Origin of the sequence: Pararhizobium qamdonense (genome assembly GCF_029277445.1) — a bacterium.
GTDB classification, from domain to species: Bacteria; Pseudomonadota; Alphaproteobacteria; order Rhizobiales; family Rhizobiaceae; genus Pararhizobium; species Pararhizobium qamdonense.
Genome location: NZ_CP119566.1, coordinates 55,918 through 166,119, shown reverse-complemented (window position 1 = coordinate 166,119; position 110,202 = coordinate 55,918). Strand labels below are relative to the sequence as shown.

The 110,202-nt window shown below is 60.8% G+C and carries 119 protein-coding genes and 2 tRNA genes (2 of these 121 cut by a window edge); 48 read left to right on the top strand and 73 right to left on the bottom strand.

Annotated elements, in window-relative coordinates:
• Positions 1-46 carry the final stretch of an ABC transporter ATP-binding protein gene (locus tag PYR65_RS00895; protein WP_276119537.1) on the top strand. Its footprint begins 1,583 nt before the window's first position, so 46 of the gene's 1,629 nt are visible here — the last part of the coding sequence; its start codon lies off the left edge, out of view; it ends in the stop codon at positions 44-46.
• An 11-nt stretch (positions 47-57) separates the two neighbouring features.
• Positions 58-1,017 (top strand): 2-hydroxyacid dehydrogenase, encoded by a 960-nt coding sequence (locus PYR65_RS00890; protein WP_276119536.1) that lies wholly within the window; start codon positions 58-60, stop codon positions 1,015-1,017.
• Here the strand turns inward: PYR65_RS00890 and PYR65_RS00885 are convergent, their stop codons facing one another.
• The 5 genes from PYR65_RS00885 to PYR65_RS00865 all read right to left on the bottom strand — a co-directional run bounded on the left by PYR65_RS00885 (position 1,018) and on the right by PYR65_RS00865 (position 5,625).
• Complete coding sequence (locus tag PYR65_RS00885; protein WP_276119535.1) at positions 1,018-1,872, bottom strand: C40 family peptidase; 855 nt, start codon at positions 1,870-1,872, stop codon at positions 1,018-1,020.
• Positions 1,873-1,878: 6 nt separating this feature from the next.
• On the bottom strand, positions 1,879-2,229 hold the full coding sequence (locus PYR65_RS00880) for a MarR family winged helix-turn-helix transcriptional regulator (RefSeq protein ID WP_060637866.1): 351 nt from the start codon (positions 2,227-2,229) through the stop codon (positions 1,879-1,881).
• A gap of 85 nt (positions 2,230-2,314) precedes the next feature.
• Complete coding sequence (locus PYR65_RS00875; RefSeq protein ID WP_276119534.1) at positions 2,315-2,905, bottom strand: NAD(P)H-dependent oxidoreductase; 591 nt, start codon at positions 2,903-2,905, stop codon at positions 2,315-2,317.
• Position 2,906: 1 nt separating this feature from the next.
• The gene (gene xseA / locus PYR65_RS00870; protein WP_276119533.1) at positions 2,907-4,493 is read right to left on the bottom strand and encodes an exodeoxyribonuclease VII large subunit; all 1,587 of its coding nucleotides are present in this window, start codon (positions 4,491-4,493) and stop codon (positions 2,907-2,909) included.
• Between the two features lie 145 nt (positions 4,494-4,638).
• Positions 4,639-5,625 (bottom strand): Gfo/Idh/MocA family protein, encoded by a 987-nt coding sequence (locus PYR65_RS00865; protein WP_276119532.1) that lies wholly within the window; start codon positions 5,623-5,625, stop codon positions 4,639-4,641.
• Positions 5,626-5,798: 173 nt separating this feature from the next.
• On the opposite strand from PYR65_RS00865, the gene PYR65_RS00860 reads away from it, so the two are divergent.
• Together PYR65_RS00860 and PYR65_RS00855 are read left to right on the top strand one after the other, a co-directional pair.
• On the top strand, positions 5,799-6,749 hold the full coding sequence (locus PYR65_RS00860) for an aldo/keto reductase (protein WP_276119531.1): 951 nt from the start codon (positions 5,799-5,801) through the stop codon (positions 6,747-6,749).
• Between the two features lie 22 nt (positions 6,750-6,771).
• A complete protein-coding gene (locus PYR65_RS00855; RefSeq protein WP_276119530.1) occupies positions 6,772-7,215 on the top strand; it encodes a GNAT family N-acetyltransferase in 444 nt (147 codons plus the stop codon).
• Here PYR65_RS00855 and PYR65_RS00850 read toward each other — a convergent pair.
• The gene (locus tag PYR65_RS00850; protein ID WP_276119529.1) at positions 7,212-7,829 is read right to left on the bottom strand and encodes a hypothetical protein; all 618 of its coding nucleotides are present in this window, start codon (positions 7,827-7,829) and stop codon (positions 7,212-7,214) included. The genes PYR65_RS00855 and PYR65_RS00850 overlap by 4 nt on opposite strands.
• Positions 7,830-7,960: 131 nt before the next feature.
• Here PYR65_RS00850 and PYR65_RS00845 point away from each other — a divergent pair, with 131 nt between their 5' ends.
• Positions 7,961-8,320, top strand: a complete 360-nt coding sequence (locus tag PYR65_RS00845; protein ID WP_060637873.1) for a nuclear transport factor 2 family protein — start codon at positions 7,961-7,963, stop codon at positions 8,318-8,320.
• A gap of 19 nt (positions 8,321-8,339) precedes the next feature.
• Here the strand turns inward: PYR65_RS00845 and PYR65_RS00840 are convergent, their stop codons facing one another.
• The 9 genes from PYR65_RS00840 to infC all read right to left on the bottom strand — a co-directional run bounded on the left by PYR65_RS00840 (position 8,340) and on the right by infC (position 16,335).
• On the bottom strand, positions 8,340-9,524 hold the full coding sequence (locus PYR65_RS00840) for a TCR/Tet family MFS transporter (protein ID WP_276119528.1): 1,185 nt from the start codon (positions 9,522-9,524) through the stop codon (positions 8,340-8,342).
• A gap of 872 nt (positions 9,525-10,396) precedes the next feature.
• On the bottom strand, positions 10,397-12,823 hold the full coding sequence (pheT, locus tag PYR65_RS00835; RefSeq protein ID WP_276119527.1) for a phenylalanine--tRNA ligase subunit beta: 2,427 nt from the start codon (positions 12,821-12,823) through the stop codon (positions 10,397-10,399).
• Positions 12,820-13,239 (bottom strand): GFA family protein, encoded by a 420-nt coding sequence (locus PYR65_RS00830; protein ID WP_276119526.1) that lies wholly within the window; start codon positions 13,237-13,239, stop codon positions 12,820-12,822. Before PYR65_RS00830 ends, pheT begins: the two co-directional genes overlap by 4 nt.
• Before the next feature lie 4 nt (positions 13,240-13,243).
• The gene (locus tag PYR65_RS00825) at positions 13,244-13,519 is read right to left on the bottom strand and encodes a DUF2442 domain-containing protein (protein ID WP_276119525.1); all 276 of its coding nucleotides are present in this window, start codon (positions 13,517-13,519) and stop codon (positions 13,244-13,246) included.
• 106 nt (positions 13,520-13,625) lie between these two features.
• Positions 13,626-13,736 (bottom strand): DUF4160 domain-containing protein, encoded by a 111-nt coding sequence (locus tag PYR65_RS00820; protein WP_276119524.1) that lies wholly within the window; start codon positions 13,734-13,736, stop codon positions 13,626-13,628.
• A gap of 4 nt (positions 13,737-13,740) precedes the next feature.
• A complete protein-coding gene (pheS, locus tag PYR65_RS00815) occupies positions 13,741-14,826 on the bottom strand; it encodes a phenylalanine--tRNA ligase subunit alpha (protein WP_276119523.1) in 1,086 nt (361 codons plus the stop codon).
• A 107-nt stretch (positions 14,827-14,933) separates the two neighbouring features.
• A complete protein-coding gene (rplT, locus tag PYR65_RS00810; RefSeq protein WP_060637879.1) occupies positions 14,934-15,338 on the bottom strand; it encodes a 50S ribosomal protein L20 in 405 nt (134 codons plus the stop codon).
• A gap of 39 nt (positions 15,339-15,377) precedes the next feature.
• On the bottom strand, positions 15,378-15,581 hold the full coding sequence (gene rpmI, locus PYR65_RS00805) for a 50S ribosomal protein L35 (RefSeq protein WP_018323613.1): 204 nt from the start codon (positions 15,579-15,581) through the stop codon (positions 15,378-15,380).
• 217 nt (positions 15,582-15,798) lie between these two features.
• Positions 15,799-16,335: a translation initiation factor IF-3 gene (gene infC, locus PYR65_RS00800; RefSeq protein ID WP_082546723.1), complete on the bottom strand. Its 537-nt coding sequence runs from the start codon at positions 16,333-16,335 to the stop codon at positions 15,799-15,801.
• 217 nt (positions 16,336-16,552) lie between these two features.
• Here infC and PYR65_RS00795 point away from each other — a divergent pair, with 217 nt between their 5' ends.
• Together PYR65_RS00795 and PYR65_RS00790 are read left to right on the top strand one after the other, a co-directional pair.
• Positions 16,553-17,356 carry an alpha/beta hydrolase gene (locus PYR65_RS00795; protein ID WP_276119522.1) on the top strand — a complete coding sequence of 268 codons (804 nt, stop codon included), beginning with the start codon at positions 16,553-16,555 and terminating at the stop codon, positions 17,354-17,356.
• Positions 17,357-17,581: 225 nt separating this feature from the next.
• Positions 17,582-18,202 (top strand): transglutaminase-like cysteine peptidase, encoded by a 621-nt coding sequence (locus tag PYR65_RS00790; RefSeq protein WP_276119521.1) that lies wholly within the window; start codon positions 17,582-17,584, stop codon positions 18,200-18,202.
• Between the two features lie 64 nt (positions 18,203-18,266).
• Here the strand turns inward: PYR65_RS00790 and PYR65_RS00785 are convergent, their stop codons facing one another.
• From PYR65_RS00785 to PYR65_RS00770, 4 genes are all read right to left on the bottom strand, one after another.
• Positions 18,267-18,659, bottom strand: coding sequence for a glyoxalase superfamily protein (locus PYR65_RS00785; RefSeq protein ID WP_276119520.1), 393 nt, complete (start codon positions 18,657-18,659; stop codon positions 18,267-18,269).
• 141 nt (positions 18,660-18,800) lie between these two features.
• Positions 18,801-19,784, bottom strand: a complete 984-nt coding sequence (gene mbfA, locus PYR65_RS00780; RefSeq protein WP_276119519.1) for an iron exporter MbfA — start codon at positions 19,782-19,784, stop codon at positions 18,801-18,803.
• Positions 19,785-19,921: 137 nt separating this feature from the next.
• Positions 19,922-21,163, bottom strand: a complete 1,242-nt coding sequence (locus PYR65_RS00775; RefSeq protein ID WP_276119518.1) for an SAM-dependent methyltransferase — start codon at positions 21,161-21,163, stop codon at positions 19,922-19,924.
• An 84-nt stretch (positions 21,164-21,247) separates the two neighbouring features.
• Positions 21,248-22,111, bottom strand: a complete 864-nt coding sequence (locus PYR65_RS00770; RefSeq protein WP_276120926.1) for an EamA family transporter — start codon at positions 22,109-22,111, stop codon at positions 21,248-21,250.
• A gap of 240 nt (positions 22,112-22,351) precedes the next feature.
• Here PYR65_RS00770 and PYR65_RS00765 point away from each other — a divergent pair, with 240 nt between their 5' ends.
• Positions 22,352-22,603 (top strand): GlsB/YeaQ/YmgE family stress response membrane protein, encoded by a 252-nt coding sequence (locus PYR65_RS00765; protein WP_060637886.1) that lies wholly within the window; start codon positions 22,352-22,354, stop codon positions 22,601-22,603.
• 36 nt (positions 22,604-22,639) lie between these two features.
• Positions 22,640-22,969 (top strand): hypothetical protein, encoded by a 330-nt coding sequence (locus PYR65_RS00760; protein WP_060637887.1) that lies wholly within the window; start codon positions 22,640-22,642, stop codon positions 22,967-22,969.
• 70 nt (positions 22,970-23,039) lie between these two features.
• Here the strand turns inward: PYR65_RS00760 and efp are convergent, their stop codons facing one another.
• Positions 23,040-23,609: an elongation factor P gene (gene efp / locus PYR65_RS00755; RefSeq protein ID WP_060637888.1), complete on the bottom strand. Its 570-nt coding sequence runs from the start codon at positions 23,607-23,609 to the stop codon at positions 23,040-23,042.
• Between the two features lie 191 nt (positions 23,610-23,800).
• Here efp and epmA point away from each other — a divergent pair, with 191 nt between their 5' ends.
• Both epmA and PYR65_RS00745 read left to right on the top strand, forming a co-directional pair.
• A complete protein-coding gene (gene epmA, locus PYR65_RS00750; protein WP_276119517.1) occupies positions 23,801-24,859 on the top strand; it encodes an EF-P lysine aminoacylase EpmA in 1,059 nt (352 codons plus the stop codon).
• A complete protein-coding gene (locus PYR65_RS00745) occupies positions 24,856-25,908 on the top strand; it encodes a lysine-2,3-aminomutase-like protein (RefSeq protein ID WP_276119516.1) in 1,053 nt (350 codons plus the stop codon). The genes epmA and PYR65_RS00745 overlap by 4 nt, the downstream gene beginning before the upstream one ends.
• Here the strand turns inward: PYR65_RS00745 and PYR65_RS00740 are convergent.
• The 3 genes from PYR65_RS00740 to PYR65_RS00730 all read right to left on the bottom strand — a co-directional run bounded on the left by PYR65_RS00740 (position 25,905) and on the right by PYR65_RS00730 (position 28,839).
• Positions 25,905-27,002: a helix-turn-helix transcriptional regulator gene (locus PYR65_RS00740; RefSeq protein ID WP_276119515.1), complete on the bottom strand. Its 1,098-nt coding sequence runs from the start codon at positions 27,000-27,002 to the stop codon at positions 25,905-25,907. The two genes, PYR65_RS00745 and PYR65_RS00740, sit on opposite strands and share 4 nt — an antisense overlap.
• A 190-nt stretch (positions 27,003-27,192) precedes the next feature.
• Positions 27,193-27,858, bottom strand: coding sequence for an OmpA family protein (locus PYR65_RS00735; RefSeq protein ID WP_060637892.1), 666 nt, complete (start codon positions 27,856-27,858; stop codon positions 27,193-27,195).
• Positions 27,859-28,050: 192 nt separating this feature from the next.
• Positions 28,051-28,839 (bottom strand): DUF4394 domain-containing protein, encoded by a 789-nt coding sequence (locus tag PYR65_RS00730; RefSeq protein ID WP_276119514.1) that lies wholly within the window; start codon positions 28,837-28,839, stop codon positions 28,051-28,053.
• A 238-nt stretch (positions 28,840-29,077) separates the two neighbouring features.
• Here PYR65_RS00730 and PYR65_RS00725 point away from each other — a divergent pair, with 238 nt between their 5' ends.
• The gene (locus tag PYR65_RS00725) at positions 29,078-29,629 is read left to right on the top strand and encodes a sigma-70 family RNA polymerase sigma factor (protein ID WP_060637894.1); all 552 of its coding nucleotides are present in this window, start codon (positions 29,078-29,080) and stop codon (positions 29,627-29,629) included.
• Positions 29,626-30,336 (top strand): anti-sigma factor, encoded by a 711-nt coding sequence (locus tag PYR65_RS00720; protein ID WP_276119513.1) that lies wholly within the window; start codon positions 29,626-29,628, stop codon positions 30,334-30,336. Before PYR65_RS00725 ends, PYR65_RS00720 begins: the two co-directional genes overlap by 4 nt.
• A gap of 56 nt (positions 30,337-30,392) precedes the next feature.
• Here the strand turns inward: PYR65_RS00720 and PYR65_RS00715 are convergent, their stop codons facing one another.
• The 3 genes from PYR65_RS00715 to PYR65_RS00705 form a co-directional block, all read right to left on the bottom strand.
• Positions 30,393-30,770: a hypothetical protein gene (locus PYR65_RS00715; protein WP_276119512.1), complete on the bottom strand. Its 378-nt coding sequence runs from the start codon at positions 30,768-30,770 to the stop codon at positions 30,393-30,395.
• A 159-nt stretch (positions 30,771-30,929) separates the two neighbouring features.
• Positions 30,930-31,460, bottom strand: a complete 531-nt coding sequence (locus PYR65_RS00710) for a GNAT family N-acetyltransferase (protein WP_060637897.1) — start codon at positions 31,458-31,460, stop codon at positions 30,930-30,932.
• A 5-nt stretch (positions 31,461-31,465) separates the two neighbouring features.
• Complete coding sequence (locus PYR65_RS00705) at positions 31,466-32,035, bottom strand: helix-turn-helix domain-containing protein (RefSeq protein WP_276119511.1); 570 nt, start codon at positions 32,033-32,035, stop codon at positions 31,466-31,468.
• A gap of 286 nt (positions 32,036-32,321) precedes the next feature.
• Between PYR65_RS00705 and PYR65_RS00700 the strand changes: the two genes are divergently transcribed.
• The 4 genes from PYR65_RS00700 to PYR65_RS00685 are packed head-to-tail and all read left to right on the top strand — an operon-like array spanning position 32,322 to position 36,000.
• Entirely contained in the window at positions 32,322-33,527 is a 1,206-nt protein-coding gene (locus PYR65_RS00700) for an MFS transporter (protein ID WP_276120925.1), read from the top strand.
• Between the two features lie 58 nt (positions 33,528-33,585).
• Complete coding sequence (gene lepA / locus PYR65_RS00695; RefSeq protein WP_407951261.1) at positions 33,586-35,412, top strand: translation elongation factor 4; 1,827 nt, start codon at positions 33,586-33,588, stop codon at positions 35,410-35,412.
• 58 nt (positions 35,413-35,470) lie between these two features.
• A complete protein-coding gene (locus PYR65_RS00690; protein WP_276119510.1) occupies positions 35,471-35,701 on the top strand; it encodes a type II toxin-antitoxin system CcdA family antitoxin in 231 nt (76 codons plus the stop codon).
• Positions 35,701-36,000, top strand: coding sequence for a CcdB family protein (locus PYR65_RS00685; protein ID WP_276119509.1), 300 nt, complete (start codon positions 35,701-35,703; stop codon positions 35,998-36,000). Before PYR65_RS00690 ends, PYR65_RS00685 begins: the two co-directional genes overlap by 1 nt.
• 79 nt (positions 36,001-36,079) lie before the next feature.
• Here PYR65_RS00685 and fdhA read toward each other — a convergent pair whose 3' ends face one another.
• The 4 genes from fdhA to PYR65_RS00665 form a co-directional block, all read right to left on the bottom strand.
• Entirely contained in the window at positions 36,080-37,270 is a 1,191-nt protein-coding gene (gene fdhA, locus PYR65_RS00680) for a formaldehyde dehydrogenase, glutathione-independent (RefSeq protein ID WP_276119508.1), read from the bottom strand.
• 164 nt (positions 37,271-37,434) lie between these two features.
• Positions 37,435-37,890, bottom strand: coding sequence for a GFA family protein (locus PYR65_RS00675; protein ID WP_276119507.1), 456 nt, complete (start codon positions 37,888-37,890; stop codon positions 37,435-37,437).
• Positions 37,891-38,056: 166 nt separating this feature from the next.
• A complete protein-coding gene (locus PYR65_RS00670; protein WP_276120924.1) occupies positions 38,057-38,737 on the bottom strand; it encodes a pentapeptide repeat-containing protein in 681 nt (226 codons plus the stop codon).
• Positions 38,738-38,941: 204 nt separating this feature from the next.
• Positions 38,942-39,697, bottom strand: a complete 756-nt coding sequence (locus PYR65_RS00665; RefSeq protein ID WP_276119506.1) for a type 1 glutamine amidotransferase — start codon at positions 39,695-39,697, stop codon at positions 38,942-38,944.
• 188 nt (positions 39,698-39,885) lie between these two features.
• Here PYR65_RS00665 and rbfA point away from each other — a divergent pair, with 188 nt between their 5' ends.
• The 9 genes from rbfA to PYR65_RS00620 all read left to right on the top strand — a co-directional run bounded on the left by rbfA (position 39,886) and on the right by PYR65_RS00620 (position 48,465).
• Positions 39,886-40,305, top strand: a complete 420-nt coding sequence (gene rbfA / locus PYR65_RS00660) for a 30S ribosome-binding factor RbfA (RefSeq protein ID WP_060637906.1) — start codon at positions 39,886-39,888, stop codon at positions 40,303-40,305.
• Positions 40,305-40,760, top strand: a complete 456-nt coding sequence (locus tag PYR65_RS00655) for a hypothetical protein (RefSeq protein ID WP_060637907.1) — start codon at positions 40,305-40,307, stop codon at positions 40,758-40,760. The genes rbfA and PYR65_RS00655 overlap by 1 nt, the downstream gene beginning before the upstream one ends.
• Before the next feature lie 3 nt (positions 40,761-40,763).
• The gene (gene truB / locus PYR65_RS00650; RefSeq protein WP_276119505.1) at positions 40,764-41,699 is read left to right on the top strand and encodes a tRNA pseudouridine(55) synthase TruB; all 936 of its coding nucleotides are present in this window, start codon (positions 40,764-40,766) and stop codon (positions 41,697-41,699) included.
• Positions 41,700-41,867: 168 nt separating this feature from the next.
• On the top strand, positions 41,868-43,577 hold the full coding sequence (locus PYR65_RS00645) for a sensor histidine kinase (RefSeq protein WP_276119504.1): 1,710 nt from the start codon (positions 41,868-41,870) through the stop codon (positions 43,575-43,577).
• A gap of 74 nt (positions 43,578-43,651) precedes the next feature.
• The gene (locus tag PYR65_RS00640) at positions 43,652-43,957 is read left to right on the top strand and encodes an SH3 domain-containing protein (protein WP_276119503.1); all 306 of its coding nucleotides are present in this window, start codon (positions 43,652-43,654) and stop codon (positions 43,955-43,957) included.
• 178 nt (positions 43,958-44,135) lie between these two features.
• Positions 44,136-44,405, top strand: coding sequence for a 30S ribosomal protein S15 (gene rpsO / locus PYR65_RS00635; RefSeq protein WP_060637911.1), 270 nt, complete (start codon positions 44,136-44,138; stop codon positions 44,403-44,405).
• Between the two features lie 365 nt (positions 44,406-44,770).
• Positions 44,771-46,903, top strand: coding sequence for a polyribonucleotide nucleotidyltransferase (gene pnp, locus PYR65_RS00630; protein WP_060637912.1), 2,133 nt, complete (start codon positions 44,771-44,773; stop codon positions 46,901-46,903).
• 163 nt (positions 46,904-47,066) lie between these two features.
• Positions 47,067-48,083, top strand: a complete 1,017-nt coding sequence (locus tag PYR65_RS00625; RefSeq protein ID WP_276119502.1) for a class I SAM-dependent methyltransferase — start codon at positions 47,067-47,069, stop codon at positions 48,081-48,083.
• Between the two features lie 142 nt (positions 48,084-48,225).
• Entirely contained in the window at positions 48,226-48,465 is a 240-nt protein-coding gene (locus PYR65_RS00620; protein ID WP_060637914.1) for a hypothetical protein, read from the top strand.
• Between the two features lie 5 nt (positions 48,466-48,470).
• Here the strand turns inward: PYR65_RS00620 and PYR65_RS00615 are convergent, their stop codons facing one another.
• From PYR65_RS00615 to fabA, 6 genes are all read right to left on the bottom strand, one after another.
• Positions 48,471-48,866, bottom strand: a complete 396-nt coding sequence (locus tag PYR65_RS00615) for a type II toxin-antitoxin system HicB family antitoxin (RefSeq protein WP_060638149.1) — start codon at positions 48,864-48,866, stop codon at positions 48,471-48,473.
• A 2-nt stretch (positions 48,867-48,868) separates the two neighbouring features.
• Positions 48,869-49,051, bottom strand: a complete 183-nt coding sequence (locus tag PYR65_RS00610; RefSeq protein ID WP_276120923.1) for a type II toxin-antitoxin system HicA family toxin — start codon at positions 49,049-49,051, stop codon at positions 48,869-48,871.
• Between the two features lie 91 nt (positions 49,052-49,142).
• Positions 49,143-51,029, bottom strand: coding sequence for a molecular chaperone HtpG (gene htpG, locus PYR65_RS00605; RefSeq protein WP_276119501.1), 1,887 nt, complete (start codon positions 51,027-51,029; stop codon positions 49,143-49,145).
• A 101-nt stretch (positions 51,030-51,130) separates the two neighbouring features.
• On the bottom strand, positions 51,131-51,937 hold the full coding sequence (fabI, locus tag PYR65_RS00600; protein ID WP_060637916.1) for an enoyl-ACP reductase FabI: 807 nt from the start codon (positions 51,935-51,937) through the stop codon (positions 51,131-51,133).
• Positions 51,938-51,941: 4 nt separating this feature from the next.
• Complete coding sequence (fabB, locus tag PYR65_RS00595; protein ID WP_276119500.1) at positions 51,942-53,165, bottom strand: beta-ketoacyl-ACP synthase I; 1,224 nt, start codon at positions 53,163-53,165, stop codon at positions 51,942-51,944.
• A 46-nt stretch (positions 53,166-53,211) separates the two neighbouring features.
• Positions 53,212-53,727, bottom strand: coding sequence for a 3-hydroxyacyl-[acyl-carrier-protein] dehydratase FabA (fabA, locus tag PYR65_RS00590; RefSeq protein WP_060501228.1), 516 nt, complete (start codon positions 53,725-53,727; stop codon positions 53,212-53,214).
• Between the two features lie 320 nt (positions 53,728-54,047).
• On the opposite strand from fabA, the gene irrA reads away from it, so the two are divergent.
• Positions 54,048-54,467 carry an iron response transcriptional regulator IrrA gene (gene irrA / locus PYR65_RS00585; RefSeq protein WP_060637917.1) on the top strand — a complete coding sequence of 140 codons (420 nt, stop codon included), beginning with the start codon at positions 54,048-54,050 and terminating at the stop codon, positions 54,465-54,467.
• A 32-nt stretch (positions 54,468-54,499) separates the two neighbouring features.
• Here irrA and PYR65_RS00580 read toward each other — a convergent pair whose 3' ends face one another.
• From PYR65_RS00580 to PYR65_RS00570, 3 genes are all read right to left on the bottom strand, one after another.
• The gene (locus tag PYR65_RS00580) at positions 54,500-55,135 is read right to left on the bottom strand and encodes a trimeric intracellular cation channel family protein (protein WP_276119499.1); all 636 of its coding nucleotides are present in this window, start codon (positions 55,133-55,135) and stop codon (positions 54,500-54,502) included.
• 91 nt (positions 55,136-55,226) lie between these two features.
• Positions 55,227-56,015 (bottom strand): YdcF family protein, encoded by a 789-nt coding sequence (locus PYR65_RS00575; RefSeq protein ID WP_276119498.1) that lies wholly within the window; start codon positions 56,013-56,015, stop codon positions 55,227-55,229.
• Positions 56,016-56,161: 146 nt separating this feature from the next.
• Complete coding sequence (locus PYR65_RS00570) at positions 56,162-57,346, bottom strand: TMEM43 family protein (protein ID WP_276119497.1); 1,185 nt, start codon at positions 57,344-57,346, stop codon at positions 56,162-56,164.
• Between the two features lie 252 nt (positions 57,347-57,598).
• On the opposite strand from PYR65_RS00570, the gene PYR65_RS00565 reads away from it, so the two are divergent.
• A complete protein-coding gene (locus PYR65_RS00565) occupies positions 57,599-58,756 on the top strand; it encodes a fumarylacetoacetate hydrolase family protein (protein WP_276119496.1) in 1,158 nt (385 codons plus the stop codon).
• Here PYR65_RS00565 and PYR65_RS00560 read toward each other — a convergent pair.
• Genes PYR65_RS00560 through PYR65_RS00550 form a run of 3 tightly spaced genes read right to left on the bottom strand, consistent with a single transcriptional unit; the run spans position 58,753 to position 61,900 of the window.
• Positions 58,753-59,529 carry a metallophosphoesterase gene (locus PYR65_RS00560; protein ID WP_276119495.1) on the bottom strand — a complete coding sequence of 259 codons (777 nt, stop codon included), beginning with the start codon at positions 59,527-59,529 and terminating at the stop codon, positions 58,753-58,755. The two genes, PYR65_RS00565 and PYR65_RS00560, sit on opposite strands and share 4 nt — an antisense overlap.
• The gene (locus PYR65_RS00555) at positions 59,510-60,541 is read right to left on the bottom strand and encodes an NAD-dependent epimerase (RefSeq protein ID WP_276119494.1); all 1,032 of its coding nucleotides are present in this window, start codon (positions 60,539-60,541) and stop codon (positions 59,510-59,512) included. Before PYR65_RS00555 ends, PYR65_RS00560 begins: the two co-directional genes overlap by 20 nt.
• A gap of 51 nt (positions 60,542-60,592) precedes the next feature.
• Positions 60,593-61,900, bottom strand: coding sequence for a UDP-glucose dehydrogenase family protein (locus PYR65_RS00550; protein ID WP_276119493.1), 1,308 nt, complete (start codon positions 61,898-61,900; stop codon positions 60,593-60,595).
• 194 nt (positions 61,901-62,094) lie between these two features.
• On the opposite strand from PYR65_RS00550, the gene PYR65_RS00545 reads away from it, so the two are divergent.
• Positions 62,095-62,682, top strand: a complete 588-nt coding sequence (locus tag PYR65_RS00545) for a DUF1349 domain-containing protein (protein ID WP_276119492.1) — start codon at positions 62,095-62,097, stop codon at positions 62,680-62,682.
• Between the two features lie 3 nt (positions 62,683-62,685).
• On the opposite strand, the gene PYR65_RS00540 is transcribed toward PYR65_RS00545, so the two are convergent.
• The gene (locus tag PYR65_RS00540) at positions 62,686-63,114 is read right to left on the bottom strand and encodes an OsmC family protein (protein ID WP_276119491.1); all 429 of its coding nucleotides are present in this window, start codon (positions 63,112-63,114) and stop codon (positions 62,686-62,688) included.
• 268 nt (positions 63,115-63,382) lie between these two features.
• Here PYR65_RS00540 and PYR65_RS00535 point away from each other — a divergent pair, with 268 nt between their 5' ends.
• The 3 genes from PYR65_RS00535 (at position 63,383) to PYR65_RS00525 (ending at position 66,060) form a co-directional block, all read left to right on the top strand.
• Positions 63,383-64,216: a MetQ/NlpA family lipoprotein gene (locus PYR65_RS00535; RefSeq protein WP_060637926.1), complete on the top strand. Its 834-nt coding sequence runs from the start codon at positions 63,383-63,385 to the stop codon at positions 64,214-64,216.
• A 130-nt stretch (positions 64,217-64,346) separates the two neighbouring features.
• A complete protein-coding gene (locus PYR65_RS00530; RefSeq protein WP_276119490.1) occupies positions 64,347-65,426 on the top strand; it encodes a methionine ABC transporter ATP-binding protein in 1,080 nt (359 codons plus the stop codon).
• Positions 65,407-66,060: a methionine ABC transporter permease gene (locus tag PYR65_RS00525; protein WP_276119489.1), complete on the top strand. Its 654-nt coding sequence runs from the start codon at positions 65,407-65,409 to the stop codon at positions 66,058-66,060. Before PYR65_RS00530 ends, PYR65_RS00525 begins: the two co-directional genes overlap by 20 nt.
• A 4-nt stretch (positions 66,061-66,064) precedes the next feature.
• Here PYR65_RS00525 and PYR65_RS00520 read toward each other — a convergent pair whose 3' ends face one another.
• On the bottom strand, positions 66,065-67,432 hold the full coding sequence (locus tag PYR65_RS00520; protein ID WP_276119488.1) for an LLM class flavin-dependent oxidoreductase: 1,368 nt from the start codon (positions 67,430-67,432) through the stop codon (positions 66,065-66,067).
• Positions 67,433-67,649: 217 nt separating this feature from the next.
• On the opposite strand from PYR65_RS00520, the gene tauA reads away from it, so the two are divergent.
• From tauA to PYR65_RS00505, 3 genes are read left to right on the top strand one after another with little or no spacing between them, the layout of a single operon-like run.
• Entirely contained in the window at positions 67,650-68,660 is a 1,011-nt protein-coding gene (gene tauA, locus PYR65_RS00515) for a taurine ABC transporter substrate-binding protein (RefSeq protein ID WP_276119487.1), read from the top strand.
• 55 nt (positions 68,661-68,715) lie between these two features.
• Positions 68,716-69,513, top strand: a complete 798-nt coding sequence (locus tag PYR65_RS00510; protein ID WP_276119486.1) for a taurine ABC transporter ATP-binding protein — start codon at positions 68,716-68,718, stop codon at positions 69,511-69,513.
• Positions 69,510-70,358, top strand: a complete 849-nt coding sequence (locus PYR65_RS00505; protein WP_276119485.1) for an ABC transporter permease subunit — start codon at positions 69,510-69,512, stop codon at positions 70,356-70,358. Before PYR65_RS00510 ends, PYR65_RS00505 begins: the two co-directional genes overlap by 4 nt.
• Positions 70,359-70,366: 8 nt before the next feature.
• Here PYR65_RS00505 and PYR65_RS00500 read toward each other — a convergent pair whose 3' ends face one another.
• Positions 70,367-71,086, bottom strand: a complete 720-nt coding sequence (locus tag PYR65_RS00500) for a Crp/Fnr family transcriptional regulator (protein ID WP_060638153.1) — start codon at positions 71,084-71,086, stop codon at positions 70,367-70,369.
• A gap of 150 nt (positions 71,087-71,236) precedes the next feature.
• Here PYR65_RS00500 and PYR65_RS00495 point away from each other — a divergent pair, with 150 nt between their 5' ends.
• Positions 71,237-71,491 carry a DUF6894 family protein gene (locus PYR65_RS00495; RefSeq protein ID WP_328518496.1) on the top strand — a complete coding sequence of 85 codons (255 nt, stop codon included), beginning with the start codon at positions 71,237-71,239 and terminating at the stop codon, positions 71,489-71,491.
• Positions 71,492-71,554: 63 nt separating this feature from the next.
• Here PYR65_RS00495 and PYR65_RS00490 read toward each other — a convergent pair whose 3' ends face one another.
• Positions 71,555-72,334 carry an SDR family oxidoreductase gene (locus tag PYR65_RS00490; protein WP_276119484.1) on the bottom strand — a complete coding sequence of 260 codons (780 nt, stop codon included), beginning with the start codon at positions 72,332-72,334 and terminating at the stop codon, positions 71,555-71,557.
• Positions 72,335-72,572: 238 nt separating this feature from the next.
• On the opposite strand from PYR65_RS00490, the gene PYR65_RS00485 reads away from it, so the two are divergent.
• The gene (locus PYR65_RS00485; RefSeq protein ID WP_276119483.1) at positions 72,573-72,827 is read left to right on the top strand and encodes a type II toxin-antitoxin system Phd/YefM family antitoxin; all 255 of its coding nucleotides are present in this window, start codon (positions 72,573-72,575) and stop codon (positions 72,825-72,827) included.
• Positions 72,824-73,249 carry a hypothetical protein gene (locus PYR65_RS00480; protein WP_276119482.1) on the top strand — a complete coding sequence of 142 codons (426 nt, stop codon included), beginning with the start codon at positions 72,824-72,826 and terminating at the stop codon, positions 73,247-73,249. Before PYR65_RS00485 ends, PYR65_RS00480 begins: the two co-directional genes overlap by 4 nt.
• Positions 73,250-73,336: 87 nt before the next feature.
• Here the strand turns inward: PYR65_RS00480 and PYR65_RS00475 are convergent.
• Both PYR65_RS00475 and PYR65_RS00470 read right to left on the bottom strand, forming a co-directional pair.
• Positions 73,337-73,412: transfer RNA gene (locus PYR65_RS00475), tRNA-Ala, on the bottom strand.
• Positions 73,413-73,615: 203 nt separating this feature from the next.
• Positions 73,616-74,005, bottom strand: coding sequence for a TIGR02300 family protein (locus tag PYR65_RS00470; protein WP_060638155.1), 390 nt, complete (start codon positions 74,003-74,005; stop codon positions 73,616-73,618).
• A gap of 310 nt (positions 74,006-74,315) precedes the next feature.
• Here PYR65_RS00470 and cmk point away from each other — a divergent pair, with 310 nt between their 5' ends.
• Positions 74,316-74,966 carry a (d)CMP kinase gene (gene cmk / locus PYR65_RS00465; RefSeq protein ID WP_276119481.1) on the top strand — a complete coding sequence of 217 codons (651 nt, stop codon included), beginning with the start codon at positions 74,316-74,318 and terminating at the stop codon, positions 74,964-74,966.
• Between the two features lie 153 nt (positions 74,967-75,119).
• Positions 75,120-76,823, top strand: a complete 1,704-nt coding sequence (gene rpsA, locus PYR65_RS00460) for a 30S ribosomal protein S1 (protein WP_060637935.1) — start codon at positions 75,120-75,122, stop codon at positions 76,821-76,823.
• Between the two features lie 92 nt (positions 76,824-76,915).
• Here rpsA and PYR65_RS00455 read toward each other — a convergent pair whose 3' ends face one another.
• Positions 76,916-78,769, bottom strand: a complete 1,854-nt coding sequence (locus tag PYR65_RS00455) for a hypothetical protein (protein WP_276119480.1) — start codon at positions 78,767-78,769, stop codon at positions 76,916-76,918.
• Positions 78,770-79,127: 358 nt separating this feature from the next.
• Here PYR65_RS00455 and PYR65_RS00450 point away from each other — a divergent pair, with 358 nt between their 5' ends.
• Positions 79,128-80,510 (top strand): nicotinate phosphoribosyltransferase, encoded by a 1,383-nt coding sequence (locus tag PYR65_RS00450; RefSeq protein ID WP_276119479.1) that lies wholly within the window; start codon positions 79,128-79,130, stop codon positions 80,508-80,510.
• Positions 80,511-80,582: 72 nt separating this feature from the next.
• Positions 80,583-80,918, top strand: coding sequence for a DUF6665 family protein (locus tag PYR65_RS00445; RefSeq protein ID WP_276119478.1), 336 nt, complete (start codon positions 80,583-80,585; stop codon positions 80,916-80,918).
• On the opposite strand, the gene PYR65_RS00440 is transcribed toward PYR65_RS00445, so the two are convergent.
• Together PYR65_RS00440 and PYR65_RS00435 are read right to left on the bottom strand one after the other, a co-directional pair.
• The gene (locus PYR65_RS00440) at positions 80,919-82,283 is read right to left on the bottom strand and encodes a hypothetical protein (RefSeq protein ID WP_276119477.1); all 1,365 of its coding nucleotides are present in this window, start codon (positions 82,281-82,283) and stop codon (positions 80,919-80,921) included. It lies immediately after the preceding gene.
• A 100-nt stretch (positions 82,284-82,383) separates the two neighbouring features.
• A complete protein-coding gene (locus PYR65_RS00435) occupies positions 82,384-83,010 on the bottom strand; it encodes a ribonuclease D (protein ID WP_060637940.1) in 627 nt (208 codons plus the stop codon).
• A gap of 140 nt (positions 83,011-83,150) precedes the next feature.
• On the opposite strand from PYR65_RS00435, the gene PYR65_RS00430 reads away from it, so the two are divergent.
• The gene (locus PYR65_RS00430; RefSeq protein WP_060637941.1) at positions 83,151-83,465 is read left to right on the top strand and encodes a hypothetical protein; all 315 of its coding nucleotides are present in this window, start codon (positions 83,151-83,153) and stop codon (positions 83,463-83,465) included.
• A gap of 126 nt (positions 83,466-83,591) precedes the next feature.
• Entirely contained in the window at positions 83,592-84,623 is a 1,032-nt protein-coding gene (locus PYR65_RS00425) for a hydroxyacid dehydrogenase (RefSeq protein WP_276119476.1), read from the top strand.
• A gap of 264 nt (positions 84,624-84,887) precedes the next feature.
• Here PYR65_RS00425 and PYR65_RS00420 read toward each other — a convergent pair whose 3' ends face one another.
• The 8 genes from PYR65_RS00420 to PYR65_RS00385 all read right to left on the bottom strand — a co-directional run bounded on the left by PYR65_RS00420 (position 84,888) and on the right by PYR65_RS00385 (position 93,550).
• On the bottom strand, positions 84,888-85,070 hold the full coding sequence (locus PYR65_RS00420; protein WP_156383136.1) for a hypothetical protein: 183 nt from the start codon (positions 85,068-85,070) through the stop codon (positions 84,888-84,890).
• A gap of 173 nt (positions 85,071-85,243) precedes the next feature.
• Complete coding sequence (locus PYR65_RS00415; protein ID WP_276119475.1) at positions 85,244-85,432, bottom strand: hypothetical protein; 189 nt, start codon at positions 85,430-85,432, stop codon at positions 85,244-85,246.
• Between the two features lie 166 nt (positions 85,433-85,598).
• The gene (gene scpA, locus PYR65_RS00410; RefSeq protein WP_276119474.1) at positions 85,599-87,740 is read right to left on the bottom strand and encodes a methylmalonyl-CoA mutase; all 2,142 of its coding nucleotides are present in this window, start codon (positions 87,738-87,740) and stop codon (positions 85,599-85,601) included.
• A 294-nt stretch (positions 87,741-88,034) separates the two neighbouring features.
• Entirely contained in the window at positions 88,035-90,038 is a 2,004-nt protein-coding gene (locus tag PYR65_RS00405) for an acetyl-CoA carboxylase biotin carboxylase subunit (protein WP_276119473.1), read from the bottom strand.
• Positions 90,039-90,054: 16 nt separating this feature from the next.
• Positions 90,055-90,465: a hypothetical protein gene (locus PYR65_RS00400; RefSeq protein ID WP_276119472.1), complete on the bottom strand. Its 411-nt coding sequence runs from the start codon at positions 90,463-90,465 to the stop codon at positions 90,055-90,057.
• A gap of 4 nt (positions 90,466-90,469) precedes the next feature.
• Positions 90,470-90,847, bottom strand: a complete 378-nt coding sequence (locus tag PYR65_RS00395) for a hypothetical protein (RefSeq protein WP_060637947.1) — start codon at positions 90,845-90,847, stop codon at positions 90,470-90,472.
• A gap of 10 nt (positions 90,848-90,857) precedes the next feature.
• Positions 90,858-91,778 carry a glutathione-dependent disulfide-bond oxidoreductase gene (gene yghU / locus PYR65_RS00390; protein ID WP_276119471.1) on the bottom strand — a complete coding sequence of 307 codons (921 nt, stop codon included), beginning with the start codon at positions 91,776-91,778 and terminating at the stop codon, positions 90,858-90,860.
• Positions 91,779-92,017: 239 nt separating this feature from the next.
• Positions 92,018-93,550 (bottom strand): acyl-CoA carboxylase subunit beta, encoded by a 1,533-nt coding sequence (locus PYR65_RS00385; protein WP_276119470.1) that lies wholly within the window; start codon positions 93,548-93,550, stop codon positions 92,018-92,020.
• A gap of 163 nt (positions 93,551-93,713) precedes the next feature.
• Between PYR65_RS00385 and PYR65_RS00380 the strand changes: the two genes are divergently transcribed.
• Positions 93,714-94,331, top strand: coding sequence for a flavodoxin family protein (locus PYR65_RS00380; RefSeq protein WP_276119469.1), 618 nt, complete (start codon positions 93,714-93,716; stop codon positions 94,329-94,331).
• A gap of 21 nt (positions 94,332-94,352) precedes the next feature.
• Here the strand turns inward: PYR65_RS00380 and PYR65_RS00375 are convergent, their stop codons facing one another.
• Positions 94,353-95,183: a phytanoyl-CoA dioxygenase family protein gene (locus tag PYR65_RS00375; protein ID WP_276119468.1), complete on the bottom strand. Its 831-nt coding sequence runs from the start codon at positions 95,181-95,183 to the stop codon at positions 94,353-94,355.
• Between the two features lie 109 nt (positions 95,184-95,292).
• On the opposite strand from PYR65_RS00375, the gene PYR65_RS00370 reads away from it, so the two are divergent.
• On the top strand, positions 95,293-96,339 hold the full coding sequence (locus tag PYR65_RS00370) for a LacI family DNA-binding transcriptional regulator (RefSeq protein WP_328518495.1): 1,047 nt from the start codon (positions 95,293-95,295) through the stop codon (positions 96,337-96,339).
• Positions 96,340-96,382: 43 nt separating this feature from the next.
• Here PYR65_RS00370 and PYR65_RS00365 read toward each other — a convergent pair whose 3' ends face one another.
• The 9 genes from PYR65_RS00365 to PYR65_RS00325 form a co-directional block, all read right to left on the bottom strand.
• Positions 96,383-98,065 (bottom strand): ABC transporter ATP-binding protein, encoded by a 1,683-nt coding sequence (locus PYR65_RS00365; RefSeq protein ID WP_276119467.1) that lies wholly within the window; start codon positions 98,063-98,065, stop codon positions 96,383-96,385.
• Positions 98,062-99,006 (bottom strand): acetamidase/formamidase family protein, encoded by a 945-nt coding sequence (locus PYR65_RS00360; protein WP_276119466.1) that lies wholly within the window; start codon positions 99,004-99,006, stop codon positions 98,062-98,064. Before PYR65_RS00360 ends, PYR65_RS00365 begins: the two co-directional genes overlap by 4 nt.
• A 288-nt stretch (positions 99,007-99,294) precedes the next feature.
• Positions 99,295-100,914 (bottom strand): ABC transporter substrate-binding protein, encoded by a 1,620-nt coding sequence (locus tag PYR65_RS00355; RefSeq protein WP_276119465.1) that lies wholly within the window; start codon positions 100,912-100,914, stop codon positions 99,295-99,297.
• A gap of 31 nt (positions 100,915-100,945) precedes the next feature.
• Complete coding sequence (locus PYR65_RS00350) at positions 100,946-101,866, bottom strand: ABC transporter permease (RefSeq protein ID WP_276119464.1); 921 nt, start codon at positions 101,864-101,866, stop codon at positions 100,946-100,948.
• Between the two features lies 1 nt (position 101,867).
• Positions 101,868-102,716 (bottom strand): ABC transporter permease, encoded by an 849-nt coding sequence (locus tag PYR65_RS00345; protein WP_060637956.1) that lies wholly within the window; start codon positions 102,714-102,716, stop codon positions 101,868-101,870.
• A complete protein-coding gene (locus PYR65_RS00340; protein ID WP_276119463.1) occupies positions 102,716-103,297 on the bottom strand; it encodes an ANTAR domain-containing response regulator in 582 nt (193 codons plus the stop codon). Before PYR65_RS00340 ends, PYR65_RS00345 begins: the two co-directional genes overlap by 1 nt.
• Positions 103,294-104,430, bottom strand: coding sequence for a transporter substrate-binding domain-containing protein (locus PYR65_RS00335; RefSeq protein WP_276119462.1), 1,137 nt, complete (start codon positions 104,428-104,430; stop codon positions 103,294-103,296). Before PYR65_RS00335 ends, PYR65_RS00340 begins: the two co-directional genes overlap by 4 nt.
• Positions 104,431-104,734: 304 nt before the next feature.
• Positions 104,735-104,821: transfer RNA gene (locus PYR65_RS00330), tRNA-Leu, on the bottom strand.
• A gap of 139 nt (positions 104,822-104,960) precedes the next feature.
• Complete coding sequence (locus PYR65_RS00325; RefSeq protein ID WP_276119461.1) at positions 104,961-106,400, bottom strand: phosphomannomutase; 1,440 nt, start codon at positions 106,398-106,400, stop codon at positions 104,961-104,963.
• A 216-nt stretch (positions 106,401-106,616) separates the two neighbouring features.
• Between PYR65_RS00325 and PYR65_RS00320 the strand changes: the two genes are divergently transcribed.
• Positions 106,617-107,030 carry a BA14K family protein gene (locus PYR65_RS00320; RefSeq protein WP_276119460.1) on the top strand — a complete coding sequence of 138 codons (414 nt, stop codon included), beginning with the start codon at positions 106,617-106,619 and terminating at the stop codon, positions 107,028-107,030.
• A 62-nt stretch (positions 107,031-107,092) separates the two neighbouring features.
• Here PYR65_RS00320 and PYR65_RS00315 read toward each other — a convergent pair whose 3' ends face one another.
• Together PYR65_RS00315 and PYR65_RS00310 are read right to left on the bottom strand one after the other, a co-directional pair.
• Positions 107,093-107,473: a YqaA family protein gene (locus tag PYR65_RS00315; RefSeq protein WP_407951296.1), complete on the bottom strand. Its 381-nt coding sequence runs from the start codon at positions 107,471-107,473 to the stop codon at positions 107,093-107,095.
• Between the two features lie 61 nt (positions 107,474-107,534).
• On the bottom strand, positions 107,535-107,816 hold the full coding sequence (locus PYR65_RS00310; RefSeq protein WP_060637960.1) for a SelT/SelW/SelH family protein: 282 nt from the start codon (positions 107,814-107,816) through the stop codon (positions 107,535-107,537).
• Between the two features lie 238 nt (positions 107,817-108,054).
• On the opposite strand from PYR65_RS00310, the gene PYR65_RS00305 reads away from it, so the two are divergent.
• Positions 108,055-108,471: a DoxX family protein gene (locus PYR65_RS00305; RefSeq protein ID WP_407951295.1), complete on the top strand. Its 417-nt coding sequence runs from the start codon at positions 108,055-108,057 to the stop codon at positions 108,469-108,471.
• A 42-nt stretch (positions 108,472-108,513) separates the two neighbouring features.
• Here the strand turns inward: PYR65_RS00305 and PYR65_RS00300 are convergent, their stop codons facing one another.
• A complete protein-coding gene (locus tag PYR65_RS00300; protein WP_276119457.1) occupies positions 108,514-109,149 on the bottom strand; it encodes a YcxB family protein in 636 nt (211 codons plus the stop codon).
• Positions 109,150-109,154: 5 nt separating this feature from the next.
• A protein-coding gene (infB, locus tag PYR65_RS00295) for a translation initiation factor IF-2 (RefSeq protein ID WP_276119456.1) crosses the window boundary here: on the bottom strand, positions 109,155-110,202 show its end. The gene runs 1,661 nt beyond the window's last position; only the last 1,048 of its 2,709 coding nucleotides appear in the window; its start codon lies off the right edge, out of view; it ends in the stop codon at positions 109,155-109,157.

The window sequence follows — 110,202 nt, the reverse complement described above, 5'->3', positions numbered from 1 at the left end:
CGCCTTCAATATGGAAGCGGTCGATCTGCCCGCCGTCCGCCAATAGAGACTGTTTTCATGCCTGCCAAAAGCCCTGTCATCATCGACCTGAAGTTCATTCCGCGCGAAGTGGAAGACGGCCTGAAAGGGGCGTTTCCCGGACGGGAGGTCATCAATCTCGCCGATTCCGCCCATAAGGGCCGTGATCTCTCCGGCATCGATTATGCTGTCGTCTGGAAATCGGACCCGGACCTGTTTTCCCGCGCGCCGGATTTGAAAGTGGTGTTTTCAGGAGGTGCCGGCGTGGATCATGTCCTGACGCTTCCTGACTTACCGGATGTGCCCCTGGTGCGCTTCGTCGATCGCAGCCTGACGACGCGGATGAGCGAATGGGTGGTCATGAACTGTCTCATGCACTTGCGCCAGCACCGTGCCTATGAGGCGCGGGCAAAGGCGCATGTCTGGGAAGACCTGAGCCAGCCGGAAGCGGCCGATGTGACCGTCGGCGTCATGGGGCTCGGCGTTCTCGGCCAGGATGCCATCCGCAAGCTCAGTGTGATGGGCTTCCGGACGATCGGCTGGTCGCGCTCGAAAAAGACGATCGATGGTGTCGAGACATTCTCCGGTGGCGAACTGGAAGCGTTTCTGGGCAGGACCGATTTTCTTGTCAGCCTCTTGCCATTGACGGCGGAGACGCAAAGCCTCCTCAACGCCGACCTGATTGCAAAGCTCAGCCGCAACGGCCCCTTCGGTGCCCCGGTCCTGATCAATGGCGGGCGCGGTGGCAGCCAGGTGAGCGCCGATATCATCACGGCGCTGCAATCCGGCGCGCTCGGCGGTGCTTCACTTGATGTGTTCGAAGAGGAGCCGTTGGACAGCGGCAGCCCGTTCTGGGATATGGACAATGTCTATGTCACGCCGCATGTGGCAGCGTCTTCAGATGTCAAGGCGCTGTTTGTCCATGCCGAACAGCAGATGGACCGTTTTGAAAACGGTTTGCCGCTGGAACATCTGGTGGATCGCAAAGCCGGCTATTGATCAGGGCCGGCGGAAACCGGTCGGTTTGTTGTAGAGCCAGCCGATCCGTTGGATCGATTCCTCCAGCCCCTCGTGCGAAACGCTCATCGTGTGGCCATTGGCGTGCAGCAGCGTCTTTTCGTCTTCCATGATCGCCACATGTCCCTTCCAGAACACCAGGTCGCCGCGGTTCAGTTCGCTGCGGTCGATCTGCGTGCCGAGCCCGCTCGCCTGCATATCGGTATCGCGCGGCACGCTGCGGCCGGTCATCATCATCGAGAGCTGCACGAGGCCTGAGCAGTCGATGCCGAAGCCCGAGCGCCCGCCCCAAAGATAGGGGGTTTCGAGAAACCGCTCGGCAATGGCGACATAGTCGCCGGAAAGCGGCTGGCCAACTTCGGCGCAGTGATTGGCAATCACCGCCTGTCCGCCTTCCATGAGGAAATAGCGCGTGCCACGCGTTTCGCGCTCGTCGATCACGGCGATACGGTTGCCCATGGACAGCGCCTGCACGGTCGGGAATTTGAGGTCCGGACCGGAATAGATGAAGGTGCGCGGTGCGGTGACGATATGGGTCAGGCTGCGCACGACGGGGGACACCGCATAATCGGGGGTATAGCCGACATAATCGTCGAAATCCGCCTTCACCCAGGCCCAGCCCGCGCCGGTATCAAGGACGCGCACGGTTTCGCCGAGCAGAAGTTCGGTATCCGTGCCGCATTCCAGTTCGGGACGTGCCCGCATCTGGACGACGGGCACGCAGATGATCCCCGCACTGCCGCTGACATAATTGGTCGCCTCGACGACGCCGCGCAGGCGTTCTTCGGCTAGGTCGGTGCGATAGGCGTTCAGCCGGCGGTCTGGAAGATCAAGCATGGGGTCTTAGATAGACAGTTTGCGTCCCTGATCAATGATCAGGTCGCCAAGTTTTTCAAGATAAAGCGCACCATCGACCGTGCGCTTGATGATCACATTGCGTCTGTCGCGCTCGTCGCGGCTGCGGGTGACGAGCCCCAGATCGCCCATCGTATCCAGCGCGCGGGTAATGACCGGCTTGGTCACGCCGAGAATTCCAGCGAGACCACGTACCGTATGCGGCGGCGGAACGAGGTAGATGTGCAGGAGAATGGAAATCTGCCGGAGCGTCAGGTCGCGGTTATCGACCCGAACCTGTTGCAGCGAGACACTGTGCCAGAGGTTCAAAGCCTGCGAAGCTGTCAATTCCACCGGCATAGGACGTCCCTGGTTGCATCAGCCCCCATTTTAGCGATGAGACCGTTACGGAAGCGTTTCTTCTTGAGGGCATGTGACAAGGCCCTTAGATCCGTGCGATGACCTTTTCGATCCTTTGCAGATGCGCGGCGCGTTTCGCCGGTGTTGCCCGGTCCATGTCGTGCATCGAGATCATCCGGAATTTGACATCCTTGGCGCAGAAAGCCGCGATCCCGCGTTTCAAAAGGCGGCGCACCGGGTTACCCATGTAGAGCTTGACGATCCACCAGGGCGATCCCGTCGTCGTGAATGCCCAGAACAGCTTGATATTCGTCAACCGTGGAAGGATGCGGCCGCCGGATTGCTCGTGGTCGAAGGCAACGCCCGGCGCAAACACCCGGTCGAAAAAGCCCTTCAGGATTGCCGGAAAGTTGAACCACCATTGCGGAAAGACCAGGATCAGCCCATCGGCAGCGCGCAGTCGCGCAACGACGCCATCCACCGCCGTGGTGTCATAGGGCGCGTCGAAATAGCCACGCCGTTCGTCTTCCAGCAGACGCGGATCGAAACCTTCCTTGTAGAGATCGAGCAGATCGACGCTATGGCCGCCCTTCTCCAATGCCGCCTTAGCGGTGGCAGCAATGCCTGCGGCAAAGCTGTCACTCAGCGGATGGGCGAGAACGAGGAGAATATGCATCCTAGAACAGGCTGCCCTGTTTCGGCGGCGCTGCGGCTGGCGGCTTTTCGGCGCGTTTCTTTGCCGGCTGTGGTGGTGCGCTGCCCTCGGTCGTTACGGCGTTGATCGAGCCATCGGCAAACTCGATGGCGATCGTCTGATTGAGAGACAGGGCGGCAGCACCCTTCACCGGCGCTCCCATCTCGTCGCGCACCAGTGCATAGCCGCGCTTCAGCACGTTGCGGTAGGACAAGGATTGCAGGATGCGGTCATGTGCCGTGACAGCGCTGCGCCGGCGGCGCAGGTCGGCCAGAAGCGCGCTGCCGGCCCGGCCGGAAAGACCGCTCAGGCGATCCTGCGACCGGTGAATCTGGCTCAGCAAACGGCCAGGCAGGGTGCGCAAGGCGGCATCGGCCGAGGATATCCGCGAGACGGAGCGTTGCAGCAGGCGCTCGATGATGCGCTCGGCGCGGATCATCCGCTCTCCGAGTTTCTGGCGTCGCTCACTGATCCGGGTCGAGAGCATGTCGGGTCGCAGATGCGCGGCGGTCCGCTCGAAGCTGCGTCTTTTGTTGGCGGTGTTCATCTGCAGCCCGCGGCCGAGCCCCGCAGAGGCCTCGTCGAAGCGGCGGCGCGGTAGAGCCAGCAATTGATCGAGCGAGGGCAGCGCCCGTGTCAGTGCCCGCACGCTCTGGCGGCGATTGTCCATCTGCCGCCCGACAGCCGATTTCAGGCGGGCCGACAGCGCCGAAACGGTGGCTTCCAGATCGGCCTTCACCGGCACGGCCATTTCCGCAGCGCCCGTTGGCGTCGGCGCGCGCTGGTCGCTGGCATAATCGATCAGCGTCCAGTCGGTCTCGTGGCCGACGGCCGAAATCAGCGGTATCTGCGAATTCGCCGCCGCCCGCACCACCGCTTCGTCGTTGAAGCTCCAGAGATCCTCCAGGCTGCCGCCGCCGCGCGCAACGATCAAAAGGTCGGGCCGCGCGATCGGGCCGCCGCTGGCAAAGGCATTGAAACCCTCGATCGCCGCCGCCACCTCGTTGCCCGACCCTTCGCCCTGCACGCGGACCGGCCAGACGATGACATGGACGGGAAAACGGTCGGAGATGCGGTGCAGAATATCGCGGATGACCGCGCCGGTGGGCGAAGTAATAACACCGATGACCTTTGGCATGTAGGGCAGCGGCCGCTTGCGCGCGGCATCGAACAATCCTTCGGCGCCGAGCTTGCGCTTGCGCTCCTCGATCAGCGCCATCAGCGCGCCGGCCCCTGCCGGTTCCAGCGTTTCGATGACGATCTGGTATTTGGAGGAGCCGGGGAACGTCGTCACCTTGCCGGTGGCGATCACCTCCATGCCCTCTTCGGGCCGGAACTTCAGCCGGCTCATCGTGCCCTTCCAGATGACAGCGTCGATGCGCGCCTTGTCGTCCTTCAGGGCAAAATAGGCGTGGCCCGAGGAATGCGGGCCGCGATAGCCGGAAATCTCGCCGCGTACCCGCACCTGGTCAAAGGCCTGCTCGACCGTGCGCTTGATGGAGCCGGACAGTTCGGAGACCGAATACTCGGCGAGATTGGAGGGCGAATCGGATTCGAAGAACGAGCTCATCCGCTTATTTTGCCGCGCCTGGTGTGAGATAGCCAGCCTTGCGCCTTCTGCTCAACAGACCTTTGCGCATGGCGGTGTTCCACATCTGTCTTGGAGTGCACGAAACCCGCCGGGCTGTCACCGGCAGGTTTCCGTTGGAGGCGGATCAGACCGGTTCCCAGCCATCCTTCTCGCTCGCCCGGTAGATGGCGTCGATCAGTTTCTGATTGTTGACAGAGCTTTCCAGCGTCACGATTTCCTGGCTTTCGCCCTTCGCAGCGCGCGAAAAGGCTTCGGCCTCCAGCTTGTACTGGCGCGCATCCTGGAAGCGGAAAAGCTGGGATTGCGAATGGTTCTGGTTGGTGAGTTCCAGTTCCTCGGCGCCGTAACGGTCGGCGTTGAACGGGGATTTTACCTCGATGAACCCCTTGTCGCCATGGAACACCATGACCTGGCGGGCGGCCAACTGGGTCGAGATATAGAAGCTCAGTTCGAAATCGCCGAAATCGGCCCGCACGCTCGAAAAGATATCGGTGCCGAATTCCAGATCGCGATCCGTGTTCGCCTGCACCCGCAGCGGTTCCTTGCCGGTGACGAAACGGGTGGAGATCGTCGGATAGACGCCGATATCCGGTAATCCGCCGCCACCAAGCTCGGGCTTGTTGCGCATATTGCCGGCGTCGCGATTGTAATAGGTGAAGGCGCCCTGCACATGCTTGAGCGTGCCGATCGCGCCTTCCTCAAGTAGCGAGCGCACCTTGTGCCAGACGGGGCTGTAGGTGACCATGAAGGCTTCGGAAATCAGAACCTTGTTGCGATCGCGCGCCTCGATCACGGCGTCGATTTCCGATGCCTTGAGCGCCATCGGCTTTTCGCACAGCACATGCTTTCCGGCATTGGCGGCCTTGATGGTCCATTCGATATGCTGCGAGGTCGGCAGCGGAATATAGACGGCGTCGATCACATCGGATGCGAGCATCTCTTCATAGGAGCCGAAGGCGTGCGGCACCGAGAAGCGGTCGGCCATCTCGCGGGCCCTGGAAAGATCGCGGCTGGAAATCGCCGTCACGACGCAGTTTTCAGCGTCCTGAATAGCGGGAACAACGAGTTCGCGGCCGATCTTGGCCGTCGACAGAATACCGAAACGCAACATGGTGTGTCCTCTCCGTTTTGGCGGCACAGTATCTGCGAGGTACGTGCCTATCAAGCTGTCCACGCGGGAATAAAATCGCCGCCTGGCATGTAAAAGCGCTGTACCCCGCCTATGTCCTTGGTGCAGACTTCACGCCTCCCAAGCGATGACCCCAAACAATCTGGAGCGACCTCATGCAAAAGCGAACCCTTGGCCGCACCGGCCTGCCGATCGCGCCGCTGGTTTTCGGCGGCAATGTCTTTGGCTGGACCGCCGATGAAAAAACGTCCTTCCAGTTGCTCGACACCTTTTTCGAGGCGGGCTTCAATGCCATTGACACAGCCGATGTCTATTCCTCTTGGGTTCCCGGCAATACGGGCGGCGAATCTGAAGTGATCATCGGCAAATGGCTGAAGCAGTCCGGCCGCGCCCGGGACGAGGCGGTCATTATCACCAAGGTCGGATCGGAATTGGGGCCGGGGAAGAAAGGCCTGTCAGCCACGTGGATCACGCAGGCGGTCGAGGATTCGCTCCGGCGCCTGCAGACCGATCATATCGATGTCTATCTCTCCCATTGGCCGGATGACGAGACACCGTACGAGGAAACGCTGGGCGCCTATGACAAGCTCCTGCAGCAGGGCAAGATCCGCCATGCCGGCGCCTCCAATCTGAATGCCGGGCAGTTACGCGCAGCGCTCGATGTTTCGGCCAATCAAAACCTGCCGCGCTACGATGTGCTGCAGCCGGAATACAATCTCTATGACCGGGCTTCCTTCGACGGGCCGCTGCGCAATCTCTGCATCGCCGAGGAGATCGGCGTCATCAGCTATTTCGGCCTGGCGCGTGGCTTCCTGTCGGGCAAATACCGCTCGCACAAGGATCTGGAGGGCTCGGAGCGCGGCAGTGGCGTCGGTAAATATCTCGACGGACGCGGCATGCGCATCTTGGGCGCACTCGACGAAGTGGCCGCCGATACCGGCAATACGCAGGCGGAAATTGCCCTCGCCTGGATCATGGCGCGCAAGGGCGTGACCGCGCCCATCGCCAGCGCCACCAGCCTGAAACAGCTGGAAAGCCTGGTGAAATCAGCCTCCATCACTCTTTCGGACGAAGCCATCCGGCTGCTCAACGAAGCCAGCGAATAAACGCAACGGGAGGGGGCGGACAATGGCGATAGAAATACGCGACGCAGCACCAGGTGACGAAGCCGATTGGCGCAGGCTCTGGGCAGGCTATGTCGCCTTCTACCGGGTTGCCGTGTCGCAGGACGTGACGTCCACCACCTGGGCGCGGATCATCGATCCGGCAACGCCTTTGTTCATGCGGGTGGCGGTCCTGGATGGCCAGGTGGTCGGCTTCGCCATCTGCCTCGTGCATGAGGCGACCTGGGTGAAGGAGCCGGTCTGCTATCTGGAGGATCTGTTCCTGGATGAAGCGGCACGCGGACAAGGAATCGGCAAAGCACTGCTCGATGACCTCGTCACCAAGGCGAGATCCAACGGCTGGGCGCGTCTGTATTGGCATACCGACGAGGGCAACGAGACGGCGCGCAAACTCTATGATCAGTATGTCGAGGCTGATGGCCATGTGCGCTACCGGATGAGCTTTTAAGCTTTGAGCTTCGGGAAGCCCGCGTAGAATGCGGAATGATCGCCGGAATGGTTGTCCATGCCCGCCTTGGTCAGAAGCCCGGCCGGCGTGACATAGCTGCGGATGCGCCGGACGGGGCGTTCATGCCACTGAATGTTGAAGGCCCACAGTTTCGGGAAGAAGCAGAGCGAGGCGTAGGGCAGGTGGTCATGGATCCACCAGGCGAGCGGCTGCCAGCCATCAATTTCCGCGCGCCGGTCCCAGACCGAGGGTACGACGATGCAGGCCGTCGCCCCCATGCAGCCATCGGCATCGCGCATATCCCAGATATGGTCGGCAGCCGTCGCGGCATTGGTCGAGCAGTTGAGCTTGTTTCGGTTGCCGAATGCGTTGACCGAACGAGACCGGTAGCCGGAGCGGATATGCAGCCGCCCGAATGTCCGCTGCAGCGGTTCCAGCAGCTCCTCGCAGAGTTTTGTTCCAGCGGCGATCGCCAGATCCGGATCGTCGGGAATATTCGGCATGCCGTGGAAATCGGCGATTTCCGAATGCAGGAAGTCGCGCAGGAAGAAATTCTCAGACAGCCGCGCCCGTCCCAGATCCTCCAGTGCTTTCATCGATCCCGGCTTTTTCATCCGTTGCTCCTCGGTTTTAGCAGAGACTATGCCGGAGCGAACCGGCAAACCACCCGTTTCCGGCGCGCCGGATTGCCTTCATTCGACCGCGCCATCGTGATAGGATTGTATGGTCAGCAAGGGAGAGAAACATGTCCGACGAGCAGGCAATAGGCGCGGTCGTTCACCTCTATGTCGATGGCATGGCGTTTTGCAACGAAGCGGCGCTGCGCAAGGCTTTCCATCCGGATGCCAAGATCATCGGTCATTACGAAGGTGCCGTCGAATGGATGTCCCGTGACGATTTCATCGCCGCCATTTTGGCCGAACCGCCGGCCCCTCCCGGAACCCAGCCGCTGATGGATATCGAGATCACCGATATCGAAGGCGACGCCGCCTTCGTCAAGGTCACCGACGAATTCGCCGGCATGCGGTTCACCGATTACCTGTCGCTCCTGAAGATCGACGGCCGCTGGGTGATCGTCAATAAGCTCTATCATCTGCACCGGTAGGATTGTGAGTGGAGGCCGCCTACGCCACCACCGGCGTCTTCAACCGCAGGCCAAGCACCAGTGGCACGCCGAGCGCGTAGATGGCGACGACCGATAGCCAGATCGCGCCGGGCCATTCCTGCCTGAAGACGAAATAGAAGCTTGAAAAAGCCAGCGGCGCAACGATCGAGGCAAGGCTGACGACCGATGCCAGCACGCCCTGAAATTGACCCTGGCTGCTCTCGTCCACCTGACGGGTGGCAAGAGACTGCAGCGCCGGCACGCCGATGCCGCCCAGCGCGAAGATGGGCATGATCGCGAAGATCATCCAGCTCTGCGTCGCAAACGCCATGACGATGAGCGCGATACAGGTCCCGGCGACACCGGTCAGAATAGCCGCCCGTTCGCCGAGCAGCTTCACGGCGGGGCCGGGAAGGAATGCCTGCGAAAGCGTCTGGCAGACACCGAAGGCGCCGAGCGAAAGGCCGATCCACAAGCCGTTCCAGTGAAATATATCGCTTCCCCAGAGCGCCCAGCAGGTGCCATAGGCCTCGCCGGTGGCGCTGAAGATGAAAAAAATAAGGATGACCGGCAGCACGCTCTTCATCGAAAACACCCAACGCAGCGGCCGCAGCGGATTGAGCGCACTGAGATTAATTTTCTCTCTGGAGGATGTACGCGATTCCGGCAGCACGAAAAATGCCAGCAGAAGATTGCAGCCGTTCAACAATGCGGCTGCAATGAAGGGCAGCCGCAGCCAATGATCCCCGAGCACCCCACCAAGGACGGGGCCGATGATGAAGCCGATGCCGAACATGGCATTGAACAGGCCAAAGCGGCGGGCGCGTTGGTCTTCGCGGGAGATGTCGGTGATATAGGCCATCGCCACGGCAATATTGGCGCTCGTCAGGCCGGCAATGGCGCGGCCGATGAAGAGCATCCAGAGATGGGAAGCAAAGGCAAGGAAGAGATAGTTGACGGCGGCGCCGCCAAGCGAAATCAGGAGCACGGGCCGGCGGCCCAGCCGGTCGCTGAGCGCACCGAGAACCGGTGCAAAGATGAACTGCATGACGGCATAAAGCGCCGTCATCGTGCCGATATAAGGCGCGACATTCTGGGTATGGGTCACGTCCTGCAGGAGCGTGGGCAGAATGGGAAAGATGAGCCCGATGCCGATGGCATCCAGCACAATGGCGGTAAAAATGACAAAGAGAGGCCTGTTCATGGCGCGATCCGATCGACGCAGGCATGCGGGCGCAAAAAGACGCCGATGACTTGCGATAGGGCCTGACGGAGGTCAGGCATGTGGTTTCAAGGAAACGCTGGCCGATCCCGCCGAAATGCGCAGGGATGGCGTGTGCTTGACCACCTGGACGACAATTCGTCCACCTGTTTACTCCGCCAATGGGCGGCTCAAGGGAGGCGGTCGCTTTTCGCGATGGATGTTATTTACATCGGACGATTGCGCGCGGCAAGTCGGTTTTTGGTGGTGGCAAAGAGGTGCCAAGCGTCTCGTTGCATTTTGCGTAAAAGCCGCCCTTCGGAACGGCTATCGTCTTCTTAGGCGATCAACATGGCGGATTCACACCGGTTCGTGCTTTAAATTGCAACGACCTTTGAACGCTAATGATTTCGGTTCTAGCCACCTTGTTTTTTTCGAATAAAAGCGTCGTTGCTGCTTTCCCGGAACACGCCCTACGAAAAGCCCTGCTGACAGGACCGTAGACGAAAAGATACCCATTGAGATCAACGCAGTTAGGTGGTCCGGTGGCAATCCAGTTGCCATCGGCGTCGCACCTTTCTGTATAGGGAAAGTTTTTAGCCGTATCCGCCAGACGCCTGAGTGCAGCGCTCTCGCTGTACATGTCCCATAGAAAATACGATACGAAAGCGACAAACGCGAGGAAGGTCCCAACTCTAAAAAGACCGCGCGATACACTTGGGGTGGCTTCCTCAACCCCCATTATGTGTTTCTCTGTTTCGTGTCAGCCTGTAGAACAACCCGACTTGTCCTTGAATTCATCGCTACAAACACGGTAGCTCACCGTGACTGGAATTTGATAGGGGCAAAACCCGCCCCTATCAATATGTTGATACTCAAGCCCGCAGAACACCGCCGGTGTTCTTCGTCACATTGGCAATGATCTTGGCCGTCAGAGCGTCAAAATCCTCGTCGGTCAGCGTGCGCTCGGCCGGCTGGATGACGACTTCGATGGCGACGGATTTCTTGCCTTCGCCGACCGATGCGCCTTCGAAAATATCGAAGACGTTGACGCCGGTGACGAGCTTGCGGTCGGCGCTCGATGCAGCCTTCAGGATCGCGCCCGCTTCGACCGACTTGTTCACCACGAAAGCGAAATCGCGCTTGACGGCCTGGAAGGGCGAAAGCTCCAGCGCCGGTTTGGTGCGGGTGGCCTTCTTCTTCGGTTCGGGCATCGCGTCCACATAGACTTCGAAGCCGCACAGCGCGCCGGAAACGTCGAGCGCTTCCAGAACCTTCGGATGGAACTCGCCGAAATGACCGAGAACGATCTTTGGGCCGAGCTTGATCGTGCCGGAGCGGCCGGGATGATACCAGGACGGGCCGCCGGCCTCGAACTGGACATTGCCCATCGGCACGCCGCAGGCTTCCAGAACCGCGATGGCATCGGCCTTGGCGTCGAAAACATCAACCGGCTTGCCGCCGCCCTTAAAGGCATTCGACCAGGAGCGGCCAGCGCCCGAAAGCGCGGCCGTGCCACGGCGGATACCGCCGGCAACCCGCCGTTGTCCGGCTGGCGTGTCGTTCTCATAGATGCCGGAGACCTCGAAGATCGCCACATCGCCAAAGCCCTTGTCGGCATTGCGCTGGGCAGCGGTCAAGAGGCCCGGCAGCAACGACGGCCGCATGTCGGACATATCGGCTGCAATCGGGTTGGCCAGCGAGAGGCTTGCGGCACCGCCGCCGAACAGCTCGGCCTGCGCCTTGGAGATGAACGACCAGGTGACGGCTTCGAGCATGCCGCGCGCGGCCAGCGCCCGTTTGGCAAGCCGGGTGCGGATCTGCAGCGTCGTCAGGATCTTGCCATTGACCGCACCGAGGCTTTCGATCGGCTCGGGCTTGATATTATCGACGCCATGAATGCGCATGACTTCTTCGACCAAATCCGCCTTGCCATCGACATCCGGACGCCAGGAGGGCACGGAGACCTGGACGCGTTCACCCGAGCCTGCAACGCTAAAGCCAAGGCCCTTGAGGATCGCGATGCTCTCTTCCGCGCTGACCTCAAGACCCGTCAGGCGCTTCACTTCGGAAACCGGGAAATCGACGATCTTGGCCGTGTAGCCGGCATAGCCGACAACATCGGTCTTGGCGGCCGTGCCACCGCAGATGTCGAGGACCAGCTGGGTGGCGCGTTCGAGGCCGGGAACCATATATTCAGGATCGACGCCGCGCTCGAAGCGGTAGCGCGCATCGGTGATGATCCCCAATGCACGGCCGCTCTTGGCAATGTTCATCGGGTCCCAGAGCGCGGACTCGATGAGAACATCGGTGGTATTCTCGTCACAGCCGGAATGCTCACCGCCCATGATGCCGCCGATCGACTCGATGCCGTTTTCATCGGCAATCACCACGTTAGCCGGCGAAAGCGTATATTCGCGCGTATCGAGCGCCAGAACCTTTTCGCCTTCGACCGCACGGCGAACCGTGAGATCACCCTTGACCTTGGCGGCATCGAAGACATGCAGCGGCCGGCCCTGGTCAAAGGTCATGTAATTGGTGACATCGACCAGCGCATTGATCGGGCGAAGGCCGATGGCAAGCAGGCGCTGCTGCATCCATTTCGGGCTCGGGCCGTTCTTGACGCCGCGCACGAGACGCAGCGCAAAGCCCGGGCAGAGATGATTGTCTGCGCCGAGATCGAGCCGGACCTTGGCCGGCGTCTCGCCGTCGACCTTGAAGGATGGTGCAACAGGCGCTTTCAGCGTGCCGAGGCCGGAGGCGGCGAGATCGCGGGCAATACCGTAGATCGAGGTGCAGTCCGGACGGTTCGGCGTCAGGTTGATTTCGATCATCGGATCGTCAAGCCCGGCATAGGCAGCAAAGCTGGTTCCAACAGGGGCGTCTTCCGGCAGGTCGATAATGCCGTCATGGCTATCCGACATCTGCAACTCTTTTTCCGAACACATCATGCCACGGCTCTCGACGCCACGGATGGTGCCGACGGCAAGTGTCACGTCGATGCCGGGAACATAGGCGCCGGGAGCGGCAAAGGCGCCGATCAGGCCAGCGCGCGCATTCGGAGCGCCGCAGACGACCTGTATCGGGGCGCCAGCACCGGTATCGACCATCAGCACTCTCAGCTTGTCAGCCTGCGGATGTTTTTCCGCTGAGACGACCTTGGCGATCACGAAAGGCTTGAACGCGGCCTTGTCATCGACCTCCTCGACCTCAAGCCCGATCGCCGTCAGGCGCGCGCAGATCTGTTCGAGGGTGGCATCCGTTTCCAGATGATCTTTCAGCCAGGAGAGTGTGAATTTCATTGAGTTGCTCCTTCGGGTCTCGGCACGGTATTGGTCTCTATGCGGGGCAGACCGTCGTCGAGATGAAAAAATGGCAGTTCCTCGCGCACGTAGCCATGCACGGTCGGCGGATAGTTTTCCGGGGCATCCATGGCCCCGAGCATCATGAAGATCTGGTCGCCGAGACGCGCGTCCTTATAGGCAAGTGGCGCGCCGCAGGTGCCGCAAAAACTGCGCGTGACGGGGGCCTCGCCATAGGTCGATGCGTCTTCACCTGTAAAGGTGACGTCATCGCTGTAGAAACCGACAAAGGCGACAACCGGCGCACCACTTGCCCGCCGGCAATCGCCGCAATGGCAATAGCTGGTGTAAAAGGGATCTGCGCTGGCCTGGAATCGAATGGCTCCGCAGCGGCATCCGCCTGTGTGAAGGGTCATTGCTTCATGCTGCCTTTTCTGGGGCCATAGCGCCGGGGGCTTTGATACCAAGAAACATGCTTTTCACCGAAATACCCTCATCGACCGCAGTCCACCAGATGCCTTCGTACATCAACTCGATGTCATTTAACTCGCTGTCGTTGAGCTTCGAAAGGAAGGGATACCACCAAAGAGGCGTTGCAATGACACGGCCGTCGGCGAGCGCGACATGAACTTCGCCATCCGTACACCAGGCCCGCACCGGCCGCATTTCATCGGTTTCAAAGGCCAAAGAAGTCATTCCAGGCACCTATCCATTCATCACGATGTTGCAAGGCTACCTTAAGCAACCGTGCGATTTCCGGGTCAGTATATCCCTTGTTCTGCGCCACTTCCAAACTCTTCAGCTAGATCTTCAGGGACTTTCCGTCCTTAACGATATGAACGTGCGGCGGCTCGCCGATGTCCAAAGCATAGAAGCGGAACTTGTAGCCATGCCAAATCAGCAGGGTCGGCATGTCGCTAAGCGCTCAACCCGCCAAACAGCGTCGGCATGTCGAGCGGGCGGAAACCGTAATGGCTCATCCAGCGGACGTCGGCATCGAAGAAGTTTCTTAGGTCCGGCATGCCGTATTTCAGCATGGCGATACGGTCGAGACCCATGCCCCAGGCAAAGCCCTGATAGACATCGGGATCAAGCCCGCCGGCGCGCAGAACGTTCGGATGCACCATGCCGCAGCCGAGGATTTCCATCCAGTCGGTGCCCTCGCCGAACTTGACGATCGGGCCGGAGGAGCGGTCGCACTGGATATCGACCTCAAAGGACGGCTCGGTGAACGGGAAGAAGGACGGGCGAAACCGCATCGTCACGTCATCGACCTCGAAGAAGGTCTTGCAGAATTCTTCGAGGATCCAGCGCATGTTGGCGACGTTTGACTTGGTATCGACAACGAGGCCTTCGACCTGATGGAACATCGGCGAATGCGTCGCGTCGCTGTCCTGGCGGTAGGTCTTGCCGGGAATGATGATGCGGATCGGCGGCTTCTGCGCTTCCATCGTGCGGATCTGCACCGGCGATGTGTGGGTGCGCAGGACCTTGCGCTCGCCGTTTGCGTCCGGATTGAAGAAGAACGTGTCGTGCATCTCACGGGCCGGATGACCTTCGGGGAAGTTCAGCGCGGTGAAATTGTAATAGTCGGTCTCGATATCGGGACCTTCGGCGATCGAGAACCCCATGTCGGCGAAGATCGCGGTGATCTCGTCGATGATCTGGCTGATCGGGTGGATGCGGCCGCGCTCGGCCGGCGAGGAGCGCACCGGCAGCGAGATATCGACCGTCTCGCGGGCCAGGCGCTCGGCAATCGCGGCGTCCTTCAAATCGGACTTGCGGGCGGTGATGGCGGCAAAAATATCGGTCTTCAGCGCGTTGATCGCAGCACCGCGCGTCTGGCGTTCTTCCGGCGTCATCGTGCCGAGCGTCTTCAAGAGTTCGGAGATCGAGCCCTTCTTGCCGAGTGCGTTGACGCGCACGGCTTCGATCGCCGCCTCGTCACCGGCAGCGGTCACTTCGGCCAGTAGATTGTCTTTCAGTGTTTCCAGATCGGACATCGTTCATTTCCCGGTTCATTGCCGTGATCGGTCAAAGAAAAACCCGCGCCAGCCGTGCCAGCGCGGGTTTCCCAATTCATATCCAAAAGGCTTGGGAAGCGCTGGTTTTAACGAACCGCGCTTTCAAACTCGTTGGTGGTGCCTGCGTCCTTGAGATATTCAAGCGCCTTCTTGGCAGCGCCGATCAGCGCGCCGAATGCTTCAGGCTCATGGATTGCCATGTCGGAGAGAACCTTGCGGTCGACTTCGATGCCAGCCTTCGACAGACCGTCGATGAAACGGCCGTATGTCAGGCCATGTTCGCGAACGGCAGCGTTGATGCGCTGGATCCAGAGAGCGCGGAAGTTGCGCTTGTTGACCTTGCGGTCGCGATAGGCAAAAGCCTTCGAGCGATCCACGGCAGCCTTGGCCGCGCGGATGGTATTCTTGCGGCGGCCGTAGAAGCCCTTGGCTGCCTTGAGTGTCTTCTTATGCTTGGCGTGGGAAGTTACGCCGCGTTTTACACGTGCCATGTCATGATCTCCTTAAAAAATCCAAAAGTGCCAGACGTCTTAGAGACCGTTGGGCAGGTAGTTCTTGATGACCTTCTTGCCATCAGGCTCTGCAAGCACCATCGTGCCGCGTGCATCGCGAATGAACTTGTTGGACCGCTTGATCATGCCATGGCGCTTGCCTGCGGCAGCTGCCATCACCTTGCCGGTCGCGGTGATCTTGAACCGCTTCTTGGCCGAGGATTTCGTCTTCATCTTGGGCATTTTGCTACTCCATTCTTCTTGGTTTTGAGATCGACTGACGAGGTCGTCTCCAGCGTAAAGAACGGCCACGGCATGCCCTGCCGGACCGTTCGGACGGGGGCTTGTAACCGAAGCGCCCGCAAAGTGCAATGGGACTTAGGATAATTCCCGTTGCCCGCCGTCAATGAAAAAGCCGCCATTGCGGCGGCTTTCATCAGGTGCGGCCCTGGAGGGGCGGTTACCTTGGAGCCAGAACCATCATCATCTGACGGCCTTCCAGCTTCGGCTCGGCTTCGACCTTGGCGATCGCCGTGGTGTCTTCCTTCACCTGGAGGAGCAGTTTCATGCCCAGTTCCTGGTGTGCCATTTCGCGGCCGCGGAATTTCAGGGTCACTTTGACCTTGTCGCCCTCTTCGAAGAAGCGGTTCATCGCGCGCATCTTGACGTCATAGTCATGCGTATCAATGTTCGGACGCATCTTGATCTCTTTGATCTCGATGATCTTCTGCTTCTTGCGCGCTTCGGCGGCTTTCTTCTGCGTCGCGTATTTCAGTTTGCCCAGATCAAGGATCTTGCACACCGGCGGCTCCGCGTTCGGCGAGATCTCGACGAGGTCGAGACCCAGTTCTTCCGCCATGCGGAGCGCCTGATCTGTGGGAACACTACCGTGGTTTACACCTTCGGCGTCGATGAGCTGAACCCGGAGGGACCGGATTTCCTTGTTAGAGCGGGGCCCGTCTTTGACTGGGGCGTCCGTTTTGAACGGTCTGCGAATGGTCGTACTCTCCTCGAGCTGTTACGAATGCAATGTCGGATAATAGCGCTTTGTCCCGGCAAAAATGCCGTCCAACTGCCGCTTGGTCTTCATGTGTAAATTGCTGCGGAAAAGTCAATAACACAGGTCTTCACGAAAATCACCACCTGTCAGGCATTCGAAGAATCTGTTTTAGAAAGAAAATCGGCGGGAAGCGCTTTAAAACAAGGAAAACAGCATGTCATTGCCACTGTCGAATACGGATCCGGACATGCTCGAGGTCGGTCACGGCCCCGAATCGCGCCGCATTGCCATGCGCGTCCTCAAGGCAAAAAGCGGAAACAGCCTGCCCACCCTGGTCTGGCTCGGCGGTTATCGTTCGGACATGACCGGCACCAAGGCGGTGGAGCTTGAGCGTCACGCGGCGGCTGCCGGCTCCGCCTGCATCCGCTTTGATTATTCCGGCCATGGCGCTTCCGGCGGTGCCTTTACCGACGGCACGATTTCGAGGTGGCTGGAGGAAAGTCTGGCCGTCATCGATCATGCCGCACCGGAACGCATGGTTCTGGTCGGCTCGTCGATGGGGTGCTGGGTGGCGCTCCGGCTGATTGCCGAGTTGCGCGCCCGCGGGCAGGGCGAGAAAGTCGCCGGTCTCGTTCTGATCGCGCCGGCCCCGGATTTTACCAGCGACCTCATCGAGCCCAATCTTTCGGATGCCGAACGCGCCTCGCTGTCCGAGCGCGGCTATTTCGAAGAGCCCACACCCTATGGCCCGGATCCGAACATCTTCACCGCGCGGCTGATTGAGGACGGGCGGCAGAACCGGGTGCTGACCGGCATTATCGAAACCGGCTGCCCGGTGCATATCCTGCAGGGCATGCAGGATCCCGATGTGCCCTATGCGCACGCCCTGAAGCTGATGGAGCATCTGCCATCGGACGATGTGGTCATGACGCTCATCCGCGATGGGGATCATCGGCTGTCGCGGCCGGAGGATATCGCACGGATTTTGGCCGCCGTGGACGCTATGGCGGCGGGCTGAAAACCGCAACACCCCTTGTACCAAAGGGGTTGCCGGGCATTTTAACCATATCCGGCGATCCCCAAATCTGCAGATTGACTTCGTTTCGGCCGCGCTGTTAACTCTTTGTTAACGATTAGAGCGGCGCGCGGCGGGGTATCTCCGCGAAAGCTGACCACGGTTTTCAAGCTTCGCGGGGATTCTTCAGACATGGTTTTGAAGAAAACCGCGCCACAGGGGACTTGCATGGCGCAGTTGATGGGCATCCGGAAAATGGTCGTGGCATTCGCGGCAGTTTTCGTTTCAGCAGGCGCCGCAATCCCGGCGCCGTCGGCAACCGCCCTGTCGATGCAGACGGGCGCCATCACCTCGCAGCCGATCGGCCATTACGAGTTCTGCCAGTCCCACCGTCCGGAATGCGAGATCAAGACCAAATCGACGGTCGCCCCGCGCGTCACCGATTTCGGCTGGTCGGTCATCCGCCAGGTCAATCTCGCCGTGAACAATGAAGTCACCCCGATGACCGACATGGACCTTTACGGCAAGGATGAGGTCTGGGCCTATCCGGATGGTGCCGGCGATTGTGAGGACTATGTTCTCTTGAAGCGCAAGCGCCTGCTGGAAAAAGGTTTTTCTCCGGCCGACCTGTTGATCACCGTCGTGCGCAAGCCGGATGGCGAAGGCCATGCCGTTCTCACCGTCCGCACCGCACAGGGCGACTTCATCCTCGACAATCTCGACAATGACGTGAAGATTTGGAGCAAGACACCCTACCGTTTCCTCAAGCGGCAGGCATCGTTCAACACGGGCCGCTGGGTGACGATCGAAAACGGTGCGGAAGTCCTGGTCGGCTCGGTCGGAAACTGACAGCCACGAAATTCTGAATTTGAAAAGGGCGCGACCGGATCCGGCCGCACCCTTCTTTATTTGATCAGGCTGTCTTCACCGGCAGGACCTGGCCGACGTCGATCCGGTTGCCATCGGGATCCTCAAAGACGAAGGCCCGAAGGCCGTAATCCTTGTCCTGCAGGCTTTTGATGATGCGTAGCCCCTGGCCTTGGCAAATTGCATGCAGGGCATCGACATCACCCACCATCATATGGGCCACATTGAAGGCTGCAGCCTTGTGACCCGGCTGCAGGGTTAGGTGCAGTTCGGCCTGATCCCGTGCAAGGATCATGAAGCCGACTGGATTGCCGTTTTCGAAGGTTTTCCGGAAGCCGAAGACATTGACATAGAAGTCGTGGGCCTTGCCCATGTCCTTGACCGGGAGCATGGCGGCAATTCGCCCGAAGCGAATGCCGTGATCGGCGATGTCATCCATCGCTTCACCTCAGATTTGGGAGAATTCCGGGGCCAAGGCGGGCGGTGCCGCGTCAGACCCGTACTCCTTTTTTCGATTGATGAGACGGTGCTCACGCCCGATCGGCTTTAGCAGGAAAATCCTCAATGGCAAAGCGCCCGCTCATGCATTGCCGATCAGGATACCTGCCGCCAGCACCAGTCCGCCGCCCAGCACCACCTGGAATGCCGCGCGTAAAAACGGCGTTTCCATATATTTGTTCTGGATGAAGGCGATGACCCAGAGTTCGAAGAAGACGATGACGGCGGCGGTGATGGTCGCCGTCCAGAAATGCGGGATGAGATAGGGCAGGGCATGGCCAAGGCCGCCGAGCGTCGTCATGATGCCACAGGCAAGGCCGCGCTTGAGCGGCGAACCCCGGCCCGAGAGCTTGCCGTCGTCATGGGCGGCTTCGGTAAAGCCCATGGATATGCCCGCACCGACCGAGGCGGACAGGCCGACCAGGAACGTCTGCCAAGTGTCCTGCGTGGCAAAGGCGGCGGCAAAGATCGGCGCGAGCGTGGAGACCGAGCCGTCCATCAGCCCGGCAAGACCCGGCTGCACATAGGTCAACAGGAACTGGCGATGGGCGGTTTCATCCTCGGTCTTGCGCGCGCTCTCCGGCACATGCTTGTCCGTCAGCATGCGGGCAATGTCTTCATGGCCCTGTTCGGCAAGAGCGAGGTCTCCCAGCAATTGCCGGGTTGCCGCGTCGGACGTGTTCTTCGCCGCCTCGACATAGAAATTATAGGCCTGCGTTTCCATCGCTTCGGCCTCGCCGCGCATGGCATCAAGCGATTGGTTGTGGCGCAGCCAGTCGGGTTTGCGGGTGAGAAAGCCGCTGACATGCTCGCGCCGGATCAGCGGAATCCGCTCCCCGAAACGGCGGCGATGCATGTCGATCAGCATGGTCTTGTGGGTGTTTTCCACCTCGCCCATATCATCGAAAACCTTGGCGGAATCCGGATATTTGTCCCTCAGCGCATCGGCATAGGCAAAGTAGATGCGGGCATCGTCCTCTTCAGAGGAAATGGCGAGGGCCAGAACCTCCTGTTCGGACAGCGAGGACAATGTGCGCTTGGAGCGCGGCAGCAGGCGGGAAAACATGATGTAAACAACCTAGTTTAGAATAATTCTAAATTTAGGGCTGCGTCATGTGAAGGTCAAGTCCCGGCGCCGAGTTAGGCTGCAGGATAAAATTCCCCTGGGAACAGAAGGATAAGAATGGCACGGCGGCCAGCCGCTTAGAGAGTGATGTTCAGCGTCTGCTCGCGCACGATATAGGCCTTTTGCCGGTCGGTAATGTAATCGCGTACGATCGGTGCGGCATCGCGGCTCCGCGACAGCTGCATGTGAAAAACCAGCTGGCTGCCGGTGCGGAACATCATTTCGCAGCTCACCAGATAGAATTCCCACATGCGGGCAAAGCGCTCGTCATAGAGTTCAACCACCTTGTCGCGGTTCTTGTCGAAGCGCTCGACCCAGTGCTTGAGCGTTGTTGCATAGTGAACGCGCAGGAATTCCAGATCGCTGACCCACAGGCTGTTGCGCTCCACCACTTCGAACACTTCGGACAGAGCGGGCGAATAGGCGCCGGGGAAGATATATTTGCGCAGCCAGGCGCTGGCCATGCCGGGCGGGCTCATATGGCCGATGGAATGCAGCACCGCGATGCCATCGTCGGGCATCAGTGCATTCAGCTTCTTGAAATATTCGTCGTAATGGCTGACGCCGACATGCTCGAACATGCCGACTGAGACGATGCGGTCGAAGGTCTCATTGACCTCGCGGTAATCGCGCAGCTCGAAACGGACACGGCCTTCAAGGCCCGCATCCTTGGCGCGCTGCGTCGCCAGCGCCTGCTGTTCCCTGGAGAGCGTGACACCCAGCACCTCGACATTTTCGAGCTGGGCGAGATAGAGCGCCAGATCCCCCCAGCCGCAGCCGATATCCAGCACCTTCATGCCGGGCCGCAGGCAGAGTTTTGCGGCCAGCAGCCGCAGCTTGTTGCGCTGCGCCTGTTCCAGCGTCTCGTCCGGCTCGCGGAAATAGGCGCAGGAATAGAGCATGTGCTCGTCGAGGAAGAGCTTGTAGAATTCGTTGCCGAGATCGTAGTGATGGGCGACGTTGCGCTGGGCCTCGCCCTTGACGTTGGATTGCTGGCGCTTGCGGAAGCGCATCTTGATGGCGCACAAAGCCTTCTGGATAGGATAGGAGCCGAGCGACAGCCGGTTGATCGAAAACAGCGTCAGGAAATCGCGCAGAGTCGAACCGTCTTCGAAGCGCAGCGTGCCGTCCATATAGGCCTCGCCGGCGGCCAGTTCGGAATTGAAGACGAGGCTGCGGTAGAGCTTGCGATCGGTCAGCCGCATCGTCACGTCCGGGCCCGGCTCCCCCTTGAAAACATGTGGTTTGCCATCGGCGTCGATAACGGTCAGCTGGCCCTTGCGAATGAATGCTTTCATCATATGCGATAGTGGAAACATGCACACCTCGATGGAAAAAGCGACGCTTGCAAAGCAGCACTCTATCACCCGGCTTGTAAAAAGCGCGCCATTAATTCTGGCCTGTCAGCGGCCTGTGGCGGTGGCTCCGGCGCTGGCGGCAACGACGAGAACGGTGCCGCCGATCTGCAAAGCGGTCATCGGCTGGCTGAGCACCAGAAATCCCGCAAGCGCGCCGAGCGCCGGTTCAAGGCTCATCAGGATGCCGAAGGATGAGGTGCTCATCCGGCGCAGCGCGATCATTTCAAGCGCATAGGGGATCAGCGGCACGAGAAGCGCAAGCCCGGCGATGGTGATGACACCTTCCGTCGTCATGCGTGGCAGGTCGATGAGCCCGAACGGCGTGGCGACGATGGCTGCAACGATCAGCGACATGGAGAGCCCCTGCAGGCCTTCAAACGCGTCTCCGGCCTTCTTCATCAGGATGATGTAAAGCCCCCAGCCGGTGGCAGCCCCAAAGGCGAAGAGTATGCCGGTCGTATCGCCGATCCAGCCATTTCCATCATGCGCCAGAAGCAGCACGCCGGCCCCGGCGATCAGCGGCCAGACAAGCCGCCAGCCAAGCCCGAAGGCAAAAGTGGCAACCGCGAGCGGACCAAGGAAATCGATGGCAACGGCGAGACCGAGCGGAATACGTTCGATGGCGGTGAAAAAGCACAGCGTCATACCGGCCATGCAGGCGCCCAGCATTCCCGCCATCTGCCACTGCGCCCGCGAATAACGAAGGACCGGCGGGCGAACGATCAAGGCCAGCAAAACCGCAGCCCAGGCCAGGCGCAACCAGGTGGTGCCGAACGGCCCATAGGCGGCGATCGACGGTGCCGACAGTGCCGAGCCGAACTGGACGCTCGACATCGACAAAAGACACATCAGGCCGCCGGTGAGTGCTGCTGCGGTGCCGCCAGCGGGCAGCGTGTTGACAGGTGCAATGACACCTTCGCTGCCATGGACTGGTGTTTTTGTCCGCTGATCCAAGGCTCGTCCTCCCACAGGCAATGCCGCTCACGCCCCTGACTGGCTCTACCGAACGCCGGCGGTTGCGGCAAATTCATATTTGTGGCGGTTAATATAAGGGTATTTGATCATGCTTATGGAGCCCTTGGAACATATTGCCCGCCAGCCCGTTACAGGTTGCAGCAGAAACTGTGTGTTAAACGAGGGAAAAATACCATGGACGTAAACGGCGTAGGTTGGATCGCAGCAATCATCATCGGTGGCTTTGCCGGCTGGCTGGCAGAACAATTCATGAAATCCAATATGGGTTTGTTCATGAATATCATCTTGGGCATTATCGGCGCCGTCGTCCTCAATGCAATCCTCGCCTTTGCCGGCATGGGTTTCACCGGTTGGCTCGCCTATCTGGTCATCGGCTTTATCGGCGCATGCATTCTCATTGCGGTGGGCCGTGCCGTACGACGGTAAAAACTGAAACCGGCGCATTCTAACAAGGAGACGATCATGCTGACATTCGCAGCCGAAGGCAGTGGCCAAGGCCAGCTGGAAATCAACGGCAATTCGCAGCCGGTTTCCTATGAGCTTGTGGAAGCACGCGAGGATGACGACAGCCGTCAGGTTCGCATTCGTCTCAATGCGCCGCGCGATTGGCTTTTGAAACAGGGTTTCAACGGCGAGGCGACACTGGTTCGCGACAATGGCTCTCGCATCGCCGTGCGCCGCGAAGGCGGGCTGGACGTCGGTGACAGCGTGTCGGTGACGCTGGAAGGCTATGACGATACGCATGGCGACGGTGAAGATGTGACCGACGCCTATCCCGAACTGAAGCACTAAAAATCTTGACCAAACGCAAACGGGCGCGGCTTTGAAATCCGCGCCCGTTTGCGTTCCAGGATGGCCTGGATCAGTCCTTGGCGCGTTCCACATAGGATGCGTCTTCCGTCAGGATGACGACGCGAGTGCCAACGCCGATATGCGGCGGAACCATCGTGCGCACGCCATTCGACAGGATCGCCGGCTTGTAGGAAGACGACGCCGTCTGGCCCTTGACGACCGGCTCGGTCTCGACGATTTCGAGCGTCATGCGGGTCGGCAGTTCCATGGCGAGCGCCAGACCTTCAAACATCTTCAGCTGAACAATCATGCCTTCCTGCAGGTAGGCCTTGTCGTCGCCGATAACGTCGGGCGAAACGGCAACCTGGTCGTAGGTCTGCGGGTTCATGAAGTGATAGCCTTCGCCATCTTCGTAGAGGAACGTATGCTCGCTATCTTCGACAAAGGCGCGCTCGACCTGTTCGGTGGTCCGCCAACGTTCGGAAACCTTCACGCCATCGGAAATGCGGCGCATGTCAACCTGGGTGACGGGCGTGCCCTTGCCGGGGTGGAAGTTCTGGGCGGTGAGAACGGCGTAAAGCTTGCCGTCCACTTCGAGAACGTTGCCCTTGCGGACCGAAGAGGCGATTACCTTGACCATAAGTCTTCCTTGTAACTGAGCTTGATGCGTCGTAGAGGAGCGCACGAAATATGCGCGTCAAAGACGCCAGAATGCGTTTTCGGGCCGCACCTACCCTATATTTGGGCAAATTGCCAGTGTGACGGCAGATCCGGCTCGAAGAAACGCGAATTTACGACAGGCAATGCCTGAGAACCGCATATGGGACCGAGATGCCTGCTGCTTCCCCCTGGTGGACCCCCGATGTCCATGCCGACCGCCGGCCTTTTCTGATCGGCCGCAACCGGATTCAGGCAGCCTTGCGGGGCTTCTTCGCCGCTGATGATTTTGTCGAGGTCGATACCGCAACGCTGCAGGTATCGCCGGGCAACGAGGCGCATCTGCATGCCTTTGCAACGCAGGCTATCCATCATGACGGCAGCACGGCGCCGCTCTATCTTCACACCTCGCCGGAATTTGCCTGCAAGAAACTGCTCTCGGCCGGCGAACAGCGCATCGCCTGTTTCGCCCATGTCTATCGCAATCGCGAGCGCGGCCCCCTGCACCATCCGGAATTCACCATGCTCGAATGGTACCGCGCCGGTGAAACCTATCAGGCCTTGATGCGCGACTGCGCCGATATCCTGCGCCTGGCCGCCGAAACGGTGGGGACAGAGCTGATGAGCTATCGCGGCGCGCAGGCCGATCCCTTTGCCGAGCCCGAGCGTATCACCGTGGCCGAAGCCTTCGCGCGGTTCGCAGGCGTCGATCTCCTTTCCTCCATCGACCGGAACGGCGAAACCGACCGGGAAAGCCTTGCTGCAACGGTTCTCGCTGCCGGGATGCGGGTTGCGGATGACGATACCTGGGCGGATTTGTTCAGCCGGGTGATCGTTGAAAAGGTCGAGCCCAATCTTGGCTTTGGCCGCGCAACGATCCTTTATGAATATCCGGTTGCCGAGGCGGCACTGGCGCGTCCAACACCGCACGATCCCCGTGTCGCCGAACGGTTCGAGCTCTATGCCTGCGGTGTCGAATTGGCCAATGCTTTTGGTGAACTCACCGATGCCAGCGAGCAGCGCCGCCGCTTTGATTTCGAAATGGCCGAAAAGAACCGTGTCTATGGCGAAACCTATCCGCTGGACGAGGATTTCCTGAGCGCGCTTGCGATCATGCCGCAAGCCAGCGGTAGCGCGCTTGGCTTCGACCGGCTGGTGATGCTGGCGACCGGTGCATCGCGGATCGATCAGGTGATTTGGGCACCGGTGGCAGAGACCGGGGGCCGCACGTGACAGCGCTTCGCTCCTTAAAGACGATCGGTGATCTGGAAGAGGCCGGCCTGGTATCGGCTGCCCGGCGCGCCGGGCTGGAGGACGTGGCCGCGCGTTATGCGGTGGCCGTTACGCCGGCCATTTCGGCCCTGATCGATCCCAACGACCCCAGTGATCCGATAGCCCGCCAGTTCATTCCCGATGCGGCCGAGCTTCTGCGCCTGCCGGAAGAGCGCGAGGACCCGATCGGCGACGCCGCCCATAGTCCGGTGGAGGGCATTGTCCATCGCTATCCAGACCGCGTGCTCTTGAAGGCGGTGCATGTCTGCCCGGTCTATTGCCGCTTCTGCTTCCGCCGCGAAATGGTTGGGCCGCAGGGGCTCGGCACGCTTCCATCGCAGGCGATGGATGCTGCGTTTGCCTATATCGCCGCGCATCCGGACATCTGGGAAGTGATCCTCACCGGCGGCGATCCGCTGGTCCTGTCGCCGCGCCGTCTGGCGTCGATCATGGAGCGCCTGGCATCGATCGGGCATGTAAAGATCGTGCGCTTCCACACCCGCGTGCCGGTGGTCGAGCCCGAGCGCGTCGATGATGCGCTGATTGCGGCCCTCAAGGCCAGCGGCAAGACAACCTATCTGGCGCTGCATGCCAACCATCCGCGCGAACTGACGGAGGTTGCGCGTTCAGCCTGCGCCCGGCTGGTCGATAGCGGCATTGTCATGGTCAGCCAGTCGGTTCTGCTCAAGGGTGTCAATGACGACCCCAACACTCTGGCAAGCCTGATGCGTGCCTTCGTCGAAAACCGCATCAAGCCCTATTATCTGCACCATCCGGATCTTGCCCCCGGCACCAGCCATTTCCGCCTGACAATCGAAGAAGGCCAGGCGCTGGTCGCCGCGTTGCGCGGCCGTATCTCCGGTCTCTGCCAGCCGAGCTATATCCTCGATATTCCAGGCGGCCACGGCAAGACGGTGATCAGCGCCTCGACCATCGAGGATAATGGCGGCGGCTGCTACACCGTGTCGGATTTCGACGGCGCGGAACATGCCTATCCGCCAGCGCTCTAAAGACGGATTTTTCCGAAAAGGGCGCTGAGTTCCGATTGCCGGCCGGTGCCGGTTTTGTGGAATATCGACCGGATATGGCTTCTGACCGTCTCATAGCCGATGCCGTTCTGCCTGGCGATATCGACGGCATTCATGCCGCTGGCAACGAGCAGCGATATCCTCGTTTCAGCCGGCGTCAGATCGAACAAAGCCATCAGCGTGTCCGGATTTTGCCGGATCTCGTCGTCCGGATCCTCGATCAGGGCCATGGCGCAGGAATGCGTGAAGATATCGGCGAGCTGCGTGCCAAACCGTTCAAAGCGGACGATGAGTGGCCGTCTGCCTGGCCGCGAAAGTCGGACGGCAGAGAGAAGCTCTGCACCCGGCCCGGGCGCCTGTAGCGCGAGCTTCAGTTCCCGCTGGAAACGCGCCGTCTCGGTCGCGGAGCCGGTGCGGACCTCGCCCCTGGAAATGCGGAAATCGTTCGAAAACAGCGCCTCGGCCTTCGGGTTGGTTATCGTGACAAGGCCTTTGCGGTCAAAGAAGATGCAGCCGATATTCGACGTCTGGAAAGCCGCCGCCATGCCCATGACCCGGCTGGCATCGATATGCTGGGCGAGCTGAACGGCGCTCTGCAACCGTGTCCGGATGGCATGAAAATGCGGCATGTCTCCGGCCTGCGGACACTCATCGGCCAATCGATTCTGGAGGACGAAATAGAGCGCATTCTTGCCGGCGGAAATGTCCATCAGAACGCAATCGCCAATGCCGTATTTGCGCATGAACTGATAGTATTCGTGATGGTCGAATTGATCTTTCGAGACCATGTCGGCTTCAAATACCACGCCGTCGCGATGGATCGGCTGGATAAAATTCGCCCGAAAATCCCGCGATCCCCAGTCTTCGCGCAGATAGCCTTCCAGAAGCGGATCGAGCTTTTCTGTGCAGAGGGCCGCGCCGAATGTGCCCCGTCCGGATGGCTCCATGATATTGGCGCCCAAAGCGCCGCTTGCCCGGCTGATAGCTTCAATACCCGTCAGCCATAGCGACGGTTCGAAAATTGCCGCCTGAACCTTATCCAGGGCTTCAGAGAGATGTCCCGCGTTGACGCGCATTTGATCTGCTCACATTCGCAAGGGACGACTTTAAGTTTGCAAGGCTCCTCGCGTCAATGGTGCAGGGGGTTTGCTTCAGCGCAATCGGGCCTCATTTCAGGCAGAGCGCGGCCTCAAGGCAACGTTCCAGCGTAAAAAAGCCGGTCCCTTCGCAGGGGCCGGCTTTTTTAAACGCATCAGGTGTCTGTGATCAGCCCTGCTTGATCGGCGCGATCGAGATTTCGACGCGGCGGTTCTGCGCGCGTCCGGCCGGGCTTGCATTCGAGGCGACCGGACGATCCGGGCCGTAGCCGACGGCCGACATGCGGCGCTGATCGACGCCCTGTGCGCCGAGATAGTTGGCAACCGAGATGGCGCGGCGTTCGGAAAGATCCTGGTTGTGGCTGGCGCTGCCGGTCGAGTCGGTGTGGCCATCGACGTCGATCAAGGTCTTGTTGAACTTGCGCAGCACGATCGCAACCGAATTCAGCGTCGGATAGGCTCTCGGGCTCATCTGGTCCTGATCGGTGGCAAAGGTGATGTTCTCCGGCATGTTGAGAACGATGCGGTCGCCGACGCGCGTCACGGAGACGCCGGTATTCTGCAGCTGGGCGCGCAGTTCGGATTCCTGGCTGTCCATATAGTTGCCGATCAAGCCGCCGCCGAGCGCGCCGATACCGGCACCCACCAGTGCCGCATCGCGGCGTCCGGCCGCGCTGCCGCCGACCAGAAGGCCGGTTGCAGCACCCAGGCCCGCGCCGATCAGCGCGCCGCCGGCGGTGTTCGACATCTTCTGTTCGCCCGTATACGGGTCGGTCGTGGTGCAGCCGGAAAGATAGATTGCGGCGATGGCCAGTACGGCGATTTTCTTCAGCATGGAATCACAGGTCCCCAATAGATCTACTCTGCTTCATACTACCGATTGCGGCAGGAAGATGAAGAGCAAGCCTTTTGAGAAATCAACTTTCTATTTCATGCCGCTGGTCAGCACCGCATCACCGCGTCTTTTTCGCAAGCGGGCAGGGCGGCAAAGGTGCCGTCCTGCCCGGTGTGCAGGCGAGCGTCGGTATCACATGGCCGGTAGAACGGCGATGTCGCGGATCGCGCCGCTGGCGCCGGTGATGTCGCCCGCTGCGGTGGCAGCGCCCGTTTCCAGGTTGACGGTGTAGAGCTTGGTACCATTGGCAAGCCAGGCCGTGTTGGTGCCGTCTTCCGTGGTCTGGATATCGAACGCGAAGTCCGGTGCCGCGCCCTCGATGCCGAGCTTGCCGATGGCCGCCAGCGTGCCGTCATTCGGCTTGGTCTGCTTGATCAAGGCGCCGATCGTCGCATCGATATTGAACATTCCGGTCTTTTCCGGCTTGCCGTGGGAGTTGATATAGGCGGCAGCGACGATATTGGGTGTTTCGCCCTTGTGCATGTCACCGTCCTCGTAGGCGAGCTTGCCATCGACGGTGACTTCGCCGGTATCGGGGTGAACGCGGTGATTGGTCGTGCCGGTCATGAAGCGCAGCCGGTCAGCCATCGGGTTGAAATCCACCACGACAGCCGCATCGTCGATCGGCAGGGGCGTGTTCATCTTGGCAAGATCTGTTGCCGCGCCCGTTTCAAGATCGATGGTGACGATCCGGCTGTCCGGCGTCACACCGACCACGGTCTTGTTGGACGGGCGAAAATCGATACCGACGAGACTATCGACGCCGGTAACTTCCATCGTCTTGGTAACAGCGGGGCTGGCCGTGTCGAACAGGACGAGCGTCTTGTCTCCGGTCAGGCCAAGAACCGGTGCGGCAAGGACGGCGCCGCCGCTGGCAAGCAGAACCGTGGAGGCGATCAATGCGATCTTCATGGTCTTCATTTGAAGTCTCCTTGTTGTCTGAAATCGTCACAGGAGGCGATGCATCTCGAGCCGCCTTCCAACTGGTAGACACATGGGAGGCCGGGTTTGGATGCACCGGCGGAAATTTTATTTTTCTGAAATGCATCCGCAGGTCGCCCTGGCGGGTAAAATGGCTATGTTGACACTCAAACAACGGCCTTTGATGGAATTGGTTAGGGGAGACCGGGTAACGGGTCCCCGGGACAGTGGGAGTAGTATGCAGGAGCATCAGGAAAGACTGGCGGATGCGCTGGCCGGTTGCGCGAAGGGCGACCGCAATGCGCTGCGCACGATCTTCGAACTCGAAGGTGCCCGGCTCGTGGCCGTTGCCCAGCGCATCCTGCGCCGCCGCGAGCTGGCCGAAGATGTCGTGCAGGAAGCCTTCATCCAGATCTGGACCAAGGCCGGACAATATGCGCCGGATCGCGGATCGGCGCGGGGCTGGATCTATGCCATCGCCCGCAACCGGGCGCTCAATCTGGTGCGCGACGGCAAGCGGCTGGAATTCACCGAGCCGGACAATCTGGCCGACCTGCACGATGCCGAGCATATGGATCACGCAGCCAATGTCTGGGCCGATCTCGATCGCCAGAACCGGCTGCGCGAATGCCTGTCGCGGCTCGACGAGACCAAGCGCCGGAGCATCCTGATGGTCTATATGTCGGGCTATACCCATGGCGAGATCGCCGGCCGGCTGAAAGTGCCGCTTGGCACCGCCAAGGCCTGGGTTCGCCGCGGGTTGGCCTCGCTTCGGGAGTGCATGGCATGAGCGCGGACAGGCAGGATATCGATGAACTGGCCGACGAATACGTACTGGGTCTCCTGGACGCGGCCGATCATGCCCATGTCGAATCCCAGATCGAAATCGACGCTGCGCTGCGTGCCGCCGTCGCCGCAAGCCGCGACCGTTTCCTGGCGCTCGATCTGCTGGCAAAGCCGGTGTCCGAGCCGGAAGGCCTGTGGGGCCGTATCGCCGCAACGCTCGATAACCCCGCGAGCGATGTCGCTGCGGGTCTCGCCCCACCGGCGCCGGCAAACGACAATAGCAGCCCGGTTTGGCGCCGCACGGCCTTTGGCGGTCTCGCGGCATCGTTGCTTCTGGCGGTGGGTCTTGGCTGGAGCCTGATGTCGCAACCGGAGCCACGCGTGGTTGCCGTGCTTTTGGATAATGCGGGAGAACCGCAGGCCATCGTCGAGGATTTCGGCAATGCCTCGGCAAGGGTGACGCCGCTTGTCGATTTCACCGTGCCTGATGGCCGCACCATGCAGGTCTGGACGCTGCCCTCCAAGGAACTGGGCCCGGTATCGCTGGGGCTTTTGCCGCGCTCGCAGGAAGCCGTGCTGGATGGACCCGTGCTGCCGCAGCCGCAGGAAGCGCAGCTCTACGAAATCACCATCGAACAGGCGGGCGGCTCGCCGACGGGGCGGCCGACAGGCCCTATTCTGGTCAAGGGTTTTGCGAAAATGCCGCGCTGAGCGGCCTGAAGGCAGGCGGGCGCTCCGGTCGTAGAAGCGCCCGCGTTTTGGATCCGCTATTCGCTCAGATCGATCTCTTCCGTGTTGCCGCCCGTGCAGGTGTAGCAGCAATCGGTGCAGGTTTCGGCATTGTCCGGCCCCGTGCCCCAATAGGTTTCCTTGTCGCCGGAAATCCAGGCGCCGTAGCAGATCTTTTCGCCCTGGTCGCAGGAGAGCGGGATCTGCTTTGTCTCGCCGTCATCGAGCAGGTAAACCTGGTTGTTGCCCGGCCAGACATGGTCGCGGTCCTGGCTGTAGAGCTCGACTTCGACGGCATTCGGATGGCTGTTCTTCATCTCGAACGTGACGTCGGCAGCGGTACCGGCGGAAATGCTGCCCAAAAGCATGGCAATGGATAGCGCGGCCAGACCCGCGCTCTGAAGAATGGTTTTCATGGGTTCCCCTTAAGAATATCTGCCTTGCGGCTCAAATCAGCTAACACGAAGATAAGGGGTGCGAAATGGGCGGACCGGCCGGAAAAGCTAGGTTTTTTCAGCGCGGTATCGCCATTTTTGGTGACAAGGATAGGTGGAGCCTCCTGTGTTTTTAACACGTCAATCGGCCGCCAGTGATTTGTAGAAGAATGTCGAGCCGCAATAGCTGCCATCCGGCATCAGGGCATATTGCGGAATGACGCCGACGCGCTGCCAGCCGAACCTTTCGTAAATGCTTTCCGCCGGGCTTCCGGTTGCCGTATCGAGCACCAGAACATGCCGTCCATGCCGGATGGCCGCCTGTTCGGCAGCGTCCATCAAAAGGCGTGAAAGCCCGAGACCACGGGCCTTGCGATGGACAAGCAATTTCTTCAGATCGGCGCGATGCGGCTGGTTCGGCATCATGCCGATACCAAGCTGGACCGTGCCGAGGATATCGCCGTCCCTCTCGGCGGCAATAAGCACCGTGTTGCCTTCATTGACCGCCTGGGCGACCCCTTGCCAATAGGGGCTCGCATCCTTCGGCGTATAGGGCGACATGAACCCGACGGAGGCGCCGCCCTCGACGCAATCGGACAGAATTTCGGCAAGTGCCGGCAGGGCGGCCGTGGTTTCAGAAGGGGTCAGCGTGCGGATCGTGATTTCGGACATCGGGATTAGACTTTGCTGCGGTTGAGAATGATGGCGTAGCGTGCGGGTGCACGATAAGGATTGTGAAAGATGTGGGCTTCGCAAAGCCGCATGAACAGGCAATCGCCGGCCTCCAGCACATGTGTCTCTGTTCCGGCCGTCATGGTCAGCCGGCCCTCAAACAGCCAGAGATGCTGCGTCATTGCTGCATCGAACTGCTGCTGCTCGAACACGACGCGCGCGCCCGGCGGAAACTCGACCTCGACGATATCCACCGGCGAGCCGGTACCGTCGGGTGAAACCGAGCGGCGCAGATAGCCGGTTTCCGGATCGCGCCAGACGCGCTGATCGTTTCGGCGCAGGAGCGGATCGCCAGCCTTTTCGCCATCGGCAAAGAACCGCGACAATGTCGTACCGAGGGCACTGCAGAGCCGGGCAAGAAGCTGTGCGGTCGGGCTAGCCTCCCCACGCTCGATGCGGGAGATCATAGCACGGCTGACACCGGCGCGGGCCGAGAGATGATCAAGCGTCATCGCCTGTTCCAGCCGCAATCGCTTGAGGCGTTCGGCAATATCGTCTTCGAATGCATTTTCCATTATAAAAGAATTATAAGTTCATATAGTGGAGTCAACGAAAAGGTGAAGCCGATGCAATAAATCCGTTGCATGCCGCTGCGGCGACAGCACAGGACGCGGTATCAGGCTATCCTGCGGTTCTAGGGTGGTTGCGGACGAAACGGCCTTGCGATCAATATGTTAGAGCATTGTTTCACAAGCCGGGCGGCTTTGATGATCTTGAGGGGCGAAGATGGTGGTGAGTAACGATATCCGGTCGGAAGAGCCGCGCGCATCCGTGCTGTCGATCGCCAGCATCGTTGCCTCCATGGCCTGCGTCGGGATCGGCAATGGCATGATGTTCGCCTATGTGCCGTTTCTTCTGGCAAAAGGCGACAGCCCGCCCTGGGTTGCCGGTGCCGCAGTCACCGCGCTCGCCTTCGGCGGTCTGGCCGGCTGCGTCGTTGCCGGGCCGGTGATCCGCAGGGTAGGCCATGCGCGGGCGTTTTCCTGCTCGATGGCGCTGGTGCTGCTCTCGGCGTTCCTGATCGCGCTCGGCTTTCATCCGCTGCTTTGGGTCTTTGCGCGCGGCGTCTATGGTGCGGCGGGCAATATCAATTTCATCATCTCGCTGAGCTGGCTCAACCATGCCAGTGCCAACAGCTGGCGCGGCAAGGCCATGTCGGTGTTCTACATGGTCTATGTCATCGCCATCGGTCTTGGCGCCTGGCTGTTCGGCCAGATCCCGGCAGACGGCAATCTGGCGCCGCTGCTCACGATTTTCTTCACCACCATGGCCATCCTGCCCATCGGCCTGACGCGCCTGCCCAATCCGCCGCCACCAGCCAAGGTCAGCGTCGATGTGCCGATGGTCTGGCGCAATTCGCCCGTGGCCTTCGTTGGCGTTCTCGCCGCCGGTGGTCTCTCCATGGCCGTGCAGGGCTTCACGCCGATCTACGCCGCCGCCAATGCGGTGAGCCAGGGCGATGTCGCCCTTCTGATGCTGGTCATGCAGTTCGGCCTGATCTTCATCCAGTATCCGATGGGCGTGCTATCGGACCGGATCGACCGGCGCATCGTACTGATCCTCGTCTGTGTGCTGATTGCCGCTGCCGCCGTCGTGGCCTTGTCGGTTTCGTTCGCCAATCTGATCCTGCTGATGCTGGTCTTTGCCGTTTTCGCCGGTGCCGTCGAAACCGTCTATTCGATCGCCAATGCCCATGCCAATGATCGTACCGCACCCGCCGATTTCGTGCCGCTTGCCTCGACGCTCCTGATGTGCTGGTCGATCGCCGCCACGATCATTCCGTTGTCGATCACGCTGCTGACGCCGGTCTTCGGGCCGAAGACCTTCATCTATGCCGCCATGGGCACGGCGCTCGCCTATGCGGCCTTCGTCGCCATGCGGCTGAAATTCCGCGAAACCGTGCCGCCGCATCTGCGGGAGAATTTCGAGATGAAGAGCGCGCAGATGCCGAATGCCGGTGCGATGGTCGAGGGCGATCCTGTTGCGGGCGATATCCGGCAATTATAGTGAACAAAGCCTGCATTTCCCGCTTTGCGGCGGTTGATACCGCTGCTATATGCGGCCCATGAGCACAACACCTTCAAAGACGCCCCTGTCGCATATCCGCAATTTCTCGATCGTGGCCCATATCGACCACGGCAAGTCGACGCTGGCTGACCGGTTGATCCAGTCCACCGGTGGCCTTGCCGCACGCGAGATGTCGGAACAGGTTCTCGATAACATGGATATCGAGAAGGAGCGCGGCATCACCATCAAGGCGCAGACCGTGCGCCTGCATTACGTCGCCAACAATGGCGAGACCTATGTTCTCAACCTGATCGACACGCCCGGCCATGTCGACTTTGCCTATGAAGTCTCGCGCTCGCTGTCGGCCTGCGAAGGCTCGCTTCTGGTGGTGGACGCGTCGCAGGGCGTCGAAGCCCAGACGCTGGCCAACGTCTACCAGGCGATCGACAACAACCACGAGATCGTCACGGTCCTCAACAAGATCGACTTGCCCGCAGCCGAGCCCGACCGCATCCGCGAACAGATCGAGGAAGTCATCGGCATCGACGCATCGCAGGCGGTGCTGATCTCGGCCAAGACCGGCCTTGGCATTCCCGATGTGCTTGAAGCGATCGTGCATCAGCTGCCTGCGCCAAAAAGCGAAGAAGGCGAGAACGGCCCGCTCAAGGCGCTTCTGGTCGATAGCTGGTACGATGCCTATCTCGGCGTCATCGTTCTCGTGCGCGTGCTCGACGGCACGCTGAAGCGCGGCATGACGGTGCGGATGATGGGTGCGGACGCCAAGTATCAGGTGGAGCGCGTCGGCGTCATCACGCCGAAGATGGTCAATGTCGAGGCGCTCGGCCCCGGCGAGATCGGCTTCATCACCGCCTCGATCAAGGAAGTGGCCGACACCCGCGTCGGCGATACCATCACCGAGGACAAGCGCCAGACGGCCAAGATGCTGCCCGGCTTCAAGCCGGCCCAGCCGGTGGTCTTCTGCGGTCTCTTCCCGGTCGATGCCGCCGATTTCGAGGACCTGCGCTCCGCCATGGGCAAGCTGCGCCTGAACGATGCCTCGTTCTCCTTCGAAATGGAATCCTCGGCGGCCTTGGGCTTCGGCTTCCGCTGCGGCTTCCTCGGCCTGCTGCATCTTGAAATCATCCAGGAACGCCTCGAGCGGGAGTTCGATCTCGACCTGATCGCAACCGCCCCGTCTGTCGTCTACAAGCTGTTCATGAATGACGGTACCGAGCGCGAACTGCACAATCCGGCCGACATGCCGGATGTCGTCAAGGTGGCCGAAATCCACGAGCCGTGGATCCGCGCGACGATCCTGACGCCGGACGACTATCTCGGCGGCATCTTGAAGCTCTGCCAGGACCGGCGCGGCCTGCAGATCGAGCTGACCTATGTGGGCAAGCGCGCCATGCTGACCTACGACCTGCCGCTCAACGAAGTCGTGTTCGATTTCTACGACCGGCTGAAGTCGATCTCCAAGGGCTATGCCTCGTTCGACTATCACCTGACCGACCACCGCGAAGGCCATCTGGTGAAGCTGTCGGTGCTGGTCAACGGCGAGCCCGTCGATGCCTTGTCGATGATGGTTCACCGCATGGCTGCCGAACGGCGCGGCCGCGACATGTGCGAAAAGCTCAAGGACCTGATCCCCAAGCACATGTTCAAGATCCCGATCCAGGCGGCCATCGGCGGCAACGTCATCGCCCGCGAAACCATCTCGGCGCTGCGCAAGGACGTCACGGCGAAATGCTATGGCGGCGACGCCTCGCGCAAACGCAAGCTGCTGGACAAGCAGAAGGCCGGCAAGAAGCGCATGCGCCAGTTCGGCAAGGTGGACATCCCCCAGGAAGCGTTCATCGCCGCGCTGAAGATGAGCGACGAGTAACATCTTTTCTTCCATCGGATATGCGCATACAATAGGCGCATGTCTGATGGAGAAAGCCATGTCTCAACTCGCCCGAAAATCCGCCAATCTTTCTCTTGATAGCAATCTCGTCTCGCAGGCGCGTGACTTGAAGATCAATATCTCGCGCGCGGCCGAGGATGGCATCAAGAGTGCCGTCAAGGCCGAGCAGGAGCGTTTGTGGCGGCTGGAAAATGCCGAGGCGATCAGGCTCGAGAATGAATATGTCGAGAAACACGGCTTGCCGCTGGCGAAGTATCGCCAGTTCTGATGGCCAGATTCAAAGTCTACCGGCTGAAGTCAGAGCCCATCCTGGCAATTGATCTTCAAACCAATATGCTGGACGACCTCCCCTCCAGAGTGATGGTTCCTCTTTATCGGGTGGGGGACATGTCCTGGTCGATTTCGCGGCTCAATCCCCGGTTTCTCATCAATGGGGAACTCTACGTCATGGCAACGCAGCGTATGGCGGCTCTTCCTGTTGCTGAGATAGGCGAGCCTGTTGCCAATCTGACCACCCACGCGGACACCATAACCGCCGCCACGAATTTTCTGTTTCAGGGCTTCTGATGCCCGCCACGACGAAGCTGCAGGAGTTCCTGACCCGTAAAGGGCGCCCGGAAACACCGGACGCCCTTTGTGTTGCCGTTCAAGCGACCTTGGCGAGATCGCCGTGCGGGTCGAGGACGAATTTTTGCGCGACGCCCTGATCGAAGCTTTCATAGCCTTGCGCAGCATCTTCCAGGGAGATGATCTTCGCATTGACGATTTCGGCGATGTTCAACCGGTCATGCAGGATCGCCTGCATGAGCTGGCGGTTATATTTCAAAACAGGCGTCTGGCCGGTATGGAAGGACAGTGCCTTTGCCCAGCCAAGCCCGAAGCGCATGGAAAGGCTACCTTTTTTCGCAGCACTATCGACGGCGCCGGGGTCTTCGGTGACATAAAGACCTGGGATACCGACGGAGCCGGCTGCCCGGGTGATTTCCATCATCTGGTTGAGAACCACCGCCGGCTGTTCGCCGCCTGAATGGCCGCGCGCTTCGAAGCCGACGGCGTCGATCGCGCTGTCCACTTCGTCGCTGCCGGTCACTTCAGCGATCATGTCGCCCAGCCGGTCGCTGGCCGAAAGGTCGATCGGCTCGAATCCAACCTTCTTAGCATGCGCGAGACGCTCCTTGTTGAAGTCGCCGATCATCACCACGGCAGCGCCGAGAATGCGTGCCGAGGCGGCGGCAGCCAGCCCGACAGGACCTGCTCCCGCAACATACACGACAGAGCCGACACCGACGCCGGCCTTGACTGCGCCATGAAAACCGGTCGGCAGAATGTCCGACAGCATCGTCAGGTCCCGGATTTTCGCCATGGCCTTGTCGCGGTCCGGGAATTTCAGGAGGTTGAAATCGGCATAGGGCACCGTGACATATTTGGCCTGTCCGCCAATCCAGCCGCCCATGTCCACATAGCCATAGGCGCCACCGGCGCGGGCCGGGTTGACGGTGAGGCAGACGCCCGTGTCCTGCGATTTGCAGCAGCGGCAACGGCCGCAGGCAACGTTGAATGGCACGGAAACGATATCGCCGATCTCAAGCATCTCGACATCGATGCCCTTCTCGATGACCTCACCGGTGATTTCATGGCCGAGCACGAGGCCAGGCAGAGCGGTGGTGCGGCCGCGCACCATGTGCTGGTCGGAGCCGCAGATATTCGTCGAGATGACTTTGAGAATAACGCCATGCTCGATGCGGCGCCCGTCCGGGGCTTCCAGCTTCGGATCGTCGATATCCCGCACCTCGACCTTGCCCGGCTTCAGATAGACGACGCCTCTGTTCCTGCTCATAGTATCTCCTCCGCTGAAAATGCAGACCCGGCCGGCTCCTCCTGGCGCGGGTTCGCTTCAATGTAAGGCCAATTCTCGACAGAACAGTTCTGATCGCGACGTCAAACGTCCGCTTGGGAATTTTAGAAAAGGCTTGAACGGAAGACGTTTTAGCTTGCCGAGGTCTAGGTTTCCTGCCCGGCAAAGTCCCGCATCAGCCCCTCAAAAGCCTCCATCGGCGGAAATGCCGCGTAGGAATGCACCGCTGATGTTGTCGCCCAAGGCAGTTTCTCGCTGGTGAAGGTCTCGATGAACGGGGCAATGCCGCTTGTGTCGTCGAGCATGGTCGAGCGCAGGTTGACGAACCAGTCCATGCCTTCGGGGCGGGTGAACATCCAGGTCATGCAGTGCGGGCAGAAATAATGGCGCGTGCCACCGTGCAGGCCGCCGATGACAGGTTCGCCGGCGATGATTTCAAAGCCCTCGGCCGGAATAGCGGCGCTCAGCGAAAAAGCGCTGGAGGACATTTTCTGGCAGCCGGTGCAATGGCAGGCCATGGTGAGAAAAGGCTGCGCGCTGATCTTCAGTCGCACCTGCCCGCACCGGCAGCCGCCTTCCTGGGGGATCGTCAGTTTGCTCATGGGAAACTCCTCCGGTTTTGGTCCTCAACGTAGCGGAGAAGCCCTTCATGTCCAGTGCCGGCAATGGTCACGGCACAACGAACCGTCAAGCAAGTGCACAGTTGGTTAGCCGGCTTATAAAGGGTGCAAGTGATAGGAATCTATGAGCTCCCATTGTGGATGCCGGTTATTTTTCCGAGGCGCAGGGCCAGCCGGTTGGAATAGTCAGCCCGTCCGGCAGCTTGGTATCCTTGTCGCCGCAGGCCAGATCGATCTGGCCCTGCTGCAGGCCTTTGGCTGCGGAGAGATCAAGACCCTCTATATGCGTGAGGAACATGAAAGCCTGATCGAAATCCAGCGGGCCTTCGAAGGTCACACCGCTGAGATTGGCGCGCGACAGGTTGGCGAGCGCAAACCGCGCGCCGGTGAGCGTCGCGCCCTTGAACAGGACACGGCCGGCTTCCGCCTTTTCGAAATTGGCCCCGGTCAGATCGGCACCGCTAAAATCGGCGCGCTGCAGTTCTGCACCGGCAAACGAGGCGCCATTGGCGGTGATCTTGGCAAAGCTTGAGCGATAGGCTTCAATCCGCGCGAAATTGGCCTTTTCAGCCTTGGCCCCGGCCAGCCACGCGCGCACCAGATTGGCCTTTTCGAGATTGGCGGATGCCAGATTCGAGCCGCTGAGATCGGTCAGCGAGAAATCGGTGCCGGAAAGGTTAGCCCCTTCGAGTTCGCTGGAAGGCAGCATGAGATTTTTCTTGGTGCATTCGCTCCAGTCCAGCCCCGGTTCCGGGGTGCTGCCGCAAGAGGCGGCAAGGGCCGGTGGGATGGTGGCAAGGCAAAGCGCCAGCCCGGCCGCCGGAAGCATGGCGGCGGCAATCGTCTGAATGCGCCAGGCCTCGCCCGTTGATCGAGTGGTCCGGCGCCCGTGCCTGATGGAAAATATCGTCATGCGCTTCTCCGCTCCTCTATCTGCCTCAGCGGGCTGACGTCTTTCGCCTATAACAGCGTGTCCCGAGTTGTAGATAGGAAACGCGGGCCTTCACCGCAAACACCATAAGCGGTTTATGTTTCAAGCGTTCACGCCGGCTATTTCCCTGGCCTCATGATCTGTGGCCGTTTTCACGGGAAGTATTGTCGCCACCCAAGCGCGGGCAAGAGCCAATCCGGCCGCGTCTGCCTGTTCGCCATGCACTGCTGCATGCTTGCTATAATTTGGCAGCCAATCCGGATCGATGCGGTTGATCACCGTCTCAAAGGTCCGGTTCCAGCTTTCGACAACCGCTGTCCCCGCCTCGAAATGAAACTGCATGCCATAGGCAGCGCGGCCGACGCGGAAGGCTTGATTGGCAACGGCCGGGTTGCTGGCCAGGTGAACGGCGCTGTCGGGCAGGGTGAAGCTGTCGGAATGCCATTCGAAGCTGGTAAAGGCGTCGCCTGCGGCTCTCAGCACCGGGTCCTCTTTCCCGTCGGCAGTCAGTTCGACGCCATGCCAGCCGAATTCACGGGTCCGGCCAAGCAGATTGTCCCCACCATGGGCGCGGGCGAGAAGCTGGCTGCCAAGGCAGATGCCGAGCACCGACTTGCCGTCGTCCGTGAAGGTCTTCATCAATCGGGCGAGGTCCGGAAGATAGGGATGGATGTCATCGTCGACGGCGCTCTGTTCGCCGCCAAACACCACCAGTGCGTCATGACCATGGCTGCCGGTCGGCAGCGCCTCGCCTGCGTATGGCCGGCGAAGGTCGATTTCGGCTCCTGCCTCTTCAAGCGCCACGCCCACCTGCCCAAGGCTGGAATGGTTCATGTTTTCCACCACCAGAACCCGCATCGTCTCTCCGTCCGCTCGCTGTTTCCATCAGATTGACCACGCGGCGGCGGCGCTTTCAAGTGGGCTTTTTGCCGATTTGGCAGCCTGTCCGGCCCTCGGAATGGCCGGAAAGCCTTGACCTTTTGGCCCGAAAGTAGCATTGGACCGCCTTGGTCGCGTTCGTTGAAACGCCAGACATCGGAAAAACCATGAGTAAAGTGACTTCCTCTGCCCCCTCGCAGCGCATGCTGAGGGTCGGCGAACAGGTACGTGCAGGCCTGACCCAGGTGCTGCAGCGCGGCGAAGTGCGCGATCCGCTGCTGGAAACGACGGTGATCTCGATCTCCGAAGTCCGCATGTCGACGGACCTGCGCGTCGCCACGGCTTTCGTGACCCCGCTCGGCGTTGCCGATCATGGCAGCGTCATCGAGGCTTTGAACCGCCATGCCAAATATATCCGGGGCCGCCTGACCCCGCATATCCGCCAGCTGAAATACATGCCGGAAGTCCGCTTCAAGGACGATACCAGCTTCGACAACTACAAGAAGATCGACGCGCTTCTGCGGTCTCCGGAAGTTCTGCGCGACCTGAAGGATGACGACGGTCAAAACGATAAAAACGAGGAGTGATGGCAAAGCATATCACTCTGGACGAACTCAACGCCTGGACGTTTGACCAGCGGCAGACATTCTATCGCAATGGGCTGGCGCGGTTCGACAATGCCGACGCCGTCCGTCTCGTCGAAATGATTGTCTCCTCCGGCCTGCCGTTTCGCCACGGCAAGGACATCGCCCATGGTGATCGCGAGATGAAGGCGCTCGAAGCCATCGTCAATTCGCCCTATAATGAAAAGCTGCTGCTTGAGGCTGCAGCCTCCGGAAAGCCGCCGCTCGGCGCCATCGAGCCCCTGCTGGCCGAAACTCTGCGCGACGATTACCGTATCGACAATGGCGCCACCATTGCTGCCGGATACCTGATTGCCAAGCGTCTCTACGCGCTCGGATTTGAAAAAGGCAACAGCCAGAAAATGCCGGATGGCAGCGTTGCCAAGACTGCAGCGACATTCCGCAAAAAAAGAGCCTGAACCATGTCAAAACCCCGCAAGCCCAAGGGCCGCCCGATTTCCGGCTGGCTGATCCTCGACAAGCCGCTGGATTTCGGCTCGACCGAAGCCGTGTCCAAAATCAAGTGGCTGTTCAAGGCGCAGAAGGCAGGCCATGCCGGTACGCTCGATCCGCTGGCGTCGGGCATGCTGCCGATTGCGCTGGGCGATGCGACTAAGACCGTTCCCTATGTCATGGACGGCCGCAAGATCTATGAATTCGCCGTTGCCTGGGGCGAGGAACGCTCGACCGACGATCTGGAAGGCGAGGTGACGCAGTCGTCGCCCAATCGTCCCTCAGAGGAAGATATCCGCGCGCTCCTGCCGAAATATACCGGCGTGATCAGCCAGGTGCCGCCGCAGTTTTCGGCAATCAAGATCGATGGCAACCGCGCCTATGATCTGGCCCGCGAAGGCGAGACCGTCGATATTCCCGCTCGCGAAGTCGAGATATTCCGCCTGTCGCTGCTCGGCTGCACGCCGAGTTTGGCGCATTTCGAAATCGAATGCGGCAAGGGCACCTATGTGCGCTCGCTGGCCCGCGATTTCGGCCGTGATCTCGGCTGTTTCGGTCATATCGCCTCGCTGCGCCGCAGCTTCGTGGCGCCTTTTGCCGAAGAGGCCATGGTGCCGCTGGCGGAACTTGTGGCCCTGGAAAAGATCGAAAGTGACGAGGAACGCCTGGAAGCGCTCGATGCTTTCCTGATCGATACCGGCGAAGCTTTGTCGAACCTGCCGCATATCGCGATTTCCGAAGACCAGGCCCATCGGCTGAAAATGGGCAATCCGATCATCCTGCGCGGCCGCGATGCACCAACCGCAGAACCGGAAGCCTATGCGACCTCGCGCGGCAAGCTGATTGCCATCGGCGAGATCGGCGAAGGCGAATTCCGGCCCAAGCGCGTCTTCGTCACGGGTTGACACTTCAAAGGCCCCTCATAGATTTCGTCACACGCGATCGGTTGCCTTCATATAGCGGCTGGCGCATGGTCCTGCCTGAGTTCGGGATTCGCGCATACGTCAAATGAGACCTGACGGGTGGATGCGGGTGCCGGCGCGCAGGCATGAGATGTGGTGGATGAGGGGCGCTTGAGCGACGCACAGGAGAAAAAGAGCGGGCCGGGAGGTTCCTGGCGAACGCGCCTGCGCTCGCGGCTGCGGCGGCCGCTGTCGTTTTATCTGACAATGCTGCTGCTTATCGCCATCGTCCCATCCTTCGTATTCTCCCTGATCATCCTGAAGCGCAGCACCGACGAGCAGGAGCGCGTCGTGACGGCGCTGCTCAAGGCTTCGACAGGATCGGTGACGCGGCTGGTGGAGCGCGAGGTCGATGGCATGCTGACCACCCTCAAGGTGCTTGTCGCTGCCGGTGCGGACGATGGTAATAATCCTGAGCGATTCTACGGCCGCGCCCGCTCTTCGCTTGCCGATACCGAATCCAATCTCCTGGTGATCGATCGCGGCCATAATCAGCTTTTCAATACGCGCGTTCCCTATGGCAGTCCGCTGGGCAAGGCATCCGACCCAATTTCAATCGATCAGGCATTCCGCAATGGCGGCCCGTTCATTTCGAACGTCTTCTTCGGCAAGACGGCGCAGAAATGGGTGTTCAATGTCTATCTGCCGATCACCACGCCGCTCGGAAACAGCGATTACCTTCTGGCGCTGACGCGCAACGCTGAAAGCATGGCAAAAACGGTCAACCGCGATGTCTTGTCACCCGGCTGGAATGCGGCGCTGCTGGATGGAGCCGGTCATGTCATCGCCTCGTCCGATCCGGATCTTGCGGTCGGAAAACCGTTTTTCATGGAGATCGTGCCGGCCTTGCGCGTCGGCGTCGGCGATGCGGTTCACGATGGCGTAGAATACCGTACGGTCACGGAATTTTCCGTGCTGACCGGCTGGAAGATCGTCGCCTGGGCCAAAAGTGCCGATGTCGATGCGCCAGCACTCTGGTCCTATCTCTGGCTGTCGCTGGGTGGACTTCTCTTCGGTGGCATAGCCGTTGCCGGATCCACCGCCATTGCCAGCCTTCTGACGCAGGGCGTCAAGGTTCTCGCCCGTGACGCACATCTTCTGGGTGCCGGCCGGCCGATCGCACCGCGCAAGCATATGATCGTCGAGATCGAAACGGTTTCGGCAGCTTTGGCCGATGCCGCGCAGGCGCGCCGCAAGGCGGAAAACGAAATCCGCTTCCTGATGCGCGAGGTGGCGCATCGCTCGAAAAACCAGCTGACGGTCATCCAGTCTATGCTCAACCAGTCGCTGAACGCCGCCGAAAGCCGGGTGGATTTCGCCGAAACCTTCCGCAAGCGCATCGCCGGGCTTGCCCGCTCGACCGACCTGATGATCGCCAATGCGGCGCAAGGGGTGGATTTCCAGGAACTCGCGCAAAACCAGCTGCAGCCGTTCACCCCCGATGATCCGCAACGGGTTCATCTCTCCGGGCCGCCGGTACGGCTGGATGCGCAGGTGTCGCAGACGCTTGGCATGGCCCTGCACGAACTGGCCACCAATGCGACGAAATATGGGGCCTTGGCCAACAGCAGCGGCGTGATCGACCTGCAATGGTCGGTGCTGGAAGGCACGTTCCTGTTCGTCTGGAGAGAAAAAGGCGCCGATATTGCTCCAGCTGAAGGCACCAGCCCGCGCAAGGGTTTTGGCACCATGGTTCTGGAGCGCATGCTCGGCATGGCGCTGGATGCCAAGCTGGAACGGATCATGCATGAAGACGGGATCGAATGGCGCGTCCGGATCCCTGAGGAAAAGCTGAGCGCCAATCTTGCGGCTCAACCTTGAAGCAAAAGCCTGACGGCCCAGCCCTGTGGTTTGCCCGGTCGGAGGACATGTCGATGTTGCAAAGAGGTTTCGGAATGGCTGCATTTCTTGTCGCAACCCTTTTCGCCGGCACAGCGTCAGCCGCAGAGTGCCTGGTCGCCGATCCCACTGGAACGCCGCTCAATGTGCGCTCAAAGCCTCAAGGCGGCGTCGTGTCTGCTCTTAGCAATGGCGTGGCCGTCGAGATCGTCGATCAGCGCACGCTGGGTGGCAAGCGATGGGCAAAGGTCGCCGCCGATGGCGCGGTGCTCGGCTGGGTTTTCTCCGCCTATCTTGATTGCCAGACGATCGATGACCGCAGGAAATCCGCCCCGATGCGGCCACGCACGCCACCGCAATGAGCGCCAGTTGAGCCATTGCGGCGTCTTTATCCGCCCTCTTTCTTTTTAATGCCGGATGGTTTATAGGCAGCGCCAGCATCAGACCCCGCTCTCTGCGGACTTTTGCCTTCATGGCCGCAGCTAGACGGCATCCCGGCTGCTGGCGACCCGAAATCCTAAACATTGAAAGGATGACACGATGTCGATCACTGCAGAGCGCAAGGCTGCGCTTATCAAGGAATACGCAACCGTCGAAGGCGACACCGGTTCCCCGGAAGTCCAGGTTGCGATCCTCACCGAGCGGATCAACAACCTGACCGAACACTTCAAGGGTCACAAGAAGGACAACCACTCGCGTCGTGGCCTTCTGGCAATGGTTTCTACCCGCCGTTCGCTTCTTGACTATGTCAAGGGCAAGGAAGAGGCACGGTACACCAAGCTGATTACTGCTCTCGGCATTCGCCGCTAAGCCTTACACCGGCGGGACCCTTCAACAGGGGCCCGCCGGTTTGTTTTTTGCGGGGAATTCACCCCCGCCCTTGCGCTTCCAGCCAAGCCGAAACGGCGCTGTTGGAAGCGGACACCCTAGCAGACCGGATGGGCCGGTTCTGCGGAACCAACCGATGACCTGTCATGGGGCAGGATTGCAGGATGCTTCGGCGCTTGCGCGTTTGCCACGCACCGGAAGCACCCGCTTTCATAAGTGCGCGGTTACCGCCAGCCGAATTTGGAAGCCTCCCGCTGTCTTGCCCGTGATGTGTCATATCAGCGGAAACACTGCCGCCCGCGCCACACTGGCTGCGGCGCGGCATTGCCGCACACGAAGGACAAAACATGTTCGATACCCATACAGTCGAAATTGAATGGGCAGGCCGCCCGCTCAAGCTCGAAACCGGCAAGATCGCCCGTCAGGCTGACGGCGCAGTTCTCGCCACCTACGGCGAGACCATCGTTCTCGCCACCGTCGTTTCGGCCAAGTCGCCGAAGCCGGGCCAGGATTTCTTCCCGCTGACCGTCAACTACCAGGAAAAGACCTACGCAGCCGGCAAGATCCCCGGCGGCTATTTCAAGCGCGAAGGCCGTCCGTCGGAAAAGGAAACGCTGGTTTCCCGCTTGATCGACCGTCCTATCCGCCCGCTGTTCCCGGAAGGCTACAAGAACGACACCCAGGTTGTCGTGACCGTCGTACAGCATGACCTCGAAAATGATCCGGACATCCTGTCGATGGTTGCAGCATCCGCTGCCCTGACGATCTCCGGCGTTCCCTTCATGGGCCCGGTCGGCGGCGCACGCGTTGGCTATATCAACGGCCAGTACGTCTTGAACCCGCATCTCGACGAAATGCCTGAATCGATCCTCGACCTCGTCGTCGCCGGCACCCAGGACGCCGTCCTGATGGTGGAATCGGAAGCCAAGGAACTGAACGAAGACGTCATGCTCGGCGCCGTCATGTTCGGCCACAAGGGTTTCCAGCCGGTCATCGACGCGATCATCAAGCTCGCTGAAGTTGCTGCCAAGGAACCGCGCGATTTCACCCCGGAAGATCATTCCGAACTCGAAGCCGAAATGCTTTCGATCGCTGAAGCCGAACTGCGTGTTGCCTATAAGAACACCCAGAAGGCCGAACGTTACGCTGCCGTTGATGCCGTCAAGGCAAAGGTCAAGGCTCACTTCTTCCCGGAAGGTGCTGAGCCGAAATACACCAACGAAGTCATCGGCGCCGTCTTCAAGCACCTGCAGGCCAAGATCGTTCGCTGGAACATCCTCGACACCAAGAGCCGCATCGACGGCCGCGATCTCGATACCGTTCGCGCCATCGTTTCGGAAGTCGGCATCCTGCCGCGCACCCATGGTTCGGCCCTGTTCACCCGCGGTGAAACGCAGGCGATCGTCGTTGCCACGCTCGGCACCGGCGAAGACGAACAGTATGTCGATAGCCTGACCGGCATGTACAAGGAAAAGTTCCTTCTGCATTACAACTTCCCGCCCTACTCGGTCGGTGAAACAGGCCGCATGGGCTCCCCGGGCCGCCGCGAAATCGGCCATGGCAAGCTCGCATGGCGCGCGATCCGTCCGATGCTTCCGGCTGCCGACCAGTTCCCCTACACGCTGCGCGTCGTTTCCGAAATCACCGAATCGAACGGCTCTTCCTCGATGGCAACCGTCTGCGGCACCTCGCTTGCCCTGATGGATGCCGGCGTTCCCTTGGCCAAGCCGGTTGCCGGTATCGCCATGGGCCTGATTCTCGAAGGTGAACGCTTCGCCGTTCTCTCCGACATCCTCGGCGACGAAGATCACCTCGGCGACATGGACTTCAAGGTCGCCGGCACTGCCGACGGCATCACCTCGCTGCAGATGGACATCAAGATCGCCGGTATCACCGAAGAGATCATGAAGGTCGCGCTGGAGCAGGCACAGGGTGGCCGCAAGCACATCCTCGGCGAGATGGCCAACGCCATCACCGAAGGCCGTTCGCAGCTCGGCGAATTCGCACCGCGCATCGAAGTGATGAACATCCCGGTCGACAAGATCCGTGAAGTCATCGGTTCGGGCGGCAAGGTCATCCGCGAAATTGTTGAAAAGACCGGCGCCAAGATCAACATCGACGATGACGGCACGATCAAGATCGCTTCGTCCTCCGCCAAGGAAATCGAAGCGGCCCGCAAGTGGATCCACTCGATCGTTGCAGAACCGGAAGTCGGCCAGATCTACGAAGGCACGGTCGTCAAGACCGCCGACTTCGGCGCTTTCGTCAACTTCTTCGGTCCGCGTGATGGCCTCGTGCACATCTCGCAGCTCGCGTCCGATCGTGTTGCCAAGACCTCCGACGTCGTCAAGGAAGGCGACAAGGTCTGGGTCAAGCTGATGGGCTTCGACGAGCGCGGTAAGGTTCGCCTGTCCATGAAGGTTGTCGATCAGGCAACCGGCAAGGAAGTCGCCAAGGGCGAAGGCGAAGCTGCTGAATAAGCGTTCGGCCGTTTAATCGACTACGGGCGCGGAGCAGATCGTTCCGCGCCCTTTCTTATTTTCCCGAAAGCCGCCTGACCGGGCTTTTCTCATTCCCTTTGTTACCGTTTGTCTTTTCGGAAATGACTTTCCACCGTCCCTGACAAGCCTGAGGACCTCGACCATGAGCCGCGACACGCTGAAGACCCTTTTCCATCCTTTCGAGACCGGCGTTGTCCCCGCACCCGGCGAAGGCGAGCGCGTGCTGTTTCTCGGCGCCGAGGCAGGCTACCGGCTGCCGTCTGAGTTTCTAGGCTCGATTACCGCGGTGCAGGCCTCAAAGCCGCTCTACAAGGCTCTGGAGGCCGCCAAGGCATCGGTCACGCCCCAGATCGAGGGCGACGACTTTGATGCGGCGCTCATTCTTTGCGGCAAGCACAAGGGCGAGAACGAGGACCGGATCGCCGAGGCGCTGAAGCGCGTCAAGGTCGGCGGCCTGATCGTCGTCGCCGGCGGCAAGGATGATGGCATCCAGTCGCTGCGCAAGCGCGTTAACCAGCTGGGCTGGGGCGGCGACAGCCTGCCGAAATATCACGGCATCGCCTTCTGGTTCGGCCGTCCGGAAGATGCAAGCGGCGTCATTGCCAAATTCTCCAAAAGACCGGTTCGGGTCGAAGGCCGTTTTGATGCCGCACCCGGCATGTTCTCGCATGAGCGCATCGATGCCGGCTCCGAACTGCTGGCCTCGCGCCTTCCCGACGACTTCAAAGGCCATGCCGCCGATTTCGGCGCCGGCTGGGGTTATCTGTCGGTGATGCTGGCCGAAAAGGCACCGAACCTGAAGGGGATCGATCTTTTCGAGGCCGATTATCATTCGCTGGAAGCTGCGCGTGCAAACCTGAAGGCCAATTGCCCCAACGTTCCCACCCGGTTCTTCTGGCAGGACCTGACGTCTGAAGAAACCCGCGACAAATACGACCTGATCGTCATGAACCCGCCATTCCACGAAACCCAGGCTGCCGATCCGGCGCTGGGCGCTGCAATGATCAAGGCTGCCGCCAAGGCGCTGAAGATCGGCGGACGGCTGATGCTGGTTGCCAATCGCGGCCTGCCCTATGAAACGGTGATGCCCGAGACGTTCAAGGAATGGGGCGAAACCTGCCGCAACGCACGCTTCAAGGTGCTCTGGGGCAAGCGTTAAAGCCTCGTACGATCAATGCGTCTCATGGATCGTACGAGGCTCTCATCAGCATTTGCTTTTGCAATTGCTTTCTTGACGAAACGGGTACACCTTTAATTCCAGCGCTTGCGTGAGATCGCGCAAGCATCGATGGAGTGTGCCAATGGTTTCTAGCTATGGACACCGCCCGCCCGTCAGTGAGGGCGTCGCCGAAGTCATCGTCAAGGATATCAAGAGCGGGGAAGGCAAGAGCGGCGCCTCGGAGGTGCCTCTGGCCTTCCAGACCGGCCGCACCCCGGTCGATCCCGCAATTCTCGGCAATACCCGCAAACAGATGATGATGTTCGCCACGTTTGCCGTGGCGGTTTTGGTGGTACTGCTGGTCGTCTGGTGGGCCGCCTGATATCGTCAGGCCGCTTCGATTTCCTTGCGGGCACAGCTGGCCAGAAAGGCTGAACGCGTCAGGCCCCGTTCGCGGGCGGCCATGTCGATGGCATCCAGCATGCCCTTTTCAAACGTGACATTGGCGCGCACGATCCGGGTGCTGTCCTCGATAAAGGGGACCCGCATCAGGAAGGCGCCCGCAGCCAATTCGCCGGAAACATCGTCCAGGCGCATGATCTCGTCATGCGAGGAGGGGACCGGCACGGGCTGGTCCTCGGCCCATAGCCGGATTGCTTCCACCGCGTTTGCGGTCAAATCCTCTTCCTCATCGGCAGCGGAGAAAACGCCTGGAAGGTCTGGAAAGGTGACGCCATAGGCACTGTCTTTGTCTTTATGAACGAGAGCAATGAAGTGTTTCATGATCAAATCCATCCGGCCTGTTTTGCAATGGCGCGTGCCGTTCCCGTCGGCAAATCCTTTTTCGGGTGTGGAACGATGATGGTCTTTGCACCCTTCCGAAGCTTATGGTGCGAGCCACTTATGGACACGATCTCGAACCCTTCGGCCTTGAGGCGTTTGATAATCGCTTTGCTGTCACGCTCCATGCCGGCAAAATCCATCAAGGCCCAATGCGCAATATAGTGCGTATTGGCCCTTGATGCAAGATCGGCCTCATAGCGGCAAAGAGCTGGTAACCTACCCTTTCAAAGCCCGCTCGAACAGCCGCGAAAGCCGCTCGGCAAAGGCGCGGGGGTCTTGCGGCTTGTCGCCGTCGAGGACGCGGGCCTGGTCGAGCAGGAGCTGCACGGCATCGGTGCGGAATTCGTCGCTGCCACTGGCGGCCAGAGCCGAAATCAGACCGTTGGTTGGGTTGATCTCAAGCACGGGCTTGGCAATCATGTCCAGCCGGCCAGAGCCCTGCAGCAGCTTTTCCAGCTGGCGGTCATAGCCCTGTTCGGGCGCTACCAGGCAGACGGCGCTTTCCGTCAGACGGTCGGATGCCCGCACGTCCGATACAGCATCGCCGAGCGTTGTCTTGGCAAAGGCAATGAACCCGGTGACGGCTTCGGATGTCTCAGGCGTTGCCGCTGTTTCGCCATCGGCCGTGGGGACTTGCGTCAGGTCGGCGGCCCCTTGCGTGATCGACTTGAACGGCTTGCCTTCGAAATCGGGTGCGGCCGTCACCCAGAAGCTATCGACGGAATCGGTGAGCAGCAGAACCTCGATGCCTCGGGCGCGAAAACCTTCAAGCTGCGGCGAGGCCTTCAGCCGGTCGAGATTGTCGCCCGTCAGGTAATAGATCGCCGCCTGCGCGTCCTTCATGTCCTTGACGTAATCGGCCAGCGACCGCGCCGCCTCATCAGATGTGGTGGTGCGGAAGCGTGACAGCGCGATCAGCTGTTCCCGGCGCTCGAAGTCGTCGTAAATGCCCTCTTTCAGCACGGCGCCGAACGCATCCCAGAGCTTGGCAAAGGCGTCCTTGTCGCTTTCGGCAAGCTTTTCGATGGCGCTCAGCACGCGGTTGGTCAGCCCCTTGCGGATGGCAGCAAGGATCGGGCTTTCCTGGATCATCTCGCGCGAGACGTTGAGCGGCAGGTCGGACGTATCGACAAGGCCGCGCACGAAACGCAGGTAGCGCGGCAGAAGCTCGGCATCGTCGGTGATGAAAACCCGCTTGACGTAGAGCTTCATGCGGCCCTTGGCGGAAGGATCGAACATGTCCATCGGCTTGGATTCCGGCACGAAGGCAAGACCGGTATATTCGTGGCGGCCTTCGGCGCGGAAATGCACGGTGAGCGCCGGTTCATCATACTGGCCGGAAACGCCGCGATAGAAATCGGCATAGTCTTCCTTGGTGATCTCGCTGCGCGATTTCGTCCACAACGCCGTTCCATCGCCAATACGCTCGGCGTCATCGCCGGGCTTCTCGATCAGGTCGATCGGCACCGGCACATGGCCGGACTGGTCCTTGACGATCTTCTGGACGCTCCATTTGGACGTATAGCTCTTGGCATCGTCCATCAGGTGCAGCGTGATGCGGGTGCCGCGTGCCGGAGCGTCAGAGAGATCGGCCTCGGACACGGTGTAGCTTCCCTTGCCGTCCGACGACCAGACAAAGGCATGGGCGCTGTCGGCATGGCGCGAGACGACATCGACCTTGTCGGCCACCATGAAGGCGGAATAGAAGCCAACACCGAACTGGCCGATCAGCTGTGCACCTTCGCCGGCCTTGGCCGCCTCGACGCGCTCCATGAAGGCGCGCGTGCCGGAACGGGCGATGGTGCCGAGCGCCTCGACCATATCGTCGCGGCTCATGCCGATGCCATTGTCCTCGACGACCAGCCTGTTGCTTTCGGCGTCAAGCGTCAGCGTGATGCGCGGTGTGGGGTCGTCATTGAGCAGTTCCGGCGCGCTGATGGCCTCGTAGCGCAGCTTCTCGCAGGCATCAGCCGCGTTGGAGATCAGCTCGCGCAGGAACACGTCCTTGTCGGAATAGACCGAGTGCACCATGAGATGCAGCAGGCGCGCCACATCGGCTTCGAAGACGTGATTTTCAACGGGTTTTTCGGCGGCATCGCTCATGCGTGTCTGTCCTCAGCGTGATTCTGGATAGTTTGCGCGCTCTGAACTGGCAAGTGCAGATGCAAAATTCAAGAGGCACGGAAAGGGAGGCGGCCCGGATGTTACTCCGCGTCCGCCGTGCGCAATGTATCGAGGGCCGGCATCGAGGTAATGTTATAGCCGGAGTCGACATAATGGATCTCGCCGGTAACGCCGCGCGACAGGCCGGAGAGCAGGTAGAGTGCCGAGCCGCCCACATCCTCGATCGTCACCGTGCGGCGCATGGGCGAGTTCTTCTGCTGCCAGGACAGCATGGCGCGCGCATCGGAAATACCGGCACCGGCCAGCGTCCGGATCGGGCCGGCCGAAATCGCGTTGACGCGGATGCCGCGTGCGCCGTAGTCGGCAGCGAGATAGCGCACGGAAGCCTCAAGCGCCGCCTTGGCCACGCCCATGACATTGTAGTTCGGCATGACCCGCACGGAGCCGCCATAGGTAAGCGTCAGCATCGTGCCGCCATCGGTCATCAGCTCGGCCGCGCGCTTGGCGATTTCGGTGAAGGAAAAGCAGGAGATGACCATCGTGCGGCTGAAGTTTTCGCGCGACGTGTCGGCGTAGAGGCCTTTCAGCTCGTTCTTGTCGGAAAAGCCGATCGCATGAACGATAAAGTCGAGCTTGCCCCATTTTTCCTTGATGGTGGCAATGGCGCTATCGACGGAGGCGATGTCTTCGACGTCACAGGGAATGACCAGATCGGAGTTCACCTCGGCCGCCAGCGGCTTGACGCGCTTGCCGAGCGCCTCGCCCTGATAGGTGAAGGCAAGTTCAGCGCCTTCAGCCGCAACCGCCTGCGCGATGCCCCAGGCGATGGAGTGGCTGTTGGCGACCCCCATGATGAGGCCGCGCTTTCCGTTCATGATACCGGTCATGGGTTTATCCATTGTGGCGCTGGAAAACGAGCGTGGCATTGGTGCCGCCGAAGCCGAAGGAGTTCGACAGGACGGTATCGATCTTGGCATTGTCGATGCGCTTGCGCACGATCGGCACGCCGTCGAATTCCGGGTCCAGTTCGGTGATATGGGCGCTTTCGCCGATGAAGCCGGCCTGCATCATCAACAGGCCGTAGATCGATTCCTGCACGCCGGCAGCGCCCAGGGAATGGCCGGTCAGCGACTTGGTCGACTGGATATGCGGGATCTTGTTGCCGAAGACTTCGCGGATCGCGCCGATTTCCTTGGAATCGCCAACAGGCGTCGAGGTGCCGTGCGTGTTGACGTAATCGACCTCACCCTTCACCGTTGCCAGCGCCTGGCGCATGCAGCGCACAGCACCTTCGCCGGACGGAGCCACCATGTCGTAACCGTCGGATGTCGCGCCATAACCGGTGATTTCGGCATAGATCTTGGCGCCGCGGGCTTTCGCATGTTCCAGCTCTTCCAGAACCAGCACACCGGCACCACCGGCGATGACGAAGCCGTCGCGGGAAATGTCGTAGGCGCGTGAAGCGGTCGATGGCGTATCGTTATATTTGGACGACATTGCGCCCATGGCGTCGAACAGGTTCGACATCGTCCAGTCGAGGTCTTCGTGGCCACCGGCAAACATCACATCCTGCTTGCCCCACTGGATCATCTCCATGGCATTGCCGATGCAATGGGCCGAGGTCGAGCAGGCCGACGAGATCGAGTAGTTGACGCCGTGGATCTTGAACCAGGTGGCAAGCGTCGCCGATGCGGTCGAGGACATCGCCTTGGGCACGGCAAACGGGCCGATACGCTTGGGGCTGTTGTTCTTCAGCGTGATCTCGGCGGCGTCGATCAGCGTGCGGGTGGACGGACCGCCCGAACCCATGATGATGCCGGTGCGCTCGTTGCCGCCGATATCCTTATCTTCAAGACCGGAATCGGCGATGGCCTGCTTCATCGCAACGTGGTTCCAGGTGCCGCCCTGCGACAGGAAACGCGCCGCGCGGCGATCAACGAGATCGGTCGTGTCGAGATTGGGTGCACCCCAGACCTGGCATTTGAAGCCGTGCTCGGCAAAATCGTTGGAAAACGAAATGCCGGATTTTGCTTCACGCAGCGACGCGGTGACTTCCTGCGCATCGTTTCCGATCGAGGAAACAATGCCCAGACCCGTAACAACAACCCGTCTCATGTTGATGACCTCTTCTTTAATCTCGCTGAGTGCGGCAATGCGCGGTTCAGGCAGCTTTTTCTTTCGACAGGCCGACACGCAGGTCGGTCGCCTGATAGATGGTTTCGCCATCGGCCTTCAGCCAGCCGTCGGCCGTGCCGAGCACAAGGCGGCCACGCATGACGCGCTTGAAGTCGATCCCATATTCGAGAAGCTTGGTATCCGGGCGGATCATGCCCTTGAATTTCACTTCGCCGGTAGAAAGCGCCATGCCGCGGCCGGGTTCGCCCAGCCAGCCGAGGAAGAAGCCCGTCAGCTGCCACATACCGTCAAGACCCAGGCAGCCCGGCATGATCGGATTGCCCTGGAAGTGGCAGGGGAAATACCAGTCGTCGGGACGCACGTCATATTCCGCGCGGATATAGCCCTTGTCGAAGGCGCCACCGGTTTCGGAAATATCGGTGATGCGATGAACCATCAGCATCGGGGGCAGGGGCAGCTGGGCATTGCCCGGGCCAAACAGTTCGCCGCGACCGCATTTCAGGATCTCTTCATAATTGAAGCTGGATTGTCTGGTCGTCATGAACTGTCGTTTCCCCGCTACATCCGTTTTTGGTTGACTTGGTTTAGAGCAAGATAGGGACGAATTGAAGCTCCGGCATGACCCAAGCGCGTCGTTTCGCATATTCCTGTCTGGCCAAGCACAAGGCCTATTTCCGCCGTCGCATACATGATGGCTGCTGCAACAGCCAGAGATAATTGCCTTTTGCCCCAAGAATCAGGCGGTTTTTACCGTCTGGATGCCTTGAGGGAGCTTGCTTACTATTGAAAGCATTCTCGGCAAAAGTTATATCGGCTCTGTAAGACTGTTCTGCAATAGCTTGGAAATCTGGATCCGTCCGTATGACGACTGCCATCGAAATCTGTTCGGAAGAACGTTTGCGCCGCTCCGGCCTCCGGCCAACGCGTCAGCGCATGGCGCTTGCCGACCTGATTTTTGCCAAGGGTGATCGCCACCTCACCGTCGAGGAGCTGCATGAAGAAGCAGTGACGGCGGGTGTCCCGGTGTCGCTGGCAACCGTTTACAACACGCTGCACCAGTTTACCGAAGCCGGCATGATCCGTGTTCTGGCCGTCGAAAGCGCCAAGACCTATTTCGACACGAATGTGTCGGATCATCACCATTTCTTTGTCGAAGGCCACAACGAAGTGCTCGATATACCGGTCAGCAGCCTGACGATCGGCAATTTGCCGGAACCGCCGGAAGGCATGGAAATCGCCCATGTCGACGTCATCATCCGCCTGCGCCCCAAGCGCGGCTAATCCTCATTTTATGTTATTTCATTGATGACGTTCTACATGACGTCGTCGGGGTGACGGCCGGGCCGTGGATCACCGGTTGGCAGCGTCCAGCCATATTTCAATGCGCCGCCGCGCACCGCAAAGGCCGTCACCACGCCAAGAGTGGAAGCGATCAGCAGCGATGCTCCGAGCCATGTCGCAGCCGTGAACACGGCTGAACCGGCCAGTGCTGCGGTCACGTAGATTTCCGGACGCAGCAGTACCGAAGGTTCGCCTGCCAAAAGGTCGCGCAAAATACCGCCGAAGGTCGCCGTCAGCATGCCGGTGACCAGCGCCACGATGGGTGAACCGGTTGCCGCAAGCCCCTTGGCAGCCCCCATGACGCTATAGGCCGAAAGCCCGATGGCATCGAGCCAGACCAGGAACTTGTAGCGCGATTCCATCATATGGGCCGAGAAGAACACCAGAAGCCCCATGCCGCCGCAGACCAGAAGGTAGATCGGATTGGTGACCCAGAAGACCGGGGTCGCCCCAAGAATGACGTCGCGCAGCGTGCCGCCGCCGATACCGGTGACGGCGGCGAGAAAGATATAGCCGATAATATCCAGCTGTTTGCGTGAAGCAGCCAGCGCGCCGGTCGCGGCAAAGACTGCGACGCCCGCATAATCGAGAATTTCCAGGATCGGCATTTTTCCCCCGCCAGAAAATCGAGCCAGACGTTCGAGAGGGACCACAATGGCGCGCTCGCGTCAACGGCAGGTCTCGAAGCGCTGATATCAGCTATTGCGGAAAGAGCACATGCGTGCGGCCGCTGATGAAATGGGCGAGAAGCCCCGTCCATTCGCGCATCGCCGTCGTCGTCAGCTGCGCGTTCAGGGAGGGCTGGCTGAAGTCGGGGCCAAGGGCCGCATCGCCGCTGGTGCGGTAATCAACGGGCCATGGCGTCACGTCTATGCCGAGCTTGCGAAACAATCCCACCGATCGCGGCATATGGAAGGCTGAGGTGATCAGGGCGCAGTTCGACAACCCGTTTTCCTCCAGCAGCTGTTTTGTATTGGCAGCATTCTCAAAGGTGGTGCGCGACGTCGCTTCGCGGATCAGACGTTCAGGGGCAATGCCGAAGGTGGAAAAGAATATTTCCGATGTCTTTGCATCGCCGTCATACTGCCCGCTGAACGATCCATCGCCGCCCGAGACCAGAATGCGCGCCGATGGATACGTCTGCGCAATCCTCAACCCTTCGACGAACCGGTCGCCCGCCTGGTTGAGCTCGATGCCGCCGCGCCTGGCAATCACCTCGTTTTCAAAGGCTCCGCCCAGGATGATGATGCAGGAGAGATCGGAAGGCAGGCTGGCAGGCCTCGGGATACGGTTTTCCAGCGCCTGCAGCGCCACGGTGCCGGTGCTGGTGAACAGGGTCAGAAAAAGCAGGATGATGGCGAGCCCCGACAGGAACCGGTTCAGGCTTTTCAAACCGGCGGCAGCAAAGAGAAAGCTCAAGACCAGCAGAACGAAGATCAGCGACAAAGGCTGGGCAAGCAGCCAGAACAGTTTTGATGCGAGAAACATGAGGTCTGCTACCGTCTCTTCCAGGGGGAATTGTTTGCGAAGCGAGCCTAGCAGCCTGACGCAATGTTGGCCAATATGGCCAGATAGGGATAGAAAAGGCCGGGGCAGATTATCCGCCCCGAGACCTTATGACCGGCGGGCAGGCCTCAGGCCCGGCCGAGCCTCGTCGGTGCCGCTGCTGCGCCTGTCCTGTTGCGCCGCAGATAGATCAGGCCGCCAGCAAGCAATATGCCTGCGGCGATGATGGCGATGGCGAGCACCGGCCGGTAGGCAATCCAGGCGATGGCGATGACCAGGGGGCCAAGGATCAGCGTCAGAATAACGGCAATGACCGAGGTGCCGAAGCCGACGATCGAGCCCACAAACGGAACGACATCGGCGATGATGCCAAGGATCGACAGCATCATGGCAAAGCCGATAAACATGCCGAGTAAGCCGCCGCCGCGAATGAGCCAGGTGATCAGCGTATTCTCGCTCTGGGCCGCATCGAACATCTGCGGCGCATCGACCTGTCCTGCGGCGCTCAGGAACAGGTCGCGGCCATTCGTGGCCTTGTAGCCGGTGATCCCCGCACCTTTCTGCGCACCGATGAAGCTGGCTTCGGCAATATCTTCGCGGCTGAAGCTGATGCGCAGATCGCCGATGGCCGGGTTCTGACGGTTCTGCGAGACATAGATCGTTGTGCCATTGGCATTGACCGGCTTGCCGGAGCCGATCGCAGCCGTGACCTTTCCGACGACATCGGGTGTAAGCTTGACCGGCGTTTCCGTGCCGAGATTGGCGACGGCCTTGCCGTCCACCGTGAAGGCGCCGAGCGTCGCCGTCGCCACGGTGAAGCGGTCGCCCTCGATCGGCATGTCGGGGTTCTGGTGCTGGCCGCTCTGCTTGAAATCGGAGGAATCGACCGGGCGGGGGCGCCATTCCTTCTTGTAGCTATAGGTGGTCACTGTTTCTTCGCCGCCGCCGAGCGTCTTTTGGGTTTCGCTCTTGCTGTCTTCAATCCACTGGTACATCTCCACCTGCCGGTTGAGCCCGGCAGCACCGTCAGCCGAAACGCCCAGCATCGGATCTTCCGGTATGCCGTCGGGTTTGACCGGGCCGGATACATGCACGAGCTTGCCTTCATTGGCTGTATCGACGGCGCCGCTGTCGATCGAAACGACGATGCCGGCACCTTCCACCAGCGCGCGGTAGGTCTGGACGGAACGGCCCTCGTTCCAGGACAACAGCCAGATCATTCCGATCACCAGGATCGGGCCGATCACCAGCCCGGCGAGACCGCTTTTCAGTTTTGAAAACCACGATCTTGTAGTTGTTTCCGTAAAGCTCATGCCCCTCGTCCCCCTGCTGATGCCCATCCCCTTAACGGTTGGATCGGCACGCTTATTCGCTGAAACAGGTGCTATCAGAAAATTAGGAAAATTAAATAGAGTGATCCCGGGTCGTGGTGAACCGTCTTTGGGGTATTACGGACGTTTCGGCATATTCATTCCCTGCAGGCGGAGTTGTTTTTCCATTTCGACCCTTGTCCATGATCCGGCGGCTTGTATCTTGCGGCCTGACAGGGAATGGGGAGGCTTGGCATGACATCGCTCAACGCGGCATTTGAAACAGGAACCTTTGTCGGGCGCGTCTGGCGCCCTGATGTGGCGGGTCCGGCGCTGGTGGTCCTGCGCGGCGGCGATCTCATCGATATCACCTCGAAAGAGGTGCCGACGATGCGCGATCTCCTGGAGCTCGACGACCCCATTGCATTTCTGGCCGGAACGTCAGGCGAGCGTCTGTCCACCGTTGAGGCCATCACGGCCGCCTCAGTCGAGGCTGCTGGCGATCTCTCGATCATGCATCTGCTAGCGCCGTGCGACCTGCAGGCGGTCAAGGCCTGCGGCGTCACCTTCGCCCGGTCGATGATCGAGCGCGTGATCGAGGAAAAGGCTGCGGGAAACCCGGCTCTGGCCGAAGCGATGCGCGCACGCGTCACCGGGATTATCGGCGACAGCCTGCGCGACCTGAAGGCCGGGTCGCCGGAAGCGGCCAAGGTGAAGGCGGCGCTGATCGAGGTCGGCGTCTGGTCGCAATATCTGGAAGTCGGCATCGGCCCGGATGCGGAGGTGTTTTCCAAGGCGCAGGTCCTGGCCTCGGTCGGCTGGGGTGCCTCGGTCGGGCTGCATCCGATTTCGAAATGGAACAATCCCGAGCCGGAGATCGTGCTGGCCGTCGATAGCCAGGGCCGCGTCAAGGGGGCAACGCTCGGCAATGACGTCAACCTGCGCGATGTCGAGGGCCGCTCGGCGCTGCTGCTCGGCAAGGCCAAGGACAACAATGCCTCCTCCGCCATCGGCCCGTTCATCCGCCTGTTCGACGATACCTATTCGATCGACGATGTGCGCAGCGCCGATCTGTCGTTGACCATCAGCGGCCCCGATGGTTTCGTCTTGAAAGGGGCAAGCACGATGCGGGAGATCAGCCGCGATCCGCTCGATCTGGTTGCCCAGACGATTGGCCGCCATCATCAATATCCCGATGGTTTCATGCTGTTCATGGGAACCCTGTTTGCGCCGGTCGAGGATCGCGATGCGCCGGGCCAGGGCTTCACCCACAAGCTCGGCGATGTCGTGACGATCGCAAATGCCGAATTGGGATCGCTGACCAACACGGTACGCCTCTCGACCGAATGCCCGCCCTGGACGTTCGGCCCATCGGCATTGATGCGCAACCTTGCGGCCCGTGGGCTGCTCTAACGGCTCTGGATGATACTGGGCGGTTCGCCGTGTGATAGCCGCACGGCCGACAGGATGCCGCTCCTGTAGATGCCCGTATCGATATTGATGCGCGAAGGACCGATCTCGACCCGTGCCGCCGGCGTATGGCCATGCACAGTAACGAAGCCGTTGGCCGCCTGTTGATGGTCTGCGGCCCCCGGCCTGATCCACAAAAGGTCCGCATCCTTCTGCTCTGTCAGTGCCACGCCCTTCTTCAGGCCCGCATGGACAAAACAATAGCCGGGCACTTGCAGCAACGATGGCAGCGATGTCAGGAACGCGACATGGCTGGCGGGAATAAGGGTTTCCAGCAGAGTTTTTTGCTCGGCCCGGCCGGTTGGCAGCCTGTTCAGCCCATAGGAACGCAGCGTCTCCATCCCGCCCAGGCGCAGCCAGTGATGGTCCGCCGAGGGATTGCCGAGAAAATCAAGCATCACAGCCTCATGATTGCCGGAAAGGCAGATGCGGCGGATACCCGCAAGAGGCCGCGTGGTCAGCCGGGTCAGCACGGCGGATGATTTCGGTCCGCGATCGACGTAATCGCCGAGCATGACCAGCCATTTCACCCCGTTGCGTCTCGCGCCATCCGCAACGATCAGCTCTTCCAGCCGACCCAGCGTATCGTCATAGCCGTGCACGTCGCCGACGGCATAGATATGGTCCGGCGCCCTGTCGAACAAAAGCTTCCGCCTTTGTTCCGGCGGCGATGCCGCAGCGCGGCTGCGCAGGAAATCAAGGATGCCGCGGATCATCAGGCGCCTCCGCCGCCACCATCTCGGCGCGATACCACGCGACGAAGCGGCGCACGCCCTCTTCCACCGAAATCGACGGCGTGAAGCCGGTCAGGCTGTGGAGAAGATCGGGTGATGCAAAGGTTCTGGGAACATCGCCCTGCTGCATCGGCAGCATGGTGCGGATCGCCGGACGCCCGACGGCGGCCTCGACCGTTTCGACGAAATGCATCAGCGCGACCGGCTGCCCGCCGCCGACATTGACGATGCGAAACGGCGCATGATGCGACAGCGTATCGATCGCCTCGACACGATTGTCCTGCGCCGGAGCAACGTCCATCAGCCGGACAATGCCCTCGACGAGGTCGTCGATATAGGTGAAATCGCGGCTCATCCGGCCCTCGCCATAAATCTCGATCGGCCGGCCGTTGAGGATGCAATCGACGAATTTGAACAACGCCATGTCCGGACGGCCCCAGGGGCCGTAGACGGTGAAGAACCGGAACGCCGTCGTCGGCACGCCGTAAAGATGCGCATAGCTGTGCGCCATCAGCTCGCCGGACTTCTTGGTGGCCGCATAGAGCGTCATCGGCTCGTCGGCCCGGTCGGTCTCGGCAAACGGGATTTTATCGTTGGCGCCATAGATCGAGGAGGTGGAGGCCAAGAGCAGATGCCTGGGCTGCACGGCCTTGGCCAGTTCCAGCATGTTCCAGGTGCCGATCAGATTGGAATCGACATAAGCCTTAGGGTTTTCCAGGCTGTAGCGCACGCCCGCCTGCGCCGCCAGATGAACGATGATGTCGGGCTCGCCCATTTCGGCTGCCCGTTCCAGCGCATCCCTGTCTTCCAGCATGCCGATCACCGGCCGGAAGCCGTTGGACCGGGCGAGGATCGCATGGCGCCGTTCCTTCAGGCGCACATCATAATAGGGCGTCATGCCATCGAAACCGGTCACGAAATGGCCATCGTCCAGCAGCCGCTTGGCCAGGTGGAACCCGATGAACCCTGCCGTTCCCGTGATCAGATAGCGCATGCCGGCTCCTTGCTGGTCGTGTCCGCCGTGGATCGATATCCCCCCCGCCGCCTAGTCCGGGCGGCCGATGCTTGTATAGGCAAACCCGTGTTTGGTGACCTCGCCGGCCTGATAGATATTGCGGAGATCAACGAGGATCGGCGTGGTCATCAAGGCCTTCAGGCGGACGAGATTGAGCGCGCGGAACTCGTTCCATTCGGTGACGATCACCAATGCATCCGCCCCTTCGGCGGCCTTGTAGGGATTGTCGGCATAGGCGATGCCGTCGATCACCTTCGTAGCGTTTTCCATGCCTTCGGGATCATAGCCGGTGACGATGGCCCCAGCGTCGGTCAGCGCCTGGATGACAGCAATGGCCGGGCTGTCGCGCATGTCGTCGGTGTTCGGCTTGAAGGTGAGGCCAAGCACCGCGACCTTCTTGCCGCGCACGTCGCCGCCGGCAGCCGCAATCACCTTGCGGCCCATGGCGCGCTTGCGGTTGTCGTTGACGGATACCACGGTCTCGATCAGGCGCACCGGGCTGTCATGGTCCTGCGCTGTTTTGACCAGTGCCAGCGTATCCTTGGGAAAACACGAGCCGCCATAGCCTGGACCGGCATGCAGGAACTTGCCGCCGATACGGCCGTCGAGACCGATACCGCGTGCGACCTCCTGCACATTGGCACCGACCTTTTCGCACAGGTCCGCCATCTCGTTGATGAAGGTGATCTTCATCGCGAGAAACGCGTTGCCGGCATATTTGATCAGCTCGGAGGTGCGCCGGGTGGTAAAGAGTAGCGGCGACTGATTGAGATAGAGCGGCCGGTAGACTTCGGTCATCACGCCCCGGGCGCGCTCGTCATCAAGGCCGATAACGATGCGGTCGGGCCGCTTGAAATCGTCGATGGCAGCACCCTCGCGCAGGAATTCCGGATTGGACACCACGGCAATATCGGCATCCGGATTGGTCTCGCGCATGATCCGCTCGACCTCGTCGCCGGTGCCGACCGGAACGGTGGACTTGGTGACAACAACGGTAAAGCCCGTCACATGCGCGGCGATCTCGCGGGCGGCATCATAGACATAGGAGAGGTCCGCATGGCCATCGCCGCGCCGCGATGGCGTGCCCACCGCAAAGAAGATCACATCGCTCTGCGCAACGCTGGTTGCCAGATCGGTGGTAAAACTCAGCCGCCCGTCCTTGACATTGTCGGCCACCAGTTGCTCAAGGCCCGGCTCGAAGATCGGGATGCGGCCGGCCAGCAGCGCTTCGATCTTGCTGGCGTCCTTGTCGATGCAGACAACGTCATGACCGAAATCGGCAAAACACACGCCCGAGACCAGTCCGACATATCCTGCACCGATCATCGTGATTTTCATGGCAAACTCCAAAAACACATCGCACGGCGCATAACGGCCCAGCCTCGGATGCGCATATAGCCGCATCCTTAGTCAAACATACTCATGTTGCCAATGCCGGATATGCCAGGCCAGCCTGCGACTGCACTTGCCAGCCGGACACTGATGGTTAGATTGCCGCCGGAAGAGGCAAGGCAGGCGGGAGAACAGCAGACATGGCGGAGATATTTCGCTGGCACAACGAGCCGGCTGTCTGGAGCGGAGATACCGGGCAGCTTTCCCTGAAAACCGACGCGAAAACCGATTTCTGGCAGGAAACCTTCTACGGCTTCCATCGCGACAGCGGCCACGCCTATCTGCGTCCTGTCTCCGGCGATTTTACAGGATCTGCGACAATCATCGGGGCTTACGAAACCCTCTACGATCAGGCCGGTCTCATGCTGCGCCTCGACGAGCGCAACTGGATCAAATGCGGCATAGAATATACGGACGGAATGATGCATTTCAGCGTTGTCGTCACACGCGGCGTGTCGGACTGGTCGGTCATTCCGCTGCCGGACATGGCCCCATCAGCACCGCTTTTCGTGCGGTTGACGCGCCATGACGCGGCCGTGCGCGTTCAGTTCCGGTTGAGCGGGGACGCGCCCTGGCAGATGGCGCGGCTCTGCCCGTTCTTCAGGGGCGATGCCGTATTCGGGGTCACGGCATGCTCGCCGGAACGCGGCGGGTTCGAGGCGACGTTCAGCGGCACCGCCGTCGGCCCGCCGATCAGCCGTGCCCTGCACGATGCGGACCACGGCTAAAGCTCAATCGAGAACCGTCATTGAAAAATCGGCACCGCCACGCAGCGTGTTGCTGACCGTGCAGATTTCTTCTTCGGCGGCGTGCGCGATCGCATGCCGGGCTTCCGCCGGAAAGTCTCCCCGGATCGTCAAAACCGCATTGAACTTCACTACGCGCGACAGGCCTTCGGTGGACTTTTCGCCGCTGACATCGGCGCGGATTTCGCTCACCCGGTCGAGCAGGCCCATCTGGCTCGCGGCGATGCGAGCGCTCATGGCAAGACAGGCTGAAAGCGAAGCGTAGAGAAGGTCGATCGGGTTGAAGCCCGCCTGCGAGGGACCGGTCACGATCTGGATTTCACCGCCCGTCGCGGATGTGACCTGCGGAAACCCGTGCCGGCCGAGAACAGCGATTGCGCCCGTCGGTCTGGTTTTTGTCGTTAATTCCGCCATTTTGCTCTCCTGAAGTCACATGCAGCGCATTTGATAGGCAATTTTTCAGTGTTGGAAGCTATTTGAACCTCCGAGACCAATAAATCCCGCCGGAATCATTAGTCTACGGATTTTATGGAAATTTGTGTCCGCAAATGGCGGAACATCCGCAAGAGTTTTTCCGGCCATCACACGATAAGAGGCGTTCGTGCTTCGCCCGGGCCATCCGATTTTGCGATAACCATCCCACACCGGGGCAAACGCCTCATCTGACAGGACGGGACTGACAATGACCAAAAAGACGATCTTTCACACACTCTCGCGCCGCGCGGCCCTGACCGCCCTTGCCGTTTCCGCCGCTGCGATCGCTGGCTTTGCCGCGCCGTCCGCAAGCTTTGCCCAGGACAAGTCGATCAAGGTCGGCATCATCAGCGGCGAAGATGAAGATGTCTGGCGCGTCGTCACGACGGAGGCCGCAAAGCAGGGCCTGACCATCGAAACCGTCGTTTTCAACGATTATACCCAGCCGAACGAGGCGCTGGAGCGCGGCGAAGTCGATGCCAACGCCTTCCAGCATCAGCCCTATTTGGACAACCAGATCCAGCAGCACGGCTATCATATCGTCAATGTCGGCTATACCGGCGTCTGGCCGATCGGCCTCTACACCAAGAAGTTCAAGACCATCGCTGAGCTGCCGGAAGGTGCCGTGATCGGCGTGCCGAATGATCCGTCGAACGAAGGCCGTGCGCTGCGCGTGTTGCAGAACGAAGGCATCATCAAGCTGAAGGACGGCACCGGCATCCTGGCGACGATCGCCGATATCGTTGAAAATCCGAAGAAGGTCGAAATCAAGGAACTCGACGCCGGCGTCGTTGGCCGCGCGATCGAGGACCTCGATGCCGCCGTCGTCAACACCGATTGGGCGCTGAAGAGCGGCCTGTCTGCGGACGACCGCGTCGCCCAGGAGCCGGTTGATAACAACCCTTACCGCAACTTCATCGCCGTCAAGACCGGCACGGAGAACGAAGCCTGGGTAAAGACATTGGTCTCCGCCTATCAGAACGACGCCGTCAAGGCCGAATTCGACAAGGTCTACAAGGGCACCGGCATCAGCGCCTATTGATCCACTTTCGTACCTTTGAGCGAAGGGGTACGCTAAACCGGGCGGTTCTGGCATTCATTTGCCAGGGCCGCCTTGGGCGTTTTGTAGAGATGCGCAAAACAAACGCCGAAAACACAACGAAGGACAAGGTATGAATTCTGTTGTTTCCGATCCTGCGGCTGCGGGCCGATCGCAGGCGGGTGAGGTCGTCCGGCTGGTGGATGTCAAGCGCCGCTTCGGCACGACACCCGCTCTGGACGGTGTGTCGCTGACGGTGCGCAAGGGCGAAATTCTCGGCATTATCGGCCGTAGTGGCGCCGGCAAATCGACGCTGATCCGGTGCCTGAACGGGCTGGAGCAGGCCGATAGCGGTGAAATCCATATCGAAGGCCGCAATATCACCGGTTTGAGCGAAAAGGAGCTGCAGCCGCTGCGCCGCCGCATCGGCATGATCTTCCAGCACTTCAATCTTCTGTCGGCGAAAACAGTCGAGGAAAACGTGGCGCTGCCTTTGAAGATCGAAGGCCTGGGCAGGGCCGAGCGCCTGAAGCGCGCCGCCGAACTGCTGGAGCTCGTCGGCCTGTCCGACAAGGCGAAGGCCTACCCGTCGTCGCTGTCCGGCGGCCAGAAGCAGCGCGTCGGCATCGCCCGCGCCCTTGCCGCGCGTCCGGCGCTTTTGCTGTCGGACGAGGCAACCTCGGCGCTCGACCCGGAAACAACCCGCTCGATCCTGGCGCTGTTGAAGGATATCAACCGCAAACTCGGCCTGACCATCCTCTTGATCACCCACGAAATGGAAGTGGTGCGCAGCGTCGCCGATCGCGTTGCGGTCATCGATGCCGGCCGTATCGTCGAAGAAGGCCAGGTCTGGTCGGTCTTTGCCAATCCGCAGGCGCCGATTACGCAGAGCCTGCTGAGCGGCATCCGGCCGCAATTGCCTGACGCGATTGCCGCGCGGCTGTCGCCGGTGGGCGGAGCCGAGCAGATTTTCAGCGTCGATATGGCCGGCCCTGCCGCCCAGGGCGCGCTATTTGCCGATCTGTCGCAGGCCCTGCCGCAGTCCTTCCGCCTCGTTCACGGCGGTATCGATCATATTCAGGACCAGCCGGTGGCGCGGTTCTTCATAGCCGTTCCCACACGCGACGCCGCGCTGCCGGAACAGGTCCAGAATTTTCTAAAGGCTCGCGGTGCGCGGGTGGAGGTGCTCGGTTATGACGCCAATCATGCTTGAACTGCTTTTCCGCTCTCTCTGGGAAACCATCCTGATGACAGGCGCCTCCGGCATCATTTCGCTGGTCGCCGGCCTGCCGCTCGGTCTGGCGCTCGTCGCCACCGCCCGAGGCGGCATTGCCGAAAAACCGTGGCTCAACAGCGTGCTGGGTGCCATCGTCAACGGTTTCCGCTCGGTGCCGTTCATCATTCTGCTCGTCGCGCTGATCCCGCTGACGCGGCTGATCGTCGGCACGGCGCTTGGCACCTGGGCCGCCATCGTGCCGCTGGCCATTGCCGCCACGCCCTATTATGCCCGCATCGCCGAAGTATCGTTGCGTGAGGTCGATCGCGGCCTGATCGACGCGGTGCGCGCCATGGGCGGCAATCGCTGGACGATCATCCGCGAAGTCCTGGTGCCGGAAGCACTGCCGGGCATTGTTGCCGGTTTCACCGTCACCCTGGTGACCCTGGTCGGCGCTTCCGCCATGGCCGGCGCCATCGGTGCCGGTGGTCTCGGCGATCTTGCGATCCGCTATGGCTACCAGCGTTTCGAAACGACAGTGATGATCGCCGTCGTCATCGTGCTGATCATTCTGGTCTGCGGCATCCAGTGGCTGGGCGATCGCCTCGTCGCCAGGCTGGATCATAAATAGCCGGCTACGTTCTTATGTGCCTGAACGCGGCGGCGGGATGGGAGGCGGTCAGCCTTCCATTCTCGCCGCCGAACAGTTTCTGCCGCAGCGGCCCCGTGGCATAGTCAGCCTTGAACAGCCCGCGCTCCTGCAGCACCGGCACGACCAGGTCAACAAAATCCGCAAGGCTCTCCGGCGCCACGGTGCGCGCAAGGTTGAAGCCGTCGATACCACCCTCCTCGATCCACATCTGCAGATGATCGGCAATCTGCTCCGGTGAGCCGACAACCGGCTTCATCCGGCTGCCCAGCACCATCTGCTCGGTGATCTGCCGCACGGTTACCGGCTTTGCCGCCTGTTTGGTGATCGCCGCCAGTGCCGATTGATTGGCATTGGTGGTCAGCTGTTCGATCGGCTCGTCCAGTCCGTACTCGGAAAGATCGATGCCGATGGAGCTGGAATAATGGGCAAGCGAGGCCTCGACGCTGGAATACTGGCGATAATCCTCCAGCTTGTCGCGCGCTTCCTTCTCCGTCCGACCGACGACGACGGTCAACAGATTGAGGATGCGCAAGGCATCGCTGCCGCGCCCGAATTCGGCCGCCTTGCGGCGCAGGCCATCGACAATCGGCCTTGCGGCTTGCGGCGTGGCACTGGCTATGAACACGCATTCGGCATGTTTTCCGGCAAAATCCTGGCCTCTTGCCGAAGCACCGGCCTGAAACAGAAGCGGCGTCCGCTGCGGCGAAGGCTCGCTCAGATGAATGCCCTCCATCTTGTGGTACCGCCCGTCATGGCTGACGGTGCGCACTTTGGAGGGATCGGCAAATATCCGGCCCGTCTTGTCGCGCAGCACCGCGTCGTCGTCCCAGCTGCCTTCCCAGAGCTTGTAGAGCACCTCAAGATACTCTTCCGCCGCATCGTAGCGGGCGTCATGGTCTGGCTGCCGTTCCAATCCCATGCTGCGCGCGGCGCTGTCGAGATAGCCGGTAACGATATTCCAGCCGATCCGCCCCTTGGTCAGGTGGTCCAGCGTCGACATGCGCCGCGCCAAGAGAAAGGGCGGCTCATAGGTCGTGTTGACGGTGACGCCGAAGCCAAGATGCTTTGTGACATGCGCCATGGCCGAAATCGGGATCAGCGGATCGTTGACCGGAATTTGCGCTGCGGCCTCGATCGTCGGGGCAGGGCTTGCCTTGTAAACATCGTAGACCCCGACAATATCGGCCAGGAACAGCCCGTCCAGCTTGCCGCGTTCGGCCGTTATGGCCAGATCCGTCCAATAGTCGAGATCGGTATAGCGCACCGATTGGTCGCGCGGATGTGTCCAAAGGCCATGATTGATGTGCCCGACACAGTTCATGTCGAACGCGTAAATCTGCATTGTCTTCATCCGGCCATTCCCTGTCTTTCAGTGGTGTTTTGACATGTTTCATACCATCCCGGCGAAAACACCCAAGTCTTTCGTGAATTTAGATTCGCATTACGAAAGCATAGCGAATCCGGGAATTTTTTATCTCTATAAATTCTATGAATTTTACAATGATCAGTGACCATTCCACCGGAGCCTCCGGTGCGGAATGCCATTGAACCATTGCCGGGAGAGGGACATGACAATCAACCGACGCCGCCTTCTGGGAACCGCCACCCTGGCCGTTCTCGCTTTCACGACACACAGCAATTTTTCCCACGCCGCCGATGTCGACGTCAATATCGGTTACCAGCCGATTGTCGAGCCGTCGCGCGTGCCGCAGGCCGACGGCACCTATGAAAAGGTCACCGGCGCGAAGATCAACTGGCAGAAATTCGACAGCGGTGCCGATGTGATCACCGCCGTCGCCTCCGGCTCGCTCGATATCGGCTATGTCGGCTCCTCGCCGCTCGCTGCCGCCGCCAGCCGCGAAATCCCGATCGAGACAATCTTCGTCGTCGGCCTGATCTCGGAAGCCGAGGCGCTGGCCGTCAAGGGCATCGAGAAGCCTGAGGATCTCGCCGGCAAGAAGATCGCCACGCCCTTCGTCTCCACCGCCCATTACAGCCTGCTGACGGCGCTGAAGCACTGGAAGGTCGATCCGAAATCGGTCGAAATCCTCAACCTGCGGCCGCCGGAAATCGCAGCCGCCTGGGAACGCGGCGATATCGATGGCGCTTACGTCTGGGATCCGGTCCTGTCGGAGCTGAAGAAAACCGGCAGCGTGCTGGCAACGTCGGCAGATGTCGCCAAATGGGGCGGCCCGACTTTCGATGCATGGATCGTCAGCAAGAAATTTGCCGAAGAACATCCCGACGTCGTTACCGGCTTCGTTCAGGTGACCGGCAAGGCCTATGCCGACTACCGCGCCAATCCGGACAGTTGGAACGCAGCATCGCCGGAAGCGGAAAAAATCGCCAAGCTCACCGGCGCGAAGGTTGAGGAAGTGCCGGCTCTGCTGAAGGGCTATCACTTCCCGACGCTGGAAGAGCAGGCCGGTGCCGATCTGCTCGGTGGCGGCACGGCAAAGGCGGTTGCGGAAACATCCGCCTTCCTTTTGGAGCAGGGCAAGATCCCGGCGGTTCTTCCAGACTACGCGCCTTACGCTTCGTCTCGCTGGGTCGTCGAAGCCGCCAAGGCCGGCCTTTAACAAACAGGCGCTGGAATCGAACGCGATTCCAGCGCCGCAAATCATCGGTGTGATCATGAGCGTGCTGTCGCTGCAATCCGTATCCCTGGCATTTCCGGCCGATCGCGATATCAGCCGGACACGGCTGGTGCTGGATAGCGTCACGCTGCATTTGGCATCCGATGAATTCATCGTCGTCATCGGCCGCTCCGGCTCCGGCAAGACCAGCCTACTCAATCTTGCGGCCGGATTTCTCAAGCCCACATCCGGCCGCGTATCGGTGGATGGTGCCGATATTACCGGGCCTGCCGCCGATCGTGCCGTCGTCTTTCAGGACGATGCGCTTTACCCCTGGCTGAACGCCCGCGACAATGTCGCCTTTCCGCTGAAGCTCAAGGGCATTGCCAAGGGCGAGCGCCGCCTGCGGGCTGATGACCTGCTCGCCAAGGTCGGCCTCGACAATGCCGGGGCTAAGAACATCTGGGAATTGTCCGGCGGCATGCGCCAGCGCGTCGGCATCGCCCGGGCGCTGGCCTCCGAGCCGCGCTTTCTGCTGCTTGATGAGCCGCTCGGCGCGCTCGATGCGCTGACCCGCACCCGCCTGCAGCAGTTCCTGCTCAAGGTCTGGTCGGACAGCAAGACCGGCGCGCTTTTGATCACCCACAGTATCGAGGAGGCGATGTTGCTCGCCACCCGCGTCATTGTGCTGGCGCCCAATCCCGGCCGTATCATCGCCGATATACCGGCAAGCTTCGGCAGGCAGCTGCTCGGTGGACAGTCCCTGCAGGATATCAAGGACTCGCCGGAATATCGGCGCCTTCACGATGGCCTGAACGGCCTCATTCATGCAGATAGCGAGGAAGAAGCGGCATGAGCATCGATATCGGCGCCATTGCCCCCGTCAGCCCAACAGCCCCTGCCGATGTGACCACCGGGGCGCCAAAGCCAAGGCGCAGCCTGGGAACCCTGCCGGTCTCTTTGGCAACCATCGCCGCCATCATCGCGGCCTGGAGCCTTGCTTCCGCCTACGGCCTCGTCTCGCCGCTCTTCCTGCCGTCGCCTCTGATCGTCGTGAAGGCGATCTATTCCGTCGCAGTCAATGGATTCGTTGATTCGACGCTTGCCGAGCATACATTCGCCAGCCTGCTGCGGATTTTCGCAGCCCTGGCCGCCGCCCTCGTCATCGGCATTCCCGCCGGTCTTGCCATCGGCACCAGCCGCATCGGCAAGGGCATTCTCGATCCGATCGTTGAATTCCTGCGGCCGCTGCCGCCGCTGGCCTATCTGCCGCTGATCATCATCTGGATCGGCATCGGCGAGACGTCGAAGATCACCGTCATCTCGCTCGCCATGCTGCCGCCGGTTATCCTGTCCACCGCCGCCGGTGTCAAATCCGCACCGTCCGATTTCATCAATGCCGCCCGGTCGTTCGGTGCATCGCGCCTGCAAATTCTCCTGCAAGTGATCCTGCCCAGCGCCATTCCGTCGATCCTGACCGGAACCCGCATCGCGCTCGGTGCAGGCTGGTCCACACTGGTGGCAGCCGAACTGGTGGCAGCTAGCCAGGGGCTCGGCTTCATGATTCAGTCGGCAGCACAATTCCTCGTCACCGACATCGTCATTGCCGGTATTATCGTGATTGCCGCGATCGCGTTTCTGTTCGAAATCCTGGCGCGTCTTCTGGAACACTGGTTCGTGCCTTGGGCGGCACACCGGTAGGAGCGGCCCTATCGCGGCTCGACCGTCTGGCTGAGATAGGTCGGGTCGAACTGCGCCAGCTCCTGCAGGCGCGGCCAGTCAAGGATGGTGATCATCTGGCCGATCCAGGTCAGAAGCTCGGCCTTGCGCAGGATCTGCAGCGTCTTGTTGAGATGCACCAGCGATATGCCGAGCACATCGGCCAGTTCCACCTGCGTCAGCGGAAAATGAAAATTATAGCCGCTGGTGCGCCCGACGACCTGCAGCCGCATGAACAATTCGCAGACCAGATGCGCAAGATGCGATTTTTTCGAGCGCCGCCCCATGGCCACGATCCACTCGCGATGAATAGCGCCGTCCACCAGCGTATCCAGCCAAAGCAGGCGGCTGAGATGCGGCTGCGTTTCGGTGATGGCCTTGAGGTCGCCATGCTCGACAAAGGCCACATGGCATTGCGACATCGCAACGATGCCATGATCCATGGTCTTGAGCAGGAACGCATGCAGATCGACGAAATCGCCGGCAATGTGCAGGGCGGTGATCTGGCGCGTGCCATCCGCCAGGAATTTGTAACGCGCCGCAAAGCCGTCGATCAGCAGCGTGCTGTAGCCCGGCCGCGATCCCTCGACCACGATCTCCTCATCGACCTTGAAGCGCCGGTCGCGCCAAATCAGCTCTCTGAGCAGCGACACCTCGTGCGGTGACACCACGTCATGGCTTTGAAGGTTGAGAAGAAGCGAATCGATCAATTTGCGGCATGCCATGTGAGGGATGGGCTCTCCACCTATCCCACAAACAGCCGGGGCTCATTTAACATTGACACATGAATGACGAATCCTGTTGATTTCAGGAACTATTTTCGTCCCGGTGAATTCCTGACCGTTCATGGGGATGCAAATATGATGAGCCGATACTTTTTCGATCTGCACAATGGTGACGGCGCAACCCGCGACGAACAGGGGTTGGAATTGTCAACACGCGCTAGCGTCACAAGGGAGGTCACCCGAATTCTGCTGGATGTCGTCCAGGACGAGATCGGCGATCAGCCAAACGGTGCGGTCTCCGTCGTGGTTCGCGATGACAAGGGCAGGGCTGTTTCTATGGCCAATCTGACCTTCAGCAATTCGTGGTTTGAGGCTGAGACGGCCGAATAGGGCATCTTCCCGCTTGCCATGCATCTGCCGCGCGGCGATGCAGCGTCTGAGCAAAACAGGCCGCTATAACATCGCCCGGCTGAGACCGCCGTCGATCGGAAGCGCTACGCCGGTGATGTAACCGGCCTGCCGGCTGGCGAGAAAAGCTGCCGCCGCCCCGAACTCGGCCGGAGTGCCATAGCGTCCAACCGGAATATCCGACTGGCTGCGCGCTGCAACCGTCTCGATGCTCAATCCCTCGCTCGCCGCATCCATCCGGTCAAAGCTCAGCGTCCTGTCCGTCGCCAGCCGCCCCGGCAGAAGCATGTTGACGGTCACGCCTTCGGCTGCCACTTCGCCCGCCAGCGTCTTCAGCCAGCCGGCAACGGCGCTGCGCAGCGCGTTGGAGGCGGTCAGGCCTGCAATAGGCTCGCGGATGCTGGTGGAGGCCACGGCCAAGATGCGCCCAAAGCCGTTTTGCCGCATCGCGGGCAGCAAACGGTCGGTGATGCGCATGCCGGCCAGCACCATCGTATCGAATTGCGCACGCCAAAACGCCGGATCGATCTGCGCCGCCAGGCTCGGCGGCGGCCCGCCACCGTTCAAAACGAGAATATCGATATCTCCGAAATCGGCGCGGAGCCGGTCCAGAAACGGATCGATAGAATCAGGATTGCTCAGATCAAGCGCCAGCCCGCAAGCCGAGTGCCCAATCTCTCTCGCACTCGCCGCTGTCCTCTCCTGATCCCGCCCCGTCAAGGCAACAACAACCCCCTCCGCCGCCAACGCCTCAGCAATCCCGCGCCCCAGTCCCTTGCTGCCACCAAGAACGAGTGCCCGCTTGCCGTTGATGCCGAGATCCATGATGTGCTCCTTTGCTCAAGAGCCCGTTGGACCCCGCGCACGGTTCATAGTCAAGAGGGATCGGTGCTAAGGAGAAGCGGGCTAGAATGGCGTTTTTTTGGTCTTAAAAAGCTGTGGCTGCTTCTTATGAGAAGCTAACTAATTGTCCTCTGTTAAGTGCGTCGCCACAAGGCTTTAAAGCGCTAGACAAAATACGCAAATTACGTATTTTAAGAAAAGTATGAGTAGGAAGTGAAGCATGGCGCATATTTTAAAAGTTTCGGCCACCGATTTCTCACGTGGCTTCGGGAAATATCGCGACGAGGTTCATAGCGCTGGTGTCATCGAGATTACTTCGCACGATCGCGTTGTCGGGGCCTATATCAGTCCGAAAGAACTTGAGCATTTCCGACGCCTCAAGCAGCGCGAACGGCAGGCGTTCCACGTGAGTGAAGTCGATGACGATCTTCTGTCCGCGATCGAGAATGCTGAGTACGGTGAAGTGTCTGAGTGAATTATCCTGTCCCGTCGCAGGGTCTGGTGATCCGGTACAATTATCTCTGGCGCAAGGATTATGCCAACGGACTGTCTGATAGTGGAAAAGACAGACCCTGCGCGATTGTGATGTACGCGTCAAAGAAAGGCCAAGCTGCCGTTGTCCCCATAACCCACACTCCTCCGGAGTTGGGTGAAGACGACCTCTCCATTAAAATTCCCCCGCAAATCTGTGCTGAGATTGGGCTTGATCAGGACGATAATTGGGTACGGGTGAGCGAACTCAACGTCTTTGATTGGCCTGGCGATCACCTCCGCACTCTTCCCAACAATCCCCTGCGGTTCGATTACGGGATGATCCCAAAGGAATTCTTCGAAACAATTCGGGATCGTATTGTGGCGCTGATCAAAGAGAGCCGGGTAACCCAGACGAAACGTTGATCGGGTAAGCAGACGCATCTACCCGCAAACTTACGCATCTTCCACACTTCGCGTGAACAAAAGCCATCGAACATAGGTGTAAAAATTTGGTGGAGCTAAGCGGGATCGAACCGCTGACCTCTTGCATGCCATGCAAGCGCTCTCCCAGCTGAGCTATAGCCCCATTTTGGGTCCGGCTAGGCCGGTTCCGGGAAGGCCGTCCGAACTGTTTGTCCGGTCGGTTGGCGGCTTCATACTTCTGCTTTTTGAAGATGGCAAGCCGAAAAAGACAAAGGGCCAAGTTTTTATTGTGTGAGCCCGGAGCCTTGCGTCCGCAGGAGGAATGAAAACCCCGCGCGGACGCCAATTCTTTGAATTTTGAGAGGTTTAGACCTCGTCGTCGTCGTCCGAGACGCCGATCAGGTCGGACAGGCCGTCCTCGTCGTCTTCGTCGGCTTCGAGGAATGTGTCGTCGTCATCGCCTTCGATTTCGACGTCGTCATCGCCGAGATCCGGAATGTCGTCGCCGCCGGCTGCTTCGCTGTCGGCATCCTCCAGCGAGACCAGTTCAACTTCGGGGTTCTCGGTATCGACTTCCTGAACCTCGTCCTCTTCAGCGGCCTTTTCCATTACCTTGGCAACGGATGTTTCCTCGAAGAAGGAGAGCGGATAGGATTTTCCGGTATAGGGAGAAACGATCGGATCCTTGTTCAGGTCGTAGAATTTACGGCCCGTTTCCGGATCGACGCGTTTGGTTCCAAGTTCCGCTTTTGCCACGGTCAAAGCCTCTTGAATGGCCGGGATTACCGGCATTTGCCGGAATACCGGCGTTGAACATGAAATGAATTAGCCGGTCCCCATAATCGTCTTGGCCGCGTCTGTCAAAGATTAACTTGCCCAAGTGCCCGCTGCGCTTTTCTTTGGCAGGGAGGATGACCATTCTGCAACTTGGTGTTACGCAGCATTCAAAGTCGCGGATAGCGGGCGGGGTATTCCGCAAAAACGCTTGCCGTGGAGAACGATACTGTGAGATTCCAGGGGTGCCGGGCGGCGCGCCAGGACGACCACATCCATTTCAGGTAGGACAATGACTTTCATCATCGCCATCGACGGGCCTGCGGCTGCGGGCAAGGGCACCTTGTCGCGCCGGATCGCCGAGGAATATGGCTTCCATCATCTCGATACCGGGCTGACCTACCGCGCCACGGCCAAGGCGCTGCTGGATGCCGGCCTGCCCCTGGACGACGAGAGGGTTGCCGAACAGATGGCCCGCGATGTCGAGCTTTCCGGCCTCGATCGCGGCGTGCTGGCGGCCCATTCGATCGGCGAGGCCGCCTCCAAGATCGCAGTCATGCCACTGGTGCGCCAGGCGCTTGTCGAGACGCAGCGCGCCTTTTCGCGTCGCGAGCCGGGCACGGTGCTGGATGGCCGCGATATCGGCACCGTCGTCTGCCCGCAGGCGCCGGTGAAACTTTATGTGACGGCGTCGGCCGAAGTGCGGGCGCGCCGCCGGTTCGACGAGATCGTCGGCAACGGCATTCCCGCCGATTTTCTGGAGATCCTGGCCGATATCGTCAAGCGTGACGAACGCGATATGGGACGGGCCGACAGCCCGCTGCGCCCGGCGTCCGATGCGCACTTGCTAGATACGTCCGAAATGAGTATAGAGGCCGCATTCTTGACGGCGAAGACATTTGTCGATGCCGCATGGAAGCATTCAGCAGGTTCGGAAAACTGAACAGCGGTTTTCCGGTCACGCCTGCGCCAAAAGAAGTTCGAACCACCATCCCCGCGCCGGATTTGCTCCTTCATGATTGGAGCGGATGGTTTTTGGACCTGTCAACGCTAACCCCCGGCGCCTGTGCCCCATGAAGGCACATCAGGAGTATTCATGTCTCAAGCTAACCCCACCCGCGACGATTTTGCCGCGTTGCTGCAGGAATCCTTTGCCACCCAGGATCTTGCCGAAGGCTACGTCACCAAGGGTATTGTAACGGCCATCGAGAAGGACGTCGCGATCGTTGACGTCGGCCTCAAGGTCGAAGGCCGCATCGCTCTGAAGGAATTCGGCGCGAAGGCCAAGGACGGCACGCTGAAGGTCGGCGATGAAGTCGAAGTTTACGTCGAGCGCATCGAAAATGCGATGGGCGAAGCCGTTCTGTCGCGCGAGAAGGCTCGCCGCGAAGAGAGCTGGGTCCGCCTCGAAGTCAAGTTCGAAGCCGGCGAACGCGTCGAAGGCGTCATCTTCAACCAGGTCAAGGGTGGTTTCACCGTCGATCTGGATGGTGCCGTTGCCTTCCTGCCGCGCTCGCAGGTCGACATCCGTCCGATCCGCGACGTTACCCCGCTGATGCACAACCCGCAGCCCTTCGAAATCCTCAAGATGGACAAGCGCCGCGGCAACATCGTGGTTTCGCGCCGTACGGTTCTGGAAGAATCGCGTGCTGAACAGCGTTCGGAAATCGTGCAGAACCTCGAAGAAGGCCAGGTTGTTGACGGCGTCGTCAAGAACATCACCGATTACGGTGCGTTCGTTGATCTCGGCGGCATTGACGGCCTGCTGCACGTCACCGACATGGCATGGCGCCGCGTCAACCATCCGTCGGAAATCCTGAACATCGGCCAGCAGGTCAAGGTTCAGATCATCCGCATCAACCAGGAAACCCACCGCATCTCGCTCGGCATGAAGCAGCTCGAGTCGGATCCTTGGGATGGCATCGGTGCCAAGTACCCGGTCGGCAAGAAGATCTCCGGTACCGTCACCAACATCACCGATTACGGTGCGTTCGTAGAGCTGGAGCCGGGCATCGAAGGCCTGATCCACATCTCCGAAATGTCCTGGACCAAGAAGAACGTACATCCCGGCAAGATCCTGTCCACGACGCAGGAAGTCGACGTTGTCGTTCTCGAAGTCGATCCGACCAAGCGCCGCATCTCGCTCGGCCTCAAGCAGACGCTCGAGAATCCGTGGCAGGCATTCGCGCACAGCCATCCGGCTGGCACGGAAGTTGAAGGCGAAGTCAAGAACAAGACCGAATTCGGCCTGTTCATTGGCCTCGACGGCGACGTTGACGGCATGGTGCATCTCTCCGACCTCGACTGGAACCGTCCGGGCGAACAGGTCATCGAAGAGTTCAACAAGGGCGACATGGTCAAGGCCGTCGTTCTGGATGTGGACGTCGAAAAGGAACGCATCTCGCTCGGCATCAAGCAGCTCGGCAAGGACGCAGTCGGCGACGCTGCTGCTTCCGGCGACCTGCGCAAGAACGCCGTTGTTTCGTGCGAAGTCCTCGCCGTCAACGACGGTGGCATCGAAGTGAAGCTCGTCAACCACGAAGACCTCACCTCGTTCATCCGCCGTGCCGATCTGTCGCGTGACCGCGACGAACAGCGTCCGGAGCGTTTCTCCGTTGGTCAGGTTGTCGACGCCCGCGTCACCAACTTCTCCAAGAAGGACCGCAAGGTCATGCTGTCGATCAAGGCTCTGGAAATCGCTGAAGAGAAGGAAGCCGTCGCACAGTTCGGTTCGTCCGACTCGGGCGCTTCGCTCGGCGACATCCTGGGCGCAGCCCTGAAGAACCGCGGCGGCGAATAAGCCTCTGCAGTCCGAATAAAAAAGCCCGCGGAAAGCAATTTCCGCGGGCTTTTTCATGGCCTGGTCCAAAGGCTGGAGCGGCGCGTAGCCGCTCAGCCATAGCCGCCCATGCGGCGGTAGAGGTCATAGGCGTCTGCCGTCTCGTCGTCCACGTCCTCAGTGATCGCCTGCGGCGCGGCCCCGGTCTGGTCTTCCGGCTCGCCGCGCTCTTCGCTGTGTTCGCCTTCATCCGCGCTGTCTTGCCCGGAAAAGGCGGGCTGCTCCTCTTCCTCGATCTCCACGGTCCGAGACGCCTGCGTCTTTGCCGGCAGATAGGGGATCATCGCGAAGGGGATTGCATCTCTGACGAGCCCGGCATCGGGCAGCCGCATGGCCTGGGCTTCCCGTGCACTTTCGTCCATAGAAGCTGAATGCAGCCGCACCTGGCGGCCTGCCGCTTTCTCCTCAGGTCCATCGAGCACTGCGCTCCAAGCCTCGGATTCCAGCGCAAGCGGCTCGGTTTGATCGCCTGTATCGCCTGTCAGCACAGATGTGTCCGGCAGCGCCCCGTCGATGTCAGCGGCTTCCAGTTGCGCAAACAGGATTTCAGCACTCATATCCGCCGTGTCGCCTGCCATAAGGGCAAACAGCGTCCCGGTTTTGTCCGGCGTGGCGCCAGGCAGCGGCAGGCTGGCTTCCACCAGCGCTTTCAGCGTCTGCGCAAGGCTCTTTTCCGGGTGGTCCATCTCGGTTTCGGAGAAAGACGACGGCATCTCATCGGCGCTGGCAATGGAGGGATCCTGGAGATCGATCTCTCGCTCGCCGGGATCAAGAACCGTGCCGCCATCGGCCTCGGTTCTCTCACCTTCAGCGGCAGAACTTGCGCCCGGCACTGCCTGATCGGCTGTGTCCGGCCGGGCTTGCGCCGTGCCGAATTCATCACCCTCGGTCTGCGCCTGCGCCCCCGCCGCACCGGAAGAGCGCCCCGGCTGCGTGGACATTTCCTTCGGTTCCATAAGGTCGAGCCCCAGTTCTTCCACCAGTTCCGCCTTCAACTCAGCATCCATGCCGGATGTGATCGTGGCGACTTGGGAAAGAGCCTCCGGATCATCAGCCAGAAAGGCGGCAGCGGCGCGCAGCAGCGGGATCGTGTCGGAATTCGCCTTGGCCGTTTGTTGCGGCTGCCCGCTGGTGGCGGCCGTGCCGTTCCCGCTTGCCGTCTGGCCCTTCGGCGGGGATTGCTCGGCACGCGCCGCTGTTGCCGCGCTGTCCCCGTCGATGCTCTCTTCAAAGGCAATGACTGCGGAAGCCGTATCGTCACCACCAAACGCCTTCTTCAGCGCGGCTTGCAGCAGCCCGGGGTCAGCAATAAGAGCCGGATTCGGCACAATCATCTGCGGGATGTTCGCCAGTGCCTGACGGCTCGGCACGGGTACCTGCGCCTGGCCCTGCTGCACGGTTGCAGCCGGCAATGGCCTGCCATCCGGCAGCGTGCTGCCGGCGCGGGGAACCGTGGGCGCCACAACCGGCCTGTCGAGCGGGCGCGACATATCGCTGAGCGAGGGCATCTTCAGCACTTCGGCGAGGATCTTGATGGAGATCGCCAGATTGTGCTGCCCCAGCTGCTTTTCCAGCGCCACCCGCGTTGCCGGAGGCAGTGTTTCCAGAAAGACAGCCAGCCGCTTGGTGAAATCGCGCAATGTCTCCTGCGGCAAAGGTGGAAATTTCAGGATTTTCGCCAGCGTGTCGAGCAGGCGGATCAAGGCATCCTTCGGCAAGGGCTCGGTTCCCAGCAGATGCCGGTTCAAGGTCTCAAGGATTTTCAAAACCGCTTCCGACTGGGTTCCGGAGATCCGGCCGGGGATCGCGACGATCGGCGCGCGCTCCCGCGAAGGGGCGGCTTCGACGGCTGATGCTCCTTGTGCCGCCGCAATCGGCGCCTTGACTGAGAGAATGGGCATCAGCATCGCAATCTCCGTCCTGTTCGCGTGGCGGCTTTGCAGCCATATCTGTCCCGGCAGGCAGCCTAAAGGCCTGAAGTCACCAGGCACAGTCGAGGGATGATGGCGCTTCATGCGCAAGCCCGGCGGCGCGTTCACGGGCCATACTGGACTGCGGCTGCGGCGTGCAACCGAAGTTGCCGGGCTTTGTATTCCCCATCTTAAGGTGGAATGATTGACAGAATATTAACCATGACGCGGGCTGATTGCCGCGACTGGCAGGCCGCCCGTTGGCCCTTGCCGCCTCTTGGCGGCTCGCGTACATCTTGGCCCTGCGCCGCCGCAGTTCGCGGCGCTGCTTGGAATTGCTTTCGGGGGGAATGCGATGAACCTGACCAACCTGATCCTCAACACCGACAGCTACAAGTTCAGCCATTTCCTGCAATATCCGCCCGGCACGAAAGGTATCTGCGCCTATATCGAGACGCGCGGGCATCCGGATCAGGCCGACGTCGTGTTCTTCGGCCTGCAGATGTTCCTGAAGGAGTATCTCGGCAAGCCGGTGACATCCGCCGATGTCGATGAGGCCGAAGCAGTTGTCGTCGCCCATGGCCTGCCGTTCAATCGCGCCGGCTGGATGCGCATCGTCGATCATTTCGGCGGCTACCTGCCGCTCGAGATCCAGGCTCTGCCGGAGGGAACGCTTTTGCGCCGTGGCGTGCCGATGGTGCAGATCCTCAATACCGATCCGGAGAGCTTCTGGCTCACCTCCTATATCGAAACCGCACTCCTGCGCGCCGTCTGGTATCCGTCCTCGGTCGCCAGCAATGCCCGCAAGATCAAGCAGATCATCCGGCCGGTTCTGGAAAAAACCTGCGACGATCCGGAAGCAGCCCTGCCGTTCCGCCTGCACGATTTTGGCGCCCGTGGCGTCGGCGCTCTCGAACAGGCCGGTCTTGGCGGAGCAGCCCATCTCGTCAATTTCATGGGCACGGATACCGTGACAGGCGTTCTCTATGCGCGGCGTTACTATGGCGCCGAAATGGCCGGGTTCTCGATCCCCGCCTCCGAACATTCGACCATGACCGCCTGGGGCGTGGAGCGGGAAGCGGAAGCCTATTCCAACATGATCGATCGCTTTGCCGGCGGCGGCATGTTCGCCGTGGTGTCGGATAGCTACGACATCAATTACGCCGTCTCGGAAATCTGGGGCGAGCAGCTGCGCGAAAAGGTGAGGGCAAGCGGCGGTACGGTGGTCATCCGGCCCGATAGCGGCGATCCGATCGAGACGCCGGTGCATGTGATCAAGCAGCTCGACTATCATTTCGGCTCGTCGCTGAATGGCAAGGGCTACAAGGTGCTCGACAAATCCGTCCGGGTGATCCAGGGCGACGGCATTTCCACCGCCGATATCAGCCAGATCCTCGGCCGGCTGGAAGCCTTCGGCTTTTCGGCGGAAAATATCGCCTTCGGCATGGGCGGCGCGCTGTTGCAGAAGGTCAATCGCGATACCTATTCCTTCGCCATGAAAACCAATGCGCGGCTCGACGAGACCGGCACATGGCATGACGTTTTCAAGCGCCCAGCCACCATGAACGTCAAGGCCTCCAAGGCAGGACGCCAGGCCGTCGTCAACGGTCTCGGCGGCCTTGAGGCTGTACGGCTCGATGAGCTCAAGGACCGCCAGAATCATCTCGAAACCGTTTGGCGGAATGGCGATCTGCGGCGGGATTGGCGTTTTGAGGAAATCCGCGCCCGCGCGAAATAGGATAAAATAAGATATTGCCTGGGCGGCGATCCCGCCCCATCTTTGGCTCTGGTCTATCGTGGAGCCTGCAAGATGACGGTTCGTCCGCCGCAATCGCTGTCGCCATCCTTGAGCCGGGATACCGGCCTCAACCTGCTCGAATACGAGCTGATGTCGGAGCGGGCCGATGCGCTTGGCCGCCATGGATTGAAGGTGGAAAGAGCGATTGCCGCCTTGAGCGTGCTGAGCGATCCCGCAACCACGCCGGAGCGGCGCGAGCAATTGCTGGATGATGCCGCAGATGTCGTCTGGGCCTTCTTCATCCAGCGCGAAATCTGCGGCCTGCGCTCAAACCGCGATGCCGTCCAGCGCTATGGTATCCCGAAAGAAGTGATGGCTCGCCTTGGCATCGTCAGGCGCAAAACCTGATCAGGCAGTCCGTGTCGCTTCGGCCTGGCGCTTCAGAATTTCGTAAATGCCGTTTTCGTCCAGGCTGACCGGCAGGATGCCGCTTGCCTGCCCGTCCTCGCCCCCTGGCGTTCCGGCATCTCCGGGGCCCGCGCGGGCGAGGGTAACGGCCGCTTCTGCCTCGTCCTTGGCCTCGTCGGACGTTTCCGTCGATCCGGCTTCCGGGCCGGCCGCGTCGGCCTTGCCTGCCGCGCTGTTGCTGGCAGCGGCACTTTCTGCCTCGTCTTGAATTTCCGCCATTTCGGCGCCGGCGGCCAAGGTCAAAAGCAGGTCGCCGGATGTGACAATTTCTGCAACAGGCTTGCCGTCAACGGCCGGCGTGCCCGTGTTTCCGGGAGCGTTGAGCAGGGCGTCGTTGACCTTTTCGATCGTCTCCTGAACGTCCTTGACGTCCTCCAGCTTTTCGCCGGCTTCCAGCTTGCGAATGTCCTCTTCGCGCTCTTGCCGCGTTTCTGCGGTCTCGACGCGGGTCGGGTCCGGCTGCTGCGTTCGCGCCAGCTTCAATTCTTCGATGGATTTCGGATCGGCGATGTCTTCCAGCCGCTGGATCGCAATCTGGGCATCCTGCGCCGAGGTGCCGTTTGAGCGTGCGTCATCGTCAAGGACTTCCTGGATGATTTTCGCCTGGGTTCCAGAGGGGCGCTTGATCGCATCCACCATCTGGGCGGCTGTAATGCCGAGATCGCGCAGGCCGGTCTTGGTTTCCAGTTCCTCGATGCTGGCAGGCATCGATTTACGTGCACTCGCCATCGTCTCGCCGATGCGCTTGCTGTAAACTATGTCCTCTTCGCCTTCGTTCTGCGTCAAGCCATATTGGGTCACAAAACGCGCCGCCATCTTGGCCATGTCGGTCGCCTCTTCGGCGGTACCGTTCAGAACGGCATCGATGTCATCGACGGAGACGCGGAAACGGGCCAGCGTGATTTCCTGTGCGCCGCCGGGAATGGGCGAAACGATGGGAAGATTGGCTTCCTTCTTGCCGATCATCTGAACCAGCGTCAGCGAATCCTCGACGCGGGTGCCGAAATCCAGATCGGTCTCATCCTTGCCGCGCTCTACCCCCAAAACGTTCAAAAAGCGCGAGATCAACTGCGCCATCGGATTGTCGTCGCTCTTTAAGGCGCCGAAGAAATGGGCGTTGACCTTGTCGTTCAGCGCCGCATGGCTCTTGCTGGCGGACATGCGCGCCTTGAGGATGTCGTCCTCTTTGGTGTCCTTGCGCGCCTTCTTTTCGTCTTCAATACGCTTTTCGTCCGCCTGGTCGATCATCGACTGCATCAGCGTGGTGGAAACTGTTCCGGCACTCGCCTGGAGGGGGGTGATCATGGCTGCTCCGCGCGATCTGCAACGTGGGATAAAGCTGACAGTAAAGGGCAACCTTTAATGCTTGATTAACCTCGTTTGGCGATCACGCAATTCCGCGGCATCAGCTATGCGCGAATATATCCGTTTCGTCCCAGCCCAGAAGGTCGAGCTTGGAGCGGGTGGGCAGAAAGGCAAAGCAGGCGTCGGCATGTTCGGCGCGGCCATCGCGGATCAGCCGCGCCGTCAGCTTGTCGCGCAGCGCATGCAGATAAAGCACGTCGGACGCAGCATATTCGAGCTGCGCCTGCGAGAGTTTATCGGCGGCCCAGTCGGACGACTGTTGATGCTTGGAAATATCAACCTCGAGCATTTCCTTCAGATTGTCCTTCAGCCCATGCCGGTCGGTATAGGTGCGTGTCAGCCGCGAGGCGATCTTGGTGCAGAACACCGGCGCCGCCGTGACCCCAAAGGTTTGAAACAGCACGGCAATGTCGAAACGGCCGAAATGGAAAATCTTCTGCCGGGCCGGGTCTTCCAGCATGGCGGTGAGGTTGGGTGCCTGCGTCTGGCCCTTGGCGATCCGGATTACGTCGGCGGTGCCGTCGCCCGGCGAAAGCTGCACGAGGCAGAGCCGGTCGCGGCGCGGAATAAGGCCGAGCGTTTCGGTGTCGATGGCAATCGCCCCCTTGTAGCGGGCGGCGTCTTCAACTGAAATGTCGCCTTCGTGAAGCCGTATTGTATTTGCCATGGAAAACCCCACATCAGCCGGGAAAATGCCGCGCTCTCGTTCAAGTCGTTGGGCTATAGCGCAAGTTCACCGGAAACGATACCGTCTCCTTGACGCCCGGGGGAGAGTGGTGACCCTGTCGGGCAGGCTTGGAGCTTGAGATGTTGATCCCGAAGGCTGTTCTTTTTTCCATGGCTTTGATCGTGTCCGTACATCCTGCCGCAGCAGGCTCGGTGTCTCCCGAACCCCTGCAGTTTGCCCAGGTTTTCAGTGATCTTCCGGGCGTGACGACGCAGGAGCAGGCTGAAGATGCCAAGCGCCTGAAATGCGAGCAGGTGCTGGTCAAGCGCCACATCACGAGCCTCGACCCGGTCTATGATACCGTCAATTCCTGCCGCCGCGGCGACGGCCCTGCCTTCCGGTCGATGCGCCTTCCCCCATCGATCGAACGCCAGCTGCGCGGCTTCAATTACTGAGTGCCCGACTATCGATGGGCTGACTATGGATAGGGCAACCGGGCGCCTTGCAAATCGCAATATGATCAATACAACGTTTTGGCATGAGGAGTGCCGGGCTTTCTGCCCGGCCAGGGAGACGACATCATGCCTGAAACGCAACGGCCGCTCGCCATCTGCGCACCGGAACCGCGCACGCTCGATCTGATCTTCACCCCGCCTGCGCTGGCGCTGTTGACGGCAAGATACCGGATCGTCGAGGCGGATCCGGATGATATTGCCGGGCTTGGCGATGCGGTCCTGGGCGAGGCGCGCTACATTATCGGCCAGCCGCCACTCACCGCCGAAACATTGGCGCGCATGCCGAACCTTCGCTGCATTCTCAATGTCGAAAGCAATCTCATCAACAACATGCCCTATGAAATCCTGTTTGCCCGCGGCATCCATGTGGTCACGACAGGGCAGGTGTTTGCCGAGCCGGTGGCCGAGATGGGGCTTGCCATGGCGTTGAACATTGCCCGCGGCATCGTCGATGCGGATGTGGATTTTCGCAATGGCCGAGAGCTTTGGGGCGGCGAGGGCAATGCCAGGGCGCGGCTGCTCTCCGGCGCCGATGTCGGCATTATCGGGTTCGGCGATCTCGGCAAGGCGCTGAACCGCGTGCTCTCCGGTTTCCGCACCCAGACCCGCGTCTACGATCCCTGGATGCCGCCCTCGATCCTCATCGACAACGGCGTTGTGCCATCGAGCCTTAAGGATGTGCTGACAAAGAGCGACTTCATCTTCGTCGTGGCGGCCGTCACCAGCGAGAACCAGCATTTCCTCGGCGCCGAAGCCTTTGCCAGCATGCGGCTGGGCGCTGCCTTCATCCTGCTCAGCCGCGCCAATGTCGTCGATTTCGACGCGCTGATGGCGGCGGTCGCCAGCGGCCATATCGTTGCTGCGAGCGATGTCTATCCCGATGAGCCGCTGCCGCTCGATCATCCCGTCCGCAGCCTCAAGGGTTTCCTGCGCTCCGCCCATCGGGCCGGCGCGCTCGACAGTGCCTTCAAGAAGATGGGCGACATGGTGCTGGAGGACATGGACCTCATGGACCGCAACCTGCCGCCGATGCGCTGCAAACGGGCCGAACGCGAGACGGTGTCGCGCATGCGCTCCAAGCCCGTCAGCGTCAACTGACACCGGCGTCAAGCAGCCGCCACAGAGATGTTCACCTGATTGGACCTGCGCAACGCACGAACGGGTCAGCGGTTGCCGTCCCCATCCAGTCTATCGTTGTCTCCAAGTCGGCGGGCTTCCCTTGAATATATCCGGTCAAAAACAGTTTAAAGCTTTCAGCCGGATGGGGAAAATTCGCGTTTGCCGGATTGATTTCAAAGACAAACTTTCGCCGTCAATCCCCTGCGAACTGGCAGCAGCATCCGAGCGAGAAACGGCGTTGGTCTACTCGCCGCTGACCCGGCGCATCGCCGCCAGGATCGAGCCCTTGGTGCCATGGCCGGTCTTGTAGAGGCCGAGCATGACGGTGGCGACGTCGCGGCCGTCATCGCTGTCCACTTCCGTGCGGGTATGCTCGCACCATTCTTCCAGCGCGCCGCACACCACTTCAATTTCACTCTGATTCAAGGCCATGTCCGATAGAAACGACATCGCTCCACCCTATCGTTCGAAACACACCCATTTCGACCGGTAGTGTAACGCCTCAAAGAGCGATGGCAATTGCCAGATCTAGGGGTCCTAAGCCGGAGAACGACCGGCCGGACAGTGCCACTGCCGATCAAGCTCCAGCGTCGTTCCGGTCATTCCGCCCTGACTGCGGAGGCTTCGACCAGCGAGGCGGCGATAGCCATGGCAAGGAGCTTGCCCTTGGCCCTCACCGTGCCGCTGTCAAAGTCGCGCGCCGACAAGGCAAGGTCCATGCCCTCGCGCATCAGAATTTGTTGTGCCCTGTAAACTGCCCAGTTTTCGACGTCGTCACGCTTCTGCATCGCGCTGCCCCCCGGCTAAATCATTTAGCGTTGTCGTTCTGCTCTCAATCCGGCCTGAACGCAGGCACATGAGGCGAATCACCCGAGCACGCAGACAGAATGCGGCATTTCCGCAAAATCGGAAGCACAACTTTTCAGCGATGAAAAATTATGGCGAATTCACCCCTCACGCGTTGCGCAGTCGGCCTTCCAAGAGGTCAAGAACCGCCCTTCCGGCCTCCATGACATTGGTGCCGGGGCCAAAGACTGCGGCGACGCCGTGGTCGAGCAGGAACTGGTAATCCTGGCGCGGTACGACGCCGCCGACCACGACGATGATATCCGCAGCACCCTTGGCTTTCAGCGCCTCGATCAGCTGCGGCGCCAGCGTCTTGTGACCCGCAGCAAGCGACGACATGCCGATGACATGCACCCTGGCACTGACAGCCATATCGGCGGCTTCTTCCGGCGTCTGAAACAGCGGGCCAGCTAGCACATCGAAGCCGATATCGCCAAAAGCCGAGGCGATGATCTTGGCGCCGCGATCGTGGCCGTCCTGGCCGAGCTTGGCGACCATGATCTTCGGCTTGCGGCCAGTCGTCTGCGAAAAGCCGGACAGCCGGGCCGACAGCACTGCCAGTTCCGGCTCGTCCTTGTAGGCATCACCATAGATATCGCTGACGACTTCAGGAACGGCGGTGTGATCGCCGAAGACGATGCGCAGCGCATCGGAGATTTCGCCAACGGTGGCACGGGCGCGGGCAGCGGTGACGGCCGCTTCTAGGATGTTGCCATCACCGGTGCGGGCAATCTGCGTCAACGCTTCCAGCGCTGCCTGAACCGCGGCGCTGTCGCGGCGTCTGCGCGTCTCTTCGATGCGCCTGATCTGGGCGGTGCGCACCGCAGCATTGTCGATATCCAGAATGTCGAGATCGTCCTCGGTCTCCAGCCGGTATTTGTTGACGCCGACGATGACCTCTTCGCCCTTGTCGACGGCGGCCTGGCGGCGGGTGGCCGCCTGTTCGATCAACCGCTTGGGCAAGCCGTCGGCCACCGCCTTGGTCATGCCGCCCAGCGCCTCGACCTCTTCCATCAGCGCCCAGGCCTTGTCAGCAAGCTCGGCCGTCAGGCTCTCGACATAATATGAGCCGGCTAATGGATCGACAACCTTGGTGACGCCGGTCTCGTGCTGCAGGATCAACTGGGTGTTGCGGGCAATGCGCGAGGAGAATTCGGTAGGCAGCGCAATGGCTTCATCGAAGGAGTTGGTGTGCAGAGACTGGGTGCCGCCGAGCACCGCCGACATCGCCTCGAATGCAGTGCGGATAATGTTGTTATAGGGGTCCTGTTCCTGCAGGGAGACACCCGATGTCTGGCAATGGGTGCGCAGCATCAGCGAGGACTGTTTCTTGGGATGAAAGCCTTCCATGATGCGGGTCCAGAGCAGCCGGGCCGCGCGCAGCTTGGCGGCTTCCATGAAGAAATTCATGCCGATGGCAAAGAAGAACGACAGGCGGCCGGCGAATTCATCGACACTCAACCCCTTGGCGATGGCAGCACGGACATATTCGCGGCCATCGGCCAGTGTGAAGGCCAGTTCCTGCACCAGCGTCGCCCCTGCCTCCTGCATGTGATAGCCAGAAATCGAGATTGAGTTGAACTTCGGCATTTCGCGGGCGGTATAGTCGATGATATCGGCAACGATCCGCATCGAGGGTTCGGGCGGATAGATATAGGTGTTGCGAACCATGAACTCCTTGAGAATGTCGTTCTGGATCGTGCCCGATAATTGCGCACGCGGCACACCCTGCTCCTCGCCCGCCACGATGAAGGAGGCCAGGATCGGGACGACGGCGCCGTTCATGGTCATCGAGACGGAGATTTTTTCCAGCGGTATGCCGTCGAACAGGATCTTCATGTCCTCGACCGAATCGATCGCCACGCCGGCCTTGCCGACATCGCCCTCGACGCGCGGATGATCCGAATCATAACCGCGATGGGTGGCCAGGTCGAAGGCGACGGAAACGCCCTGCTGGCCGCTCGCCAGCGCCTTGCGGTAAAAGGCATTTGAGGCTTCGGCGGTGGAAAAGCCGGCATATTGCCGGATGGTCCAGGGCCGCCCGGCATACATGGTGGCGCGCGGGCCGCGGGTGAAGGGGGACAGCCCCGGCAGCGAGCCGAGATGACCAGCGGCTTCAAGATCGGCCTCGGTATAGAGCGGCTTGACGGCAATGCCCTCCGGCGTCTGCCAGGTGAGCGTCTCGGGCGGGGATTTCAGCTCGCGTTCGGCAAGGGTTGCCCAGTCGGCGAGGGGGTGTTTATCGGACATGGCTCTGCATCCCTTTATTCGTCAACATGCGGCGGTTGGCCATCTGCGATCGAGAGCGCGTTTTTTGCTTTCTAAGGAGCGTCGAAACATTGTCCTCCCCCCTCACCAACAAAATCTAAGACTTAGCTAAAGCTAAGATCTTGATTTTGTATCCTCTCCCGCAAGGGGAGAGGTAGAACCCCGAGCTTTCCCATCGTACCTCTCCGCTGCGGGAGAGGAAGCAATTTCAACATTTTAGCTTCAACGAAGTGTCAGAAATTGCAGGTGAGGGGCTCACTTCTTCCCAGGCAAGCACTACTCGAACTCCATGATCAGCTCATCCACCGCAAGGCTGGTGCCGGCGGAAACCGCGACACGCTTGACGATGCCACGGCGTTCGGCGCGTAGAATGTTTTCCATTTTCATCGCTTCCACCGTCGCCAGCGCCTGGCCGGCTTCGACGGTTTCGCCCGAAACAACCGTAACGGCGGTGATGACGCCGGGCATGGGGCAGAGCAGCATCTTCGACGTATCCGGCGGCAGCTTGACCGGCATCAGCCGGGCAAGTTCAGCGACGCGCGGGCTGCGCACATGGGCGGTGATATCGATGCCGCGCCAGCGCAGGCGGATGCCGGTGCCGACGCGATCGATCTTCACGCCCATCGCGGTCCCGCCGATATGAAAGGTGGCGTGGCTGCGGCCGGGCGTCCAGCTGCCGGAGGCAGCAAGGACGGTGCCATCGGACAGCCGGATCATGGGGCCGTCCGCTGACGTGCCGAGCGACACCGCATGTTCCTGGCCGGCAAACGTGACGACCCAATCCTTGCCGATCACCCGGCGATGATTGCCGATCGTGCCGGAAATCTGCACGGCGCGGTCCTGCAACGCCTGATGCACCAGCGTGGCGACCGCTGCGAGCCTGGCTGCCGAGGCCGCATCGGGCTCGACACCGTGGAAACCATCGGGGAATTCCTCGGCGATGAAGGCGGTGGTGATATGCCCTGAGCGGAACCGGTCGTGCTGCATGACGGCCGAGAGGAACGGCAGGTTATGGCCGATGCCCTCGACCTCGAAATCGTCAAGTGCGGCACTCATCGCATCGATGGCGGTCACTCTGTCCGGAGCCCAGGTGCAGAGCTTGGCGACCATTGGGTCGTAATACATCGAGATTTCGCCGCCCTCGAACACGCCGGTATCGTTGCGCACGATGGTGCCGGCGGGGGTCGTGCCTTCGGCGGGCGGCCGGTAGCGGGAGAGGCGGCCGATCGAGGGCAGGAAATTGCGGTAGGGATCCTCCGCATAAAGCCGGCTTTCGATCGCCCAGCCGTTGAGCTTTATATCGTCCTGGCCAAAGGCCAGCTTTTCGCCCGAGGCGACGCGGATCATCTGCTCGACCAGATCGATGCCGGTGATCAGCTCGGTGACGGGATGTTCGACCTGCAGGCGGGTGTTCATCTCAAGGAAATAGAAGTTTCTGCTGCCATCGACGATGAATTCGACGGTGCCGGCCGAATGATAGCCGACTGCCTTCGACAGGGCGACGGCCTGTTCACCCATGGCGCGGCGGGTCTTTTCGTCGAGGAACGGCGAGGGGGCCTCCTCGATGACCTTCTGGTTGCGCCGCTGGATCGAGCATTCGCGCTCGCCGAGATAGAGCACGGTGCCATGGGTGTCGCCGAGCACCTGGATTTCGATATGGCGCGGCTGGGTGACGAATTTCTCGATGAAAATGCGGTCGTCGCCGAAGGAATTCTTCGCCTCGTTCTTCGAGGACTGGAAACCCTCGCGGGCTTCCGCATCGTTCCAGGCGATGCGCATGCCCTTGCCGCCGCCGCCGGCCGAGGCCTTGATCATCACGGGATAGCCGATCGACGCCGAGATCGTCACGGCCTCATCGGCATCGGCAATCAGGCCCATATGGCCAGGCACGGTGGAAACGCCGGCGTCGGCCGCCAGCTTCTTCGACGTGATCTTGTCGCCCATCGCCTGAATGGCGCCAACAGGCGGGCCGATGAAGGCAATGCCTTCCTTCTCCAGGGCTTGCGCAAACGCAGCATTTTCCGACAGGAAGCCGTAGCCCGGATGCACCGCGTCCGCCCCGGTCTTGCGGATCGCCTCAAGGATCCTGTCGATGACGATATAGGACTGGCTGGATGGCGCCGGACCAATATGGACGGCCTCGTCGGCTTGTCTCACATGCAGCGCCTCGGCATCGGCATCGGAATAGACGGCGACGGTGGCGATGCCCATTTTCCGGGCGGTCTTGATCACCCGGCAGGCGATCTCGCCGCGATTGGCGATGAGGATTTTCTGGATCATGGATGGCTGCCCTCGCTCATTCCGCAGTTTTCCGGGTGCCGCGCGCAGCGCCTGCATCCGTCTTCTCGTCCTCGAACGCCTGCGGGAAATTCTTGCGGGCGAGCGGCTCGTTGAACTTCAGGAGCGCCTCGTAGGAGGCCGGATCGAAGCCACGTTCGGCCGGAAGCAATTCGCGGCCGAACAGGCGGCAGAGCCGCTCGCCGTCGAGATTGCCGCGCTGGAACGGCGCCGTGCCGAAATACTGCCACAGCGCCTGCACGAAGCCGATATCGGCAAGTGCCACCGATTGATCCATGGTCCGGTGCCGCGGCCAGGCGGTCAGCGGCGTGACCTTGGAATTGGCCCGGCGCAGGGTGAACTGCCACTGGGTTCCGAGCAGGCCGGCGGGAAAGCCGCGATGCTTGGGCATTTCGGGGGTCTTGGCCATGGTCTCAGATTTCCATCACGTCTTCGAAGGCTTCCGGGAAACTCTTGCGCGCCACCTTTTCATTGATGCGCAGCAGGGCTTCATAGGAGGTGGGATCGAACGGCTCTGCCGCCGGCACGACCTCGCGGCCGAACAGAAGGTTGAGCCGTCCGGCGTCGAGATTGCCGCGCTCGAACGGCTCTGCGCCGAAATGGTGCCAGAGCGCATGCAAAAAGGCGGCATCGACCTTCTGTTCGATCGAGTTCGGGCGGGCAAGGCGCTGCAGCACCTTGAGCGGCGTCACGCCCTTCTCGTTTGCCCGGCGGATGGTGAAATGATGGCCATGGCCCGGCAAGCCGGAGGGAAAACCCCTGTGTTTCGTCATCTCGGGCCGTTTGGCCATCTTGGTCTCCTTACGCCTTGGCCGCGCCGTTCGGCGCGATCTTGTCCTGCGTCTTCGTCTCGAAGTCGGAGGCGTCGTGGCGCTCATGCAGCTGTTCTGATGGGTCGCCGTTCAGGCGGTTGACCATGCGGCCGCGCTTGACCGCCGGGCGGGCGGCGATCTCGGCCGTCCAGCGCTGCACATGCGTGTAGCTCTGCACATCGAGGAAGGTGCCGGCATCGCCATAGGCCTGGCCGAGCGCCAGATTGCCGTACCAGGGCCATGTCGCCATGTCGGCGATGGTATAGTCAGAGCCCGCGAGGAACTGATTGTCTGCGAGATGCCGGTCGAGCACGTCGAGCTGGCGCTTCACTTCCATGGCATAACGGTCGATGGCATATTTGATATGGATCGGCGCATAGGCATAGAAATGGCCAAAACCGCCGCCGAGGAACGGCGCCGAGCCCATCTGCCAGAACAGCCAGTTGAAGGTCTCGGTGCGGGCGCGAAGCTCCGTCGGCAGGAAGGCGCCGAACTTTTCAGCGAGATAGAGCAGGATCGAAGCGGATTCGAACACGCGCACCGGCTCGCCGCCGCCCTTCGGGCCGTGGTCCATCAGTGCCGGGATTTTCGAGTTCGGGTTGACGTCGACAAAGCCTGAACCGAACTGGTCGCCATCGCCGATCCGGATCGGCCAGGCGTCGTATTCGGCATCGGTGTGACCCGCTTCCAACAGCTCTTCCAGCATGATCGTGACCTTGACGCCGTTCGGCGTCGCCAGCGAATAGAGCTGCAGCGGATGCTTGCCGGTCGGCAGCGGCTTGTCCTGCGTTGCTCCGGCGATCGGCCGATTGATATTGGCGAATGCGCCGCCATTGCCCTTGTCCCATGTCCAGACTTTGGGAACTTCGTAACCGGCGGGAAAATTATCGGCGGGGTTTTTTTCGGTCATGGGTTTTGGGTCCTTGATAGCGGGGATGTGCGCGAGAGGAGAGCACAAAAGGGATATGGGAAGCCAGCCAGGGGTTTCGCTAGCACTGATCGTCACTTTTCTCCCAAGGCGTCATTTTCTTCTCTGTCATCTTCGGGCTTGACCCGAGGATCCATGCCCGGCATTGCGGCGGAGTGTGTGGCTGTGGATCCTCGGGTCAAGCCCGAGGATGACGGCTGAGCGTTGTGGCGCATCCTACCTCACAACGGGATCGTATCGTGCTTGCGCCACAGCTGCTCCTGCCGCTTGCCGCGCAGCGAGGCAAAGGCGCGGGCGATGCGGCGGCGTGACGAGTGGGGCATGATCACTTCGTCGATGAAGCCGCGTTCGGCGGCCTTGAACGGGTTGGCGAAGTTGACCTCGTATTCTGCCGTGCGCGCGGCGATTTTTTCCGCGTCGCCCAGTTCGGAGCGGTAGAGGATTTCGGTGGCGCCCTTGGCGCCCATCACGGCGATTTCGGCGGTCGGCCAGGCATAGTTGACGTCGGCGCCAATATGTTTGGAGGCCATGACGTCATAGGCGCCGCCATAGGCCTTGCGGGTGATCAGCGTCACCATCGGCACCGTCGCCTGGCTATAGGCGAACAAAAGCTTGGCACCGTGCTTGATGACGCCGCCATATTCCTGCGCCACGCCAGGCAGGAAGCCGGGCACATCGACCAGCGTTAGGATCGGGATCAAGAAGGCATCGCAAAAGCGCACGAAACGGGCGGCCTTGCGCGACGAATCGATATCGAGGCAGCCGGCCAGCACCATTGGCTGGTTGGCGACGACGCCGACGGTCTGGCCCTCCAGCCGGATGAAGCCGGTGATGATGTTGCGGGCAAAGGCTTCCTGGAGCTCGAAAAAGTCGCCTTCGTCGGCGACCGCGTGGATCAGCTCCTTCATGTCGTAGGGTTTCGCCGAACTGTCGGGGATCAGCGTGTCCAGCCGGTTTTCGATGCGGGCGGGATCGTCGTGGAACGGACGGACCGGCGGTTTCTCGCGGTTGTTGAGCGGCAGAAAATTAAACAGCAACCGGACCTGTTCCAAGGTCTCGATATCGTTTTCATAGGCCGCGTCGGCAACCGAGGATCTCTTCGTATGGGTGCCGGCGCCACCCAGTTCCTCGGCCGTGACAATCTCGTTGGTGACGGTTTTCACCACGTCGGGGCCGGTGACGAACATGTAGGACGTGTCGCGCACCATGAAGATGAAATCGGTCATGGCGGGCGAATAGACGGCACCGCCGGCGCAGGGGCCCATGATCACGGAAATCTGCGGGATAACGCCGGAGGCCTCGGCATTGCGGCGGAACACTTCCGCATAGCCGGCAAGCGAGGCGACGCCTTCCTGGATGCGGGCACCGCCGGAATCGTTCAGCCCGATCACGGGCGCGCCGTTGCGCACAGCCATGTCCATGATCTTGCAGATCTTTTGCGCATGGGTTTCAGACAGCGAGCCGCCGAGAACGGTAAAATCCTGGGAGAAGACATAGACTTGGCGGCCGTTGATCGTGCCCCAGCCGGTGACGACGCCATCGCCGGCCACCTTCTGCTCGGCCATGCCGAAATCGACGGCCCGGTGGGTGACATACATGTCGTATTCTTCGAACGAGCCTTCGTCGAGCAGCACCTCGATGCGCTCGCGCGCCGTCAGCTTGCCCTTGGCATGCTGGGCATCGATGCGCTTCTGCCCGCCGCCAAGACGCGCCTCGGCGCGGCGCGCTTCCACGGTTTCGATGATATTGCGCATGCTTCCTCCCGTCGTCTTTGTCTCCTGCTTAGCCGGAAACACGATCGAAGGAAATCACCGATCGCGCAAGCGGGCCGCCTGTTAGACAAAAGGGGAATCCGAGCCCGGCCGCATCTTTTCCGGCCAAGGCGCGTTAGCGGCATATGCAAACGGAGAAAAGCCAATGCCCCTGAAAGCCCTTGCCCTGAACGGCACGCTCAAATCCTCGTCCTCGACTGAAAAATCCTCAACCGCCCATATGCTCGACCTGATCGCAGCCGAGTTCAGGAAATACGATGTCAGCACCGACACGATCTGGCTTGCCGATCACGATATCAAGCCGGGCGTGACCTCCGATGAGGGGGACGGCGACGCATGGCCTGACATTCGCAGGCAAATTCTGGCGGCCGATATTCTGATCATGGGCACGCCGATCTGGATGGGCCAGCCGGGCAGCGTCTGCAAGCGGGCGCTGGAGCGCATGGATGCATTCCTGGATGAAACCGACGAGGCCGGGCGCATGGTCTCCTATGGCAAGGTTGCAGCCGTCGCGGTGGTCGGCAACGAGGACGGCGCTCATCATGTTTCGGCCGAGGTCTATCAGGCGCTGAACGATGTCGGCTTCACCATTCCGGCCAATGCGGTCGCCTATTGGGTCGGCGAGGCGATGGGATCGGTCAATTTCGTCGATCTCGACACGGTGCCGGAGGCCGTGGAGACGATGATTTCCATGCTGGCCCGCAACACTGCGCATCTTGCCGGCCTGCTCAAGGCCTCGCAATATCCCGGCGAAGACGCGTAACTGCCTTCGCCGGAGGATCGGTCACACCGGATCGGCACCCATCACCAGCCCCTCGATGTCATGCTTCTGGCTGATCGGCACCAGTTCATCGACGACGCGGCAGACGAGGTGCTTCTTGGCCATGTCCGGCAGGGCGTCGAAATAGTCCTGCGTCACCATCATGTCGTGCAGTTCGGCATGGCCAGCACCCGGCGCATCGACGCCGAGCACCATGACCGGCCTTGCGATTGGCGACAGGTGCTCGGTGCCGCGATGAACTGTCAGCGCCGAGCGGCAGGAAATATCGCCGCGCTGCGGGAACTTGCGGGTGGCGCGGTCCTGGAACCTGCCCCAGAGCGCCTTGTCCGGAAACATCTCATGCTTCCAGTCGCGGCCGTCATCATACTGTGTGCCGGGTGCGATCTCGAACGGACCCATATCCGGCGTGACATCGACGCCGGTCAGGTTGAAGGCGAGCGAGGTGATGCGGCGGTCCACATAGGTATCTTCCGGCGATGGGAAGTCACGGTGCCAGGGCTGGTAGCGCGCACCTTCGAACGGAACATCCAGGCCGATTTCGACGATCTGGTAGTCTGGTCCCAGCGTGTTCTCGCACATGGCGATCACCCACGGATGCATGATGAGATCGACAAAGCCACCGAAATTCTGCGGATGGATTTCCACATACCAGCGTCGCGGGCCCCGGCCGACCGCGCCGCCCGGACGCTGGATGGCCGACCAGAAGGCCGTCATCATATCCTCGCGCATCGCATCGGCCCAGTCGGGCGCAAAGGCGCCCTTCAGGCCGGTGATGCCGTCCTCCTTAAGCGTCTTGAGATTGGCCTGCAGGTCAAATCGTGCCGGTGCGTTCATGATCGGTCTCCTCCGTTATGCCCAGCCTAGTGCAACTAATAATTATTAGTCAATATGCTTATGAGAATAAATAAGCTAGGTTTTTCCTCTGCACCCGGAGAGGCCATCCTTGACCAAGACGAAACATGAAAAGCCGCCGCGCCGCGTGACGATGACGGATGTGGCACGGCTTGCGGGCTGTTCGCAGGCAACGGTGTCGTTCGTCCTCAACAATGCGACGGGCGTGACAATTTCAGCAGACACGCGCGGCAAGGTCATCGAGGCGGCCCGCACGCTGGGTTATGGCGCGTCCTCGCTCATTCACCGGCCGGTGCTCGGCAGCCACGGCACGATCGGCTTCATCTGCGATCAGCTGGCGACCACGCCGGAATCGGTCAATGCGATCGAGGGCGCAAGGCAGGCCTCCTGGGACGAAGGCGCGACCATCCTCGTTGCCCAGACGATGGGCAATCCGGAGCGCGAGGAAAAGGCCGTCGAGGCGATGCTGCGCAGCGGCATCGAGGGGCTGATCTACATGACGGTCTTTACCAGGCAGGTGACACCGCCGGCCTTTCTCCAAGGGCTCCCGGTCCCGGTCGTGCTGTTGAATTGCTATGCGCCGGACAGCGGCTTTCCCGCCGTGGTTCCCGATGAGGCCGCCGGTGGTTTTGCAGCCACCGAAACGCTGATCCGGCTTGGACATCGCCGCATCGCGACCATTGTCGGCGAACCCTTCATGGAGGCCGCGCAGGACCGGCTGAAAGGCTACAAGAGGGCGCTGGCCAAGGCCGGGATTGCCTATGATGCCGGGCTGGTGGGCGAAGGCAACTGGTCGCCGACCTCGGGTTTCGAGGCGACGCAGCGTTTCCTGGCGCTGAAGGACCGGCCGACCGCGTTCTTTTGCCAGAACGATAAGATGGCATCCGGCTGCTACAACGCATTGCGCGACGCCGGGCTGAAGATCCCGCAGGATGTCTCCGTCATCGGCTATGACGACGATGAACTCTGCCGCCACCTGCGCCCGCAGCTCTCCACCTTGATCCTGCCGCACCGCGCGATGGGCGCCTGGGCGGTCTCAGAACTCAGCAAGGGACGCAGATTCGGCAGAGACGCCTATCCGCTCACCAAGATGGACTGCAACCTGATCGAACGCGATTCGCTGGCAGCCCCGGCATAAGCCTGATAGAAGATAAGCCGGCTAATAAGATTTTTCGCCGTCCTTACGCCACGTTGCGCAGGGCCGGGTCTGGGATCGGCACGGCTGCCATCAGGGCCTGGGTATAGGCATCCGCCGGGTTTTCGAAGACGGCGCGGCGCGATCCCATTTCGACGATGCGGCCGGAGCGCATGACGGCGACATGGTGCGACATGCGCTCGATCACGGCCATATCGTGCGAAATCAGCAGATAGGCGAGCCCCATGGTTTCCTGTAGCTCCAGCATCAAGTCGAGCACGCGGGCGCGCACCGAGACATCGAGCGCTGCAACGCTTTCATCGGCGACGATCAGCTTGGGTCCGAGCGTCAGTGCTCTGGCGATACAGATGCGCTGGCGCTGGCCGCCGGAGAATTCGTGCGGATAGCGGCTGGCCGCATCCGGCTGCAGGCCGACGCGGCGCAGGAGTTCGGCCACGCGGTCGTCGCGCTCGCCCTTGTTGGCAAGGCCATGGATGATCAGCGGCTCGGCAATGGCAGCACCGACCGCCATGCGCGGATCGAGCGAGGCGTAGGGATCCTGGAATATCATCTGCGCGCTGCGCCGCACCGGCCGCATCTGGCGCTGGCTGAGGCCGCCAATGTTCTGGCCGTCGATCACAACGTCGCCGGTAAAGGGAATGAGGCCGAGCACAGCCTTGCCGGTGGTGGATTTGCCCGAGCCGCTTTCGCCGACAAGGCCGAGCGTCTGGCCGGGCAGGATCTCGAAGGAGACACCGCTGACCGCTAAAGCAGGTGGCTTTTTGCCGGAAAGCCAGCCTGCCGCCTTGCCATAGGTAACGTCGAGTGCGCGCACGGTCAGCACCGGTGTGCGCTTGAGCGGCTTCGCATCCGCCGTGATTGGGCTGATGCGCGGCGGGCCATCGGTGCCGGCATGGGCGCCGAGCCGGGGAACGGCGGCCAGCAGATCCTGGGTATAGCGCTGCGCCGGGGCATTGAAGATCGGCAGGGCATCGCCCTGCTCGATGATGCGGCCGGCCTGCATGATGACGACGCGGTCGGCCATCTGGGCGACGACGCCCATGTCATGGGTGATCAGGATGATCGAGGCGCCGAATTCGCGCTTCAGCTCGTCCATCAGCTTGAGGATCTGCGCCTGCACGGTGACGTCGAGCGCCGTTGTCGGCTCGTCGGCGATCAGCACTTTCGGCCGGCAGGAGAGCGCCATGGCGATCATCACTCGCTGGCGCATGCCGCCGGACAGTTCGTGCGGATATTGTTTCAGCCGTTTGGCCGGCTCCGTCATATGCACGGCATCGAGCATGCGCATCGCGACGGCCTCGGCACTACCGCCTTCCGATCCCTGATGCTCGCGAATGGCCTCGGTCAGCTGCGCGCCGATTGACATGACCGGGTTGAGCGAGGTCATCGGCTCCTGAAAGACCATCGCGACATCGCCGCCGCGCACGCTGCGCATCGCGCTGTTGGACAGCCGCGACAGTTCGCGGCCCTCAAGCGAAATGCTGCCGGAGGCGATCTGCAGGGAAGCCTTGGGCAAAAGCCCCATGATGGCAAGCGAGGTCACCGATTTGCCCGACCCGCTTTCACCGGCAATGCAGAGCGTTTCCCCAAGTCTCAAATCGAAACTGACATCGTCGAGAACGCGCCTGCGGCCTTCCGGCGTGCGGGCATCGACGCATAGCCTGTCGATGGTGAGGACCGGTGGGGAAACGGGAAAAGCAGATGTCACGCGAACACGATCCTCGGGAAATAGAAGGAAACGACCCAATTGGGCATATCGACGATCTCGCTGATTCTGAGATCGCCGCAGACCGAGCAGAGCAGGTAGGCATCGACGGGGTTCATGCCATGTTCGGAGCCGAGCAGGTCGATCATCCGCATCAGCGCTTCGCGCGCACCGGTCATCAGGTCCGGGCCGATGCCGGTCGTGACCTCGTAGCCCATGCCGTCGAGATGGCGGGTAACGGGTTCGGTGGTGGTGAAGCGCGGGCTTTGCAGGCGCGCGTCCTTGACCAGCTCGATCGTTGCCTCGACCTCCATCTGGCTTTCGATCGCAGTGCCGCAGACTTCGCCGTCGCCCTGGGCGGCGTGGGTGTCGCCGATCGAAAACAGCGCGCCCTCGACTTCGACGGGAAGATAGAGCGTCACGCCCGATGTCAGGTCGCGAATATCGAGATTGCCGCCGACGCGGCGCGGCGGCACGACGGAATGCAGTCCGGGTTCGGCCGGTGCAACGCCGATCGTTCCGGCAAAGGGTTTCAACGGCACCTTGCCGCCCGGGCCATAGAGCGACGGCGCCATGCTGTTCGGATCGTAGGACCACATGTGCAGGGCCGGCTCCTTGAACTGGTCGGCCAGCAGCCCGAAGCCTGGAATATTTGCGGTCCAGCCAATGCCGGACGGAATGAAGCGGCGGATCGTTACCTTCAGTGCATCGCCGGGCTTCGCGCTTTCGACATAGACGGGGCCGGTGACCGGATTGATCTTGTTGAAATCGAGCGCGGCGAGTGTTTCCAGCGTCGAGCCGGCACCGAGCTGGCCACCGGAGGAATCCAGGCATTCGAAATGGATGGTCTCACCGGGCTTGGCGATGAGCGCGGGCTCGAAATCCTTGTTCCAGCCAAAATTATGCTGGGCGCGGTGGATGGTATGGGTGCAGGCGACGCACATTGGTTGTTCTCCCTTGGAAGCGCGGTTTGCCGGATCACTGACGTGCGCGCATATCGTTATTCTTGGTTGGCAGGAGCGGCGCGCTCCCGCTTCTCCCCACCGGGGAGAAGGTAGCCCGAAGGGCCGGATGAGGGGGAGCCAAGCACTCTTGATGTGCCGCGCCGCCCCTCATCGCCTCGCCTTCGCTCGGCACTTCTCCCCGTAGGGGGAGAAGAGACAGCGCCGTACCGCCGTCCTCAATAGCCGTTCCATGGCTCTGATTTTCACCAGAGCCATGGGCAATCTTGCTTACTCCTTCACAAAGATCGCGTCGTAATTGATGACGCGGGTCGGATCGACATAGATGTCGCCAGCGCCGCCCATGCGCGGCGACTTGGCGACGACGCGGCGTTCGTTGGTGAGCGGGATCCACGGCGCGTCCGCCATGATGTCGGTGAAGATCTTGCCCCATTCGGCCTGACGCTCGGCAGCCTTGGCCGGGTCCGACATCGAATCGGCGGCGATCGCGCGGGCATCGAGATCCTTGTTGCAATACCAGGACCAGTTCCAGCCGCCCTGAACCGCACCCGAGCAACCAAGAATCGGGCCGTAGAAGTTGGACGGATCCGGGAAGTCGGCGATCCAGGCCATGCCGCCCGACCAGATCATCGGCGCTTCGCCTTCGGTACCGCCGGCGGCGATCACGTTGGCCTGCGCCAGCGCGCGAACCTCGGCCTTGACGCCGACAGCGGCCAGGTCCTGCTGGATCGCCTGGGCGATGCGCGGCTGCGGATCGGTGTTGGTGGAATAAAGGACCGTTTCAAAACCATCCGGGAAACCGGCTTCTGCGAGCAGCGCTTTGGCCTTCTCGACATCGAAGGCATAGCCGGTGAAGGCCTTGTCGTAGCCCGGCATCAGCGGCGGCAGCGGCTGGTTGGCAGCCGTCGCGCGGCCGTTCAGGATGCGGGTGATACGCTCCTTGTTGATGGCCATGTTCAGGGCCTGTCGAACCTTCACATTGTCGAAGGGCGCCACCTTGGTGTTGAGCGTGATATAGCCGGTGTGCAGCTGCGCGCCATCGACGATGATATTGGCGCCCTCAGGCGAGTTCTTGATCTCGAGGAACTTGGCAGGCGGCACGCCATCGCCGGCAATATCGACTTCGCCCTTTTGCAGCCGCAGAAGCGCCACCAGCGGCTCCTGGCCGACTTCGACAGTGAACTTGTCGATATGCGGCATGTCCTTGACGAAATAATCCGGGTTGCGCTCGAACACCAGGCGCTGGCCGACGGTCCATTCTTTCAGCACGAACGTGCCCGAACCCACGGGGTTCTTGCCGAAATCGCCGCCTGCCGCCTCGACGGCTTCCTTCGGCACGACGGAGGCGAAGTTGATGGCGAGAACATGTAGGAAGGTAGCGTCGGGGCGCGACAGCGTGAAGACGACGGTGGAATCGTCCGGCGTCGTGATGCCTTCCAGCGTCGGCGATGTGCCGCCGCTGACCGCGTCAAACCCCTTGATGGCACCGAAGAAACCGGCACCGGGGCCTTGCGTCTTCGGATCGACGGCGCGCTCGATCGAATATTTGACGTCGGAGGCGGCGACCTCGCGGCCATTGGTGAACTTCACGCCCTTGCGCAGCTTGAAGGTATAGGTGAGGCCATCCGGCGAAACGGTGAAGCTTTCGGCCAGCGACGGGATCAGGTCCGGCGTGCCCGGCGTATAGTCCATCAGCCGCGAATAGAGGCTCTTGATCATCGACCAGTTGACCCAGTCATAGCCGATGGCTGGATCGAGCGTGGCGATGTCGTCCTTGTAGGTGATGACGATATCGCCGCCCTGCTTGATCGTATCCTGCGCGAAGGCAGGCAGCGGGGTGAAGGCGAGCGCCATTGCGATCGTGGAGTTTCGAAGCCAGCGTTTGAACATTTGAGTTCCCCTTTTTGGTTGCTGATTTGGATTACCGCGCACGGATGCGTGGATCGATGAGTGGCGCGATCAGATCGGCGACGAGATTGCCGATGACGATGGCAAGTGCGGAGACCAGCGTCACGCCCATGATGATCGGGATATCGACCTGCTGGATCGCCTGCCAGGCAAGCTGGCCGATGCCGGGCCAGCCATAGACGGCCTCGACCACCACGACACCGCTCATGAACTGGCCGATATCGATGCCGATCATGGCGATGATCGGAAGAAGCGCATTCGGCAGCGCATGGCGAAAGACGATGCGGGCGGACGACAGGCCCTTGGCACGGGCGGTGCGGACATAATCCTGGTTGAGCACGTCGATCATTGCCGAGCGCACCATGCGCGCATACCAGCCGGCCCCCAGAATGCCGAGCGTGGTGGCGGGAAGCACGACATGGGCAAAGGTGCCAAAGCCGCTCATCGGGAACCAGGCGAGCGTAACGGCAAAGACATAGAGAAGCAGAAGCGCTGCCACGAATTGCGGGGCGGATACGCCGACAAACGATGCCATCATCACGAACCGGTCGACCGGCCCGCCACGGCGCACGGCGGCGATGACGCCGAGCAAAAGGCCGAGCACCACCTCGACGGCGATACCGGCCGCCATCAGGATCAAGGTTGCCGGAAGACGGGCCGCAATCAGCGCGCCGACATCGGTTTTCTGCGCATAGGAGCGGCCGAGATTGCCTTCGGACAGGCCCTTCAGATAGGTCCAGAATTGCGCAAGCAGCGGCTGGTCGAGGCCAAGTTCATGGCGGATATTGGCAACCGTCTGCGCCGTTGCGCTGCGGCCGGCGATCATCCGGGCAGGATCGGCGGGCAGGGCGTAGAGCAGCAGGAAAGTGATGGCCGCAACGCCGAACAGGATGAGCGCCGTCTGGACGAGCCGCCGCAGGATCAGAAACATCATCTCAACCCCTCCCGCGCTGGGTCGGGTCGAGAATATCGCGCAGCGCATCGCCGACCAGGTTGAAGGAGAGCGCGGTCAAAAGGATGACGGCGCCGGGAATGAACACCAGCCAGGGGGCCGCCTGGAAATAGCTCTGGCTTTCGAAAATGATATTGCCCCAGGAGGGCGTCGGCGGCTGCACGCCGATGCCGAGGAACGACAGCGTCGCTTCCAGAAGCACCGTGGTGGCGATACCGAGCGTGCCCCAGACGATCGCCGTCGGCATCAGATGCGGCAGGATGTGATGAAACAGGATGCGGACATGGCCAGCGCCTAGCGACCGTTCGGCCAGGATGAAATCGCGCTCCACCAGGCCGCGGGTTTCGGTATAGACGATGCGCGCCACCTGCACCCAATTGACCAGCGCGATCACCATGGCGACGATCCACAGGCTCGGGCGCAGGAGCGCTGCCAGCACGATGGCCAGAAGCAGGGCCGGAAAGGCCATCATCAGATCGGTAAAGCGCATCAGCGCATTGCCGACGAGGCCGCGCATATAGCCGGACAGGATGCCAATCAAAAGCCCGATCGCAACCGCGATGCCATTGGCGACAAGGCCGATGACCAGGGAGGTGCGGGCGCCGTAGAGCAGGCGGGAGAACAGGTCGCGGCCGAGCGTATCGGTGCCGAGCAGGAACTGGGCGCTTGGCGGCATCGGCGCGCCTTCGAGCGTCAGCCCGTCAAACATCTGTTCATCGGGATTATAGGGTGCAATGAGTGGTGCGGCGACCGCCATGAAAATGACGAGGGCAACGATCGCCAGGCCGAACAGCGCCGACGGCTGGCGGATCATGCTTTTTAGGATGCGCATCAACCGGCCTCCGGCATGGGCTCGGCGCCGCCGAGAATAGAGGCTGCGATCTGCTCCAACGGCATGCGGCGGCGCATCGCGCAATTGCGCAGGATCGTATAGGCGAGTTCCTCGTCGACATGGCGCTCGGCAATGATGCGCTCGACGGCGGCATGCACCAGCGGCCGCAGCCGGACGCGCTCTTCCAGATGGTTCAGCTTGTCGATCACGGCCTTGCGTTCACGGTGGATGCCAAGCGCCATGACCAGGGCGGGATAGACGGCCGAGGAGGCCAGCGGCTTGGCGATGATGGCGCCGACGCCCTGTTGCATCGCCCAGGCAATGCGCCCGGGGGCCTCTGAGCCGAGCAGCGCCACCAGCGGCCGCGGCGCATTTTCGCCGCTCCAGGGCAAGAGCCCGTCCCAGCCCTGATCGGCATCGACAAGCACGAAATCCGGCAGGTCGGCGGCATCGAGCGGTTGCCACTGAACCGTCACTTGAAAGCCGATCAGCTTCAGCTGGCGGGTCAGCCGTTCGGTGGTGTTGTCTTCGCGATGGAGAATGGTGGCGCGCCAGCCGGTGAAATTTGGTGTTTCCCTCATGACACGATCCTCAGCTGCGCCGGCTGGCGGGTGCGGCGGCCGGTCAGATAGGGATCGGCGGGTATAGCCGGCTGCGAAGCGATGATATCGAAACCGCCGCCGTCATTGATGCGGCCAAGATGAAAGGGGAGTGCTGCGTGGCGGGTATCGGGATTGATCACGATCGGACCCAGCACCGTCGGCAGAGGCGCCGCCGAGAGCTGGCGCGCAACCGCAGTCGGATCGTCCGTTCCGGCTGCCAGGATGGCTTCCGCGCACAGCTTGACCGAGGCATAGGCGCTGGCAAAAACGCTCGAAATGCGCCGCTCCACACCGAACTTGGCGGAGACCTGCGCCTTGAAGGCGGCATTTTCCGGGGTCGCAACCGTATCGAAATAGGCGGCCGCGCAGAGCTGGCCCGTGGCGACGCCAAGGCCGATATGGGGCAGTTCGCTTTCCTGCAGGTCGCAGCTCACCACCGGGCAGTTTTCCGGAAGAAAGGCCGGATTGCGGGCGCCGAGCGCGCGAATGGCGGCGAGAAAGGCATAGCTGGACGGGCCGATGAAATTATTGAGGATGAAGCTCGGGCGCTGCCGCTCGATATCCAGAACGATGCGCTCGACGGCGGTTTCCTCCAGCGGCAGATAGCGCTCACCGAGTACTTCGCCACCTGCCTCCTCGATCAGCTCGCGGGCCAGCCGGTTCATTTCCCAGCCCCAGACATAATTGGCGCCGACCAGATAGGGGCGGCGTCCGAAGCGCGGGATCAGATAATCGAACAGCGGCAAAAGATGCTGGTTGGGGCAGCCGCCGGTATAGATGACATTGTCATTGGCCTCGAAACCCTCATAGGGGCACATGTACCAGAGCAGGCCATCATGTTTTTCGACAAGCGGAATGACTTCCTTGCGGGCGAGCGAGGTGATGGTGCCAATGATATGCCGGCAGCCATGGTCGCGCAGCATGGCGCGCGCACCTTCGAGATAGGCGGCGATATCGGCATGCGGGTCGATGGTCACGGGCTCGACGGCATTGCCATGGAGGGCACGGATTTCCTCGATTGCAAAATCGGCGCCATCACGCGCGTCGCGTCCGATCTCCGCATAGGGGCCGGTCGTCGAATACAGAATGCCAATTCGTACCGTGTTTTTCATCAGCCCGCCAAAAACCAAAAACCCCACGACGCCGTGCCCATCTGAGATGGGAGCATCGTGGGGCCAAACTGCCCATCGACCAAGAGGTCATGTGAATGAAAGTGCTTAATTCGTTGGCAGGATTAAAATACGGGCATTGCCCTCATGTCAAGCATCATTCGCCGGGGTGGCGCGCTAGGAATGAAAGCCAAGGACGAAACCGGATTCGGGGGCTGCGGGGGATGAAACCCTGAAACGAAAAAAGCCCGGCGAACCGGGCTTTTTTGGATGTTCAAAACTGCCGGAGCAGCTGTGAATATGAAATTGGTGCCCAGAAGAGGACTCGAACCTCCACACCCTTTCGAGTACCAGCACCTGAAGCTGGCGCGTCTACCAATTCCGCCATCTGGGCGACGAGCGGGGGTGTACGGGCCCCACGCTTTTGTGTCAACAGGGTTTTTGAAGTTTTCTTGAAATTGTCGGGAAAAGTTGAGCAAACCGTTGAACAGCAAAGATTTTCCCCGAAACAATTTCGTCGCATTCTCCCGTCGTCAGGCTTTTGCGTACGCCTCGCCAAAGGCGCGGATGGCGGCAAGCCCCTGGTCCAGAACGCGCTTTGCCTGATCCGCCGTTTCCGCTTCGGCATAGCAGCGCATTTCCGGCGCATTGCCCGACGGACGGAAGTGAACGATGCTGCGATCGGTCAGCATCACGCGCAATCCGTCGATATCGCTGACGGTTTCCGGCTTGCCGATCGGGGCGAGAAATGCAGCCAGATTGTCCATTCCGGAACGGAGGTGGCGCATCAGCGCAGCACTGGTTTCCAGCGGAAAATTCTCGATCCGGTCGCTCAGCGCCACCGGGAGCGCAAAGTCTTGCGCAATCGCCGAAAGCGGCTTCTGGCGCTGTGCGGCCAGCGACAGCACGGCCAGCGCCGGCAGGAAGCTGTCACGCGTCGGCAGAGCTTTCAACGTGGCGCCGTTCAAGGTAAAGTCCGTGGCGGTCAAGGTGCCGCCATTGGCCTCGAAGCCGGCAACGCCGGTCTTGCCGCTGCGGACCGCCTCCAGCATGCCTTCGATGACGAAGGGCGAGCCGACACGGGTGCGCAGGATGGTCAGATCCGGCTGGCGCTCCAGGCCGGAATTGGAGGTGACGGGGGTCACGGCCACCGTGGCGCCGGTGAATTGCGCCGCGATCAGGCCGAGAAGGTCGCCGCGCAGCGGCAGGCCGGTTTCGTCGCTGACCAGCGGACGGTCGCCGTCACCATCGGCGGAGACGATCGCGTCGAGCCTGTGCTCGCGCGCCCAGGCCTGGAGCAGGTCAATGGTTGCGGGAGACACCGCCTCGGTATCCACCGGAATGAAATCGGCGGAACGGCCGAGCGCCACGACCTCAGCGCCATAGCCGGACAGGACCTCGACAAACAGGTCGCGCGCCACCGTGCTGTGCTGGTAGACGCCGACCTTGAGGCCGGACAGGGCGCCTGCGGGAAGGATCGAGGCATTGCGGGTGAGGAAAAGCGCTTCGGAGTGGCGGGCGTGATCGGCAGCCTCACCGGGTGTTGCATCGATCGCGGCGGGCTCCGCCATGATCGCCTCCGCTTGCCGGCCGATGGCTTCCTCATCGATCTTGGAGATTTCGCCGTCCGGGCGGTAGAACTTGATGCCGTTGCGATCGGCTGGGATGTGCGAGCCGGTAACCATCAGCGCGGCGGCGCCGAGTTCCAACCCATACAAAGCCAGGGCCGGCGTCGGCACCGTGCCGCAATCGAAAACGGCCAGTCCGGCGCGGGTCAAGGCACCGGCGCAGATCGCCGAAATCTCCGGGCTGGAGGCCCTGAAATCGCGGCCAAGCAGGATCGGATCACCTTGCTTGGCCTGTCCGGACGAGATCAAATGACGGGCGAAGGCCGTTGCATAGAGGGCGGCAGGGGGGCCGTTCAGGTCGATGGAAAGGCCGCGCAGGCCGCTGGTACCGAATTTCAAACTCAATCTATCCTCCGTCGCGCCGGCGGGATTGCGATAATCCGGCGGGTGACTTGCAGTCAATATTGGGGCATTCTGCCGCTTGTGAAAGGTTTGGACGCCGAATGGCGCCAAATTGCAGTCGGATGACTACGGAAATACGAAATAAAACAAAAAGACTGGCCGTTATATAAAAAAGGGACACCAACCAAGTAAACCCCTTTGGGAGAAATGAGGAAACAAATGGCGGGATTTCGCAATTTCGTTATTGGCTGCGTGCTGAGCGCAGCCTCCATCATGATGCCGGTTGCCGGCGCGCAGGCGATGCCGACACCGGATATCGGCGCGTCGCAAAAAACAGACGTCCAGACGGTGGCCCATCGCCGCGGTCACGGCCACTACCGGCCGCATCATCGCCCCGGTTACCGGCCCCATCATCGCCCGCATTACCGTCCCTATTACCGGCCCGGATATCACTACCGGCCGTACCGGCCCTACTACCGCCCGCCGGTCTATGTAGCGCCGCCGATGATTTACAACGGCTACAATCGTCATGTGCGCTGGTGCCTGTCGCGCTACCGCTCCTACAATCCGGCAACGAACCGTTTCCTGTCGAACAGCGGCGCCTACAGGGTTTGCCGCTCGCCCTACCGGTAAGCGACACGGAATTGCATCAGGCGGCGGGGATTTTCCCCGCCGATTCCGTCTTTAAGAGGGTGTCAGCCGGCAAATGTGTCCCAGGCCCATAACAGCACGGCGTAACGTGCGGCCTTGCCGATCGTGACATAGAGGAGAAATACCGGCAGCGGGGTGCGCAACAGCCCCGCCACCAGTGTCAACGGGTCGCCGACCACGGGGAGCCAGGACAACAGCAGGATGGGCCGGCCATAGCGGCCGAACAGGGCCTCCGCCCGCTTGCGGTTAAGCGGGCTCACGGGAAACCAGCGGCAATTTTCAAAGCGCAGGAGAAAGCGGCCGAGCACGAAATTGACCACCGCGCCCAGCACGTTGCCGGCCGTCGCGGCCAGGAAAAGGGCGATGAGATGCGCATCCGGCCGCCGGGCAGCAAGGATCAACGCGGCTTCGGAAACGCCAACCAGCAATGTTGCGGATAAAAAGGCGGCGCTGAACACGCCGAAAAGCAGGCCTGCGGTCAAAGGCTCACGTCCGGTCGGTATGGCCGAGATCGCGCCCGGGCTCGATCACGTCACGCACACGCTGCTTCAATTCCTTCGGTCCCGGAAAGCCGCCATCGCGCTTGCGCTCCCAGATCAGGGTGTCGCCCACATGGATTTCAAAATTGCCGCCGGTGCCGGGAATAAGCGCCACTTCGCCAAGGCTGTCGCCGAAGGTGGAGAGCAGTTCCTGCGCCATCCAGGCAGACCGCAAGAGCCAGTTGCACTGGGTGCAGTAGAGAATGGCGATGCGTGGCTTTTCTGTCATGGCGGTTTCCGCAGAGAGCTTGGTTTGGGGAGAGCTTTGGTTTGGCGGACGTTACCGATCGGTGCATGGGACCGCAACAGGGCGTAATCAAGAATGGCTCACGAAATTGTTAACTGAAATAATCAGGTTTTATGGGGGCCGCCCTTGATCGCTGAAGTTTTCGCAGCAAGAGAATGCTGCGTTGCTAATATCAAGAGGAGCCAACATGACTGACCTACCATCGACCCGGCCGCCAGCCATGCTGCCCGCCCTGCAGCGGTTCTATCTGCCGCTCGATACCTCGGCCGAAACATTGCTGCGCGTGGTCGCGGGCGTGCTGCTCGTCACCCATGGCTTTGGCAAGATCAGCAATCCGTTCGGCGCCGTCGGCATGGTCGAAAGCCTTGGCTTCTATCCCGGCGTCTTCTGGTCGCCGCTTCTCGCCGCCACGGAATTTTTCGGCGGAATCCTGATTGCGATCGGCCTGTTTACCCGTCCGGCCTCCTTTGCCGCGATGATCGTTCTGCTGGTCACGGTCTACTTTCATGGCATCGTGAAAAGCGAGGGCCTTGCCGGCGCTGAGAAATCGATCCTCTGGGCGGCGATCTTCCTGTTCTTTGCCATTCGTGGATCGAATGCGCAGTCTGTGGACGCAAAGATCGGCAAGCAGATTTAAGTGTGTGGCGCCGCAGCTTGAAATAGCTGTGGCGCCAATTTGTTACTGGGTTATTTTTCCGTTGGTCGATTTGGCCGCATTGAGTGCCTGCTCGCAAAACTTTTTGAAGTCAGCCAACATCTCCACATTTGAAAAGGCACGCTTTGGTATGGCAATGTAGACGCCAAAGCGATGCGACACGACAAAATAGTTTTTCGTTTCACCAAACATAGTGACGGCATTCCAGCGTGTTTCGGTCCTTTGGCCATTTCCGTCCGTGGTCACAGAAGATGTGGTGATCTCATAGTCATAAATGCTGATTGCACCGGACTTGGGCCGAAGAGAGAGAATTCGAAATAGAAATAAAATTGAGAAGTGTAATGTTAAGGTAATAAATATATAAAGTGCGACGCCAAATGCGTTATTTGCATACTCCATGATCATCCATGGGAAATTATCATACAGATAATCTATTAAAAGTGCAGAACATACCGCTAGCGTCAATAGATACAGCACCAATAGTATCAAGACGAGTGTGAGGAATGCGGTTTTTTTGGCCGTCGATCCCTGTGAAGCAGAAAAATTTCTAACTTCCTTTCGGGACGCTGCGAGTTCTGAGCTACTGTACACGTGTGAAAAACGCCAAACGCCGTCTGTCATGAAAACAGACGGCGTTTGGCTTATCTTGATATCGCTCAAAAGAATTACAGCGTGCGGGTGATGTGCTCGACGCGGAAGCATTCGATCGTGTCGCCGGCGCGGATGTCTTCGTAATTCTCGAAGGCCATGCCGCATTCCTGGCCCATCGGCACTTCGGAGACTTCGTCCTTGAAGCGCTTGAGTGTCTTGAGCTTGCCTTCGTGGATAACGACGTTGTCGCGAACCAGACGCACGCCTGCACCACGTTCCACCTTGCCTTCGATGACGCGGCAACCCGCGACCTTGCCGGTCTTGGTGATGTTGAACACTTCCAGGATTTCGGCATTGCCGAGGAAGGTTTCGCGTCTTTCCGGGGAAAGAAGACCCGACATCGCCGCCTTAACATCATCCACCAGATCGTAGATGATGTTGTAGTAGCGGATTTCAATACCGGCGCGTTCCGCAGCGGTGCGGGCCTGGGCGTTGGCACGAACGTTGAATCCGATGATGGCCGCGTTCGAGGCTTCCGCCAGCGAGATGTCGGACTCGGTGATGCCACCGGCACCCGAATGCACGATGCGGGCACGAACCTCGTCGGTTCCCAGTTTGTCGAGTGCGCCGGCAATGGCTTCGATCGAGCCCTGCACGTCGCCCTTGATGACCAGCGGGAATTCCTTGAGGCCGGTATTTTGCAGCGTCATCATCATCTGTTCCAGCGAACCGCGCTGGCCCGATGCACGGGCAACGGCCTTGTCGCGGGTCAGGCGCTGACGATATTCAGAGATTTCGCGGGCACGGCTCTCGTTTTCGACGACGGCGAACTTGTCACCGGCCAGCGGCGTACCGGACAGACCGAGGATCTCGACCGGCATCGACGGAGGCGCTTCCTTGACGTGTTCGCCCTGGTCGTTGACGAGGGCACGCACACGGCCCCACTGGTCGCCGGCGACGATAATCTGACCCGGCTTCAAGGTGCCCTTCTGGACCAGGACGGTGGCAACCGCACCGCGGCCGCGATCGAGCTGGGCTTCGACGACGGTCCCTTCTGCCGTGCGGTCCGCATCGGCGCGCAGGTCCAGAATTTCGGCCTGCAGCAGGATGGCTTCGAGCAGC

Coding starts and splice junctions, on each gene's coding strand:
- PYR65_RS00505 (WP_276119485.1), top strand. CDS start 69,510: ATGAGCATCGATATCGGCGCCATTGCCCCCGTCAGCCCAACAGCCCCT.
- PYR65_RS00435 (WP_060637940.1), bottom strand. CDS start 83,010: ATGGCAAATACAATACGGCTTCACGAAGGCGACATTTCAGTTGAAGAC.
- PYR65_RS00415 (WP_276119475.1), bottom strand. CDS start 85,432: ATGCAGAAGCGTGACGACGTCGAAAACTGGGCAGTTTACAGGGCACAA.
- truB (WP_276119505.1), top strand. CDS start 40,764: ATGTCAAAACCCCGCAAGCCCAAGGGCCGCCCGATTTCCGGCTGGCTG.
- PYR65_RS00615 (WP_060638149.1), bottom strand. CDS start 48,866: ATGAAACACTTCATTGCTCTCGTTCATAAAGACAAAGACAGTGCCTAT.
- PYR65_RS00535 (WP_060637926.1), top strand. CDS start 63,383: ATGACCAAAAAGACGATCTTTCACACACTCTCGCGCCGCGCGGCCCTG.
- rpsO (WP_060637911.1), top strand. CDS start 44,136: ATGTCGATCACTGCAGAGCGCAAGGCTGCGCTTATCAAGGAATACGCA.
- PYR65_RS00395 (WP_060637947.1), bottom strand. CDS start 90,847: ATGGCCAAACGGCCCGAGATGACGAAACACAGGGGTTTTCCCTCCGGC.
- PYR65_RS00400 (WP_276119472.1), bottom strand. CDS start 90,465: ATGGCCAAGACCCCCGAAATGCCCAAGCATCGCGGCTTTCCCGCCGGC.
- PYR65_RS00655 (WP_060637907.1), top strand. CDS start 40,305: ATGGCAAAGCATATCACTCTGGACGAACTCAACGCCTGGACGTTTGAC.
- PYR65_RS00820 (WP_276119524.1), bottom strand. CDS start 13,736: ATGCCGACCCTGCTGATTTGGCATGGCTACAAGTTCCGCTTCTATGCT.
- lepA (WP_407951261.1), top strand. CDS start 33,586: ATGAGCACAACACCTTCAAAGACGCCCCTGTCGCATATCCGCAATTTC.
- PYR65_RS00640 (WP_276119503.1), top strand. CDS start 43,652: ATGGCTGCATTTCTTGTCGCAACCCTTTTCGCCGGCACAGCGTCAGCC.
- irrA (WP_060637917.1), top strand. CDS start 54,048: ATGACGACTGCCATCGAAATCTGTTCGGAAGAACGTTTGCGCCGCTCC.
- PYR65_RS00580 (WP_276119499.1), bottom strand. CDS start 55,135: ATGCCGATCCTGGAAATTCTCGATTATGCGGGCGTCGCAGTCTTTGCC.
- efp (WP_060637888.1), bottom strand. CDS start 23,609: ATGGTCAAGGTAATCGCCTCTTCGGTCCGCAAGGGCAACGTTCTCGAA.
- PYR65_RS00350 (WP_276119464.1), bottom strand. CDS start 101,866: ATGATGTTTCTGATCCTGCGGCGGCTCGTCCAGACGGCGCTCATCCTG.
- PYR65_RS00845 (WP_060637873.1), top strand. CDS start 7,961: ATGTCCGACGAGCAGGCAATAGGCGCGGTCGTTCACCTCTATGTCGAT.
- PYR65_RS00385 (WP_276119470.1), bottom strand. CDS start 93,550: ATGCGCAATATCATCGAAACCGTGGAAGCGCGCCGCGCCGAGGCGCGT.
- PYR65_RS00455 (WP_276119480.1), bottom strand. CDS start 78,769: ATGCTGATGCCCATTCTCTCAGTCAAGGCGCCGATTGCGGCGGCACAA.
- PYR65_RS00310 (WP_060637960.1), bottom strand. CDS start 107,816: ATGACAGAAAAGCCACGCATCGCCATTCTCTACTGCACCCAGTGCAAC.
- PYR65_RS00725 (WP_060637894.1), top strand. CDS start 29,078: ATGCAGGAGCATCAGGAAAGACTGGCGGATGCGCTGGCCGGTTGCGCG.
- PYR65_RS00775 (WP_276119518.1), bottom strand. CDS start 21,163: ATGTTTCCACTATCGCATATGATGAAAGCATTCATTCGCAAGGGCCAG.
- PYR65_RS00565 (WP_276119496.1), top strand. CDS start 57,599: ATGACATCGCTCAACGCGGCATTTGAAACAGGAACCTTTGTCGGGCGC.
- PYR65_RS00690 (WP_276119510.1), top strand. CDS start 35,471: ATGTCTCAACTCGCCCGAAAATCCGCCAATCTTTCTCTTGATAGCAAT.
- PYR65_RS00710 (WP_060637897.1), bottom strand. CDS start 31,460: ATGTCCGAAATCACGATCCGCACGCTGACCCCTTCTGAAACCACGGCC.
- PYR65_RS00785 (WP_276119520.1), bottom strand. CDS start 18,659: ATGGATGACATCGCCGATCACGGCATTCGCTTCGGGCGAATTGCCGCC.
- PYR65_RS00305 (WP_407951295.1), top strand. CDS start 108,055: ATGCTGCCCGCCCTGCAGCGGTTCTATCTGCCGCTCGATACCTCGGCC.
- pheS (WP_276119523.1), bottom strand. CDS start 14,826: ATGTCCGATCTGGAAACACTGAAAGACAATCTACTGGCCGAAGTGACC.
- PYR65_RS00380 (WP_276119469.1), top strand. CDS start 93,714: ATGCCCCTGAAAGCCCTTGCCCTGAACGGCACGCTCAAATCCTCGTCC.
- PYR65_RS00430 (WP_060637941.1), top strand. CDS start 83,151: ATGTTGATCCCGAAGGCTGTTCTTTTTTCCATGGCTTTGATCGTGTCC.
- PYR65_RS00575 (WP_276119498.1), bottom strand. CDS start 56,015: ATGTTTCTCGCATCAAAACTGTTCTGGCTGCTTGCCCAGCCTTTGTCG.
- PYR65_RS00440 (WP_276119477.1), bottom strand. CDS start 82,283: ATGATCACCCCCCTCCAGGCGAGTGCCGGAACAGTTTCCACCACGCTG.
- PYR65_RS00885 (WP_276119535.1), bottom strand. CDS start 1,872: ATGCTTGATCTTCCAGACCGCCGGCTGAACGCCTATCGCACCGACCTA.
- PYR65_RS00830 (WP_276119526.1), bottom strand. CDS start 13,239: ATGACCCTTCACACAGGCGGATGCCGCTGCGGAGCCATTCGATTCCAG.
- PYR65_RS00530 (WP_276119490.1), top strand. CDS start 64,347: ATGAATTCTGTTGTTTCCGATCCTGCGGCTGCGGGCCGATCGCAGGCG.
- PYR65_RS00570 (WP_276119497.1), bottom strand. CDS start 57,346: ATGAGCTTTACGGAAACAACTACAAGATCGTGGTTTTCAAAACTGAAA.
- PYR65_RS00795 (WP_276119522.1), top strand. CDS start 16,553: ATGTCATTGCCACTGTCGAATACGGATCCGGACATGCTCGAGGTCGGT.
- PYR65_RS00700 (WP_276120925.1), top strand. CDS start 32,322: ATGGCCTGCGTCGGGATCGGCAATGGCATGATGTTCGCCTATGTGCCG.
- PYR65_RS00545 (WP_276119492.1), top strand. CDS start 62,095: ATGGCGGAGATATTTCGCTGGCACAACGAGCCGGCTGTCTGGAGCGGA.
- PYR65_RS00840 (WP_276119528.1), bottom strand. CDS start 9,524: ATGAACAGGCCTCTCTTTGTCATTTTTACCGCCATTGTGCTGGATGCC.
- PYR65_RS00540 (WP_276119491.1), bottom strand. CDS start 63,114: ATGGCGGAATTAACGACAAAAACCAGACCGACGGGCGCAATCGCTGTT.
- PYR65_RS00865 (WP_276119532.1), bottom strand. CDS start 5,625: ATGTTGCGTTTCGGTATTCTGTCGACGGCCAAGATCGGCCGCGAACTC.
- rbfA (WP_060637906.1), top strand. CDS start 39,886: ATGAGTAAAGTGACTTCCTCTGCCCCCTCGCAGCGCATGCTGAGGGTC.
- PYR65_RS00525 (WP_276119489.1), top strand. CDS start 65,407: ATGACGCCAATCATGCTTGAACTGCTTTTCCGCTCTCTCTGGGAAACC.
- PYR65_RS00485 (WP_276119483.1), top strand. CDS start 72,573: ATGGCGCATATTTTAAAAGTTTCGGCCACCGATTTCTCACGTGGCTTC.
- PYR65_RS00555 (WP_276119494.1), bottom strand. CDS start 60,541: ATGCGCTATCTGATCACGGGAACGGCAGGGTTCATCGGGTTCCACCTG.
- PYR65_RS00355 (WP_276119465.1), bottom strand. CDS start 100,914: ATGTTCAAACGCTGGCTTCGAAACTCCACGATCGCAATGGCGCTCGCC.
- PYR65_RS00360 (WP_276119466.1), bottom strand. CDS start 99,006: ATGTGCGTCGCCTGCACCCATACCATCCACCGCGCCCAGCATAATTTT.
- PYR65_RS00860 (WP_276119531.1), top strand. CDS start 5,799: ATGCAAAAGCGAACCCTTGGCCGCACCGGCCTGCCGATCGCGCCGCTG.
- xseA (WP_276119533.1), bottom strand. CDS start 4,493: ATGAGCTCGTTCTTCGAATCCGATTCGCCCTCCAATCTCGCCGAGTAT.
- PYR65_RS00665 (WP_276119506.1), bottom strand. CDS start 39,697: ATGCGGGTTCTGGTGGTGGAAAACATGAACCATTCCAGCCTTGGGCAG.
- PYR65_RS00735 (WP_060637892.1), bottom strand. CDS start 27,858: ATGCTGAAGAAAATCGCCGTACTGGCCATCGCCGCAATCTATCTTTCC.
- rpsA (WP_060637935.1), top strand. CDS start 75,120: ATGTCTCAAGCTAACCCCACCCGCGACGATTTTGCCGCGTTGCTGCAG.
- PYR65_RS00450 (WP_276119479.1), top strand. CDS start 79,128: ATGAACCTGACCAACCTGATCCTCAACACCGACAGCTACAAGTTCAGC.
- fabB (WP_276119500.1), bottom strand. CDS start 53,165: ATGAGACGGGTTGTTGTTACGGGTCTGGGCATTGTTTCCTCGATCGGA.
- PYR65_RS00825 (WP_276119525.1), bottom strand. CDS start 13,519: ATGACTTCTTTGGCCTTTGAAACCGATGAAATGCGGCCGGTGCGGGCC.
- rpmI (WP_018323613.1), bottom strand. CDS start 15,581: ATGCCCAAGATGAAGACGAAATCCTCGGCCAAGAAGCGGTTCAAGATC.
- PYR65_RS00560 (WP_276119495.1), bottom strand. CDS start 59,529: ATGATCCGCGGCATCCTTGATTTCCTGCGCAGCCGCGCTGCGGCATCG.
- PYR65_RS00320 (WP_276119460.1), top strand. CDS start 106,617: ATGGCGGGATTTCGCAATTTCGTTATTGGCTGCGTGCTGAGCGCAGCC.
- PYR65_RS00490 (WP_276119484.1), bottom strand. CDS start 72,334: ATGGATCTCGGCATCAACGGCAAGCGGGCACTCGTTCTTGGTGGCAGC.
- PYR65_RS00890 (WP_276119536.1), top strand. CDS start 58: ATGCCTGCCAAAAGCCCTGTCATCATCGACCTGAAGTTCATTCCGCGC.
- htpG (WP_276119501.1), bottom strand. CDS start 51,029: ATGAGCGATGCCGCCGAAAAACCCGTTGAAAATCACGTCTTCGAAGCC.
- fabA (WP_060501228.1), bottom strand. CDS start 53,727: ATGACGACCAGACAATCCAGCTTCAATTATGAAGAGATCCTGAAATGC.
- PYR65_RS00740 (WP_276119515.1), bottom strand. CDS start 27,002: ATGCGCGTCAACGCGGGACATCTCTCTGAAGCCCTGGATAAGGTTCAG.
- PYR65_RS00875 (WP_276119534.1), bottom strand. CDS start 2,905: ATGCATATTCTCCTCGTTCTCGCCCATCCGCTGAGTGACAGCTTTGCC.
- PYR65_RS00445 (WP_276119478.1), top strand. CDS start 80,583: ATGACGGTTCGTCCGCCGCAATCGCTGTCGCCATCCTTGAGCCGGGAT.
- PYR65_RS00345 (WP_060637956.1), bottom strand. CDS start 102,716: ATGCGCATCCTAAAAAGCATGATCCGCCAGCCGTCGGCGCTGTTCGGC.
- PYR65_RS00375 (WP_276119468.1), bottom strand. CDS start 95,183: ATGAACGCACCGGCACGATTTGACCTGCAGGCCAATCTCAAGACGCTT.
- PYR65_RS00730 (WP_276119514.1), bottom strand. CDS start 28,839: ATGAAGACCATGAAGATCGCATTGATCGCCTCCACGGTTCTGCTTGCC.
- PYR65_RS00855 (WP_276119530.1), top strand. CDS start 6,772: ATGGCGATAGAAATACGCGACGCAGCACCAGGTGACGAAGCCGATTGG.
- PYR65_RS00705 (WP_276119511.1), bottom strand. CDS start 32,035: ATGGAAAATGCATTCGAAGACGATATTGCCGAACGCCTCAAGCGATTG.
- epmA (WP_276119517.1), top strand. CDS start 23,801: ATGCCTGCTGCTTCCCCCTGGTGGACCCCCGATGTCCATGCCGACCGC.
- PYR65_RS00425 (WP_276119476.1), top strand. CDS start 83,592: ATGCCTGAAACGCAACGGCCGCTCGCCATCTGCGCACCGGAACCGCGC.
- PYR65_RS00715 (WP_276119512.1), bottom strand. CDS start 30,770: ATGAAAACCATTCTTCAGAGCGCGGGTCTGGCCGCGCTATCCATTGCC.
- PYR65_RS00685 (WP_276119509.1), top strand. CDS start 35,701: ATGGCCAGATTCAAAGTCTACCGGCTGAAGTCAGAGCCCATCCTGGCA.
- PYR65_RS00335 (WP_276119462.1), bottom strand. CDS start 104,430: ATGAAAAACACGGTACGAATTGGCATTCTGTATTCGACGACCGGCCCC.
- PYR65_RS00790 (WP_276119521.1), top strand. CDS start 17,582: ATGGCGCAGTTGATGGGCATCCGGAAAATGGTCGTGGCATTCGCGGCA.
- scpA (WP_276119474.1), bottom strand. CDS start 87,740: ATGTCCGATAAACACCCCCTCGCCGACTGGGCAACCCTTGCCGAACGC.
- yghU (WP_276119471.1), bottom strand. CDS start 91,778: ATGACCGAAAAAAACCCCGCCGATAATTTTCCCGCCGGTTACGAAGTT.
- PYR65_RS00675 (WP_276119507.1), bottom strand. CDS start 37,890: ATGAGCAAACTGACGATCCCCCAGGAAGGCGGCTGCCGGTGCGGGCAG.
- PYR65_RS00765 (WP_060637886.1), top strand. CDS start 22,352: ATGGACGTAAACGGCGTAGGTTGGATCGCAGCAATCATCATCGGTGGC.
- PYR65_RS00510 (WP_276119486.1), top strand. CDS start 68,716: ATGAGCGTGCTGTCGCTGCAATCCGTATCCCTGGCATTTCCGGCCGAT.
- PYR65_RS00495 (WP_328518496.1), top strand. CDS start 71,237: ATGATGAGCCGATACTTTTTCGATCTGCACAATGGTGACGGCGCAACC.
- tauA (WP_276119487.1), top strand. CDS start 67,650: ATGACAATCAACCGACGCCGCCTTCTGGGAACCGCCACCCTGGCCGTT.
- pheT (WP_276119527.1), bottom strand. CDS start 12,823: ATGAAATTCACACTCTCCTGGCTGAAAGATCATCTGGAAACGGATGCC.
- fabI (WP_060637916.1), bottom strand. CDS start 51,937: ATGACCGGTATCATGAACGGAAAGCGCGGCCTCATCATGGGGGTCGCC.
- PYR65_RS00520 (WP_276119488.1), bottom strand. CDS start 67,432: ATGAAGACAATGCAGATTTACGCGTTCGACATGAACTGTGTCGGGCAC.
- PYR65_RS00340 (WP_276119463.1), bottom strand. CDS start 103,297: ATGAGGGAAACACCAAATTTCACCGGCTGGCGCGCCACCATTCTCCAT.
- PYR65_RS00720 (WP_276119513.1), top strand. CDS start 29,626: ATGAGCGCGGACAGGCAGGATATCGATGAACTGGCCGACGAATACGTA.
- fdhA (WP_276119508.1), bottom strand. CDS start 37,270: ATGAGCAGGAACAGAGGCGTCGTCTATCTGAAGCCGGGCAAGGTCGAG.
- rplT (WP_060637879.1), bottom strand. CDS start 15,338: ATGGCACGTGTAAAACGCGGCGTAACTTCCCACGCCAAGCATAAGAAG.
- pnp (WP_060637912.1), top strand. CDS start 44,771: ATGTTCGATACCCATACAGTCGAAATTGAATGGGCAGGCCGCCCGCTC.
- PYR65_RS00670 (WP_276120924.1), bottom strand. CDS start 38,737: ATGCTTCCGGCGGCCGGGCTGGCGCTTTGCCTTGCCACCATCCCACCG.
- PYR65_RS00760 (WP_060637887.1), top strand. CDS start 22,640: ATGCTGACATTCGCAGCCGAAGGCAGTGGCCAAGGCCAGCTGGAAATC.
- PYR65_RS00625 (WP_276119502.1), top strand. CDS start 47,067: ATGAGCCGCGACACGCTGAAGACCCTTTTCCATCCTTTCGAGACCGGC.
- PYR65_RS00405 (WP_276119473.1), bottom strand. CDS start 90,038: ATGATCCAGAAAATCCTCATCGCCAATCGCGGCGAGATCGCCTGCCGG.
- PYR65_RS00620 (WP_060637914.1), top strand. CDS start 48,226: ATGGTTTCTAGCTATGGACACCGCCCGCCCGTCAGTGAGGGCGTCGCC.
- PYR65_RS00850 (WP_276119529.1), bottom strand. CDS start 7,829: ATGAAAAAGCCGGGATCGATGAAAGCACTGGAGGATCTGGGACGGGCG.
- mbfA (WP_276119519.1), bottom strand. CDS start 19,784: ATGTTTTCCCGCCTGCTGCCGCGCTCCAAGCGCACATTGTCCTCGCTG.
- PYR65_RS00550 (WP_276119493.1), bottom strand. CDS start 61,900: ATGAAAATCACGATGATCGGTGCAGGATATGTCGGACTGGTCTCGGGC.
- PYR65_RS00610 (WP_276120923.1), bottom strand. CDS start 49,051: ATGGAGCGTGACAGCAAAGCGATTATCAAACGCCTCAAGGCCGAAGGG.
- cmk (WP_276119481.1), top strand. CDS start 74,316: ATGACTTTCATCATCGCCATCGACGGGCCTGCGGCTGCGGGCAAGGGC.
- PYR65_RS00880 (WP_060637866.1), bottom strand. CDS start 2,229: ATGCCGGTGGAATTGACAGCTTCGCAGGCTTTGAACCTCTGGCACAGT.